This is a genomic window from Achromobacter sp. ISS7, assembly GCF_056523125.1.
Genome location: NZ_JAWRZD010000001.1, coordinates 4,495,787 through 4,609,203, shown reverse-complemented (window position 1 = coordinate 4,609,203; position 113,417 = coordinate 4,495,787). Strand labels below are relative to the sequence as shown.

General features: G+C 67.0%; 95 protein-coding genes, 1 pseudogene and 1 riboswitch (1 of these 97 cut by a window edge). Of the genes and pseudogenes, 36 read left to right on the top strand and 60 right to left on the bottom strand.

Annotated features, from left to right (window positions below):
- The 5 genes in view from AC1HFW_RS20860 to AC1HFW_RS20840 are tightly spaced (at most 11 nt apart) and all read left to right on the top strand, a layout consistent with a single transcriptional unit that may run on beyond the window.
- On the top strand, window positions 1–92 hold the 3' portion of the coding sequence (locus AC1HFW_RS20860; RefSeq protein WP_006389495.1) for a (2Fe-2S)-binding protein. Its footprint begins 217 nt before the window's first position; the window shows 92 of its 309 coding nt (coding positions 218–309); its start codon lies off the left edge, out of view; it ends in the stop codon at window positions 90–92.
- On the top strand, window positions 89–1,531 hold the full coding sequence (locus tag AC1HFW_RS20855; RefSeq protein ID WP_479285130.1) for an FAD/NAD(P)-dependent oxidoreductase: 1,443 nt from the start codon (window positions 89–91) through the stop codon (window positions 1,529–1,531). Before AC1HFW_RS20860 ends, AC1HFW_RS20855 begins: the two co-directional genes overlap by 4 nt.
- 9 nt (window positions 1,532–1,540) lie before the next feature.
- The gene (locus tag AC1HFW_RS20850; protein ID WP_479285129.1) at window positions 1,541–2,704 is read left to right on the top strand and encodes an NAD(P)/FAD-dependent oxidoreductase; all 1,164 of its coding nucleotides are present in this window, start codon (window positions 1,541–1,543) and stop codon (window positions 2,702–2,704) included.
- Window positions 2,701–3,087, top strand: coding sequence for a RidA family protein (locus AC1HFW_RS20845; protein WP_479285128.1), 387 nt, complete (start codon window positions 2,701–2,703; stop codon window positions 3,085–3,087). Before AC1HFW_RS20850 ends, AC1HFW_RS20845 begins: the two co-directional genes overlap by 4 nt.
- A gap of 11 nt (window positions 3,088–3,098) precedes the next feature.
- Window positions 3,099–4,022: a LysR substrate-binding domain-containing protein gene (locus AC1HFW_RS20840; RefSeq protein WP_104021662.1), complete on the top strand. Its 924-nt coding sequence runs from the start codon at window positions 3,099–3,101 to the stop codon at window positions 4,020–4,022.
- Here the strand turns inward: AC1HFW_RS20840 and AC1HFW_RS20835 are convergent.
- The gene (locus AC1HFW_RS20835) at window positions 3,998–5,284 is read right to left on the bottom strand and encodes an NAD(P)/FAD-dependent oxidoreductase (RefSeq protein WP_479285127.1); all 1,287 of its coding nucleotides are present in this window, start codon (window positions 5,282–5,284) and stop codon (window positions 3,998–4,000) included. The two genes, AC1HFW_RS20840 and AC1HFW_RS20835, sit on opposite strands and share 25 nt — an antisense overlap.
- 204 nt (window positions 5,285–5,488) lie before the next feature.
- Between AC1HFW_RS20835 and AC1HFW_RS20830 the strand changes: the two genes are divergently transcribed.
- Window positions 5,489–6,490 carry a Bug family tripartite tricarboxylate transporter substrate binding protein gene (locus tag AC1HFW_RS20830; RefSeq protein ID WP_061072847.1) on the top strand — a complete coding sequence of 334 codons (1,002 nt, stop codon included), beginning with the start codon at window positions 5,489–5,491 and terminating at the stop codon, window positions 6,488–6,490.
- 27 nt (window positions 6,491–6,517) lie between these two features.
- Here the strand turns inward: AC1HFW_RS20830 and AC1HFW_RS20825 are convergent, their stop codons facing one another.
- Genes AC1HFW_RS20825 through AC1HFW_RS20805 form a run of 5 tightly spaced genes read right to left on the bottom strand, consistent with a single transcriptional unit; the run spans window position 6,518 to window position 12,438 of the window.
- Window positions 6,518–7,798, bottom strand: a complete 1,281-nt coding sequence (locus tag AC1HFW_RS20825) for an amidohydrolase family protein (protein ID WP_479285126.1) — start codon at window positions 7,796–7,798, stop codon at window positions 6,518–6,520.
- A gap of 16 nt (window positions 7,799–7,814) precedes the next feature.
- A complete protein-coding gene (locus AC1HFW_RS20820) occupies window positions 7,815–8,765 on the bottom strand; it encodes an ABC transporter permease (RefSeq protein ID WP_006389489.1) in 951 nt (316 codons plus the stop codon).
- Window positions 8,766–8,775: 10 nt separating this feature from the next.
- Window positions 8,776–9,849: an ABC transporter permease gene (locus tag AC1HFW_RS20815; protein ID WP_479285125.1), complete on the bottom strand. Its 1,074-nt coding sequence runs from the start codon at window positions 9,847–9,849 to the stop codon at window positions 8,776–8,778.
- A 31-nt stretch (window positions 9,850–9,880) separates the two neighbouring features.
- Window positions 9,881–11,410: an ABC transporter ATP-binding protein gene (locus tag AC1HFW_RS20810; protein WP_061072844.1), complete on the bottom strand. Its 1,530-nt coding sequence runs from the start codon at window positions 11,408–11,410 to the stop codon at window positions 9,881–9,883.
- Window positions 11,407–12,438: a BMP family protein gene (locus AC1HFW_RS20805; RefSeq protein WP_241075628.1), complete on the bottom strand. Its 1,032-nt coding sequence runs from the start codon at window positions 12,436–12,438 to the stop codon at window positions 11,407–11,409. The genes AC1HFW_RS20810 and AC1HFW_RS20805 overlap by 4 nt, the downstream gene beginning before the upstream one ends.
- A 451-nt stretch (window positions 12,439–12,889) precedes the next feature.
- Between AC1HFW_RS20805 and AC1HFW_RS20800 the strand changes: the two genes are divergently transcribed.
- The 6 genes from AC1HFW_RS20800 (at window position 12,890) to AC1HFW_RS20775 (ending at window position 17,368) form a co-directional block, all read left to right on the top strand.
- Complete coding sequence (locus AC1HFW_RS20800; protein WP_116522706.1) at window positions 12,890–13,804, top strand: rhodanese-like domain-containing protein; 915 nt, start codon at window positions 12,890–12,892, stop codon at window positions 13,802–13,804.
- A gap of 130 nt (window positions 13,805–13,934) precedes the next feature.
- On the top strand, window positions 13,935–14,861 hold the full coding sequence (gene panE / locus AC1HFW_RS20795) for a 2-dehydropantoate 2-reductase (RefSeq protein WP_241067931.1): 927 nt from the start codon (window positions 13,935–13,937) through the stop codon (window positions 14,859–14,861).
- Window positions 14,862–15,030: 169 nt separating this feature from the next.
- Window positions 15,031–15,642 carry an NAD(P)-dependent oxidoreductase gene (locus AC1HFW_RS20790; protein ID WP_006392183.1) on the top strand — a complete coding sequence of 204 codons (612 nt, stop codon included), beginning with the start codon at window positions 15,031–15,033 and terminating at the stop codon, window positions 15,640–15,642.
- Window positions 15,643–15,829: 187 nt separating this feature from the next.
- Window positions 15,830–16,285, top strand: coding sequence for a nuclear transport factor 2 family protein (locus tag AC1HFW_RS20785; protein ID WP_479285124.1), 456 nt, complete (start codon window positions 15,830–15,832; stop codon window positions 16,283–16,285).
- Window positions 16,286–16,296: 11 nt separating this feature from the next.
- Window positions 16,297–16,866, top strand: coding sequence for a flavin reductase family protein (locus AC1HFW_RS20780; protein ID WP_479285123.1), 570 nt, complete (start codon window positions 16,297–16,299; stop codon window positions 16,864–16,866).
- Between the two features lie 4 nt (window positions 16,867–16,870).
- Window positions 16,871–17,368, top strand: a complete 498-nt coding sequence (locus AC1HFW_RS20775; protein WP_479285122.1) for a nucleoside 2-deoxyribosyltransferase — start codon at window positions 16,871–16,873, stop codon at window positions 17,366–17,368.
- 40 nt (window positions 17,369–17,408) lie between these two features.
- Here the strand turns inward: AC1HFW_RS20775 and AC1HFW_RS20770 are convergent, their stop codons facing one another.
- Window positions 17,409–18,065: a TetR/AcrR family transcriptional regulator gene (locus AC1HFW_RS20770; RefSeq protein WP_479285121.1), complete on the bottom strand. Its 657-nt coding sequence runs from the start codon at window positions 18,063–18,065 to the stop codon at window positions 17,409–17,411.
- 151 nt (window positions 18,066–18,216) lie between these two features.
- Between AC1HFW_RS20770 and AC1HFW_RS20765 the strand changes: the two genes are divergently transcribed.
- Entirely contained in the window at window positions 18,217–19,425 is a 1,209-nt protein-coding gene (locus tag AC1HFW_RS20765; RefSeq protein WP_479285120.1) for an MFS transporter, read from the top strand.
- Window positions 19,426–19,528: 103 nt separating this feature from the next.
- On the opposite strand, the gene ribB is transcribed toward AC1HFW_RS20765, so the two are convergent.
- Window positions 19,529–20,242 carry a 3,4-dihydroxy-2-butanone-4-phosphate synthase gene (gene ribB / locus AC1HFW_RS20760; protein WP_006392189.1) on the bottom strand — a complete coding sequence of 238 codons (714 nt, stop codon included), beginning with the start codon at window positions 20,240–20,242 and terminating at the stop codon, window positions 19,529–19,531.
- Window positions 20,243–20,350: 108 nt separating this feature from the next.
- A riboswitch (FMN riboswitch) is annotated at window positions 20,351–20,508 on the bottom strand.
- Window positions 20,509–20,892: 384 nt separating this feature from the next.
- Complete coding sequence (locus AC1HFW_RS20755) at window positions 20,893–21,420, bottom strand: SET domain-containing protein (RefSeq protein ID WP_061072836.1); 528 nt, start codon at window positions 21,418–21,420, stop codon at window positions 20,893–20,895.
- A gap of 107 nt (window positions 21,421–21,527) precedes the next feature.
- Between AC1HFW_RS20755 and AC1HFW_RS20750 the strand changes: the two genes are divergently transcribed.
- On the top strand, window positions 21,528–22,448 hold the full coding sequence (locus AC1HFW_RS20750; RefSeq protein WP_035361116.1) for a bestrophin family protein: 921 nt from the start codon (window positions 21,528–21,530) through the stop codon (window positions 22,446–22,448).
- Window position 22,449: 1 nt separating this feature from the next.
- Here the strand turns inward: AC1HFW_RS20750 and AC1HFW_RS20745 are convergent, their stop codons facing one another.
- On the bottom strand, window positions 22,450–22,920 hold the full coding sequence (locus AC1HFW_RS20745; protein ID WP_006392192.1) for an Lrp/AsnC family transcriptional regulator: 471 nt from the start codon (window positions 22,918–22,920) through the stop codon (window positions 22,450–22,452).
- Between the two features lie 93 nt (window positions 22,921–23,013).
- On the opposite strand from AC1HFW_RS20745, the gene ilvB reads away from it, so the two are divergent.
- Window positions 23,014–24,834 carry a biosynthetic-type acetolactate synthase large subunit gene (ilvB, locus tag AC1HFW_RS20740; protein WP_085943723.1) on the top strand — a complete coding sequence of 607 codons (1,821 nt, stop codon included), beginning with the start codon at window positions 23,014–23,016 and terminating at the stop codon, window positions 24,832–24,834.
- A 94-nt stretch (window positions 24,835–24,928) separates the two neighbouring features.
- Here the strand turns inward: ilvB and AC1HFW_RS20735 are convergent, their stop codons facing one another.
- The 5 genes from AC1HFW_RS20735 to AC1HFW_RS20715 form a co-directional block, all read right to left on the bottom strand.
- On the bottom strand, window positions 24,929–25,711 hold the full coding sequence (locus tag AC1HFW_RS20735) for an SDR family oxidoreductase (protein WP_081105257.1): 783 nt from the start codon (window positions 25,709–25,711) through the stop codon (window positions 24,929–24,931).
- 14 nt (window positions 25,712–25,725) lie between these two features.
- A complete protein-coding gene (locus tag AC1HFW_RS20730; RefSeq protein WP_006392195.1) occupies window positions 25,726–26,580 on the bottom strand; it encodes an ABC transporter permease in 855 nt (284 codons plus the stop codon).
- Between the two features lie 7 nt (window positions 26,581–26,587).
- Window positions 26,588–27,358 (bottom strand): ABC transporter ATP-binding protein, encoded by a 771-nt coding sequence (locus tag AC1HFW_RS20725; RefSeq protein ID WP_479285119.1) that lies wholly within the window; start codon window positions 27,356–27,358, stop codon window positions 26,588–26,590.
- Window positions 27,358–28,416: an ABC transporter substrate-binding protein gene (locus tag AC1HFW_RS20720; RefSeq protein WP_479285118.1), complete on the bottom strand. Its 1,059-nt coding sequence runs from the start codon at window positions 28,414–28,416 to the stop codon at window positions 27,358–27,360. The genes AC1HFW_RS20725 and AC1HFW_RS20720 overlap by 1 nt, the downstream gene beginning before the upstream one ends.
- A 133-nt stretch (window positions 28,417–28,549) precedes the next feature.
- On the bottom strand, window positions 28,550–31,186 hold the full coding sequence (locus tag AC1HFW_RS20715; protein WP_479285117.1) for a DNA topoisomerase III: 2,637 nt from the start codon (window positions 31,184–31,186) through the stop codon (window positions 28,550–28,552).
- Between the two features lie 62 nt (window positions 31,187–31,248).
- Between AC1HFW_RS20715 and AC1HFW_RS20710 the strand changes: the two genes are divergently transcribed.
- Window positions 31,249–33,879: a GDYXXLXY domain-containing protein gene (locus AC1HFW_RS20710; RefSeq protein WP_479285116.1), complete on the top strand. Its 2,631-nt coding sequence runs from the start codon at window positions 31,249–31,251 to the stop codon at window positions 33,877–33,879.
- Between the two features lie 133 nt (window positions 33,880–34,012).
- Here the strand turns inward: AC1HFW_RS20710 and gluQRS are convergent, their stop codons facing one another.
- The 4 genes from gluQRS to AC1HFW_RS20690 all read right to left on the bottom strand — a co-directional run bounded on the left by gluQRS (window position 34,013) and on the right by AC1HFW_RS20690 (window position 38,800).
- Window positions 34,013–34,894, bottom strand: coding sequence for a tRNA glutamyl-Q(34) synthetase GluQRS (gene gluQRS, locus AC1HFW_RS20705; RefSeq protein WP_479285115.1), 882 nt, complete (start codon window positions 34,892–34,894; stop codon window positions 34,013–34,015).
- Between the two features lie 117 nt (window positions 34,895–35,011).
- On the bottom strand, window positions 35,012–35,470 hold the full coding sequence (locus tag AC1HFW_RS20700) for a Smg family protein (protein ID WP_006392201.1): 459 nt from the start codon (window positions 35,468–35,470) through the stop codon (window positions 35,012–35,014).
- Window positions 35,471–35,709: 239 nt separating this feature from the next.
- Window positions 35,710–37,734: a TRAP transporter permease gene (locus tag AC1HFW_RS20695; protein ID WP_006392202.1), complete on the bottom strand. Its 2,025-nt coding sequence runs from the start codon at window positions 37,732–37,734 to the stop codon at window positions 35,710–35,712.
- 103 nt (window positions 37,735–37,837) lie between these two features.
- Entirely contained in the window at window positions 37,838–38,800 is a 963-nt protein-coding gene (locus AC1HFW_RS20690) for a TAXI family TRAP transporter solute-binding subunit (RefSeq protein WP_479285114.1), read from the bottom strand.
- A gap of 199 nt (window positions 38,801–38,999) precedes the next feature.
- Between AC1HFW_RS20690 and AC1HFW_RS20685 the strand changes: the two genes are divergently transcribed.
- Window positions 39,000–40,139: a DSD1 family PLP-dependent enzyme gene (locus tag AC1HFW_RS20685; RefSeq protein WP_479285113.1), complete on the top strand. Its 1,140-nt coding sequence runs from the start codon at window positions 39,000–39,002 to the stop codon at window positions 40,137–40,139.
- A complete protein-coding gene (locus tag AC1HFW_RS20680) occupies window positions 40,139–41,530 on the top strand; it encodes a DUF6630 family protein (protein WP_479285112.1) in 1,392 nt (463 codons plus the stop codon). Before AC1HFW_RS20685 ends, AC1HFW_RS20680 begins: the two co-directional genes overlap by 1 nt.
- Window positions 41,531–41,643: 113 nt before the next feature.
- On the opposite strand, the gene AC1HFW_RS20675 is transcribed toward AC1HFW_RS20680, so the two are convergent.
- Genes AC1HFW_RS20675 through AC1HFW_RS20660 form a run of 4 tightly spaced genes read right to left on the bottom strand, consistent with a single transcriptional unit; the run spans window position 41,644 to window position 44,493 of the window.
- Window positions 41,644–42,381 carry an amino acid ABC transporter ATP-binding protein gene (locus tag AC1HFW_RS20675; protein ID WP_006392206.1) on the bottom strand — a complete coding sequence of 246 codons (738 nt, stop codon included), beginning with the start codon at window positions 42,379–42,381 and terminating at the stop codon, window positions 41,644–41,646.
- Window positions 42,362–43,018 carry an amino acid ABC transporter permease gene (locus AC1HFW_RS20670; RefSeq protein WP_479285111.1) on the bottom strand — a complete coding sequence of 219 codons (657 nt, stop codon included), beginning with the start codon at window positions 43,016–43,018 and terminating at the stop codon, window positions 42,362–42,364. The genes AC1HFW_RS20675 and AC1HFW_RS20670 overlap by 20 nt, the downstream gene beginning before the upstream one ends.
- Entirely contained in the window at window positions 43,015–43,683 is a 669-nt protein-coding gene (locus tag AC1HFW_RS20665; protein WP_479285110.1) for an amino acid ABC transporter permease, read from the bottom strand. Before AC1HFW_RS20665 ends, AC1HFW_RS20670 begins: the two co-directional genes overlap by 4 nt.
- Before the next feature lie 27 nt (window positions 43,684–43,710).
- Entirely contained in the window at window positions 43,711–44,493 is a 783-nt protein-coding gene (locus tag AC1HFW_RS20660; protein ID WP_241068733.1) for a transporter substrate-binding domain-containing protein, read from the bottom strand.
- 337 nt (window positions 44,494–44,830) lie between these two features.
- Between AC1HFW_RS20660 and AC1HFW_RS20655 the strand changes: the two genes are divergently transcribed.
- Both AC1HFW_RS20655 and AC1HFW_RS20650 read left to right on the top strand, forming a co-directional pair.
- A complete protein-coding gene (locus AC1HFW_RS20655; RefSeq protein ID WP_006392210.1) occupies window positions 44,831–44,953 on the top strand; it encodes a hypothetical protein in 123 nt (40 codons plus the stop codon).
- A 41-nt stretch (window positions 44,954–44,994) separates the two neighbouring features.
- Window positions 44,995–45,558 carry a TetR/AcrR family transcriptional regulator gene (locus tag AC1HFW_RS20650; RefSeq protein ID WP_479285109.1) on the top strand — a complete coding sequence of 188 codons (564 nt, stop codon included), beginning with the start codon at window positions 44,995–44,997 and terminating at the stop codon, window positions 45,556–45,558.
- Between the two features lie 160 nt (window positions 45,559–45,718).
- On the opposite strand, the gene AC1HFW_RS20645 is transcribed toward AC1HFW_RS20650, so the two are convergent.
- Window positions 45,719–46,684 carry a Bug family tripartite tricarboxylate transporter substrate binding protein gene (locus AC1HFW_RS20645; protein WP_479285108.1) on the bottom strand — a complete coding sequence of 322 codons (966 nt, stop codon included), beginning with the start codon at window positions 46,682–46,684 and terminating at the stop codon, window positions 45,719–45,721.
- A 212-nt stretch (window positions 46,685–46,896) separates the two neighbouring features.
- Here AC1HFW_RS20645 and AC1HFW_RS20640 point away from each other — a divergent pair, with 212 nt between their 5' ends.
- Entirely contained in the window at window positions 46,897–48,090 is a 1,194-nt protein-coding gene (locus AC1HFW_RS20640; protein ID WP_479285107.1) for an acetylornithine transaminase, read from the top strand.
- A gap of 191 nt (window positions 48,091–48,281) precedes the next feature.
- Here AC1HFW_RS20640 and AC1HFW_RS20635 read toward each other — a convergent pair whose 3' ends face one another.
- The 3 genes from AC1HFW_RS20635 to AC1HFW_RS20625 all read right to left on the bottom strand — a co-directional run bounded on the left by AC1HFW_RS20635 (window position 48,282) and on the right by AC1HFW_RS20625 (window position 52,171).
- A complete protein-coding gene (locus AC1HFW_RS20635) occupies window positions 48,282–50,645 on the bottom strand; it encodes a TonB-dependent siderophore receptor (protein WP_479285106.1) in 2,364 nt (787 codons plus the stop codon).
- Window positions 50,646–50,729: 84 nt separating this feature from the next.
- On the bottom strand, window positions 50,730–51,674 hold the full coding sequence (locus AC1HFW_RS20630; RefSeq protein ID WP_479285105.1) for a FecR family protein: 945 nt from the start codon (window positions 51,672–51,674) through the stop codon (window positions 50,730–50,732).
- Window positions 51,671–52,171 (bottom strand): sigma-70 family RNA polymerase sigma factor, encoded by a 501-nt coding sequence (locus AC1HFW_RS20625; protein ID WP_479285104.1) that lies wholly within the window; start codon window positions 52,169–52,171, stop codon window positions 51,671–51,673. The genes AC1HFW_RS20630 and AC1HFW_RS20625 overlap by 4 nt, the downstream gene beginning before the upstream one ends.
- Window positions 52,172–52,382: 211 nt before the next feature.
- On the opposite strand from AC1HFW_RS20625, the pseudogene AC1HFW_RS20620 reads away from it, so the two are divergent.
- A pseudogene (locus tag AC1HFW_RS20620) lies at window positions 52,383–52,520 on the top strand (aminotransferase class III-fold pyridoxal phosphate-dependent enzyme); the annotation flags it as partial.
- Window positions 52,521–52,810: 290 nt separating this feature from the next.
- Window positions 52,811–53,623, top strand: coding sequence for a hypothetical protein (locus tag AC1HFW_RS20615; RefSeq protein WP_479285103.1), 813 nt, complete (start codon window positions 52,811–52,813; stop codon window positions 53,621–53,623).
- 156 nt (window positions 53,624–53,779) lie between these two features.
- Here the strand turns inward: AC1HFW_RS20615 and AC1HFW_RS20610 are convergent, their stop codons facing one another.
- Genes AC1HFW_RS20610 through AC1HFW_RS20595 form a run of 4 tightly spaced genes read right to left on the bottom strand, consistent with a single transcriptional unit; the run spans window position 53,780 to window position 59,150 of the window.
- Window positions 53,780–54,724: a hypothetical protein gene (locus AC1HFW_RS20610; protein ID WP_479285102.1), complete on the bottom strand. Its 945-nt coding sequence runs from the start codon at window positions 54,722–54,724 to the stop codon at window positions 53,780–53,782.
- Window positions 54,724–56,727: an ORC-CDC6 family AAA ATPase gene (locus tag AC1HFW_RS20605; protein WP_479285101.1), complete on the bottom strand. Its 2,004-nt coding sequence runs from the start codon at window positions 56,725–56,727 to the stop codon at window positions 54,724–54,726. Before AC1HFW_RS20605 ends, AC1HFW_RS20610 begins: the two co-directional genes overlap by 1 nt.
- 3 nt (window positions 56,728–56,730) lie before the next feature.
- Window positions 56,731–57,684, bottom strand: a complete 954-nt coding sequence (locus AC1HFW_RS20600; protein ID WP_479285100.1) for a phosphoribosyltransferase-like protein — start codon at window positions 57,682–57,684, stop codon at window positions 56,731–56,733.
- The gene (locus tag AC1HFW_RS20595; RefSeq protein WP_479285099.1) at window positions 57,681–59,150 is read right to left on the bottom strand and encodes a hypothetical protein; all 1,470 of its coding nucleotides are present in this window, start codon (window positions 59,148–59,150) and stop codon (window positions 57,681–57,683) included. Before AC1HFW_RS20595 ends, AC1HFW_RS20600 begins: the two co-directional genes overlap by 4 nt.
- A gap of 657 nt (window positions 59,151–59,807) precedes the next feature.
- Here AC1HFW_RS20595 and AC1HFW_RS20590 point away from each other — a divergent pair.
- Window positions 59,808–60,140 carry a hypothetical protein gene (locus tag AC1HFW_RS20590; protein WP_241068581.1) on the top strand — a complete coding sequence of 111 codons (333 nt, stop codon included), beginning with the start codon at window positions 59,808–59,810 and terminating at the stop codon, window positions 60,138–60,140.
- A gap of 104 nt (window positions 60,141–60,244) precedes the next feature.
- Here the strand turns inward: AC1HFW_RS20590 and AC1HFW_RS20585 are convergent, their stop codons facing one another.
- Window positions 60,245–61,201, bottom strand: coding sequence for a GlxA family transcriptional regulator (locus AC1HFW_RS20585; RefSeq protein ID WP_479286531.1), 957 nt, complete (start codon window positions 61,199–61,201; stop codon window positions 60,245–60,247).
- 148 nt (window positions 61,202–61,349) lie between these two features.
- Here AC1HFW_RS20585 and AC1HFW_RS20580 point away from each other — a divergent pair, with 148 nt between their 5' ends.
- From AC1HFW_RS20580 to AC1HFW_RS20560, 5 genes are all read left to right on the top strand, one after another.
- Entirely contained in the window at window positions 61,350–61,667 is a 318-nt protein-coding gene (locus AC1HFW_RS20580; RefSeq protein WP_479285098.1) for a DUF3817 domain-containing protein, read from the top strand.
- 3 nt (window positions 61,668–61,670) lie between these two features.
- Window positions 61,671–62,090, top strand: a complete 420-nt coding sequence (locus AC1HFW_RS20575; protein ID WP_479285097.1) for a CopD family protein — start codon at window positions 61,671–61,673, stop codon at window positions 62,088–62,090.
- Window positions 62,091–62,159: 69 nt separating this feature from the next.
- Complete coding sequence (locus tag AC1HFW_RS20570) at window positions 62,160–62,687, top strand: sigma-70 family RNA polymerase sigma factor (protein WP_006392225.1); 528 nt, start codon at window positions 62,160–62,162, stop codon at window positions 62,685–62,687.
- Window positions 62,677–63,717 (top strand): FecR domain-containing protein, encoded by a 1,041-nt coding sequence (locus AC1HFW_RS20565; RefSeq protein ID WP_479285096.1) that lies wholly within the window; start codon window positions 62,677–62,679, stop codon window positions 63,715–63,717. Before AC1HFW_RS20570 ends, AC1HFW_RS20565 begins: the two co-directional genes overlap by 11 nt.
- 118 nt (window positions 63,718–63,835) lie before the next feature.
- Window positions 63,836–66,316, top strand: coding sequence for a TonB-dependent siderophore receptor (locus tag AC1HFW_RS20560; RefSeq protein ID WP_479285095.1), 2,481 nt, complete (start codon window positions 63,836–63,838; stop codon window positions 66,314–66,316).
- Between the two features lie 72 nt (window positions 66,317–66,388).
- Here the strand turns inward: AC1HFW_RS20560 and AC1HFW_RS20555 are convergent, their stop codons facing one another.
- Window positions 66,389–66,895, bottom strand: a complete 507-nt coding sequence (locus tag AC1HFW_RS20555) for a hypothetical protein (protein ID WP_479285094.1) — start codon at window positions 66,893–66,895, stop codon at window positions 66,389–66,391.
- 153 nt (window positions 66,896–67,048) lie between these two features.
- Here AC1HFW_RS20555 and AC1HFW_RS20550 point away from each other — a divergent pair, with 153 nt between their 5' ends.
- The 5 genes from AC1HFW_RS20550 to AC1HFW_RS20530 all read left to right on the top strand — a co-directional run bounded on the left by AC1HFW_RS20550 (window position 67,049) and on the right by AC1HFW_RS20530 (window position 79,985).
- Window positions 67,049–67,474 (top strand): toxin, encoded by a 426-nt coding sequence (locus tag AC1HFW_RS20550; RefSeq protein WP_479285093.1) that lies wholly within the window; start codon window positions 67,049–67,051, stop codon window positions 67,472–67,474.
- Window positions 67,475–67,796: 322 nt separating this feature from the next.
- A complete protein-coding gene (locus AC1HFW_RS20545) occupies window positions 67,797–78,551 on the top strand; it encodes a two-partner secretion domain-containing protein (RefSeq protein ID WP_479285092.1) in 10,755 nt (3,584 codons plus the stop codon).
- Complete coding sequence (locus tag AC1HFW_RS20540; RefSeq protein ID WP_479285091.1) at window positions 78,548–79,012, top strand: hypothetical protein; 465 nt, start codon at window positions 78,548–78,550, stop codon at window positions 79,010–79,012. Before AC1HFW_RS20545 ends, AC1HFW_RS20540 begins: the two co-directional genes overlap by 4 nt.
- 391 nt (window positions 79,013–79,403) lie before the next feature.
- Entirely contained in the window at window positions 79,404–79,628 is a 225-nt protein-coding gene (locus AC1HFW_RS20535; RefSeq protein WP_479285090.1) for a hypothetical protein, read from the top strand.
- Between the two features lie 162 nt (window positions 79,629–79,790).
- On the top strand, window positions 79,791–79,985 hold the full coding sequence (locus tag AC1HFW_RS20530) for a hypothetical protein (protein ID WP_479285089.1): 195 nt from the start codon (window positions 79,791–79,793) through the stop codon (window positions 79,983–79,985).
- Window positions 79,986–80,129: 144 nt separating this feature from the next.
- Here the strand turns inward: AC1HFW_RS20530 and AC1HFW_RS20525 are convergent, their stop codons facing one another.
- From AC1HFW_RS20525 to AC1HFW_RS20495, 7 genes are all read right to left on the bottom strand, one after another.
- Window positions 80,130–80,309, bottom strand: coding sequence for a hypothetical protein (locus AC1HFW_RS20525; RefSeq protein ID WP_479285088.1), 180 nt, complete (start codon window positions 80,307–80,309; stop codon window positions 80,130–80,132).
- Window positions 80,310–80,382: 73 nt separating this feature from the next.
- A complete protein-coding gene (locus tag AC1HFW_RS20520; protein WP_479285087.1) occupies window positions 80,383–80,940 on the bottom strand; it encodes a sugar O-acetyltransferase in 558 nt (185 codons plus the stop codon).
- Window positions 80,941–80,962: 22 nt separating this feature from the next.
- Entirely contained in the window at window positions 80,963–81,664 is a 702-nt protein-coding gene (locus AC1HFW_RS20515; RefSeq protein ID WP_479285086.1) for a hypothetical protein, read from the bottom strand.
- A 12-nt stretch (window positions 81,665–81,676) separates the two neighbouring features.
- The gene (locus tag AC1HFW_RS20510; RefSeq protein ID WP_479285085.1) at window positions 81,677–82,309 is read right to left on the bottom strand and encodes a LysE family translocator; all 633 of its coding nucleotides are present in this window, start codon (window positions 82,307–82,309) and stop codon (window positions 81,677–81,679) included.
- Between the two features lie 19 nt (window positions 82,310–82,328).
- Window positions 82,329–82,904 carry a cysteine hydrolase family protein gene (locus AC1HFW_RS20505; protein WP_479285084.1) on the bottom strand — a complete coding sequence of 192 codons (576 nt, stop codon included), beginning with the start codon at window positions 82,902–82,904 and terminating at the stop codon, window positions 82,329–82,331.
- Window positions 82,905–83,039: 135 nt separating this feature from the next.
- On the bottom strand, window positions 83,040–83,948 hold the full coding sequence (locus AC1HFW_RS20500; protein ID WP_479285083.1) for a hypothetical protein: 909 nt from the start codon (window positions 83,946–83,948) through the stop codon (window positions 83,040–83,042).
- Window positions 83,949–84,177: 229 nt separating this feature from the next.
- On the bottom strand, window positions 84,178–85,509 hold the full coding sequence (locus tag AC1HFW_RS20495; RefSeq protein ID WP_479285082.1) for an aminotransferase-like domain-containing protein: 1,332 nt from the start codon (window positions 85,507–85,509) through the stop codon (window positions 84,178–84,180).
- A gap of 115 nt (window positions 85,510–85,624) precedes the next feature.
- Here AC1HFW_RS20495 and AC1HFW_RS20490 point away from each other — a divergent pair, with 115 nt between their 5' ends.
- A complete protein-coding gene (locus tag AC1HFW_RS20490; RefSeq protein WP_061074444.1) occupies window positions 85,625–86,389 on the top strand; it encodes a sulfite exporter TauE/SafE family protein in 765 nt (254 codons plus the stop codon).
- 67 nt (window positions 86,390–86,456) lie between these two features.
- Here AC1HFW_RS20490 and AC1HFW_RS20485 read toward each other — a convergent pair whose 3' ends face one another.
- The 20 genes from AC1HFW_RS20485 to AC1HFW_RS20390 form a co-directional block, all read right to left on the bottom strand.
- On the bottom strand, window positions 86,457–88,886 hold the full coding sequence (locus AC1HFW_RS20485; RefSeq protein WP_225856518.1) for a TonB-dependent siderophore receptor: 2,430 nt from the start codon (window positions 88,884–88,886) through the stop codon (window positions 86,457–86,459).
- 113 nt (window positions 88,887–88,999) lie between these two features.
- Window positions 89,000–89,932 (bottom strand): FecR family protein, encoded by a 933-nt coding sequence (locus AC1HFW_RS20480; RefSeq protein WP_479285081.1) that lies wholly within the window; start codon window positions 89,930–89,932, stop codon window positions 89,000–89,002.
- Window positions 89,929–90,474 carry an RNA polymerase sigma factor gene (locus AC1HFW_RS20475; RefSeq protein WP_479285080.1) on the bottom strand — a complete coding sequence of 182 codons (546 nt, stop codon included), beginning with the start codon at window positions 90,472–90,474 and terminating at the stop codon, window positions 89,929–89,931. The genes AC1HFW_RS20480 and AC1HFW_RS20475 overlap by 4 nt, the downstream gene beginning before the upstream one ends.
- 192 nt (window positions 90,475–90,666) lie before the next feature.
- On the bottom strand, window positions 90,667–92,319 hold the full coding sequence (locus AC1HFW_RS20470) for an acyl-CoA synthetase (protein ID WP_479285079.1): 1,653 nt from the start codon (window positions 92,317–92,319) through the stop codon (window positions 90,667–90,669).
- A 9-nt stretch (window positions 92,320–92,328) separates the two neighbouring features.
- Window positions 92,329–93,393, bottom strand: coding sequence for a phosphotransferase family protein (locus AC1HFW_RS20465; protein WP_479285078.1), 1,065 nt, complete (start codon window positions 93,391–93,393; stop codon window positions 92,329–92,331).
- Window positions 93,390–94,616, bottom strand: a complete 1,227-nt coding sequence (locus AC1HFW_RS20460; protein WP_479285077.1) for an acyl-CoA dehydrogenase family protein — start codon at window positions 94,614–94,616, stop codon at window positions 93,390–93,392. Before AC1HFW_RS20460 ends, AC1HFW_RS20465 begins: the two co-directional genes overlap by 4 nt.
- A 28-nt stretch (window positions 94,617–94,644) precedes the next feature.
- The gene (locus tag AC1HFW_RS20455; RefSeq protein WP_479285076.1) at window positions 94,645–95,406 is read right to left on the bottom strand and encodes an SDR family NAD(P)-dependent oxidoreductase; all 762 of its coding nucleotides are present in this window, start codon (window positions 95,404–95,406) and stop codon (window positions 94,645–94,647) included.
- Window positions 95,407–95,439: 33 nt separating this feature from the next.
- Window positions 95,440–97,581, bottom strand: coding sequence for an acetate--CoA ligase family protein (locus AC1HFW_RS20450; RefSeq protein WP_479285075.1), 2,142 nt, complete (start codon window positions 97,579–97,581; stop codon window positions 95,440–95,442).
- A 38-nt stretch (window positions 97,582–97,619) separates the two neighbouring features.
- A complete protein-coding gene (locus tag AC1HFW_RS20445; RefSeq protein WP_061072795.1) occupies window positions 97,620–98,591 on the bottom strand; it encodes a tripartite tricarboxylate transporter substrate binding protein in 972 nt (323 codons plus the stop codon).
- A 64-nt stretch (window positions 98,592–98,655) separates the two neighbouring features.
- Window positions 98,656–98,997 carry a Zn-ribbon domain-containing OB-fold protein gene (locus tag AC1HFW_RS20440; RefSeq protein ID WP_479285074.1) on the bottom strand — a complete coding sequence of 114 codons (342 nt, stop codon included), beginning with the start codon at window positions 98,995–98,997 and terminating at the stop codon, window positions 98,656–98,658.
- Window positions 98,994–100,157: a thiolase family protein gene (locus tag AC1HFW_RS20435; RefSeq protein WP_479285073.1), complete on the bottom strand. Its 1,164-nt coding sequence runs from the start codon at window positions 100,155–100,157 to the stop codon at window positions 98,994–98,996. Before AC1HFW_RS20435 ends, AC1HFW_RS20440 begins: the two co-directional genes overlap by 4 nt.
- Window positions 100,150–100,920 carry an IclR family transcriptional regulator gene (locus AC1HFW_RS20430; protein ID WP_006392248.1) on the bottom strand — a complete coding sequence of 257 codons (771 nt, stop codon included), beginning with the start codon at window positions 100,918–100,920 and terminating at the stop codon, window positions 100,150–100,152. Before AC1HFW_RS20430 ends, AC1HFW_RS20435 begins: the two co-directional genes overlap by 8 nt.
- A 127-nt stretch (window positions 100,921–101,047) precedes the next feature.
- The gene (locus tag AC1HFW_RS20425; RefSeq protein ID WP_006392249.1) at window positions 101,048–102,280 is read right to left on the bottom strand and encodes an MFS transporter; all 1,233 of its coding nucleotides are present in this window, start codon (window positions 102,278–102,280) and stop codon (window positions 101,048–101,050) included.
- Between the two features lie 151 nt (window positions 102,281–102,431).
- On the bottom strand, window positions 102,432–102,848 hold the full coding sequence (locus AC1HFW_RS20420; RefSeq protein WP_479285072.1) for a VOC family protein: 417 nt from the start codon (window positions 102,846–102,848) through the stop codon (window positions 102,432–102,434).
- 70 nt (window positions 102,849–102,918) lie between these two features.
- A complete protein-coding gene (locus AC1HFW_RS20415; protein WP_479285071.1) occupies window positions 102,919–103,716 on the bottom strand; it encodes a helix-turn-helix domain-containing protein in 798 nt (265 codons plus the stop codon).
- A gap of 58 nt (window positions 103,717–103,774) precedes the next feature.
- Window positions 103,775–105,790: an acetyl/propionyl/methylcrotonyl-CoA carboxylase subunit alpha gene (locus AC1HFW_RS20410; protein ID WP_479285070.1), complete on the bottom strand. Its 2,016-nt coding sequence runs from the start codon at window positions 105,788–105,790 to the stop codon at window positions 103,775–103,777.
- 54 nt (window positions 105,791–105,844) lie between these two features.
- Window positions 105,845–107,452: a carboxyl transferase domain-containing protein gene (locus AC1HFW_RS20405; protein WP_006392253.1), complete on the bottom strand. Its 1,608-nt coding sequence runs from the start codon at window positions 107,450–107,452 to the stop codon at window positions 105,845–105,847.
- Between the two features lie 235 nt (window positions 107,453–107,687).
- Window positions 107,688–108,869, bottom strand: coding sequence for an acetyl-CoA C-acetyltransferase (locus tag AC1HFW_RS20400; RefSeq protein WP_479285069.1), 1,182 nt, complete (start codon window positions 108,867–108,869; stop codon window positions 107,688–107,690).
- A gap of 33 nt (window positions 108,870–108,902) precedes the next feature.
- Complete coding sequence (gene aceK, locus AC1HFW_RS20395) at window positions 108,903–110,777, bottom strand: bifunctional isocitrate dehydrogenase kinase/phosphatase (RefSeq protein ID WP_479285068.1); 1,875 nt, start codon at window positions 110,775–110,777, stop codon at window positions 108,903–108,905.
- Window positions 110,778–110,800: 23 nt separating this feature from the next.
- Window positions 110,801–111,979: an isovaleryl-CoA dehydrogenase gene (locus AC1HFW_RS20390; protein WP_054475320.1), complete on the bottom strand. Its 1,179-nt coding sequence runs from the start codon at window positions 111,977–111,979 to the stop codon at window positions 110,801–110,803.
- Window positions 111,980–112,225: 246 nt separating this feature from the next.
- Here AC1HFW_RS20390 and AC1HFW_RS20385 point away from each other — a divergent pair, with 246 nt between their 5' ends.
- Window positions 112,226–113,404: a M20 aminoacylase family protein gene (locus AC1HFW_RS20385; RefSeq protein ID WP_006392257.1), complete on the top strand. Its 1,179-nt coding sequence runs from the start codon at window positions 112,226–112,228 to the stop codon at window positions 113,402–113,404.
- Window positions 113,405–113,417: the final 13 nt, after the last annotated feature.

Genomic DNA, 113,417 nt, shown 5'->3' with positions numbered 1-113,417 from the left:
ACGGCCAGGCCAACCAGCAGGGCTGCATGACGGCCGTGCGCGATGGCATGAAGATCGAGCGCCAGCTGGGCGCGCGCAAGGTGCAGGCATGATCGAGACGACGCAATGCGATTTGCTGGTGGTGGGCGCGGGTCCCGCCGGGCTGGCCGCGGCCACCACGGCCGCGCGCCTGGGCGTGGACACGGTGCTGCTGGATGAGCAGGCCGCGCCGGGCGGACAGATCTACCGCGCCATCACCACCACGCCGGTCACCGACCGCGCCGTGCTGGGGCCGGACTATTGGCACGGCGCCTCGCTGGTCGAGCCGTTCAGGCAATCGGGCGCGCTGTATGTGCCGGGCGCGACCGTATGGGCGGTGGCCGAGCGCACCGCGCCCGAGCCGCAGCGCGGCTTCGAGGTGGCGTATTCGGTCGGCGGCGAAGCGCGCATCCTGCATGCGCGGCGCCTGCTGCTGGCCACCGGCGCGCAGGAGCGGCCATTCCCGATTCCCGGCTGGACCCTGCCCGGCGTGATCACCGCCGGCGCCGCGCAGATCCTGCTGAAATCCGCCGGCATGGTGCCGGCCGACCGCACGGTGCTGGCGGGCTGCGGTCCGCTGCTGTACCTGGTGGCCTGGCAGTACCTGAATGCCGGCGTCAAGATCGACGCGCTGCTCGAAACCACCCCGCCCGACCGCCTGCGCCAGGCCCTGCCCAAGGTCTGGGACTTCCTGCGCTCGCCCTATCTGGGCAAGGGCTTGTCGCTGCTGCGCGCGGTCAAGGCGGCGGTGCCGATCGTCAAGGGCGTGACGGCGCTGGAAGCGCTGGGCCAGGACAAGCTCGACAGCGTGCGCTACACCGCCGCTGGCGTCACCAAGACCCTGCCGGCGCAGCAGTTGATGCTGCACCAGGGCGTGGTGCCCAACGTCAACCTGTCGCGCGCCATCGGCGCCGAGCATCGCTGGAACACGGCGCTGGCTTGCTGGGAGCCGGACGTCGACGGCTGGGGCCTGACCTCGGTCGACGGCGTCGGCATGGCGGGCGACGGGGCCGGCATCGCGGGCGCGCTGGCCGCCGAACAGCGCGGCCGGCTGGCGGCGTTGCAGGCCGCGCACCTGCTGGGCCGCATCGACGCGGCGCGGCGCGATAGCGAGGCCGCCGCGCCGCGTGCCGCGCTGGCGCGGGCGGTGCGCGGACGCGAGTTCTTCGACGTCCTGTACAAGGCCCCCGAGACCTTCCGCCGCCCCACCGGCGACACCATCGTCTGCCGCTGCGAGGAAGTGACCGCGGCGCAGGTGCGCGAGACCGTCAAGCTCGGTTGCAGCGGGCCCAATCAGATGAAGGCCTTCCTGCGCTGCGGCATGGGGCCGTGCCAGGGGCGCTTCTGTGGCCTGACGGTATCGGAACTGATCGCCGAGGAGCGCGGCGTGCCGGTGCCGGAGGTGGGCTACTACCGCCTGCGCTTCCCGACCAAGCCGCTGACGCTGGGCGAGCTGGCGTCGCTGCCGCAGACCGACGACTCGCGCCAGGCGGTGGTGCGCCTGAAGAAATAGGAGGCCGCCATGACGGACGCTTCCCGCTCGGCCGCCGTCATCATCATCGGCGGCGGCCTGCACGGCAGCTCGGCGGCGCTGCACCTGGCGCGCGCCGGCGTGCCGGCGCTGGTGATCGAGAAGAACTACGTCGGCCGCCATGCCTCGGGCGTGAACGCCGGCGGCGTGCGCACGCTGGCGCGGCACCTGGCCGAAGTGCCGCTGGCGCTGGCCTCGCGCGAGCTCTGGTACCGCATCGGCGAACTGGTCGATGACGACTGCGGCTTCGAGCAGCACGGGCAGGTGCGCGTGGCCGAGAACGAGGCCGACGTGGCGACATTGCGCGCGCGCCTGGCCACCATGCAACAGCATGGCTACACGCATGAGCAATGGATCGACCGCGATGCGCTGCTGGCGATGATTCCCGCGCTGGCGCCCACGGTGCAGGGCGGGCTGATCGCGCGCGAGGACGCGGCCGCCGACCCCTACCGCACCACGCTGGCGTTCCGCCGCAAGGCCGCCAGCCTGGGCGCGCGTTTCCTGGAAGGCGTGCGGGTGCTGCGCACCGTGCATGAGCAGGGACAGTGGCGGATCGAGACCGATGCCGGCGCCTACACCGCGCCACGGGTGCTCAACTGCGCCGGCGCCTGGGCCGACCGCATCGCCGCCGAATGGGGCGAGCCGGTGCCGTTGACCGCCATCAGCCCGATGATGCTGGTGACGCTGCGCATGGACCACTTCCTGGACGCGGTGGTGCTGGGCACCGGCCGCCCGCTGTCGTTCAAGCAGCGCGCCAACGGCACCGTGCTGATCGGCGGCGGCCGCCGTGCCTGGGTCGACCGCGACGCGGAATGGACCGAACTGGATTTCCATTCGTTGGCCGAGGGCGCGCGCACCGTCTGCGACGTGTTTCCGCACATGCGGCAGGCGATCGTGAACCGCGGCTGGGCCGGCATCGAGGCCGCCATGCCCGACGAGATCCCGGTGATCGGCCGCAGCCAGCGCTACGACAACGCCTTCCATGCCTTCGGCTTCTCGGCCCATGGCTTCGAACTGGGCCCGATCGTCGGCCGTATCATGGCCGATCTGATCACCACCGGCGCGACCGATCTGCCGATCGCGCCGTTCGCCATTGATCGTTTCACCGGCGCCGCGGGCGCGCCGGCCCCCACCCCCAAGGAGCAGCACCCATGACTGATATCGTGCGCAAGGATTCCAACGAACGCCTCAGCCGCATCGTGATTCACGGCGACACCGTGTACGTGGCGGGCGTGACCTCGTCGGCCGAAGGCGGCATCGCCGCGCAGACGCGCGACGCGCTGGCCAAGATCGACGGCTACCTGGCGCGCGCCGACTCGGACAAGACGCGGCTGCTGTCGGTGCAGATCTGGCTCAAGGACATCGAGCGCGATTTCGCCGGCATGAACGCGGTGTGGGCCGAGTGGGCCCCGGCCAACGCGCTGCCGACGCGTGCGACGTGCGAGGCCAGGCTGGCCTCGCCCGATCTGCTGGTGGAGATCATCGTCACGGCCGCCAAGCGGGCGGGCTACGTCGGCGGGCCGGCGTCGGAAGCCTGATCGTGGCGTCTATGGCCCGAAAACTCAGTCTTCGCCACATTGAAACCATCCATGCCGTCATCTTGACGGGTTCGGTCACGGGCGCGGCAGCGCGCCTGTTTGTCACGCAGCCAGCCGTCAGCAACGTGCTGCGGGAAGCAGAAGACCGACTCGGCTATCCGCTGTTTGACCGCCGTGGCGGGCGGTTGATGCCGACAGCGTTGGCTGACATGTTGTTCGAAGAGATTGAGCGCTCGTTCACCGGATTGGAGGCCATTAACGATTTCTGTGAGCAGATCCGAACGAGTCAACGGCAGCGGATGACCATTGCTTGCACGCCGTCTTTTGGCGCCGCGGTGCTTCCCCGGATCATCAATGCCTACGTCAACGAACTATCGCCGACCTTCTTCTCGATTCATTCCCGCAACGCGCAACACGTTGCGGCGCTGGTCAGTTCGCGAAAGGCCGACGTTGGCTTTGCGCTCAAGGTGCCCGAGATTCCGGGCGTTCAAAGCGAGGTTCTGGGCGAGCTGCCGCTGTATTGCTATCTTCCCGCCAGCCATCCCCTGGCCAGTCATCCCTTCCTGACGGCGGAACAGCTGCGACACGAACCGATGATTTCCCTGTCCCGCATCGAGGGCGTGCAGGATATCGTCACGCACGCCTTTGCCGGCGCGGGCGGGGCGGCCACCACAGTGGCGGAATGCCCGGCCGCGATCACCGCGTGCGCAATGGTGGCCGCCGGCATCGGGTTCACGCTGTACGACCTTCTGCCCCGCACGTTCTTCGATGACTCGCGCGTCGCGGTGCGTCCGTTCAAGCCCGATTGCCAGACCACTTATCAAGCCTACTGGTTGCGCTCCAAAACAAGCGATAGTGACTTTGCGCCGATCGTGCGGATGGCGCGCCAGGCGTTGGGCGATGTGGCGGCTCAGCTGAAGCGGGATAACCCGTAGGGCTCCGGATCGATCTGCGCGGCGCGGCCCGTCACCCAATGCACGATCAATTGCGCCGTCATGGGGGCTCCAGTAAGGCCGGTGTGTCCGTGGCCGCAGGCAACGAACAGGCCTGGATGCTTTGCGATGCGACCGATGATCGGCATGCTGTCTGGCGTCGATGGACGAAAACCCAGCCAGGTCCTCGCCCCATCGGTATTGATTCCAGGGAAGAGCTCGCCAGCGATGCGCAACAAGGCCTCGGTGCGGCGCGGATCCGGCGGGCGGTCCAGTCCGGCAAACTCCACGGTGCCCGCGATTCTCAGCCCGTGCTCCATCGGTGTCACCGCCACCGCGCGGTCCTTGTCGACGAAGGGCACCTTCAATTGCACTTGGGCAAAGGGAAGCTCCACGTGATAGCCACGCTCGACTTCCATGGGCATGCGGACTCCCAGGGGGCCGAGCAGGCGCGGCGTGTGCGCGCCAGCCGCCAAGACCACTTGTTCCGCGTGAACGCTGCCGGTACTGCCCCAAAGCGCATACCCGCCGCGCGCCATGGCCTGGATGCACTGTATGCGTTCGTGCCGAAGCGTGCCGCCCTCGCTTAGGAAATTATGAACAAGGGTTTTCACCAGCCGCTGCGGGTTTATGCAATGTGCGTGCTCTTCAAAGCAGATTCCATGCATTCCCTTTGCATCCAGGCCAGGGACGAGCCGCGCGATATCCTGTGCGTCCAGCGTCTTGACGAGAATCTTCTGGCGCCGGCGAATCTCCGTGATCAACCGCCCGGCTGCGTTCGAGTGGGGCGATCCTGCCCAAAGGTGAAGCTGCCCCCCTGCCTTGATCAGATCCGCAAACGCGTCCGCGCCCAACAGGCCTCTGTATTGGGTCAAGGCCGGTCGATGAAGTCTGTGGAGCGCGGCGGAATGAGCCAGGACCCGATCCTCTCGGCCCGCGCGCAGCCATTTGACGAGCCAGGGCAGCAGGCTGGGCAGATACGCCGGCCGGATCGCCAGGGGGCCGTCGCGGCTCAACAGCCACCTTGGGGTCTTCCAGATCATGCCCGGCAGCGAGATTGGCAGGCAACTGTCGACGCTGATCAAACCTGCATTGCCGTACGACGTTCCACAGCCCGGAGGCAATGCATCGATCAGCGTGACCTTGCAACCGGCGCGATTCAGGGCGAGCGCGACACAGGCGCCCACAATGCCCGCGCCGATGACAAGCACCGTATCGGAAGTGGGCGGCGGGGGCACGGTCGGGCATGAAGGAGATGCGGGCATGGGAATATCTTCGATGTCGGTGCAGAGCGCCCGGCACCGTCTCGGAAGCTGGCGTTGGCCGGAATCATGGCAAGGTTTGCCCCCTCCGAGACAGTTTCTTTTTCTGATACGGTATCCAGGAAACTGATTCGACAAAGCGTGTGATGTCCATCAATACTTTGCTCCTCCCGTATCCCCATCAGAAAAATTCGTCAAGGAGACATCATGGTGAGCCGGTTCACACGATCGATGCGTCGCAGCATCTTCCTTGGAGCAATGGGATTGGGGACGCTCGCGGTGCTGAGCGCGTTGCGTCCCGCCGCGGCGCTGGCCGACACCCCTGTGAAGTTCATCGTTCCGTTTCCCGCGGGTGGCGCGGCGGACTCGATGGCACGCATATTGGTCGAAAAGCTCAGGAATGAACTCAACCAGGCCGTCGTGGTGGAGAATCGAGCGGGCGCCAGCACTCGCATCGCGGCGGAAGTCCTCAAGCACGCCAAGCCCGATGGCAACACGGTCTTGCTGACCTTGCTGGACACCATGGTGATTGCGCCCATGGTCTACGCCAATCTTCGCTACGATCCATCCAGGGATTTCGTGCCCATCACCTCCGTGGCCACGGTGACCTACGCGCTGGCCGTCAACGCCGACTCCCCTTATCACAGCGTTCATGACTATCTCAAGGCTGCAAGCCAGGACCGCGGCAAGGCCAGCCTCGGAACAACGGGCCAGGGGTCGACATTGCATTTTCTCGCTTATGAATTCGCGAGACGTGCCAACACGGACATCACGATCATTCCCTTTCAGGGAGGCCCGGCGATGGTCACCAACCTTGTCGGCAACCAGATAGGCTCGGCCATCGATGGCCTGGGTGTTTTCCTGGAACAGCATGGCGCCAGGAAGCTGCGCATCCTGGCGGTGTCCGGCAGCAAGCGTGCCAGCCAATTGCCGGAGATCCCAACGTTTGTGGAAGCCGGCTTCTCGTCATTGACCAGCGGCTCGAGCTATGCGCTCTATGCACCTGCCGGCACGCCAGAGGCGCAGGTCGCCCGCTGGAACCAGGCAATGCGCAAGGTACTCGCCTTGCCTGAGGTCCGTGCGCGCATTCTCAGTATTGGCTATGAGCCGCTACCCGGGTCGTCGCCAGGGGAAGTGACGCAGTTGCAGCAGAAGATGGTGAAACTTTGGCGGCCTATCGTTGATGCCGCCAACTACAAGGGCGACTGAACCCATGCGGGCCAGGGAAACGCCAGATCAGCGCGCCGGCGTCTGAAAACTCACCTGCGCCGGCCGCCCCGGCAAGTTCAACGTTGCCGTGGCCGGCGGCGTGGTCGCCACCACCTGGCCGGCGCGCAGCACCATCAGGCGCGTAGCGCGCAGGCGCAGCGCCTCGACCGGGTCGCGCGCCTGCAGCAGCACCATGTCGGCGCGCTTGCCGACTTCCAGGCCGGTTTCGTCCAGCCCTAGGATCTTGGCCGGCGTGGCCGTGACGGCCTGGAAACAGGCGCGCATGGCGTCCTGGCCGGTCATCTGCGCCACGTGCAGGCCCATGTGCGCCACTTCCAGCATGTCGCCGGAACCCAGGCTGTACCACGGGTCCATCACGCAGTCGTGGCCGAACGCCACCGGCACGCCGGCCGCCAGCAGCTCGGGCACGCGCGTCATGCCGCGACGCTTCGGATAGGTGTCGTGGCGGCCTTGCAGCGTGATGTTGATGAGCGGGTTGGCGATGGCCGACACGCCGGCCTCGCGCATCAGCGGGATCAGCTTGGACACGTAGTAGTTGTCCATCGAGTGCATCGAGGTCAGGTGCGAGCCCGTGACGCGGCCCTGCAGGCCCAGGCGCTGCGTGTGATAGGCCAGCGTCTCGATGTGGCGCGACAGCGGATCGTCGCTTTCGTCGCAGTGCATGTCCACGCGCAGGCCGCGCTCGGCCGCCAGTTCGCACAGGATGCGCACCGACTCGGCGCCGTCCTGCATGGTGCGCTCGAAGTGCGGAATGCCGCCGACCACGTCCACGCCCATGTCCAGCGCGCGCTTCAGGTTATCGAGCGCGCCGGGCGCGCGCAGCACGCCGTCCTGCGGGAAGGCCACCAGTTGCAGGTCCAGGTACGGCTTGACCTGCTCGCGCACGTGCAGCAGCGCTTCCACCGCCAGCAGGCGCGGATCGCACACGTCGACGTGCGAGCGGATCGCCAGCAGGCCGCGCGCCACCGCCCAGTCGCAATAGGCCAGCGCGCGTTCGACCAGCGCTTCCTGGGTCAGCAGCGGCTTCAGTTCGCCCCACAGCGCGATGCCTTCGAGCAGCGTGCCCGACTGGTTCACGCGCGGCAGGCCGAACGACAGCGTCGAGTCCATGTGGAAGTGGGCGTCGACGAACGGCGGCGCCACAAGCTGGCCGGCGGCGTCCACCGTTTGCGCGGCCTCGGCCTTCAGCGCCGGTTCCAGGGCGACGATGCGGCCCTGGGCCACGCCGATGTCGATGTGCTGGCGGCCGTCCGGCAGCGTGCAGTTCTTGAGGATCAGATCGAGCATAGTCAAACCTTGTGGGTTACCGTTCGCCCTTGCGGTAGGGCTTCATCAGGGCCTGCGGGTAGGCGGCGCGGCGCGCCATCACCACCAGGGCCAGGATGGACAGAATATAGGGCAGCATCAGGTAGACCTGATAGGGCAGCTCGGGCAGGCCCGGCAGCGCCGCCCCGCCCTGCTGCAGCCGCAGCTGCAGCGCGTCGAAGAAGGCGAAGATCAACGCGCCCAGCAGCGCCTTGCCGGGCCGCCACGAGGCGAACACCACCAGCGCCACGCAGACCCAGCCGCGGCCGTTGACCATGTTGAAGAAAAAGGCGTTGAAGGCCGCCAGCGTCAGGAAGCTGCCGGCCACGCCCATCAGCGCCGAGCCGGCGACGATGGCGCCCATGCGCAGCCGGGTGACCGACAGGCCCTGGCCCTCGGCCGCGGCGGGGTTCTCGCCCACCATGCGGATCGCCAGGCCCACCGGCGTGCGGTTCAGCACCCAGGCCAGGATCGGCACCGCGGCCAGCGCCAGCAGCGTCATCGGCGTCTGCCCGGCCAGCACCGGGCCGATCAGCGGAATGCCGTCCAGGAACTTCATCTCGGCGAACGGGGTGATCGTCGGCGGCGTGTTCACGCTGGGGAAGGTGACGCGGTAGGCGAAGTAGCTCAGGCTGGTGGCCAGCAGCGTCACGCCCAGGCCCGAGACGTGCTGCGACAGGCCCAGCGGCACCGTCAGCACCGCGTGCAGCAGCCCGAACACGGCGCCCGCCAGCGCGGCCGCCAGCACGCCGACATACAGCGGCGCGCCCAGGTACACCACCAGCCAGCCGGTGAAGGCGCCGGCGGCCATGATGCCTTCGATGCCCAGGTTCAACACGCCGGCGCGCTCGCACAGCAGCACGCCCAGCGTGCCCAGGATCAGCGGCGTCGCCAGCCGCAACACCGCGACCCAGAAGGCCGCGGAACTCAACAGGTCCATCCATTCCATGGCGTGCTCCTCAAGCCCGGTTGCGGCGCAGGCGGTACTGCGCGAATAGCGTCGCGACCAGCATGGCGAGCAACGAGGTGGCGACGATGACGTCGGCGATGTAGTTCGGCACCGCGATGGCGCGGCTCATGCTGTCCGCGCCGACCAGCATGCCGGCCACGAAGATGCTGGCCAGGATCACGCCCAGCGGATGCAGGCCGGCCAGCATGGCCACCACCACGCCGGTGTAGCCGTAGCCCGGCGACATGTCGAGCGTGACGTAGCCGGTGCGGCCCGCCACCTCGATGGCGCCGGCCAGCCCGGCCAGCGCGCCCGACAGCATGGCGGTGCCCAGCATCACGCGGTTGACCGGCAGGCCCAGGAAACGCGAGGCGTGCGCGTTGGCGCCGACCGCGCGCATCTGGAAGCCGAACACCGTGTAGCGGTTCAGCAGCCAAAGGCCCAGCGCCAGGCCGGCGGCCCACAGCAGGCCGGTGTGGGCGCGGGTGCGTTCGATCAGCTTGCCCAGTTCCAGGTCGGGATTGAGCGCGACCGACTGCGGCCAGCCCATCGCCATCGGGTCCTTCATGGGGCCGTCCAGCATCATCGAGACGAACAGCAGCACGATGAAGTTGCCCAGCAGCGTGGTCACCACCTCGTCCACGCCCAGGCGCGTCTTGAGCAGGGCCGGGATCAGCAGCAGCAAGGCGCCGGCCAGCGCCGCCGCCAGCATCATGCCGCCGAACAGCGCCGGCATCGGCAGGTCGAAGCCGGTGCCGTCGTGCAGGCCGCCCACCGCCACCGCGGTCAGCGCGCCCAGGTACAGCTGGCCCTCGGCGCCGATGTTGTAGAAGCGCGCGCGAAAGGCCACGGCACAGGCCAGGCCGGTCAGCATCAGCGGGGTGGCGCGGGTCAGGGTTTCGGACAGCGCGAATTTCGAGCCAAAGGCGCCTTCGAACAGCAGCGCGTAGGTGCGGCCCACCGGCGCGCCGGCCCAGGCCACCAGCAGCGCGCAGACCGCCAGCGTAAAGAGGATGGCCGCGATCGGGGCCAGGGCCAGCGCGGCGCGGCTGGGCTCGGGGCGGCGTTCCAGGATCAGTTTCATTCGAGAAATGCTCAGTAGAAGGGGCGCGGCGTCAGGCGCGCGTGCCCGTCATGGCCAGGCCGACGCTGGCGGGCGTCCATTGCGCGACCGGCTTGTCGGCGACCAGCTTGCCGCCGCATAGCACCGCGATGCGGTCGGCCAGCGCGAAGATCTCTTCCAGGTCTTCCGAGACCAGCAGGATGCCGGCGCCGCGCCGGCGCGCGGCCAGCAGCTGTTCGCGCACGTAGGCCACCGCGCCGATGTCCAGGCCCCAGGTGGGCTGGTCGGCGACGATGAAGCGCGGCTCGCGCGCCAGGGTGCGGCCCAGGATCAGCTTCTGCATGTTGCCGCCCGACAGGCTGCGGGTGCGCACGTCGAGCGAGGCGGCGCGCACGTCGAACTGTTTGGCCAGCGCCGCCGCGTAGGCGCGGCCGGCCTTGGCGCGGATCAGCCCGAAGCGCGAGAAGCGCGGGTCCTTCAGGTCTTCGACGATGGCGTTTTCCCACAGCGGGCTGTCGCCGATCATGCCTTCGCCGTGGCGGTCCTCGGGAATGCGACCCACGTGGGCGGCGGTCCAGCCGGCCGGCGTGGTGGGCGCGGCCGCGTGTTCGGGGCCCAGGCGGATGGTGCCGTCGGCCGGCTGGCGCAGGCCGGTCAGCACCGACACCAGCGCCTGCTGGCCGTTGCCGGCGACGCCGGCGATGGCCACGATCTCGTGCTTGTGCACCACCAGGTCCAGGCTGTCCAGGCGCGGCGCGCCGCCGCGTTGGTCGCGCACCGTGACCTGCGACAGCGTCACCACGGGCGCGGCCTGGCCGGCCGCCGCCATGGCTTCGGCGTGCGGCATGGCGACCTTGCGGCCGACCATCAGCTCGGCCAGTTCGGCCGGCGTGGTGGCGGCGGTCTCGCGCTCGGCCACCAGCTTGCCCTGGCGCAGCACCGCGACGCGGCGCGACACGGCCATGACCTCGTCCAGCTTGTGCGAAATGAAGATGACGGCCAGGCCCTCGTCGACGAAGCCGCGCAGCGTGGCGAACAGGTCCTGCACTTCCTGCGGCGTGAGGACGGCGGTGGGCTCGTCCAGGATCAGCACCTTGGCGCCGCGGTACAGCGCCTTGAGGATCTCGACGCGCTGCTTCTCGCCCACCGACAGGCCGCCGACGCGCGCGTCCGGGTCCACGCCCAGGCCGAAGCGCTGGCCCAGCTCGACCAGGCGGCGGCGCGCCTGGCCGCGGCCCGAGGCCAGCTTCCACAGCGATTCGGTGCCGACCATGATGTTGTCCAGCACGGTCAGGTTGTCGGCCAGCGTGAAGTGCTGGTGCACCATGCCCACGCCCGCCGCCAGCGCGGCGTCGGGCCGGCCGGGCGGCAGCGGCTGGCCGAAGACTTCGATACTGCCGGCGTCGGCCACATAGTGGCCGAACAGGATCGACACCAGGGTTGATTTGCCGGCGCCGTTCTCGCCCAGCAGGGCCAGCACTTCGCCTTGCGCCAGCGTCAGCGAGACATCGTCATTGGCCGTCAGGCTGCCGAAGCGTTTGGTGATCCCTGCCAGCCGCAGGGCGAGAGGCGCTTGATTCATCGTGCCGACGACTTGGGTTCTTTGTCGTTGACCTGCACGCTGAAGCTGCCGTCCAGGATGGCCTTCTGTTTGGCCTGCACCTTGGCGATCAGGTCAGCCGGGATCTTGCTCTCGAAGGTGCCCAGCGGCGCCAGCGACGAACCCTTGTGCTTCATCAGCGAGTACTGGCCGAAGTCGGCGGCCTTGAAGGTGCCGCCCTTGACCTGCTTGAGCGCCTCGTCGATGGTCGGCTCCATGCTCCACAGCGCCGAGGCCACCACGGTCTCGGGGTACTGCGGCTGGGTGTCGATGACGTTGCCGATGGCCAGCTTGCCGCGTTCCTTGGCGGCGTCCGACACGCCGAAGCGCTCGGCGTACAGCACGTCCGCGCCCTTGTCGATCATGGCGAAGGCGGCTTCCTTGGCCTTCGGGGGATCGAACCACGAGCCGATGAAGGTCACGGTGAATTCGGTCTTGGGATTGATTTCCTTGGCGCCCTCGATGAAGGCCTGCATCAGGCGGTTCACTTCGGGGATGGGGTAGCCGCCCACCAGGCCGATCTTGCCGGTCTTGCTCATGCCGGCGGCGATCATGCCGGTCAGGTAGGCCGGTTCCTGGATGTAGTTGTCGAACACCGAGAAGTTGGGTTGCTGCGGCTTGCCCGACGAGCCCATCAGGAAGGCGGTCTGCGGGTAGTCCTTGGCCACCTTGCGGGCGGCGGCTTCGACCGCGAAGGCCTCGCCCACCACCAGCTTGTTGCCCTGCTCGGCGTACTGGCGCATGACGCGTTCGTAGTCGGCGTTGGTGACGTTTTCCGAGAACGTGTATTCGATTTCACCCCGGTCGCGCGCGGCGATCAACGCCTTGTGGATGCGCGACACCCATTGCTGCTCGACCGGCACCGTATAGATGGCGGCGACCTTGGTCTTGGCGGGCGCCTGGGCCTGGGCGCCGGCCGACAGCAGCAGCGCGCCGGCGGCGGCCGCGGCCAGCTTCAGCAGGCCACGGCGGGCAATGCCGCCGGCGGCCGGGAGGGAAAAGGATTTCATGCGCAAGTCTCCTTCGCGAGGATGGATGGGGAATGGGAGGGATGGCGGCGATGTCCGGGCGTCGCGGTGCGGCACGCGTGGGCGGGCGGGGTCGAGGGCGTGGGATCGGTCATCGGATGGGGGGAGCGCCGGGGCGGCGCGCCCCATCCGAATGGGCGGGTTCGCGGCCAGTCCTGGCGAAGCAAGTTGTATGCCATGGGGCATTCCCGCGGCAAGTCGGGGGAATCCTGATGGCCGGGCGGGATTATAGGCACCCTAGCGGGGAAACGTGGCACCAGGATGGTGCGCACCGTCGCGGTGCGTGGACACTTTTCGTCGTGGAACAGGCTGTTGCGGCCGAAATGGGCCCGAAAGGCCCTGGAAGCCTATCGCCAAGCGGCCATCGGCGCGGCCGTGCGCCTAAAATTCCCCGCATAGCGCCGCGCCCGTGCGCGGCAAGCCGGAACCCACCATGCAAGACATTCAATTGCTGCTCGAGCAGTACGGCGGCTGGCTCGTCTTCGCCAACGTGCTGGTCGAGCAAGCGGGCCTGCCCGTGCCCGCCTATCCCATGCTGATCGCCGCCGGCGCCCTGGCCGGCTCGGCCGGCTGGCTGGCGCCGTGGCTGGCGGCCACCCTCGCCTGCCTGCTGGCCGACTCGCTCTGGTACGCGGCCGGCCAGCGCTACGGCGCGCGCCTGCTGGGCGTGATCTGCAGGATGTCGCTGTCGCAGGACTCCTGCATCCGCCAGACCCAGCGGCTGTACCTGCGCATCGGCGTGCGCGCCCTGCTGGTGTGCAAGTTCCTGCCGGGCGCCGGCGCCCTGTCCACCGTGATGGCCGGCCTGACCGGCACGCCGTACCGCCGCTTTCTGGCCTACGACCTGGTGGGCGCCATGATCTGGGCCGGCTCGGCCCTGCTGCTGGGCGGCCTGTTCCACGGCGTCGTCAACGACGTGCTGGACGTGCTCGGCACCTATGGCCCGATGGGGCTGGCCCTGCTGGCGGCGGTGCTGGCGCTGTACATCATCGCGCGCGCCCTGCGCCGCTGGATCCTCAAGCGCAACCTGCGCGTGATTCCGCGGCTGTCGGTCGACGAGCTGATGCAGTGGCGCCAGGACGGCCGCCAGGCGCTGGTGTTCGACGTGCGGCCCGAGGCGATGCGCGAGGCCGACCGCATCCCGGGCGCCATCGCCGTCGACCTGCGGGCGCCGCTGCCGGCCCTGGAGGCCGGCGCCGAGGCCGCCGACATCGTGGTCTATTGCGCCTGCCCCAACGAGGTCTCGGCCGCGATGCTGGCCGCGCGCCTGCGCGCCGCCGGCTATCCCAACACCTGGGCGCTGCGCGGCGGCTACGAGGCCTGGGCGCGGCACGCGCACCCGGCCTGACGGCGTGCCGGGGGCGCGCGGCGCCTGTCCGGGCCATGGGCGCCCGCGCGGTTTCGGCCCTCGCCCGGCGCCGCCACGGGCGCATAATGGCTCCATCGGCCCGCGCCTTTGACGGGCCAGGGAGACAGGCATGAAGTTGTTGTTCTTGGGCGCCGGCGGCACCGGCGGCTATTTCGGCGGCCGCGCCGCCCAGGCGGGCGCCGACGTGACGTTCCTGGTGCGCGAGGCCCGCGCCCAGCGCCTGCGCGAGCAGGGCTTGCGCATCGAAAGCCCGTTCGGCGACGTCACGCTGCAGCCGCAGCTGGCCACCGCCGACACCCTGAAGGGCTTCTACGACGTGGTGGTGCTCAGCTGCAAGGCCTACGACCTGCAGAGCGCCATCGACGCTATCCGCCCCGCCGTCGGCCCCGATACCGCGGTGCTGCCCATCATGAACGGCGTGCTGCAGTACGACGTGCTGGACCGCGAATTCGAGCCGCACCGGGTGCTGGGCGGCCTGTGCCAGATCAACGCCACGCTCGGCCCCGAGGGCCAGGTGGTGCACCTGGGCAAGCACGCCAGCATCGTCTTCGGCGAGCGCGCCGGCCCGGCTCGCAGCGCCCGCTGCGTGGCGCTGGCCGAGGCCCTGGCCGGCGGCGAATACGTCAGCCGCCTGAGCGAGGACATCCACCAGGACATCTGGGAAAAATACGTGTTCCTGACGACGCTGGCCGCCGCCACCTGCCTGATGCGCGGCACGGTCGGCCAGATCGCCTCCACCGACGACGGCGCCGACATCGTGCGCGGCCTGCTGCGCGAATCGCAATCGGTCGCCGCCGCCAGCGGCCACGCGGTGCGGCCCGATGCCGATGCCGCCGCGCTCAAGATCCTGACCGATCCGTCCCAGGCCATGACCGCCTCGATGTTCCGCGACCTGCGCCAGGGCCTGCCGGTCGAGGCCGACCACATCGTCGGCGACATGGTGCGGCGCGCCCGCACGCTGGGCGTGGATGCCACCTGCCTGCGCACGGCGTACACCCATCTGCAGGTCTACCAGGCGCAACGCGCCGCGGCCTGAGGCCGGAGGAACGGGAGCCCGATTGGTGCATGGATTGCAAAAAACTCTTCCATCCCCGTGGGTTCCTGGATCCGGTCGGGCCGAATAGTATGGCTTTGCCTGAGCCCGGGCAGGACAGGACCGCAACGCGCGGCCGCCGCCCGGCGCCCACCTTCCAAGGAGCAAGACCATGAAAATCGCTTTGATCGGAATTACCGGCCGCGTGGGTTCCCGCGTGGCGGACGAACTGCTCAAGCGCGGCCACCAGGTGACCGGCATCGCCCGCAACCTGGGCGACGTCAATCCCCAGCCCGGCCTGACCATCGAACAGGGCGACGCCACCGATCCGCACGGCCTGACGCCGCTGCTCAAGGGCCACGATGCCGTGGTTAGCGCCTCGCGCTTCGTGTCGGCCGACGCCAAGCCGCTGCTGGCCGCCGTGAAGGACGCCGGCGTGCCGCGCCTGCTGGTGGTCGGCGGCGCCGGCAGCCTGGAAGTGGCGCCCGGCAAGCTGCTGATCGACACCCCCGAATTCCCCGACGCCTACAAGCCCGAAGCCCGCGGCGGCGTGGTGTTCCTGGACGCGCTGCGCCAGGAAAAGGTCCTAAATTGGACGTTCCTGTCGCCTTCGGCGCTGTTCGAGCCGGGTGAACGCACCGGCAAGTTCCGCCTCGGCGACGACACGCTGCTGGTCGACGAGGCCGGCAAGAGCTGGATCTCGATGGAAGACTACGCCATCGCCCTGGCCGACGAAATCGAGGCGCCCAAGCATTCGCGCCGCCGCTTTACCGTCGGCTACTGATCGCGGGCAGGCCGCGCCGCGCGCGCGGTGTTGTTTGCATGCGATACCCGGCTGGCCACGGCCCCCTGTCCCCCACAGGGGGCCGTGCGCTTTTCAGGCAAGGCCGCACTGGCGGCAGGGTCGATTTGGCCGGTTTTGTTTGTAAACTGGCAGGCCGCCAAGCCGGCGCACGACCCGAGTAGTCAGTATGAGCATGAAGTTGAAATCGTTGGCCCTGTGTTTGCTGCTGGCCGCCAGCTGTCTGGCCCCGGTCCAGGCCGCCACGCCGCAGTCGAACAAGGACATCGTGGTGGCGTTCTTCCGCATGATGTTCCAGGACCGCGAGATCGACGAGGCGGTGCGCCTGTATGTCGCCAAGAACAACTACACCCAGCACAACCCCTACATGCGCGACGGCGTCGAGCCGATGGTGGATTTCTTCCCCCATTACTTCGAGCAGCACCCGCAGGCCACCGTCGACATCAAGCGCGTCATCGCCGAGGGCGACCTGGTGGTGATCCACAACCTGTGGCGCGAGTCGCCGGAAGACCGCGGCCAGGCCGTGGTCGACATCTTCCGCGTCGAGAACGGCAAGATCGTCGAGCACTGGGACGTGAGCCAGGAAATCCCCGAAAACCCCGCCAACAAGAACGGCATGTTCTGAGCAGGCCGCCCATGTCCGCCATCGAACCCGTCGAACTGTCCCGCGCCTACCTGCTGCTGAACCACGGCCCCACCGTGCTGGTCACCAGCGCCCACGGCGCCGAGCGCAACGTCATGGCCGCGGCCTGGGCCATGCCGCTGGACTTCAGCCCGCCCAAGATGCTGGTGGTGGTGGACAAGAACACCCATACCCGCACGCTGATCGAGGCATCCGGCGAATTCGCGCTGTGCATTCCGTCGCGCGCCCAGGCCCGGGCCACGTTGCAGGTCGGTTCGCGTTCGGGGCGCGAGGAAGACAAGTTCCAGGCCAGCGGCCTGGCCACCTTCCCCGCCAGCAAGATCGGCGCGCCGCTGGTCGAGGGCTGCCTCGGCTGGCTGGAATGCAAGGTCGTGCCCGAGCCGCACAACCAGCAGGCCTACGACCTGTTCATCGGCGAGGTGGTGGCGGCCTGGGCCGCGCCCGACGTGTTCTCGGGCAACCGCTGGCACTTCGATGACGACGCGCGCCGCTCGGTGCACTACGTCGCGGGCGGTTCCTTCTTCGCCACCGGCGAAGCATTCTCGGTCTCCGATCCGGAGTAAGCCCATGCGCCGCGTCTACCTGGCCGGCTTCGACGTGTTCCTGCCCGACGCGGTGGCGCAAGGCGCGCGGCTCAAGGCGCTGGCCGCCGCGCACGGCTTCGAGGGGCTGTACCCGCTGGACAACACGCCGCCCGCCGGCCTGTCCGGCGCGGCCCTGGCGCAGTGGATCTACCAGGCCAACGTGGCGATGATCCAGCGCGCCGACCTGGTGATGGCCAATCTCAATACGTTCCGCGGCGCCGAGCCCGATTCGGGCACGGCCTTCGAGGTCGGCTACGCCATCGCCCTGGGCAAGCCGGTGTGGGGCTATACGGCGCAGGCCGGCAGCGTGCGCCAGCAGGTCGCCGTGGGCGTGGCCGCCGATGACCCGGCGCGCGCGGTGGACGCGCAGGGCTTCACGGTCGAGGACTTCGGCTTGAATCTGAACCTGATGCTGGCGTGCAGCGCCCGCATCGTGGTGGGCGACGCCGCCGACTGCCTGGCGCGCATGGCGCGCGACTAGTGCGTCGTTAGCGTGCCGTTAGCGTGTCGTTCGCGCGCCGCTAGCGCGCTGTCTTGCGGGCGGGCTTGGCCTTGGCGCCGGCCGCCGGCGCGCCCAGGTATCCCATCACCGCATCCACCACGGCCTCCTCCAGCTGTTCCGGACTGAAGCCGGCCGGCGGCTCCAGCGCCGTCGCGTGCACCAGCGATTCCATGATGCGCAGCACCACGTAGGTCGCCAGCTCGCGGTCCTGTTGCGCGATCTCTTCGCGATGCAGTTCCAGCAGGTGGCGCATGCGGCGGTGGATGTCCTGGTCGGCGCGGCTGTGGTCGCGCGGCTGGTCGAACAGCGGAAATTCCCGTTCCAGCACGCGGTGCAGCGCCGGCTCCAGCAGGTGCGCATGCAGCGAGGCGGCGACGATGGCCGCGACCCGCTCGCGCAGCGTGGCCGCGGGGTTGCCGTCCAGCACCGTGTCGATCAGCGCCAGCATCTGCTCGTCGTGCCGATCGTGCAGCGCGGCGATCAGCGCGTTCTTGTTGGGGAAGTACTGGTACAGCGATCCGACGCTGACGCCGGCGGTCTCGGCGATCCGGTTGGTGTTGGTGCCAGCGTAGCCGTGCTCGGCCAGAACGCGAGCCGTCGCCTGCAAAATGGTGTCCACGGTCTGCTGCGACCGTTGCTGGCGCGGCGATTTACGGGGCTGCGGGATGGATGTCATGGAGTTCTGGGAAAGCGAGTTTCAAACCTGAGCACCGGCTCATAAAATTTCGATACGCAACGGGAATCGCGTCGAGCACCGGCCGATTATGCCATCGTCGATCAAGGCGAGCGGGCCGCCCGGTGCCGTTTCCCTCTTCCAAGGAATTCTCATGTCGAATGCTTCGACGGCCGCGGCGCTGCCCGCGGCCGGCGGGACCGCGCGTCCCGTTTTCATGCAGATATTGCCCCTGGCGCTGGCGGTCTTCGTCGGCTTCTTCATGGTCGGCCTGCCCATGCCGGTGCTGCCGCTCTACGTCGACGGCGTGCTGGCGCAGGGCGCGCTGGTGGTGGGCATCGTCGCCGGCCTGCAGTTCGCGGCGGCCTTGCTGTCGCGCGCCTGGTCCGGCGCGCTGGCCGACCGCCGCGGCGCCAAGCGCGCCGTGGTCACCGGCTTCCTGCTGGGCTCGGCGGCCGGCCTGCTCTACCTGCTGGCCGACGCGCTGGTGTCGCAGCCGCGCGCGGCATTGGCCGCGCTGATGGCCGGCCGCGCACTCATGGGTTGCGCCGAAAGCCTGATCGTCACCGGCGCGCTCAGCTGGGGCGTGGGCCGCGTCGGGCCGCAGAACGCGGGCCGCGTGATGGCCTGGGTCGGCGTGGCCATCTATGCCGCCTTCGGGCTGGGCGCGCCGGCCGGCATGCGCTTGTACGGCGCGGCCGGTTTCGAAGGCATCGCCTGGGCCACGGTCTTCATTCCCGTGCTGGCGTTGGCGCTGGTGCTGCCGCAGCGCGGCGTGCCGGCGGCCGGCGGCGTGCGCACGCCGTTCTACCGCGTGCTGGGCCTGGTGATGCTGCCGGGCCTGGGCCTGGCGCTGACCAGCGTCGGCTTCGGTGTCATCACCGCCTTCATCAGCCTGCTGTTCGCCCAGCGCGGCTGGGACGGTGCGGCGTGGATGTTCAGCCTGTTCGGCGTCGGCTTCATCGTGGCGCGGCTGTTCTTCGCCGGGCTGCCCGACAAGCTGGGCGGCGCGCGCGTGGCGCTGGTGTGCGTGCTGATCGAGGCGGCCGGCCAATGGCTGATCTGGATGAGCCCGACGCCGATGTGGGCGTTCGCCGGCGCGCTGTTGAGCGGCGCGGGCTATTCGCTGGCGTTCCCGGCGTTCGGCGTGGAAGCGGTGCGCCGCGTGCCGCCGGCCAGCCGTGGCGCGGCCATGGGGGCGTACGTGGCGTTCCTGGACGTGGCGCTGGGCATCGCCAGTCCCGTCGCCGGCTGGCTGGCCGGGATGCAGGGCTACGGCGCGGTCTATGCGCTGGGCGGCGCGTGCGCGCTGGGCGCGGTGTTCGTGGCGCTGGCGCTGCGGGGCCGGGTGGCCGCCGCGTAAGGCCGCGGCATTGCGCCCAGCGCGCACGCCCGGACCGGGCTGCCGCGCAGGGCGTCTCGATTGACGGTCAAGGCGCCCGCGGCAAGCGGGCGCCTTTTCACGTTCAGACGGTGGCGGCCATTTCCAGCACTTCGTCGTCGACCGGCTGGGCCTGGCCGTCGCGCAGCTGCTGCAGGTGGTCGGCCAGTTCGGCGATGGTCAGGGCGACCAGGCCGTGCTGGGCGGCGTAGCGCTCGAGCGCGGCGCCGCGCATCATGGTGCCGTCGGCGTTCATCAGTTCGCACAGCACGCCGGCGGGGCGCAGGCCGGCCAGGGTGGCCAGGTCGACCGAGCCTTCGGTGTGGCCGCGGCGGGTCAGCACGCCGCCGGCCTGGGCCCGCAGCGGGAAGACGTGGCCGGGGCTGACGATGTCGTCGGCCTGGGCGGTGGGCGCGATGGCGGCGCGGATGGTGGTGACGCGATCGACGGCCGACACGCCGGTGCTGACGCCTTCGCGCGCTTCGATCGAGACGGTGAAGGCGGTGGCGAAGCGGCTCTGGTTGCGCTGGACCATGGGGGCCAGGTCGAGGCGGTCGAGGACTTCGCCGGGCAGGCACAGGCAGACGATGCCGCTGCCGTCGCGGATCAGCTGGGCCATGACGGGCACGGTCAGCTTGTCGGCGGCGACGATGAGGTCGGCTTCGTTTTCACGGTCGAAGTCATCCATGAGGATGACGGGACGGCCCAGGCGCAGGTGATGCAGGGCGCGTTGCAGGCGCACGGCGAAGGGCTGGGCGGCCAGGCTGGGGGACTGCGGGGTAAGGGTAACGTTGGACATTGAAACGCTCTCGCGAAAAAGTGGGCGAAAAACGTTTCAGGGCTCATCGACAGCCGAACGCAAACCGGCTGTCCAGGCGTGTGCGGCCTGGGCAGGGGGCGTGTGACGGCACATCTTCTCTCATCCGGACTGTGACCGTCGGCTCTGGCATCTCACCAGATCTGCTGACCCCGGTGTCCTCCGTGAAGGACGCCGGGCGCTCGCGGGCTCGCCAAATTGCTTGGCATACCGCCGGTGGGGAATTTCGCCCCGCCCTGAAGACGTACTGCTTGTTTGTCGTGTTAACGACGTTAGGGATTTTACGCCTGTCCGGGGAATGGTGCGGAATATGCTTATTTCGGGTGGGGGTTTTTGCTGGTGGGGGGTGGGGTTCTTTTGGCGGTTGTACCTTCACGGGCGCTGGGGAGAGCGGTGTGCTTGGCGTTCTGGCCCAGGGCCGGGCTGGGGTGGAGGATTTTGCGGGGTTGCCAAAGGCGGCCGCGCGGGCGGCCTTCTTTGGCGTTTGAGGGGCTTGCGTCGGGGCAGCGGTGGCCCGGTATCGCCACGGTCGCGGGCCGCATGGCGGTGGGGCGGGCGTGGCTGGGGCTGGATGCCGGGTGTTGGGCGAGCGCGGCTGTGGGGGCTGCGCTGTTGGTGCCCTTGCGGTTTGTTTACTTCGCGGTTTCCGTTGCGGCTTCCGGTTCGGCTTGTTTCTTTTTCTTCTTCTTTTCGGGCAGGGCCAGCATGGTGCCGCGGCACGGGGGGGTGCCGCAGAGGCACTTGTAGCCTTCCTTCAGGGCCTTGGTGATGCGGCCGTCGAGGACCAGGCCGTAGTCGTAGGAGAGTTCGGTGCCGCGCGGGAGGTCTTTCAGGGCGACGATGTAGACGCGCTTGCCGTGCTTGCCTTCCTGGGCTTCGCAGTTGGGTTCGCAGGAATGGTTGATCCAGCGGGCGTCGTTGCCCTGGTCGCCGCCGTCGATGACGCGGCCAGAGCTCAGGGCGAAGAAGAAGGTGTGGAAGGGATCGTCGGGGTTGGTGGGGTGGCGACGGTCGGCTTCCTTGGCGCTGATGCGGGCGCCGCCGTACTCGATGATGCGGGTGCCCGCGGGGATCTTGCGGGCGGCGAAGACGCCGTTGCCGTGCAGCTTGGAGCGGCGCACGACGTACCAGGGCTTGATGGGGGTGTCTTCGGTGGTCATTGAGTGGCGAGTGTGGCGGTGAGACGAAACAGAATTATATCGGCGCGCTCATGACACGATGACAGGCGTATAGTGAGCGCCGCCTCGTTTCTTTGTTCACCCGCACCATGATTGTCCGTCCGCGTCCTTCCGCGCTGGCCCTGTTCTTTGTTTTGCGCGGTTCCATCATTCCCCGCATCTTCAGCCGCATCCTGGTGATCACCGTGCTGTCGTGCGTGGTGGTCTGGATGTACCACCGGCACTGGTTCTCGCCCACGCACCTGTCGGCGGTGCCGTTCTCGCTGTTCGGGTTGGCGCTGTCGGTGTTCATGGGGTTTCGCAACAACGTCTGCTACGACCGCTGGTGGGAAGCGCGCAAGCAATGGGGCGATCTGATCGTGCAGGCCCGCAGCCTGGCGCGCGAGAGCGCGGTGCTGCTGGCGGCCAGCACGGCCAATCCGGTGCAGGAACGGCTGGTGCGGCGTTGCATCGGGTTTGGCTACGCGCTGGCGGCGCGGCTGCGCGACCAGGACATGCTGGAAGCGGTGCGGCCCTGGGTGCAACCCGAGGAACTGGATACGCTGGCCGGCAACCGCAATGTGCCGGATGCGCTGCTGATGGCGATCAACCGCGACCTGGCGGCCTGTCTGCGGCGCGGCGAATTGACCGACATCCTGTACCAGGGGCTGACGCAGCGGGTGGCGCAGTGCGCGGCGATCCAGGCGGCCTGTGAGCGCATCAAGTACACGCCGACGCCGTTCGCCTATTCGCTGCTGCTGCATCGCACGGCCTGGCTTTTCTGCCTGCTGCTGCCGTTCGGGCTGGTGGGCACGCTGGAATACCTGATGCCGGTGGCGGTCACTATCATCGCCTACACCTTCTTCGGGCTGGATGCGCTGGGCGACGAACTGGAAGACCCGTTCGGCCTGGAAGCAAACGACCTGCCGCTGTCGGCGCTGGCGCGGGTGATCGAGATCGACCTGCTGGACGGGCTGGGCGTGCGGCCGCTGCCCGAGCCGGCGCAGCCGGTGGACTGCGTGCTGCGCTGACTCAGCTCGTCGGCCCGTTCAGCGGCAGCATGGTTTCCTTCAGGCGGCGCAGCACGAAGCAGGATTTGCTGTGGCGGATGCCGGGGATGCGGTACAGCTGCTCGCGCAGCAGCCGCTCGTAGTCGCGGGTGTCGCGCACGGCGATGCGGATGTAGTAGTCGTAGTCGCCCGACACCAGGAAGGCTTCCAGCACTTCCGGGATCTGCGCCAGCGCGCGCCCGAATTCATAGAGCGTTTCCTCGCTGTGGCTTTCCAGGGTCACGTGGACGATGACCGTGTCCATGAACCCCAGGCTGGCCGGGTCGATGTCGACCGTGTAGCCGCGGATGACGCCGGCGGCCTCCATGCGCTTGATCCGGTTCCAGCAGGGCGTGGATGACAGGCCGACCGCCGCGCCGATGTCGTTGAGGCTGGCGCGGGCGTTCTCCTGCAGGGCGCGCAAAATCGCCAAATCAAACTTGTCCAGGTTCATTTTCTTTGATTCCTCCGATCCAAAGATAAATTTACTGCGTTTGCCGGCAATTCGTGGAAAAGAAGATAAATATTCTCCCGGATTCCCAATAAGATGGATAGCATGAACGATCGCCTGCACCCCTCCGTCGCCGCCGCGCTTGCCGCCCCTGAAACTCCCCCCGCGAACGGGGCCAGGATTCTGCTGGAAACGCTGATTGCGCACGGCGTCGACACCGTGTTCGGCTATCCCGGCGGGGCCGTGCTGCCGCTGTACGACGCGCTCTACGCCGAGCCGCGCCTGCGCCACGTGCTGGTGCGCCACGAGCAGGCCGCGGTGCACGCCGCCGAGGGCTACGCCCGCACCACCGGCCGCACCGGCGTGGTGTTCGTGACCTCCGGGCCGGGCATGGCCAACACCACCTCGGGCCTGCTGGACGCCATGTGCGATTCGATCCCGGTGCTGTGCATCAGCGGCCAGGTCGCCACCAGCGCCATCGGCACCGACGCCTTCCAGGAATGCGACGCCATCGGCATCTCGCGTTCCGTGACCAAGTGGAACACCCAGGTGCGTTCGGTCGACGACGTCGCCGCCGTCACCGCCCGCGCCTTCGAACTGACGCGCCAGGGCCGCCCCGGCCCGGTGCTGCTGGACTTCCCCAAGGACGTGCAACTGGCCGTGCCGCGCGACGCCGACGGCGACGACGACACCCCGTCGCAGCAGAAGCTGGCGGCGCTGCGCGCGCGGCGCCAGTCGGGCAAGCTGGCGCCCAAGCTGCCGCAATCGGCCGTGCGCCGCGCCGCCGCGCTGATCGCCCAGGCCAAGCGCCCGATCTTCTACGGCGGCGGCGGCCTGGTGAACGCCGGCCCCGAGGCCTGCGCCGCCTTTACCGAGCTGGTGCGTGCCAGCGGCGCGCCCTGCACCCTGACGCTGATGGGCCTGGGGGCGTTCCCGGCCTCCGATCCGCAATTCGTCGGCATGCTGGGCATGCACGGCACGGTCGAGGCCAACCTGGCCATGCACAACGCCGACCTGGTGGTCTGCATCGGCGCCCGCTTCGACGACCGCATCACCGGCAAGCTGTCCGAGTTCTGCCCGCATGCGCGCAAGATCCACATCGACATCGACCCCGCCTCCATCAACAAGGTCGTGCGGGTGGACGTGGCCCTGGTGGGCGACTGCCTGCCGCTGGTGCGCGCCCTGCAGGCCGAGCTGGGCGAACCGCTCGATCCGGCGCGGCTGGCGCCGTGGTGGGCGCGGGTGCAGGCCTGGCGCGCGCAGGACTGCCTGGGCTACACCCCGGCGGCCGACGCGATCCTGCCGCAGCACCTGATGTCGCGCCTGAACGCGGCGCTGACGGGGCGCGACGCCATCGTCTCGACCGACGTCGGCCAGCACCAGATGTGGGCCGCGCAGTACCTGCGTTTCGACCAGCCGTACCGTTGGCTCACCTCCGGCGGCGCCGGCACCATGGGCTACGGCGTGCCGGCCGCCATCGGCGCGCAGGTCGCGCATCCGGACAAGACCGTGGTCTGCGTCAGCGGCGACGCCTCGGTCCTGATGAACATCCAGGAACTGTCCACCGCCATGCAGCACCAGGCGCCCGTCAAGGTCGTGCTGTGCAACAACGGCTACATGGGCATGGTGCGCCAGTGGCAGGAACTGATCCACGGCGGCCGCTACAGCCACAGCTACAACGCCTCGCTGCCCGACTTCGTGGCGCTGGCGCGGGCCTTCGGCTGGGGCGCGGCGCGGGTCGAGGATCCGGCGCAGCTGGATGCGGCGCTGGCCGAATGCCTGGCGCACGACGGCCCCTACTTCCTCGATGTGGCGGTGACGGCGCAGGAGAACTGCTTCCCGATGATGCCGGCCGGCCATGGCCATCACAAGATGATGCTGGCCGAAGGCGTGTGGTACCAGGACGAGACGACCTGAGCCGGCAGCGATTGTCAGGCAGGCGGGCATCCCTGCCGGGACCGCCGGAATGATGAAGGGGCCCTTTGCGGGCCCCTTCGCTTTTGCCGCACGGTCAGAACTGGATAGACAACCCGCCGTCCACCACCAGCACGTGCCCGTTCACGTACGAGGCCGCCTTGGACGCCAGGAACACCGCCGCGCCGGCGATCTCCTCCGGTTCGCCCCAGCGCCCGGTCGGGTTGCGCGCCGCGATGCGCGGGCCGAAGGCCGGGTCGGCCACCATCTCGGCATTGGTCTCGGTGGCGAATGTGCCCGGCGCGATCGCGTTGCTGGTGATGCCGCGCCCGCCGAATTCCGCCGCCAGCGCCCGCACCATGCCGGTCAGGCCCTGCTTGGCGGCCGGATAGACCGCGTCGCCGGCGCGCGCCAGTTCCCCCACCACCGAGGTGATGGCGATCAGGCGGCCGCCGCCCTGGCGCACCATGCGCTCGGTGGCGTGCTTGGCCAGCAGGATGCCGGCCACCATGTCGGTGTCGATCAGCTCGCGGATCTCGGCGGCGCTGGTGTCGGCCAGCGTCTTGCGGTTGCGGGCGCCGACGTTGTTCACCAGGATGTCCAGGCGGCCATGCTCGGCGTCGATGCGCGCGAACGCCCGCGCCATGCCGGCATCGTCGCTGACGTCGAAGGCCAGCGCGTGCGCGTCCAGGCCGTCGGCGCGCAGCGCGGCGGCGGCGCTTTCCGTGGCCTGCTCGTTGCGGCCGTTGATCAGCACGCGCGCGCCGCTGCCGGCCAGCGCGCGGGCGATGCAGAAGCCCAGCCCGCGGGCCGAGCCGGTCACCAGCGCGACCTGGCCGCTCAGGTCGAAGTTGCGCAGGTAGGGCAAGGAAGTGGTCATGGTTGCGGTCCGGTTCATTCGCGGAATTCGGGCGCCCAGTGCAGCAGCCGCCGTTCCAGCCAGGTGACGCAGTACACCAGCGCGATGCCGACGATGGACAGCAGCGTGACCGCGGCGAACATGTCGGTGGCGTTCAGTGTCGCCAGCGCGGTGATCATCAGGTAGCCCATGCCGGTGGTGGAGCCGACGAACTCGGCCAGCACCACGCCGATCAACGCGAAGCTGATGGCGTTGGGCAGCGCGGCGAAGGTCCAGGCGGCGGCGGTCGGGATGCGCACGCGCCACAGGATCTGGCGCGGCGACCCGCCCAGCGTGCGGCAGAAGTCCACCAGCTCGCGTTCGACGCTGCGCCCGCCCTTGTAGGTGTTGAAGAACACCAGGAAGAACACCACGAACCACGAGGTCACCACCTTGGACGCCAGCCCCAGCCCGAAGAACATGGTGATGAGCGGCACGAAGGCGATGCGCGGCATCGAATTGAAGGCCACGATGAACGGGTTGAACACGTCCGCCAGGAAGCGGCTGCGGCTGAGCGTCATGCCGACGATGAAGCCGCTGCCCACGCCCACCAGCAGCCCGACCAGCGTGGCCTGCAGCGTCAGCCACAGGTGCGGCCAGACCGAGCGCGGCCCGGGCTGCAGCCATTCCCACAGCCGCACCGCCACGCGCGACGGCTGGCTGATGAAGAACGGATCGAACAGCGTGTTCTGGGTGAACCAGGGAATGCGCGTCAGCGTTTCCCAGGAGCCAAGGATGATGGCCAGGATCAGCACCTGCCACAACGTAATGCGCACGCGCCGCAGGGTGCTGGCGCGGCGGTCCAGCCGCAGCTGGTCCTGCAGGGTATCGGTGAATTCGGGAGCGGTCATGGCGGGATCAGGCGGCGGCGCGGAACTGCTGGCCCAGCACGCTCCAGAGGCTTTGCACGTGGGTGACGAACTGCGGCGTCTCGCGCAGGGTGAAGACGTCGCGCGGATGCGGGATGGCGATGCGCTCGTCCAGCAGCACGCGGCTGGGCGGCCCGGACAGCACCACCACGCGGTCGGACAGCAGGATCGCCTCGTCCAGGTCGTGCGTGACCAGCACCACGGTCTGGCCCAGCTTGCGCCAGATCTCCATCAGCTCGCGGTGCAGGTGGGTCTTGGTGTGCGTGTCCAGCGCGCCGAACGGCTCGTCCAGCAGCAGGATGCGCGGCTCCACCGCCAGGCTCATCAGCAGCGCCACGCGCCGCCGCATGCCGCCCGACAGCTGGTGCGGAAAGGCGTCGGCGAACGCCGTCAGGTGACCCAGCTCCAGCAGCTCGGCCACGCGGTTGGCGATGCGCGCGGCCGGCACGCCCTGGAACTTCAGGCCCAGCGCCACGTTCTTCTTCACGCTGAACCAGGGCAGCAGCGTGTCCTTCTGGAAGATGTAGCCCAGCGCCGGCGGCACCTGGCCGTCGACCACCCGGCCGTCCACCCGGATCTGGCCGGTGGTGGGCGGCAGGAAGCCGGCGATCATGTTCAGCAGCGTGCTCTTGCCGCAGCCCGAGGGGCCGACGATCGACACGAACTCGCCCGCCGCGATCTCCAGGTTGACCTCGCCCACCGCGTGGGTGGTGCCCTGGCGGGTCTGGTAGGCCTTGCCCACCCGGTCCAGCGTGATCATCAGAGCCCCCGGGCTTTTCGCACGAAGCTCATGTCGACGCACTTGGCGTACGGCACGGTCTTGATCTCGTCGTTCGAGAACTGGCGGCCGTCGCCCATGATCGCGGTCATGCGGTCATAGGCGTCCTGGGTGATGAGGTTGTCCTTGAGGAACACCGTGTCCTTGTAAACGCCCAGCGTCTTCTCGATGGCGGCGCGCGGGAAGGCGTTCAGATAGTCGTCGTAGATCACGTCGGCGATCTCGGCGGCGCTGTGGGCCGTGATGAAGTCCTGCGCCTTCACCAGGCCGGTGACGAAGGCCTGCACCGTCTCGGGCCGCTTCTGGATGGTGTCCTGCAGCGTCAGCGCGGCGATGCCCGGCACGTCGCCGCCCATGAATTCATTCCACGAGGCCTCGGTGGTGGCGTCGAAGATCGGCACGCCCCAGCCTTCCTGCCTGGCCTGTTCCATCATCGACATGGTGGCCATGCTGGCGGCCACCGAGCCGGTCTTGAGCGCGCCTAGCATGGTGGCCAGGTCGCCCAGGGGGCGGATGTCGACCTTGTCGGCCACGCCGGCCTTCTGCATCAGGTACAGCGCCATCAGCCAGGTGCTGGACTGCGGCTGGGTCGCGCCCACGCGCTTGCCGGCCAGGTCTTTCAGCGACTTGATCTTGCCGCTGTCGAAGTCCTCGCGGCGCACGATGACGTTGGCGTAGGTCAGCTTGCGGTCGAAGCCGAACACCAGCGTGGCCGGCTTGCCGGCCAGCGTCAGGGCCGGCGCGGCGGTGGCCGCGGTGGCGCCGAAGACGATCTGGCCGGCCGCCAGCAGCTGGTTGGTGCGCGGGCCGCTCTGCGAGTTCAGGTACTCGACCTCCAGGCCGCCTTCGCCGAAATAGCCCTTCTTGAGCGCCACGTAGCCGGCCGCGAAGAACGGGTCGATGCTGCCCTGCCCGTAGACCACGCGGCCCAGCTTGGGCTGCGCGAAGGCGACACGGCCGCCGATCAGGGTGACGCCGGCCAGCGCCCCGGTTGCGGCCAGCACGCGGCGGCGGGTGGTGAAGTGGGGGCTCGTGCTCATGTCTTCCTCGGTCTCGATCGGGTGTGGTTGTTTGGCGTCAACAATACCGCAGCGGCGCCTGCCGTCCAACAATGGAAAACGCCCGGTTGCCCGGGCGTTCTCGTCGTGCCACGCAAGTGTAGACCGTGGCGGCTTATGCCGCGGTCTTCTTGGGCGCGGCCTTCTTCACGGCTTTCTTGGCGGCGGTCTTGGTCGCCGTTTTCGTGGCGGTCTTGGTGGCGGTCTTCTTCACCGCGGCCTTCTTGGCCGGCGCCTTCTTCGCCGCCGTCTTGGCGGCGGTGGCGGTCTTGGCCGGCGCGCGGCCGCGGCCGGGCTTCTCCGGACGCGGTTCGAACTCGAAGCCGATCTTGCCGTCGGGCTGGCGCACCAGGAAGGCCTTGAACTTGCGGTTGGTGCGGCTGGACACGAAGCCGTCGAGCAGGTCGGTGCGGCCGTCGGTCAGCAGCTTTTCCATCTGCTCGCGCGAGATTTCCTGCTGCAGGATGACCTTGCCCGAGCGGAAGTCGCAGCTCTTTTCAGGGCCGACCGACTTCTCGCAGACGTAGCTCATGCCATGCTCGAACACGCGCGACTGGCACTTGGGGCAGTTGCCCACCGGCGTATGGCCGGAGAAATCGACCGCCTCGCTGTCGTCCTCGTCGTTCTGGCCGAAGTCGAATTCCAGCTTGTACTCGTCGCTGATGCGCAGGATGGCGGCGAACGGCCGGCCCATCTTGCTGATGAAGCCCTGCAGCGGACCGATCTCGCGCTTGGCCAGCAGTTCCTCGACTTCCGGCAGCTCGAAGGTGCGGCCGCCCGGGTGCTTGCCGATCGAGAAATCGCAATTGGTGCAGGCGAAACGGCGGTAGTTTTCCTTGACCACCCCGCCGCACTTGGGGCACGGCGTCTGCAGCGTGGCGTAGTCGCCGGGCACCGTGTCGCGCTCGTATTCCTTGGCGCGCTTGACGATGACCTGCGTCATCTGGGCGATCTCGCGCATGAAGGCCTGGCGGTCCAGCGCGCCCTGTTCGATCTGCTTGAGCTTGTGTTCCCATTCGCCGGTCAGCTCGGGCGAGGTCAGTTCCGACACGTCCAGGCCCGACAGCAGCGTCATCAGCTGGCGCGCCTTGGCGGTCGGCACCAGGTCGCGGCCTTCGCGGCGCAGGTAGACCTCGTTGAGCAGGCCTTCGATGATGGCCGCGCGGGTGGCCGGCGTGCCCAGGCCGCGCTCGGACATGGCCTCGCGCAGTTCCTCGTCGTCCACCAGCTTGCCGGCGCCTTCCATGGCCGACAGCAGCGTGCCTTCGTTGAAGCGCGCCGGCGGCTTGGTGGCCAGGCCCACGGCTTCGACTTCCTCGGTGCGCACGGTTTCACCCTCGGCCACCGGCACCAGGTTGGCGTCCTCGCCCTGGGCTTCCTTGCCGTACACGGCCAGCCAGCCCGGGTTGACCAGCACCTTGCCGTCGGTGCGGAAGCGATGCCCCTGCACTTCGGTCATGCGGGTGGTGACGCGGTATTCAGCGGCCGGGAAGAACACGGCCAGGAAGCGCTTGAGCACCAGGTCGTAGAGCTTGGCCTCGGCCTCGCTCAGGTCGTGCGGGATCTGCAGCGTCGGGATGATGGCAAAGTGATCCGACACCTTCTTGTTGTCGAAGATGCGGCGGTTCGGCTTGACCCAGTGCTGGCTGGTCACCGTTTCGGCATGGCGCGACAGGCCGCCGACGGCGTTCGAGCCGCCCTTGGCCAGCGCGCGCATGGTTTCTTGCACCGTGCCGATGTAGTCCTCGGGCAGGTAGCGCGAATCGGTACGCGGGTAGGTCAGCGCCTTGTGGCGTTCGTACAGGGTCTGGGCCAGCGCCAGGGTGGTCTTGGCCGAGAAGCCGAAGCGGCCGTTGGCCTCGCGCTGCAGCGAGGTCAGGTCGTACAGGGCCGGCGACATCTGGGTCGACGGCTTGGATTCCTCGGTCACGCTGCCCGGCTGGGCGCGGCAGGCGGCCACCACGCTCTGGGCGGCGGCCTGCGACCACAGGCGCGACTCGCGCTTCTCGGGGTCGCGCTCGTCCTTCTTGAAGTCCGGGTCGATCCAGCGGCCTTCGTACAGGCCGGCCGCGGCCACGAAGGTGGCGCGCACTTCCCAGTAATCGCGCGAGACGAAGCGGCGGATGCGCTCTTCGCGCTCGGCCACGATCGCCAGCGTGGGGGTCTGCACCCGGCCCACCGGCGTCTTGAAGAAGCCGCCGTCCTTGCTGTTGAAGGCGGTCATGGCGCGGGTGCCGTTGATGCCCACCAGCCAGTCGGCCTCGGCGCGCGAGCGGGCGGCGGCCTCCAGCGGCTTGAGCTGGACGTCGTCGCGCAGGTTGGCGAAGGCCTCGCGGATGGCGGCCTGCGTCATGGATTGCAGCCACAGGCGCTGGATCGGCTTCTTCACCCCGGCGTACTGGATGATGTAGCGGAAGATCAGTTCGCCCTCGCGCCCAGCGTCACAGGCGTTGATGATGGCATCGACGTCCTTGCGCTTGGCCAGGCGCACCAGCAGCTTGAGGCGCTCGGCCGATTTCTTGTCGGTCGGGCCCAGTTCGAATTCAGGCGGAATTACGGGCAGGTGCGTGAAGCTCCACTTTCCCTTGACCGGATCGTTGGGCGCGACCAAGCTCAGCAAATGGCCAATGCTGGACGCGAGTACGTAACGTTCGCTTTCAAAATAGTCGCCCTCGCGCGCAAAGCCTCCCAAGGCGCGTGATATATCAAGGGCCACCGAGGGCTTCTCGGCAATAATCAGCGTTTTATTCATGTGTATCCAGTGGCGGCAGACCCGCCTTAGTAGCGCGGATAATAAGATCGGAGATTCGCGAGATGCAAGTCGGCACTGAACGGCAAGTGGGATCCGAACTGCACGCATGGCGCCAATTCCTGGCCCGCGGCACCCTTTGGCTAGGGGTTTTGCTGCTCGGCAGCGCCGCCATCTGCTGGGTCGCGGCGAACTGGCAGGACATGACCAAGATCCAGCGCTTCGCTGGCACGCAGGGCCTCCTGGCCCTCAGCGCGCTGGCGGCGGCGTGGGCCGGATTACGCCTGCGGGGCACCCCGGGGGTGCGCCGCAGCATACCCGGCGCGCTGCTGGCCCTGGCCGGCATCCTGCTGGGCGCCTTGCTCGCGTTATTAGGCCAAACTTACCAGACTGGCGCCGATACCTGGGAATTGTTCGCCTGGTGGGCGGTCCTGCTGCTGCCCTGGGCGCTGGTGGCGTCCAGCCAGGCGGTCTGGCTGCTGTGGGTGCTGGTCAGCAACGTGGCCCTCGCGCTGTGGCTGGGTGAACGGGCCTTCAACTGGTGGCTGCTGCTGGGCGGCCCGCAGGTCGCCAGCCTGATCGTGGCCGCCTGGAACCTGATCCTGCTGCTGGGCTGGGAGCTGGCGGCGCGCCGCTGGCGCGCCAGCACGCTGATCGGGCCGCGGCTGCTGGCGGCGCTGGTGATCGGCGTGCTGGTGACGGCGCTGATGTTCGGCGATTTCATCATGCGCGGCCTGGGCGCCACCAACGGCGTGGCGTGGCTGGCCGTGACGCTGGGCCTGGGTTTCTATTACCAGCGCGGCCGGCGCGACCTGATCATCCTGGCCATGCTGGCCGCCGGCGTCATCTGCGTGTCGTTGCGGATGGTGGGCGAATGGCTGCTGCGGCTGGAGCCCGGCGTCTGGGCGGCCCTGCCGCTGGCGGCGCTGCTGATGGCCGAGGCGGTCTGGGCGGCGCGCTGGCTGCGCGGACTGGCCACGGGGCCGCAGGTGGCCGCCGCGGCCCCGGCCGACGCCGAACCCGCCGCCGCCTCAGCCGGCAACGCGGTCGATCCCGGCGAGGCCGGCGAACCCGTGGCGCAACTGGCGCCGCCCGCCGTGCCGCACACCGAACCGCCCTGGTACGTGCAATGCATCCTGGCGCTGAGCGCCTGGCTGTCGACGCTGCTGCTACTGGTGTTCGTGGCTTTCTCCGGCGTGATCAACTCAGAGGAAGGCGCGCTGGTGGCCGGCCTGGTGCTGTGCGCCGCCGGCGTGGCCGTGCTGCGCAGCGACACCGGTCCGTTCTGGCGCCAGTGCGGCACCGCCATGGCGTTCGCCGGCCAGATCCTCATCATCTACGGCATGTCCGAGTCGACCTCGTTCGCCAGCGCCTGCCTGTTCGTGCTGCTGATGGCCACGGCGGTCTACGCGCTGGGGCCCGACGTGATCCTGCGCTTCCTGAGCGGCGGCCTGATCGCGATGGCCGGCGCCGGCCTGATCTGGCGCGTCCTGGCGCCGGAGCTGCTGCGCGACGACATGCTCGACGCCCTGTTGTACTTCGACATGGCCCGCGCGGCCTTCGTCTGGCTGCCGATCGCGGTGACCGGCGCCTGGGCCACGGCGGTGATCCTGACCCTGGGCCAGCGCCTGGGCGGCAAGCGCGGCCACGCGCTGCAGCCGCTGGCCTGGGCCTTCCTGCTGTCGGTGCAGGGCATGGTCTGGCTGGCCAGCGGCCTGTCGATCATGCAGCTGCCGGCCATGTGGCAGTTGAACCCGCAGACCGCCCTGCTGGTGTGCGCCGGGGCGCTGTTGCCGGCCGCGGCGGCGCTGGCGGTGCTGTGGCCGCGGCGCCGGGTGCTGACCGCCGGCGTCACCTGGGGCGTGCCCGTCGGCCTGCTGCTGCTGGCCCTGTTCTGGCTGCCCAGCCCCGGCGTCGGCTTCGCGCTGGCCTGGCTGCTGCTGGGCTTCGGCATGAACCAGCCGCGGGTGGCGCTGTTCGGCGTGTTCAGCCTGCTGGCCTACCTGGGCGTCTATTACTACCAGCTCGACGTGCCATTGCTGGAAAAGGCCCTGTGGCTGGGCGGCGGCGCCGTGCTGCTGTTCGTGCTGCGCGGGCTGGTGTGGCTGGTGCCGCGCTTGATGCGCACCCAGGAACCGTCGCGTCGCGCGCCACTGCCGCCGGTCGCGCCGGCCCTGCGCTGGCGCACCCTGGCGATCCTGGGCGGCCTGGCGCTGGTGCTGGTGGTGGTCAACGGCGGCATCTGGCAGCGCGAGAAGCTGCTGGCCACCGGCAAGGTGGTGATCCTGGAACTGGCGCCGGTCGATCCGCGTTCGCTGATGCAGGGCGACTATATGGCGCTCAACTTCGCCGCCGGGCGTGAAGTCACCCGGCTGCGGCTGGGCGGCGAGCGCCAGGACGCCGAGGACTCGATCCTGGGCTACGAGCCCGATGGCTACGTGCTGCTGACGGCCGACGCGCGCGGCGTGTCGCAGCCCGTGCGCATCCAGCCCGACGCCCGCCCGCACGCCGATAACGAGGTGCCGCTGCGCTATCGCCTGCGCGACAACGGCGTGCGCATCGTCACCAACGCCTATTTCTTCCCCGAGGGCCAGGCCAAGCGCTATGAAGTCGCCAAGTTCGGTGAACTGCGCGTGGCCGAGAACGGCGAGGCCCTGTTGGTGCGCATGCTGGGCGAGGATCTGCAGCCTTTATAGGGATCGCGGGTCGGCGGCACCCCACCCGGCGTGATGTTGCCTGGTGGCCGTGGGCCATGCGTCGGAACGGGCGCCTCGGCACGAGCGATTGCACCGCCCGTGACGGCCGCCAGCCCCTGCCGGTCTTGCCGGCTCAGGCCAGCGGAAAGCGCGCCGCCCAGCGCGCGGTCGCCTCGCGCAGGAAGGCCGCCGTGTCCGGCGCGTCCAGGGGCGCGAAGCCCAATGCCCGCCAGGCGCCTTGCAGCGCCGCCAGGGGCGCGCCGGTGTCGAGGGCGGGGGCGCCGTTCTGCTTGGACAGTTTCAGGCCGCTGGCGGGGTCCAGGATCAGCGGCACGTGCATGTAGCGCACCGGCGGCAGGTCCAGCAGCCGGCCCAGCACGCGCTGGCGCGCGGTCGAGCTGAGCAGGTCGGCGCCGCGCACCACGTCGGTGACGCCCTGCGCGCCGTCGTCCACCACCACCGCCAATTGATAGGCCCACAGGCCGTCCGCGCGCTTGACGGCGATGTCGCCCACCGCCTGCGCCACGTCCTGTTCCTGCGGGCCGAGCCAGCGGTCGTCGAAGCGTTCAAGGCCGGCCGGCATGACGACGCGCCAGGCGCGTGCCTCGCGGCCGGGCGGCAGGCCGTGGCGGCAGGTGCCGGGATAGGGGCGCTCGCCGTCTACGCCCGGGGCCGTCTGGCCGCGCAGCGCGGAGTCGGCGATCTCGCGGCGGGTGCAGCCGCAGCCGTAGACCAGCCCGCGCGCGGCCAGCGCGTCGAACGCCGCCTGGTAGGCGTCGCCGCGCCGCGATTGCCACATGACGTCGCCATCCCAATGCAGCCCCAGGGCCTCGAGCTGGCCCATGATGTGCTCGGCCGCGCCGGGCACGGTGCGCGGCGTGTCCACGTCCTCGATTCGCAGCAGCCAGCGGCCGTCGTTGGCGCGCGCATCCAGCCAACTGGCCAGCGCGGCCACGAGCGAACCCGCGTGCAACGGGCCGCTGGGGCTGGGGGCGAAGCGGCCGGTGTAGGTCACGGGAGGGCGCGGCAAAACGGGAGGCGTGGCGAAACTACGGGGTTACGGCGAAGCGGCGCCGCGCGCTCGATGCGCGCGGGTCGCGGAGAAACGGACGTCGGCCGGAGCCGGCGCCGGTCAGTGCAGCAAGCGCACGCCGTCTTCGTCCAGCAGCTCTTCCAGGACCAGGTTGTCGATCTCGGCTTCCTGGCTCCAGAGAACCATGAGGGCGATGATCTTGATCTTGGACAGCGGCACGGGCGATTCCGGCGAAGCCAGGCCCCGGTCGATGACGATCTCGCGCAAGGGCGCGGGCAGCACGCCGGCCGATTCCAGGAAGGCGATGAAGCCGATGGATTCGGAACCCAGTTGCTGGTATTCGTTATCGGTGTAGATCCGGGTGCCGCTGGTGGGCGCCTGGGCGAGGTCGACACAGCGCTCGGTGGTTTCGGCCAGCCCGTAGAGCCAGCCTAACGCATCGTCGATGTCTTCGTGCTCGAACCCGGCGGCGGCCAGCCGTTTCGCCAGTACGTCGGCGGCGGGACAGGCTTGCGGCGTGTAGTAATTCTCGTACAGATAAACCAGGATATCGAACATATGGCGCAGTCTTGAGCCTGTTTGCACAGTCGGCCCGCATATCGGCAGACCAGCAAACATGAATTTTACTTTACGCTGATTTATTTGCCCGGGCAACCGCCGACAAGGGGGAGCGTGGCAGGGCGTCGTGGCCTCGCGACAGTCACGAAAACCGCGCGCAATGCCTGACAGAATAAGGGGTTGCGCGATTTCCGAGGGGCGGGCCGTTACGGTCCGCCCCTCTTTAATACCCCTACGGTTCAGGCGGTTTTCGGCGCCGATTCCAGCTTGAGCTGCGCGACCTGGCGCATGAACACCGGGATGCAGATGGCCAATCCGACCAGCCCGCTGGTCAGCCCCGGCAAGATGGTCAGCAGCGCGCCCAGCGTGCACAGCCAGCGCTCCCAGCTCTTCATGCCCACCAGCATGTAGCGCGAGAACGCCGCCGACAGCAGCACCAGCCCCACCATGCAGCCGAACAGCGTCACGAAGAAGTCGTACCAAGTGAAGCCCTGCACCGAGATCAGCAGCGACGGCGAGAACACGAACACGAAGGGCACGATCAGCTTGGTGATGCCCAGCCGGAACGCGGTATTGCCGGTCTTGAACGGATCGCTGCCCGCCATGCCCGCCGCCGCGTAGGCCGCCAGCGCCACCGGGGGCGTGATGTCGGCCAGGATGCCGAAATAGAACACGAAGAAGTGCGCCGCGATCGGCTGCACCCCCAGCTGCACCAGCGTCGGCGCGGCCACCGCCACCATGATCAGGTAGTTGGCGGTGGTGGGAATGCCGCAACCCATCAGGATGCAGACGATGCCGGTCATGATTAGCGCCGCGATCAGCGTCAACGACTGGGCGTTGGCGATGGCCTCGGGAATGATCGCGCCCGCCACGCCCGCGATCGACTGGGCCGCCGAAATCACGATGTATGAGATCTTGAAACCCACGCCGGTCAGCGTCACGACGCCGATCACGATGCCCACCGTGCCGGCCGCCGCGCCCACTGCCAGCGCATACTTCGCACCCGTTTCGAAGGCCTCATACAGATCGCGCAGCCGCAGCCGCTGGAACGGATTGAGCAGGCCCACGACGATGCAGCCCGTGATGCCGGCGAACGCCGCCAGGTACGGCGTGCGGCCGCTGGCCAGCACGCCGATCAGCAGGAACAGCGGAATCAGCGTTGGCCAGCGCATCTTGAACGACTGCTTCAGCTTGGGCATTTCCTCGGCGGTCAGCCCGCGCAGGCCCTCGCGCTTGGCCTCGAAATGCACCTGCATGAACATGCCGAAGAAATACAGGAAGGCCGGGAAGATGCCGGCGATCGCGATCTGCTGGTACGGGATGCCGAGGAACTCGATCATCAGGAACGCGGCCGCGCCCATGATCGGCGGCGTGATCTGGCCGCCGGTGCTGCTGGCCGCCTCCACCCCCGCCGCGAAATGGCGCGGATAGCCGATGCGGATCATCGCCGGAATGGTCAGCGAGCCCACGGTCACGGCATTGGCCACCGACGACCCCGACAGCATGCCGAACATCGCCGAGCCGAATACCGACACCTTGGCCGGCCCGCCGGCATAGCGGCCGGCGATAGTGGACGCCACGTCCAGGAACAGCTGCCCCAGCCCGATGCGCGTGGCCAGCACGCCGAACAGCACGAAGTGGAACACGTAGGTCGCCACCACCCCCACCGCCACGCCGTAGACGCCCTGGCTGGTCAGGTACATGTGGTTGACGATCTGCGACCACGTGTTGCCCGCGTGTTGCAGCAGTCCGGGAAAATAAGGCCCGAACGCGGCATAGGCCATGAACACCAGCGCGATGATCGGCAACGGCCAGCCCATGGCGCGGCGCGTCGCTTCCAGCAGCCCGATCAGCAGGATCGAGCCCATGAACACGTCGATCGGCAGCGGATTGCCGACGCGGAACGCCAGGTCCTCGAATATGTAGGGGATGTACAGCACCGACAGCGCCAGCGCGATGGCGATGATCCAGTCGTACAGCGGCACGCCGCCCGGCGCGTACCAGGTCGATTTCGGCTCGCGCTGGTAGTGCGCCTTGGAAAAGCCGAACACCAGGAAGATCAGGCTCAGCACGAAGGCCAGGTGCACGCCGCGGTGCGTGGCCTCGCGCAAGAGGCCGAAACCGGCGGTGTAGTAGTGGAACAGCGACAGCGCCACCAGCAGCCCGGAGACGATCCAGGTGGCGGTCTTGTGCAGCGGCCGGAAGCGGATCTCGGCGTCGTACTTTTCCGCCAGCCGCTGCGTTTTATCGTGGTCTATTTCCATAGCCAGGGTTCTCAGGTGATTGCGCGAACAGGGCCGCTCGTGGCGGCCCTGCGCGATCGCGGCGCCGTGCGCCGCGCCCATCAGGAAGGCAACAGACCGGCGCTTACTTCAGCAGGCCGATTTCCTTGTAGAACTTCTCGGCGCCCGGGTGGAACGGAATGCCGGCGCCCTTGACCGCGTTCTCGCGGGTGATGAGCTTGCCCTTGGCGTGGCCGCTGTCCAGCGTCTTGCGGGTGGCGTCGCTGTACAGGGCCTTGGTGACGTCATACACGACCTGTTCAGGAATCTTGGCCGACGTCACCATCTGCGCGTTGACCGAGATGGTCTTGACCTCGCCCACGTTCTGGTAGGTGTTGGCGGCGATGGTGTCGGGCGTGAAGAACTCCTGCTTGGCGCGCAGCGCGTCGATCTCGGGGCCGACCAGCGGCACGATCTCGATGCCCGCGCCGCTGGAGGCCAGTTCGGCGATGGCGCCCGCGGGAGCCCCGCCGATAAAGAAGAACGCGTCCAGCCCGCCGTCCTTGAGCTTGTCGCCGGCCTGATTGGGCTTGAGGTACTCGGCCTTGATGTCCTTGTCGGTCATGCCGTAGGCGCCCAGGATCAGGCGCACGTCCACCAGCGTGCCGGAACCGGGCTCGTCCATCGACACCCGCTTGCCCTTCAAGTCAGCCACGCTCTTGATGCCGGCGCCCTTGCGCGTCACCAGGTGGATGCTCTCCGGATACAGGGTGGCGATCAGCCGCAGGTCCTGCGCCTTGGGCTTGCCCTCGAACGTGCCGGTGCCGCTGTAGGCCCAGAACGCCACGTCCGATTGCGTGAAGCCGGCTTCGAAAGATCCGCCCATCACGCCGTTGATGTTTGCCACCGAGCCATTGGAGGCGACCGCGGTGGCGATGAGCTTGCCCGGCTGGGACACTGCGTTGGCGATGATGCCGCCGATGGGGTAATAGGTGCCGGCGGTGCCGCCGGTGCCGATACGGAAGAACTGCTGGGCCTGGGCGGACCCGGTGGCGCCGACGGCGGCCACGGCCATGGTCAAGGTGACGATCCAATTCCTGAGTTTCATGCGAGCTTCTCCGTTATGGGATGGAAGTAACCTATTGTTGTGCTGAAATTCTGGCATGCCCCCTGCCCCGCGCCAATGGCCTGGAAGCTATCGTTTACCAGGGGATGGCGGCGGTTTGGCAGCCATCCGGGCCGGCGTGGGCTATCGTGTGCGGCGGCGATCCACGCCCATGCAGCAGGTTTGATCACGGAGCCCTTCGATGTCCCAGGAAGTCATACGCGGCATTGCGCTGCCCCCGCCCGCGCAGGCCGGCGATCCCCTTGCCAGCGTCGATACGCCCAGCCTGGTGCTGGACCTGGCCGCGTTCGAGGCCAACCTGCGCGCCATGCAGGCCTGGGCCGACCGCCACGAGGTCGCGCTGCGGCCGCACGCCAAGGCCCACAAATGCCCCGAGATCGCGCGCCGCCAGCTGGCGCTGGGCGCGCGCGGCATCTGTTGCCAGAAGGTCAGCGAGGCCGTGCCGTTCGTGGCCGCCGGCATCAACGACATCCACATCAGCAACGAAGTGGTCGGCCCGGCCAAGCTGCGCCTGCTGGGCCAGCTGGCGCGCGCCGCCAAGCTCAGCGTCTGCGTCGACAACGCCGCCAACCTGGCGCAGATCTCGCAGGCCATGGCCGCGGCCGGCGCCGAGATCGACGTGCTGGTCGAGGTGGACGTGGGCCAGGGCCGCTGCGGCGTGTCCGATGACGCCACCGTGCTGGCGCTGGCGCAGCAGGCGCGCGCCCTGCCCGGCGTGAACTTCATCGGGCTGCAGGCGTACCACGGCTCGGTGCAGCACTTCCGAACCCGCGAGGAACGCGCCGCCGTCTGCCGCCAGGCCGCGCGCATCGCCGCGTCCTACCAGCTGCTGCTGCGCGAAAGCGGCATCGCCTGCGACGTCATCACCGGCGGCGGCACCGGCAGCGTCGAATTCGACGCCGCCAGCGGCGTCTTCACCGAACTGCAGGCCGGCTCCTACGCCTTCATGGACGGCGACTACGGCGCCAACGAATGGGACGGCGCGCTGGCCTTCCAGAACAGCCTGTTCGTGCTGTCGACCGTGATGAGCACGCCGGCGCCGGACCGCGTCATCCTCGACGCCGGGCTGAAGTCCACCACCGCCGAATGCGGCCTGCCCGCGATCCACGGCGCGCAAGGCCTGCAATACGCCGCCATCAACGACGAACACGGCGTGGTGCGCGTGGCGGCCGGCGCACAGGCGCCCGCGCTGGGCGACACGCTGCTGCTGGTGCCGTCGCACGTCGATCCCACCTTCAACCTGCACGACGGGCTGGTGGTGTATCGCGACGGCATCGTGCAGGACATCTGGGAAATCTCGGCGCGCGGGTTTTCGCGCTGATGGCCGCCGCGCCGATCGCGATGGAGCCGTTGTCCTTCGATTGGAAAACGCCGCTGCCGGAGTTGCTGGACGCGTTGCGGCAGGCCCATGCGGCGCGCTACCCGGCGCTGGCCGCCGCGCGGCTCGATGCACTGCGCGCGGCGTTGCGTGATGACCGCGCCGACGACTTCCTGCCGCTGTTGGGCCAGGAACTGGAAGCGCTGGGGTTGGCGCTGATCGGGCAGGATGAAGACGACGATGGCATCCATCTGCTGATCGTGCCCCAGGCCGACGCCGGCGACGCGCTGGCGCGGATCGCGGCTCATGGCCGACAGGGCACGCGGCATCGGCAGGACGGCGCCCCGCAAGGTGTCCCGGCGACCTTGCCGCGTCCCGCTTCCGGCCCGCTGGCGCAGCCTGGCGATTATCTGGACATGGCGCAGTGCTTGCCGCTGGCATCGGGCTGGGCGTGCGCGGCCAACCGCGACACGGCAATGCCGGAGCTGGTGGACCTGCGCGGCTGGCCGGCCTTGCGCGCAGTCGCCTGCAAGTTCCAGCCGCATCGCGGCCTGCTGGCGTCGGCCATCGCCGCGAACGGCGTCCACGCCTGGATCGAGCAAGGCCCCGACGGCATCGCCAGCACGCCCTATGCACATCTGCTGCGCGCGTCCGGGGTCGAGGCCGCGCCGCCCAGCCGGCCCGGCCTGGCGCTACCGCCGCGCGCGGCGCAGGCGCAGCGCCGCACGCCCGAATTCAGCCTGGGGTTCGCGGGCGATGACCTGCTGCTGGTGGATCGCGGCATGGTGTTCGCATACCCAGGCTTTGCCGCGCAGGACGAGGCGTCGGTCATCGAGCCGGCATTGCTGTACACCGCGCCGCCGCAGCGTCGCCCCGTCAGCGACCGCTCGGCGGTGATCCAGACGGCCGACGGCCGCGCCTGCGTGCTGTGCCGTGGCCAGCTTCTGCTGTGGCGCGACGGCCAGTTGCATCCCCTGGTATTGCGCTATCCCGAAGCGGCATCGGGGGATGTCTCGCATCCCGTCGCCTGCGGCAACGGCGCCATTGCCTGGCTTGAAGACGATGCGCTTTGCCACGCGAACCTGGACGCGCTCGTCGTCAACCGCCATGAGCCCCAACAGATGCCCGCCGGCGGCATGATCCTGCAGTCCCTGCCGCAAGACTGGCTACTTCTGGGCCATTGGCATGCGCCCCATCGCAGCCTGGACCTGGGCCAGTTGTGGCATCCCGGTTCCGGTCAGGTCCTGCGCATCCGCCACGGTGCGCTCGATCTGGATAGCGGCATCCAGCGCGCCTTGATGTTGCCGGATGGCGACCTGGTGGTCGGCGGACAGCTGCGTCATGTCCGCCTGGGTCGCTTCGACGCATTGTTGGGCCGACTGCCAGCCGCTTGACCAGCGGCGGCCGGGCCATCGCCGCCGCCAGGCACTGCGCGCCCGCCTCGATGCCGTCGTGACGGCCAGCGGCCACGACGATCCGGATCCTGGCACGCCAGGATCCACGCGCCCTATCCGGCCAGATCCGTCATCCCCAGGAACTGCCGCAGCTCCGGCGTCGCGGGTGCCGTGAACAATTCCTCGGGCGGCCCGATCTCATGCACCCGTCCCTGGTGCATGAACACCACCCGGTCGCAGACCTCGCGCGCAAAGCGCATCTCGTGCGTCACCATCAGCAGCGTCATGCCGTCGGCGGCCAGCTCGCGCACCACCGCCAGCACCTCGTTGACCAGCTCCGGGTCCAGCGCCGACGTGATCTCGTCGCACAGCAGCGCCAGCGGCTGCATCGCCAGCGCGCGGGCGATCGCCACGCGCTGCTGCTGGCCGCCCGACAATTCATCGGGCCAGGCGTCGAACTTGTGTTCCAGCCCCACCCGCGTCAGCATCGCCCGCGCCAGCGCGGCCGCCTCGTCCTGCGGCATGCGCTTGGCCACCATCGGCGACAGCATCACGTTGCGCCCCACCGTCAGGTGCGGGAACAGGTTGAACTGCTGGAAGATCATGCCCACCTTCAGCCGCAGCGCGCGCAGCCGCAGCTCGTCGTCGCCCAGCTGCGCGTCGGCCACCATGATGGCGCCGCCGTCGATCTGCTCCAGTCCGTTCACGCAGCGCAGCAGCGTGCTCTTGCCGGAGCCGCTCTTGCCGATGATGGCGATCACCTCGCCGGGCTCGACGCGCAACGTCACCCCTTTCAGGACTTCGTTGTCGCCGAACTTCTTGCGGACGTCTTCAAGGGCGATGAGGGGCATGCAACTTCCTTTCCAGCCGGAGGCTGAGGCGCGACAGGGGCCAGCACAGCGCGAAATAGATCAGCGCGGCGCAGGCATAGACGGTGAAGGGGCTGAAGGTGGCGTTGGTGATCACCGTGCTGGCCTTGGACAGCTCGGTGAAACCGATGATGGAGGTCAGCGCCGTGCTCTTGACGATCTGCACCGCGAAGCCGACGGTCGGCGCCACCGCGATGCGCAGCGCCTGCGGCAGCACCACGTGGCGCATCTGCTGCACGTAGCCCAGCGCCAGGCTGGCCGAGGCTTCCCACTGGCCCTTCGGAATCGCTTCCACGCAGCCGCGCCAGATCTCGGCCAGGAACGCGCCCGACCACAGCGTCAGCGCCGCGCCCGCGGCCAGCCACGGCGGCACCTCCACGCCGATCAACGACAGCCCGAAGAACGCCAGGAACAGCTGCATCAGCAGCGGCGTGCCCTGGAACAGCTCGATATAGGCCCAGCTCACGCGCCGCATCACGGTCACGCGCGAAGTCCGCATCATCAGCGCCAGCGTGCCCATCAGCGCGCCGCCGGCAAAGGCCACCAGCGACAGCACGATCGTCCAGCGCGCGGCCAGCAGCAGGTTGCGGACGATGTCCCAGGTTGAGAACTCGATCATCGCACCGCCTTGCGGAAAAACCGCCTGCCCGTCATGCGCAGCAACTGGCGCAACAGCACCGCCAGCGCCAGATAGATGCCGGTGGTCACGAAATACACCTCGAACGCGCGGAAATTGCGCGACTGGATGAAGTTGGCCGCGAACGTCAGGTCCTCGGCCGCGATCTGCGAACACACCGCCGACCCCAGCATCACGATCACGATCTGCGACGACAGGGCCGGCCAGATGCGCGCCAGCGCGGGTTTCAGCACGATATGGCGGAACACCTGCCAGCGCGTCATCGCCAGGCTGGCGCCGGCCTCATACTGGCCCTTGGGCGTGGCGTCGATGCCGGCGCGGATGATCTCGGCGCTGTAGGCGCCCAGGTTCAGCGCCATCGCCAGGCAGGCCGCCTGCATCTCGTTGAACTGCACGCCCAGCGACGGCAGGCCGAAGAACACGAAGAACAGCTGGATCAGGAACGGCGTATTGCGCACCACCTCCACATAGGCGGTGACGGGCGCGCGCAGCCAGCGCGGCCCCTGCGTGCGGGCCCAGGCGCAGCCGATGCCCAGCGCCACGCCCGCCACCGCGCCAAAGGCGATCAGCTCGACCGTCACGCCAATGCCCTTGACGAGCACCGGCGTGTAATCGAACACGGAAGCGAAGTCGAATTGATAAGCCATGAAAGCGCCCCGGCGCGCGCGCCCGCCTTACAGGTCCTTGGGCAGGTCGGCGCCCAGCCATTTCCTGGAAATCGCCGCCAGCGAACCATCGCGCTTGGCGTTGGCCAGGATCTCGTTGACCTTGGCGCGCAGCTTCGGCTCATCCTTGTTCATGCCGATGTAGCAGGGCGAATCCTTGATCAGGAACTTGGTCTCCGGCTTCTTGGGCGGATTGCGCGCCAGGATCGCGGCGGCCACCACGTTGCCGGTCGCGATCAGCGGCACCTGGCCCGACAGGAAGGCGGTGATGGTGCCGTTGTTGTCCTCATAGCGCTTGAGCGTCGCCGTGGGCGGCGCGATCTTGGTGAGCTCGATGTCCTCGACCGCGCCGCGCGTCACGCCGATGGTCTTGCCCGCCAGGTCGGCGGCCGACGCCACCTTCAGGTCGGCCGGGCCGAACACGCCATTGAAGAACGGCGCATACGCATCCGAGAAGTCGATCGCCTTCTCGCGCTCGGGATTCTTGCCCAGGCTGGAAATCACCAGGTCCACCTTGCGCGTCTGCAGGTACGGCACGCGATTGGCGCTGGTCACCGGCACCAGCTCCAGCTTCACGCCCAGCTGCTTGGCGATCAGCGCGGCGGTGTCGATGTCGTAGCCCAGCGGCTTCATGTCCGAACCGACCGAGCCGAACGGCGGAAAGTCCTGCGGCACGGCGACCTTGAGGGTGCCGGCCTTGACGATGTCGTCCAGGGTGTCGGCATGCGTGAGCGGCGCGGCCAGCAGCGTGGCGGCGGTGCAGAGGGACAGCAACAGGGTTCTACGGTTCATGAGGAACTCTCCAGGGCGCGCCGCCCCGGGGTGGGGTCGAGCGTTGCACACCAATTCGGTATACAAAACCTGAAAAGCAAGTTCCGTGCCATTTGGCGGGCGCTCGGGATGCCCGCAGGCGCGCCGGAGCGGGTGCACCGTGATGGTGCGGTGCGCGCCATCGCGGCGCACGATGCGCACCGCGGTGGTTACCGGACGTGCCGCGGAAAGAAGGCTGCCCAACCCGGGGAACGGCCGAAGCGAGTCAGCGTCAGGGATTTACAAAACCAACCATAATGGTAGAAAACAGACCAAATCGGTTTATCATGCCGGTACCCGACCATCCGGAACCCTGACAATGGCCGCCACCCTCGCCCTGCTCGCGGGCCTCACCGTCTACCTCTACCTGTCCGAACCACCGCCACCCCGCGTCGTGCCGTACATCGGCATCATGTCGGCGATGCCACGCGCAGGGTTCTGATGGGCGATCAGGCAAAATGCGGCGTACCGGAAGGATTCGCCATGCCTAGACCCACAAAATCCGAGATCGCCGCCGAGATCCTCGACCGAGCCGCGGCCCTGTTCGCGCGCCACGGCTTTGCCCACACCTCGCTGCAGCAGATCGCCGACGCCGTGAATTACTCGAAAGCCGGCCTGCTGCACCACTACCCCAGCAAACAGGCCATCTACGACGCCGCCCTCAGGACCGGCACCGACCACATGCAGTCCCTGCTGGAAAACGTCCAGCACATCCCCGTCGGCGTCGAGCGCGACCGCGCCGTGGTCGAAGCCTCGGTCGACTTCACCTATGACTGGCCCGGCCTGTCGGCCCTGGCCAACCGCCTGGCCGACCAGGGTGACGACGTAGATCCGGAACTGATCAAGATCGGCATGACGCTCTACGCCGCGCTCGGCATCGACCTGGCCAACCTGCAACTGGAACGGGTGGTGCGCGTCACCAGCGCCTTCTGCGGCTTGGGCACCGCCGCGCTGACGGCGGCGCGCATGGATGTGAAGCGCGAATGGCGGGGGTTTCTGGTGCAGGCGGCGATGGATGCGCTGGGGCATGCGGGCAGCGCGCCTTGATATGGGTGGCGCGCCTCGCCACGGCCGCTGAACATGGCTGCCGAAAATCCACGTGAAAACGCCGGGCGATTGCCCGGCGTTTGTCATTGCGACGGCGGCTTCATGGCCGGCTGATCGCGCAGGCCGGCAAGGCCACCGCGCCAGCCTCCAAGCCGCGCCGTCAGTCGACCTGCGCGCCCGACTGCTTGACCGCCTTGCCCCACTTCTCGACCTCGCCGGCGATGAACGCGCCGGTGGCCTCGGGCTTCAGCGGCATCGGTTCCGCGCCGCGATCACGGAAGAACTTCTGCATCTCGGGCGTGCCCAGCACGTGGCCGATCTGCTGGCTCAGGTAGTTGGTGATGGCCGGCGGCGTGTCACGCGGGGCCAGCACCGCCGCCCAGCCGATCGCCTCGAAGCCCGGATAGCCGCTCTCGGCCACCGTCGGCACGTCCGGCAACTGCGGCAGGCGCTTGGCCGTCGTCACCGCCAGCGCCACCGCCTTCTTGCTCTGCACGTGCGGCAGGCCCGCCGTCACCGAATCCACCATCAGCGGCACCTGATGGCCCAGGAAATCCGCCTGCGCCGGGCCGCTGCCCTTGTACGGAATATGGCGGATGTCGATATTGGCCGCCGCCTTGAACATCTCGGCCGACAGATGCTGCGTGCCGCCGATGCCGGCGCTGGCATACGCCAGCTCGCCCGGATTGGCGCGTACCTGCTTCACCAGCTGCTGCAGCGACGTGATGCCCGACGCCGGCGTCGCCAGGAACATCAGCGGCACCGAGAACACCCCCGACACCGGCGCGAAATCCTTGGTCAGGCTGTAGTTGATGGTCTTGTACAGCGTCTGGTTCACCGCCGCGGCCGAGCCCGCGATCACCAGCGTGTAACCGTCCGGCGTCGCGCGCGCGGCCTGCTCCATGCCGATATTGCTGCCGGCGCCGGCGCGGTTCTCCACCACGATCGGCTGCTTGAGCGCCGTGCCCAGCTTCTCGGCCAGCGCGCGGGCGAAGATATCGGTCGCCTGCCCCGGCGGAAACGGCACCACCAGGCGGATGGGACGGTCGGGATATTCGGCATGCGCGGCCGTCGCGGCCGCCGCCAGCACCAGGCCGGCGGCAAGACTGGAAAGAATTCGTGTCATGATCGGTCAGTAAAAAGCGACAAAGGGCGGCGCCCGGCGCCTGCCCTGTTGCATAAAATAGAGAGCCCCGCGCAAGCGGCCCTTTTGGGGCGGCCGTGGGGCGGGTCGGCTGGGGGTGCGTCACGATAGCATCCCCCCGCCGGTGCTAAATTCGTCATTTAGCGTTTCCCACCCTTTTCAACCCCTGTTCTCTCCTTTCAGCAGGAACCGCCATGGAATTCAGCCAGTACAACGTCAACGCCCTCATGGAGATCACCTCCCGCCCGGACCTCGTGTTCGTGCGCGGCCAGGGATCCTGGCTGGAGGACCACGCCGGCAAGCGATACCTGGACTTCGTCCAGGGCTGGGCCGTCAACACCCTGGGCCACAGCGCCCCGGAAATGCAGAAGGCCCTGCTGGACCAGTCCAAGCTGCTGATGAACCCGTCGCCGGCCTTCTACAACCTGCCGTCCATCGAACTGGCCAGCCGCCTGACCGGCGCGTCGGTGTTCGACCGCGTCTTCTTCGCCAACAGCGGCGGCGAAGCCAACGAAGGCGCCATCAAGCTGGCGCGTAAATGGGGCCAGGTCAACAAGAAGGGCGCCTACAAGATCATCACCATGAACCACGGCTTCCACGGCCGCACGCTGGCGACGATGTCGGCGTCCGGCAAGCCGGGCTGGGACAAGATGTTCGCGCCGCAGGTGGAAGGTTTCCCGAAGGCCGAGATCAATGATCTGGAATCGGTGCGCAAGCTGATCGATGACCAGACCGTGGCGATCATGCTGGAACCCGTGCAGGGCGAGGCTGGCGTGATTCCGGCGACCAAGGAATTCATGCAGGGCCTGCGCAAGCTGGCCGATGAGCACAAGCTGCTGTTCATCGTTGATGAAGTGCAGACGGGGATGGGCCGCACCGGCACCCTGTTCGCCTACCAGCAATCCGACGTGGTGCCGGACATCATGACGCTGGCCAAGGGGATTGGCGGTGGCGTGCCGCTGGCTGCGTTGTTGGCGCGCCAGGAAGTCTGCGTGTTCTCGCATGGCGACCAGGGCGGCACGTACAACGGCAACCCGCTGATGGCGGCTGTCGGCGTGGCGGTGTTCGACGCCCTGGCCGCGCCGGGCTTCATGGAATCGGTCAATGCCCGCGCCAAGCAACTGTCCGAAGGCCTGCTGACCCTGTCGGCCAAGTACGGCATGAAGGGCGAGCGCGGGATGGGCCTGCTGCGCGCACTGATCATGGATCGCGATGACGGCCCCGCCATCGTCGAAGCCGCGCGCAACCTGGCGCCCAATGGTCTGCTGCTGAACGCGCCGCGCGGCAATCTGTTGCGTTTCATGCCGGCGTTGAATGTGACGGCGGAAGAAATCGACACGATGCTCACGCAGCTGGATGGGTTGATTGCGCGGGTGCGCAAGGCTTGATGGAAGCGATTCGTTAAGCCATGAAGATAAGGGCCGCTTTTGCGGCCCTTATCTTTTCCATCCTGTTTACGTACTCATCCGCGTAAGGCTTCTGCCAATACCGCGGCATTCAATTCGAGGTCGGGTCCCGGATTCTCCGCCAGATGAGCGTTATCCGCGCAGGACCGTAACCGACGGCTCACGGCCAAACCCTAAAACGTGTATTTCGCCGTCAACAAGAACGACCGCGGCGCGCCGAAGTGATTGTTGTCCTGGGTGCTTCCGATCGCCTGGTAGTAATACTTGTCGAACAGGTTGTACACGTTCAGGCGCAGATCCAGGTTCGGCGTGGCCCGATACGCCACCACGGCATCCCAGATGCTGTACCCGGGCTGGCGCACGTTATACGCGGGCAAGCTGATCGCGCTCTGCACGCGCACCGCTCCGCCCACGCGCCACGCATTCAGCGAGCCGGGCAAGGTGTACATGGTCGAGAGCTTGAACAGATGGCGCGGAGTCTGCGTATCGTAGGCCGCGCCCGCCCGCAGGTTGCCAGAATCCTCCAGGTATTTGGACTGGTTGTACGTATAGCCGGCCGACACCTGCCAGCCCGGCGTGAGCGCGCCCGCCACTTCGAATTCGACGCCCCGGCTCTGCACCTTGCCAGACGGCGCATAGCACTCGATCACCCCCGGGCTGCACATGGACGTGTCCAGCGCGACGGGACGGTTGCGCTGGCGGATCTGGAACACCGCGGCGCTGGCGTTGAGCCGCCCGCCGAAATATTCGCCCTTGATCCCTGCTTCCAGATTGGTGCCGATGACCGGGTCCAGCGGCGCGCCACCCGTCGACTGATTGCTCTGAGGCTGGAACACGCTGGTCCAGCTGGTGTAGACGGTGTGCTGGCGGTCCAGGTCATAGATCAGGCCCGCGTACGGCGTCAACTCGTGCTTGACCTTGTAGTCCGCCGGCGGGCTGACGTAATCGCCCGACTTCAGCTGCATGTCGTACTCATACCAGTCCAGCCGCGCGCCCAGCATCAGCGTCAGCGGGTCGGCCAGGCTCAGGCGGGTGGTGGCGTAGCCGCTGACCTGGCGCTGGTATCCCTTGCGCGACCACGGGTAGACGAACGCGGGCTTTTCGACGGCGCTGGAATTCCAGTGTTCCGGGTCGACCGTCATGTTGTAGTCCAACGGCCAGCCGCCAGGGCCGTCGTCGTCCTTGTTCTTCAGGAAGCTGCCGCCCAGCACCAGCTCATGCGTGCGCCCCAGCAGCGTGAACGGGCCGCTAAGATAGCCGTCCACGCTGTACTGGGTCTTGTCATAGGCATACTGGCCCAGCCCCTGCCCGAAGAGCGTCGAGTCTTCCAGGGGGTACAGATAGCTGCCCAGCATATTCATCTTGGCGCGCAGCGTGCGGGCGGTCAGCTTGCCGGACCAGCCGTTCTCGAAACGGTGGTCGAGCTCGGCGAAGAAGCTGGTGTTCTCCTTGTTCCAATAGGCCCAGTCCGGCGACAGGCGGGTCGAGCGTTTGAAGTCATAGAAGCTGCCGTCCCTGCGCGTCGGCAGGCCATTCCAATCCGCGCCCGGATTGTCCTCGCGGTTGTAGTAGCCGCCGATGCTGAGCGTGGTGTTGGCCGTGATGTCGGCTTCGATCGTGCCGTAGAAAAGCTGGCGCTGGTGCTCGTAGGCCTTCTTGAAGGTGTTCGAATCCTGATAGGCCACCACGCCGCGGGCGCGCAAGGTGCCGCTTTGGTTCAGCGGGCCCGAGCCGTCGACCTCGCCCCGGTAATTGTCCCAGCTTCCCGCGCTGGTCGTCACCGAGAATTGCGGCACCGCCGTGGCGCGCTTGCGCACCAGGTTGATCGTGCCCGAGGGATTGCCGGCCCCCGTCATCATGCCGGCCGCGCCGCGCAGCACCTCGATGTGATCGTACATGGCCAGCGTGGCCACACCCTGCGTGTCGTAGTCGTAGCCCAGCGGAACCCCGTCGGCCAGGAACGAACTGATCTCGAATCCGCGAGAGAAGAACTGCGTGCGTTCGCCGCCGCCGATCTGGCGCGTCGTCAGCCCCGTCGTATCGCGGGCCACGTCGTCCAGCGACTGATAGCCCCGGTCTTCGATCTGCTGGCGCGTCACCACGCTGACCGACTGCGGCGTCTCGCGCGGGGACAGCGCGAACTTGGTGGCCGTGGACATGACCGGCGTGGTGTAGGAATGGGTCCCCTCGGTCACCCCCAACGTGGCCGCTTCCACCGTCACCGGCGCCAGCGTCGTCGCGCTGGCCGGGGTCACCGTCAGGCTGCCATCCGGCGTGCGCCGCAGTTCCAGCCCGCTGCCGGCCAGCGCGCGGGCAGTGGCTTCCTCCACTGACAACTGGCCGGAGACGGCGGGGGCGGACTTGCCCGCCACCAGATCGGCCCGAAACGAGATCACCGCGCCCGCTATGCGGGCGATCTGGGTCAGCGCCACATCCAGCCGGCCGGCGGGCAAGTCGTATTGACGCAGCGCCTGGGCATGGGCGGTGCTGGCGGCGGCTGCGATGACGCAGGCGGCCGGAAACCTCAGGGAAAGCATGGAACACTCCGTGGATGCGTGAGCACGCGTTCCATGTATGTGCATCGGCGCCATCAAAAAAACACCTGGCGCGCAAAAAAAATTTCAAGCCAGGTCGATCATCACGTACCAACGGCTCAGCCGCTGCAACCGGATCGGCAAGGTATTCCTGAGCGCCTCCAGCGCTCGCTCGCCGTCGTCCAGCGGAAACAGCCCCGTCACGCGCAGCCGCGATGCCTGCGGCGATATCCGCAGCCAGCCGGGCTGGTACCGGGCCAGCCCATCCACCACGGTCTGCAGCGGCTCGTCATGGACTTCAAGCTCGCCGTTCTGCCAGGCGGCGGTGTGCTCCTGGCCGTTTTGCACCGCATCGACCTGCCGCGCATCGAACCAGACGCCCTGCCCCGGCGCCAACGGCTGGCGCACGCCTGTCAGCGTGGTGACCTCGGCGGCCCCGCTCAAGGCCAGGCAGAAGCTGCGCTCGGCCCCACAGCGCACCATGGCGCGCCCCGAGGCAAGCCGGACCTCGCCTTGCGGCAGCCGCACTTGCAGCCCCTGGCCGCCCCGCAACTCAAAAATCGCCGCGCCGGCTGACACCCGCACGACATGCTGCCCCTCCCACGACGCCGCGCTGCGCGCATCCAGCTCCATCACATTGCCATCCGGCAACGCCACGCGGCGGCGCTCGCCGGTGCGGGTCACATAGCCCGCTGCCAGATACTGCAACGGCACATAGCGATCCGCCACGCCCGCGCCCAGCAGCAACGCCCCGCCCGCCAGCGCCAGCTTCCCCAGCCGGCGGCGCTGCGCAAGCTGCGGCCTCACCAGCGAACGCCGCAGCGCATCGCCATCGGCCAGCAGCCCCGGCCGCAACGCGTGCAACGTGCCATCGAGCGCCGCGTTCAGCCGCTGCCAGGCCGCGCCATGGCTCGGGCTCTCCGCCAGCCACAGCTCAAACGCCGCGCGGTCCGCATCGTTGGCCTGACCGCTGGTCAGACAGACCTGCCATTCAATCGCCGCCGCTCGGGCGCGCGCGTCCAAGGCCGTCATAGCCCAAACACCTCGCAGCAACGGCGCAAAGCCTGCATGATGTACTTGCGCACCATGGTCGGCGATACGTCCAGGCGCGCGGCGATCTCCACATGGGTCATGCCATCGAGCTGGCTATACAGAAACGCCATCCTGGCCTTGGAGGACAGCCCTTCCAGCGCCGTGTCGAGTCTCTGCAACGCGTGCAACGTCTGTACCCGTTCCTCGGCCGACGGCTCCAGCGGTTCCGGCTGCAAGCGCAACATCTCCAGCCAGGCTTGCTCCAGCTCGCGCCGCCGCCACAGCCGCCACGTAATGCGCCGGGCGATCGTGATCAGCATCGCCCGGGGCTCGTTCAATTGGTCCAGCGCGGGGAGGCAGAGGAGTTGCGTGAAGGTTTCACCGGCGACATCCTCGGCGTCCTCGCGGTTGCGCAATCCATTGCGCAGCCGCCGCTCCAGCCAGGGATGGTCGTTCTTGTAAATGGTGGAAAACCGGCTATCGCGTGTCGAGTCCACGGCTTGCGCTATGAATTAATGGGAATCGTTATCAATTATCGCATGGCGGGAGCGGGCGGTTCTAGCCCCAATTGTGGGCTCCTGTGCAGACGCGCCGCGATGTTGCGGGTCGAGGATTTCGGTAGACGGTGCGGCACGGTTGTTTGTGAGGGAGACGGTCTTGGGAGATCACCTATCCACGGCTTCCACGGCGGCACGTTGGCGACCATGTGAGGCCGGCGTGATTCCTGCGACCAAGGAATTCATGCAGGGCCTGCGCAAGCTGGCCGATGAGCACAAGCTGTTGTTCATTGTTGATGAAGTGCAGACGGGGATAGGCCCCACTAGCACCCTGTTCGCCTACCAGCAATCTGCTGCGCTTCATGCCGGCGTTGAATGTGACGGCTGAGGAGATTGAGAGGATGCTGGGGCAGTTGGATGGGTTGATTGGGCGGGTGCGTAAGGCTTGAACTTATAGTTGGCCGAATAAGTCAAGGGCCGCAGTGCAAACTGCGGCCCTTCTTCTTTTTATATTGTTGTCTTGAGCTGTTAACCCGAGATGGCAAAGATATTTGCCTGTACATAGAAGTGCTTAAGAAACCGGCATTACCTGCCGTTTACTAAAAGCGCTTTTTGTTAAAATTTCTAGGGTCGTATCATATGCTTGATAGATTTATCGAGATGCTTGGAAACTCCCATTTTGAAGCGTACGTTGGTGGTCCTATAGCAGGGGTTGTAGCTGCATTCTTGTTTCAAGGATTTGGTGGCGGAAGCGCAAAAAGCGAAAATCGTTTGGCGGTGCCTCTTCCGGTAAATATCTACAAATTTCGTACCACTGTTCTCAGTGAACAAGGCAAGCCCGACAACGGATTCGCTTTTGGGGCAATGATTGCCGGGGTCTTGATAGCTTTTTTGTTTGTTGCGTTTTTGCCCGTGCTGACGGACGGTATTCAACTCTTGAATGCGGCCACCTTAGTATTCGGTTTGACGTCAGCGATGCTTGGAGCGCTGAACGGTTGGGTACGTTCAATTCAATGGTGGTTGCTGGCGGTATTCTCGTCAATGATCGCGGCAACTTGCTTTGTTCTAATTGGCATGGCCTTTGATGCTATTCATCCAGATGTTATTAGATATGCGCAAAATTCGTTTAATGCGAACTCCGATAGGCTTAGCCACATTTTCTCGGCAGCTTTTGACTTTTTGAAGGCGGTTAGTTCGGAGTATTGGCGTTGGATGATCTGGATCTTGTTTGGATTTTGCCTTGTTATTATGTGCTCTATATCTGCATTAATGCGGATCGTTCACTATCTGGCATTATCAAAAATAGCTGCAGGTTCTTCAAGTCACTGGTGGATTGCTATAGCTGTTCGAACGCGGTCATACGGAGGTCTCAAAAATCTTAGCTTTATGGTCGGCGCTCTCGTAGTAGCGTATTGGCTTATAACCGGGGGCGCATATCGATTTTTGCGATAGCCAGAAAATGCAAAAAGGCCCAATGGCTGGGGGGTAAGCACGCATTGAGTGGGGCGTCAAAACTGCAGCGAGCTGCAGCAGTTAAATTTTTCGTTTGTTTTGATATGCCTAATCTGCACCCTATCAAATAGTCGGGGCATCCGCGCCCTAACCAGCCTAGACTAATTCCACCTCATAAGACCAAAGGCGCTTAAGGCCTGTACTAGTTTCACGCGAGTACGTCAGGCATTCAGGAAGCAGAATTGCACATCGGCCCCGGGCCTTTCCTTCGAGCAGCCAAAAAATACTCATTCCGAGGACTTGAGCTTTCGTTGATAAGGGGGATAAGAAAATATTCTCACTGTTCCCTTTTTTATCGATATGGCGGACTCGCTCGCTTATCATCTCTGCGGTAGCGAAAGGATCATTCGCTGGCGCAAAAAAGCGATTGTTAACCCAATCCTCCTTTAGAACAATTTCCCCGCTTTTTTCTGCTCGAAGTGCACTTTGTTGGTACATGTCCGCGCTGAGAGACGGAAATGCAAAGAGAGGGTGAGTTATGACGTTATTCTTATACGAGAAGACTTGACTAATTAACTGGTGATCGTAGCCCACACCGAGAATCAAATGGCTCCTTCCATTCCCGGGGGTCCCATACATGCCGCGGATTGGGCGAACGATTTCAGAAGTCGTTGTTGCGAATTGCGTTTCTTCTTGTTTGGAATAGCTGACAGGTTCAGAATAAATTGCTGTGAACGACTTCACGCCAAGGTGTGCCAGCTTTGGAATAAGAAACGCTAGCGAGTTCCGCATAAATCCGGTTATATCGATGCAGAGCGAAACTTCGCTTATATTTTCGATTTTGGCAAGAAGCTCGGCAATCTGAGCGACCTCGTCACTCATCGGAGGCGCGACTACAACATGCCCAATGGGATGCTCGATCGGTGTGTATTGATATTCTGGATGAATGAGCCAAATTTTCTGTTGTGCGTTGATATGGTCAAAGATAATCTTAACGCGATCGCTAGAATTGTAAGCGGAAATAAAAACGTCAAATTTACCGAGTTCCTTTTGTAGGCGGTTGGTTTGTATGCTACGGCGGTAGAATATCGAGTATTCCATCAAAAAAGAGCCTCCTGCCTCAGATCCTTGGAAGCGGGAGTGAACGGGAGATTCCACCGGTTTTGAAGGCCATTTAGTAGTGGCTCGAAGGCGTCTTTTGATTTTTTATCAAAAATTGCGTTTACCACCTCGCCGCTTAGACTTATATCACCGCGACGAGCGATAGGAAGCCCCCAGCGTGCCGACAGCATAGGGCTAAGTTGTATCTTACGGCGAATTAGCTGGTTGTTTCGATCTATTCGGCCTTCATAAACTTCTTGGATCAAAGAGTAGTTAATTGCCGCCTCAAGCATTTTTCGGCCTTCGGGGGTCAGTTCATCGTTGTTAAAACTCACGGCTAGAGGGGACACCTCAGGAATATTGAGTGCATACCGAGCTGTTCTCAGAATTTCCGCGAGGCGTATCGTGGCGTCTCGCGCGAGAATCGACATTTGGCCATAGTTGGAATCGCTTTCGAACGCAAAACGCGCTGCCTCAATTGCCGCCTCTGATTGAATTTCGACGGGAATTTTGTTACCTGGACGAATGTCAACTTCCTTGAAACTTGCAATCTCGTACACCTTGGCGAGCAAGACTAAAAGGTTTCGCGGATTATGTGACGACATTTCCACTAGGGAATTAAACCCGGCATACGGAATTAGAGCGTCACGCCGCTTTGATTCCCTACATATCTGCGCAAACAAATCCAACTTCCAGTGCCCAACTGCTGTGCGGTAGGAATTCTTCTCGCCCCCACGCTCGTTTAGATACTCTAGGCAATCTGTCCTTATGCGGGTAGCCACGTCCTCTGGGTTCTTCCCTCTTCCGAATTTTTTACAAAAAAGCAGGACGTTTAGCCGTTGAAATAGGGGAGGAACATCTGTAGTTAGAGACTCAATAACGCTCTCAATGACGGAAAGGTCTAGGAGCTTTGGAAAGGCACTTTTGGCAGATGCTTCACGAAATAGCCTGAGAAATCGCGACTCAGCTAGCGGAAGTGAGTGGCGCTCAATATGTTTTTCTAAATCTATTTCTTCGAAAATTTCACGGGGGTCAAATGTGGAAGTTACCCCGCGACCGTGGCCAACGCGTTTGGAGATGAACTTCCTCGCAAAATCAGAATAATTTTTCCATGATCGAAGAATCTCATCCAGGCGAATTACAGAAAACTCCGAGCCCTCTCGATTCTCTTCGCCTTCAGCAACCGTTGCGAGCGTTTTTCTAGAATATAACCTTCCCGTGAGTCGGAACGTGGCGCGTCCTTCGGCATACCGCACCAATGTGTTGATAACCTCTTGCTGCTTGAGCGTCAGGTTTTCAATTTCATCTAGCATATAAATTAGATGAAGCCCCTGAAACTTTGGGTGCCACTGCTTTAGTCCAGCGCCGACCGGCAAAGCGAGCCCCCCCATGGAGAAAGGGAGGTGTAGCTCCACTTTCTCGGAAAAGGCTGCAGCGTTAATTGCGTCGTCAATCCTGTTTAACCAATCGAGCGTCCAGATCTGCAGATCCTCGATGCCACCGATTCGTTGAAATGCTTCGTCCGATGTTCCTATCGTCTTCGAAATTGTTTCTACAAAAGCTTGGTCGTCAAACTTCTCGCCAGGGCTACTTTCTTTGATGTCTAGCAGTGCGTCGAGAACCAGTTCTACGAGGCGGAGCTCCAGATGAGTGGAAAACAATTGCTGCCATGCAGACGTCGTGCCACCCGCCATTTCGAATCGCGGCGCATCAATATTTGTTGTGCGAAGGAAAACGGCGAGGCAACCTGCCTCTTCAATGATTGAAATACCACTTCTGCTCGACGATCGCTTTCGAGATACCTGATAGCTCTGGTAGCGCAGCAAATGGGTTTTGCCGGTACCTTTCCCGCCTAGGATATATTTGGATCCCAGTGAGCGTGGATCCAGAATGGTGGCCGTACGAGTGCCGCCGACATCGACCCACAATTCATTTATCTGCTTGTCGGTGTACTCTGAAGCACGTATCAGCGAGAAGGGGTTGGAGTCATCTACTTGGTACATGACTTAATAAACCTTATCGTAGCGAACAAAAATGGGGCTCCAAGGCGTTCTACGACCCTCGTTCCAGTAAATTGGCAACGTATTGTCTGGTGTGTTATGAGTGAACCCGAGCATCAGTTGGCCATCCTTATAACCTGCGGAATGATGAGGAAACAGAATCTGGCCATAATGACGCACCATTCGTTCAAATGTCTGATTGTTAAATGTGCCGAGCATTCCAGGCGGGAAATAGCGTTGCACGGCATTGAATACTCTATACGTGTCATCCAGCTCGAATAAGCAGGTGGCTTTGCCGTCAAACATGCTTTTGCTGTTTAATTTCTCCAGGCCCAGGGATGTCGAAAACAGGCACATGAAGCGTAGGTCGAGTCGGGGGTTGGCTTTCCGAATGCGCCGGAGTTTGGCTGAAAGATAAGAGGTCGATTGATCTGCCGAGCCTACAACGTCGTCAAAAAAAACGTAACGGCAGGCGGATAAATCGGCCGCTTGAAGCGCGGCTGTTCTGCCACCCGGTCGGATTTCGCTAAATGCTGCACCCAGATCAATAAATAGGTCTTTAGAGAGTCTATTTATTTGACGAAAATAATATAAAAGATGTGCGCCACTTTCCGACGGATTGCCTACTCCTATGAAACGAGTGGAATTTAGTTCTTCCTGAAATTGCTTTTCAAGTAACCCAGTGTCTCGTGTGTTCTTGCAGTTTCGGCGTAAGCGTTGAATAAGAGGGGCTTCAAAATGGTCTCTATATATAGAGCGGAGCATCTCTCGGACTAGTCGCTTTCCGAAATATATGAAACGGGTGAGGGCAATCAACCCGTGTTCTCGCTCTATATCGATTGTTGCTGTCTGGCCGGTGAAATTCTGTGCCCAAGCTTGGACTTGACTCCAAGTGACCTCACGATCCCATGCGTGGTCAACGAGTGTCCGCAATACCCTGTCGATATCCGTAGTCTTCATCTTATTTTCCGGAACATTAAGATAGTCTCACCCGAAATTATAGACGCACTACTATTCCTGGCGGTCATTAGTCCCCGTGAATGGATACGGTCTACGAGCGCTAAATCTAAAGAAAATCCAAGCTCTAGCATTATCTCCGTGGCGAAACAGTCGTTGCCCACATGAAATCCAGCTACAGTATTGTTCCCCAGAATTAAGATGGCATGGCCGTGCGGAGCCGTTACTCTCGCCACTTCACAAAGGGCATCTCCCAGTTCACGGAAATATGTTTCCGTGATTGCTCCGCGGGTTGGATTCTTCAAGCTAATGCGTTCAACGAGTCGTTGAAATTCTGGTGTTAATTCACTAGAGCCGGTGAACGGTTCCGCTTGATATTTGGACGAGAGGTGTTCTCGCCCGATAGAGTGTGCTTCAAGAGACGCGAGCTCATCCGGCGAGCACAATGATAGCCAATTCAAAGCAAGGCTAGAAGCGCGTATGTACTTCTGTGCGCTGCCATAGGGTGGCGACGTTATCGTTAGTGGCACTGAGTCATTAGGGTATCTACAGAAGCCCGCAGTAAGTAGCTGCCTTGCATCTCGCCCAATTATATTCGCGGCCAATCTCTTTGGGGACGCTGAGTTAGCGGCATGGACTCGTCCGATATTTAGCTGGACGACCCTGTCGAATTCCTCGGCAACCGAAACTGTACTGAGCCATTCAAGATGTTTGCGGATTTTTTTATTTGCCAAGTCAGAAAGAGACTGCTTTTCCTTTATCCGAACAGGAACGTTTACGGCCGGATCTGCGTGGCTCACGCGTCGAGCGAGTACAGAAAAGCAAATTCGAAAAAAGTCTTGAATATCGGAATTTTCGATTTCCATGACCGCTCTCAGAATCTTCTCTAACTCCTTTTTTGTTTTGACTGAATACCACAGTTGCTCATTTACGACCCGTATAGGTTTTGCTGTTCTCAGTCGAGAAATTCGCATGCGCAGATGGCGCGCTTCGGCAATTAGTTGAAGAGTTTCGTACGGAGTGGTTTTGACTTTAGTTAACAAGAGTGCAAATGGGTTGGCATCTGCCACGAGAGGGTTCATTCCGGCCAAAGAGGCTTCGAGCGCCACGGTTCCTGAGCCACAAAAAGGGTCGAGGATGTTTTGGCCTGGCTTGCAAAGTGAGCTGGAGCGAACAAAAAAGTTCGCGATGTGCGGTAGTAGCTTGGCTGGATATGGATGAATCTGATGGGTGAGCTGGTCCCCCCCGCGTACCCAGGACATCAGATCTCGAAATGAGACGTCAATCGGCGTACCGGAGGCGCGATACCGCCGCTTCAGATCTTCTAGTAGTAAAGTTGTATCAACCAAGTCCCGACAAGGGGATGGCGGCCATTCGGCCGATTTCGCCGAATTACTCAGTGCTCCGTCGCAGGCTGGCGTACGCTGTTGCTTACGAACTGGCATGCATGCGCTCAGGTTGCCGTGCATAGATAATCCGGCCGTTAGACAACATGCCCGGAAGGAAATTTTTCAAGTTCGTCACCGCGTTTCTAGACCTATTTGCAGACCATGGAATGCTACCGCAACCACACTCTGAGAGACAGGGGGGGCAGCAATGCCTAGCAACGACATAGACGCTGATACATTCGTCACCAGCCTCTGTTCGGCCCAACGCGCCTGTGACGGCTTACCGTTCCGTATCGCCTGTTGTCGGTCCACGGGTCTTAGCGAGCAGAGCTATTCGGATCTTCGTCGAGTGTGGACTTGGTGCTAAACCGTCGCCTATCGGATACTCTCTAAAACGGAGTTGCTTAGCTTAGAGCTAGCACAGGATGCCTGGTTAGGTATCTCTCAAGGGCTAATGCCGTCACGTTGGGAATGCATCAGCGGCCCTCTACCGTATACTTGGCGCACTACCACTAACGGGTAGCCCCGGTTTGGAAGCCGGCAATGTCTTTGGCGGACCGCCGCCGCTTGGCGGCTTTTTCACGTCCGTACGCCTCTGCACGTCCCTATGGGCGGGCCCTGGCGAGGGTGCGTTCGCGCACGCCGGTTTCCAAAGACGCCGGTCTTCCAACCTTGCCTTGCGCCCGCCCACCCCATTTGGAAGTGGGGAGCGGGCTTCATCAGTCTTTGGAGCCTGTCATGCAATCCCACCCCCTCACCCAAAACCCCTGGCTAGTCGACACCGACCCCGAACACGGCCCGGTCCCCCTCTCCCACCTCTACAACATCGAACGCGCCCGCTACGCCATCCAGACCATCGCCCGCCTGGTCGGCAACAGCGCCTCGGAACCCGCCGCCACCGGCAGCCAGCCGCTGGACGCCTGGACGGTGGCCGCGTTGATGGGTGGCGTGGAAGGCCTGTGCGAACACCTCGGCACGCTGACCGACGCCATGCTGGAATCGGCCCGCGCCTACGCCGATGACGCCGCGTTCGACGCCGCCACGCACAACGCGCCGCGCTCGATCCAGTAACCCGAAAAAGACCAACGGCCTGCCGCGCAACGCGTCAGGCCAGTTCTCGGCCACCAAGCGTCAGACCGCCCCATCCCCCGCGCATCAGGCAGCCCCAGCCACCCTCACCCCGCCCGCCGAAACGCCCGTCGATACCCCATCGGGCTCGTCCCCACGATCCCCGTGAAATGCTCCCGCAGCGACACCGCTGACCCGAACCCCACCTCCATCGCCACCCGCTCCACCGGCAGGTCTGTCGTCTCCAACATCCCGCGCGCACGATTCACGCGGGCCTGGATCACCCACTGCAACGGACTCACCCCCAGCAGTTCCTGAAACCGCCGGTTCAACGTCCGCACGCTGACTGCGGCCTGATCGGCCAGCGCGCCGACGGTCAGGTTCTGCGCCAGCCGGCTCTCGATCCAGTGCAGCAGCGGTGTCAGGTCGGTATGCGACGCCGGCGTGGGCCGCACGATAAATTGCGCCTGCCCCCCGGCGCGTTCCAGCGGCACCACGGCCAGCCGCGCGCTGTTGGCGGCGACGGCGGCGCCGTGGTCGCGCTTGATCATGTGCAGGCACAGGTCCATGCCGGCGGCGGCGCCGGCGGAGGTGAGGATCTGGCCGTTGTCGACGAACAGCACGTTGGGGTTGACGTCGATGGCGGGGTAGCGGCGCGCCAGTTGGGCGGCGGCTTTCCAGTGGGTGGTGGCCTTGAGGCCGTCGAGGATGCCGCTGGCGGCCAGGGCGAAGGCGCCGGTGCAGATGGAGGCGATGCGGGCGCCGGCGGCGTGGGCGTGGCGGATCAGGTCGAGGATGTCGCGGGGGATGTCGTGGCTCGGGTCGGCCAGGCCGGGGACGATGACGGTGTGCGCGTGGCGCGCGACGTCGAGACGGGCGCGGATGTGCAGGTCGTAGGCGTGGGTCCGGATGCGGGGTTTGCTGGCGCAGACCTGCACGTCGTAGGGGCGGCGGCCGTCCAGGGTTTCGGCGAGCTGGAAGATCTCGCAGGGCGCGGCGAGGTCGCCCGCGACCAGGCCGTCGAAGGCGAGCACGGCGATGCGATGGGGGGCTTTCTTGGGCATGCCTGGGGTTCCGGCGGTGGCGACGAGCCTGGTTAGCTCGATCGCACGGTTGGCGGATTTCTTTCGAAGATTGGCATTTTGGCCAATGGTTGGCGATTGCGCCAGCCCGGACAATGCCGGTTCTCTTTGTGACGCGGTGGCCATGTCCATGAAAGATTCCGGCGGTTCGACACCTTTGCTGTTCAAGTGGGCGGCGGTCCTGGAGGGGACAACGCTGCTGGCGCTGCTGGGCATTGCGGTGCCGCTGAAGCATCTGGCCGGAATGCCGGCGCCGGTGTCATGGATCGGGCCGGTGCATGGCGTGGCGTTCATGGTGTACATCGCGCTGGCGTGCAATGTGGCGGCGGCGCAGGACTGGCCGCGCAAGCGGCTGCTGCTGACGTTGCTGGCGACGCTGGTGCCGTTTGGCGGCTATGTGATCGCGCGGTCGCTGGGCCGCGCGGCGACGCCGGCCGGGAGGGCGTGAGCGATGGGGTATCTGCTGGTCAAGGCGCTGCACATCGCGCTGATGCTGTTCTGGGTGGCGGGGATGGTGGTGCAGGCATTCGTGCTGGCGGCGGCGGCGAAACTGCCGGGGCCGGCGTTGCCGCAGGAGCTGGCGTGGCTGCGGTTGTTGCGCAAGGGCGAGCGCCTGCTGACCACGCCGGCGATGGTGGGTGCGTTGGCCAGTGGCGTGTATCTGGCGAGCAGCGCGGGGTGGTTTGGCAGTGGATGGTTGTCGGTGAAGCTGGCGTTGGTGCTGGGGCTGGCGGCCGTGCATGGGATGCAGGCGGGGCGGTTGCGGCGGCTGGCCGAGGGCGCTGCCGCAGCGCGCGGCGCCAACCTGCTGCCGATGGTGGTGATCGCACCCGTGCTGATCATCGTGCTGGTGGCGGTGAAGCCGTTCTGAGGCCGGGGCGCTGGCGGGGGCATCATGCCCCTATAATGTGAACAATTCCCATTCACACAGCCTCCCCCGATGTCCGCCAAGTCCAGCGCCGGCCCCGACGCCGGTATCACGACGCTTTATCGCGACCACCACCGCTGGCTGAGCGGCTGGCTGCGCCTGAAGCTGGGCGACACGCATCGCGCGGCCGATCTGGCGCAGGACACGTTCGTGCGCCTGCTGTCCGCGAACCCCGCCACGCCTTGCGACAGCGCCTTGCGCGAGCCGCGCGCCTATCTGCGCACCATCGCCAACCGCCTGCTGGTGGACCACTGGCGCCGCCAGGAGATCGAGCGCAATTACCTGGCGGTGCTGCAGACCTATCCGCAAAGCCATTGGCCGTCGGAGGAATCGCGGCTGCTGATCCTGGAGTCGCTGGAGCAGATCGCGCAGATGCTGGCGCGGCTCAAGCCCGAGGTGCGCGAGGTGTTCCTGCTGGCGCAGATGGACGGCCACACCTGCCCGCAGATCGCGCGGCAGGTGGGCAGGTCGGTGGCGACGGTGGAGCGTTACCTGGCGCAGGCGTTGGGGCATTGCTATCGCCTGGCCTATGAATCCTGATCGCGCCAGCGCGGCGGCCAGTGACGGCGGTGCCGGCGCGGCGGATGCCGCGGTGCTGGACGCGGCCATCCAATGGCGCATCAAGCTGCAATACAACAGCGCCGACGCCCACGCCTGGCAGGCTTTCGACACGTGGTTGCGGGCGCGGCCCGCGCATGCGGTGGTGTGGGAACGGCTGCAGGCGCTGGGCGCGCGATTGCAGCGGCCGGCGGCCGACATGCCGCCCGAGGCGGTGGCGCGCATTCTGCGCGAGACGGGCGCGGCGCAGGGTCGCCGCGCGCGCCGCAAGGTGCTGGCGTCGCTGGGGGTGTTGGTGGCGGGCGGCGGGGTGGCGTGGCGGGTGGCGGATACGCCGGTGGCGCAGCGGCTGCTGGCGGATGTGTCCACCGCGCGCGGCGAGCGGCGCCGTGTCACGCTGCCGGATGGCGGCACGCTGATGCTCAACAGCGATAGCGCCGTGGATATCGATTATCGCGGCGCGGTGCGCCGCATCGCGCTGCGGACGGGCGAGATCTACCTGGTGTCGGGGCATGATCCGTTGTCGCGGCCGCTGTTCGTGGAAACGCGCGACGGCCGGGCGCAGGCGTTGGGCACGCGCTACCGGGTGCGCCAGTGGGACGACCACAGCGAGATCGCGGTGGACGAAGGCGCGGTGGCGCTGCTGCCGCGCGACAGCGGGAACGCACCGCCCGCGGCGACGTTGCGCGCCGGCGAGTCGGCATGGATGATGCCGGACGGGGTGCGGGCGGTGGGTCCGGCAGACTCGCGCATGATGGATGGCGCCGCCTGGATCGAGGGGGCGCTGTCGGTGCGCGATATGCCGCTGGCCGCGTTCCTGGGCGAGTTGTCGCGCTATCACGGCGCCATCGCGTGCGATCCGGCGGTGGCGCGGCTGAGGGTGTCGGGGGTGTTCCAGCTGGACGATACGCGCAAGGTGCTGGCGCTGCTGCGCCAGATCCTGCCCATCGATACGCGCGAGGGACGGCAGTGGTGGGGCGGCAAGGTGACGCGCGTCCTGGCCCGGTCTTGAGCGGGCCATCGAGCGGGCAAGAAAGAAATTTGAGGGGATCGGCGAAGTTGTTCGTCATATGGGCTGACGCAGTGCGCACTGCCCAGCCCAGACCGACCCTCAATGGAGTAATGCTTTCGTGAAGACCCCCCGTCTGCGCGCCGCGGCGATGCCGCCTGGCGCCCGGGCTGGCTTGCGCGCCCGCCCTTCCCTTTCCTATGCCGTATTGCTGCCGCTGGTGGCGGTGCTGGGCGCCGTGACGGCGGCCGCGCCGGTGCGTGCCCAGGCTGTGTCCACGCAGGCCGATGCGTCCGGCGCCGCGCGTGACTATGCGATCTCGCCGGGGCCCTTGAATGACACGCTGGCGGCGTTTGCCCGGCAGGCAGGCATCTCGCTGGCGTACTCGTCCGCGCAGTTGCAGGGCGCGCGTAGCGCCGGCCTGAATGGCCGGTTCGGCGTGGCCGACGGCCTGCGCACGCTGCTGGCGGGCACGGGCTATCGCGCCGTCAATGTCGACGGCGGCATCCGTGTCGAGGCCGAGCCGCGCTCTAACGCCACCCTGCTGGCGCCGGTGCAGGTGACAGGCAATTACAACGTCCAGACCGAAGGCTCGCAGTCATACGCGGCCAGCGCGGCGACCATCGGCAAGACCGAACAGGCGCTCAAGGACATTCCGCAGTCGGTGACGGTGGTGACGCGCAAGCGCATCGACGACCAGAACCTGGCGACGATCAGCGAGGTGCTGGAGAACACCACCGGCGTGACTATCAGCGAGGTGGCCGACGGCGGACGCAATTTCTATTCGCGCGGGTTCAAGATCAGCAATATCCAGTACGACGGCGTGCCGCTGTCGCGCAGCTTCTATGCGGTGGGCAACAGCTTCACCGGCAGCACCGCCTATCTGGATCGCGTCGAGGTGTTCCGCGGCGCGCAGGGCCTGTTCGAAGGCGCGGGCCAGCCGGGCGGCTCGGTCAACCTGGTGCGCAAGCGGCCGACCGCCGAGACGCAGGTGCTGATGGAGGCGCGCGCCGGCTCGTGGGACCACTACGGCGGCATGCTGGACGCGGGCGGCGCGCTCAACGCCGACGGCAGCCTGCGTGGCCGCGCGGTGCTGGACTACGACACCAAGGGCTCGTTCATCGACGTGGTCAAGGAACGCGACACCAATCTGTATGCCGCGCTCGACTACGACCTGACGCCGCGCACCACGCTCGGCGCCGGCGTGCTGGTGTCGCGGCTGCGCTCGACGCCCTTCTTCGGCGGCCTGCCGCGCTACAGCGACGGCAGTTCGCTGGGCTTGAAGCGCTCGACCTTCCTGGGGGCGGACTGGAACAAGTGGGATCGCGACGAAACGCAGTTCTTCGCCGACCTGACGCACCGCTTCAACGACAACTGGCGCCTGAAGATCGCCGCGGCCTACGTCAAGGAAGAGAGCCTGACCACGGCGCTGGATGCGACCGGCGCGGTCGATCCGGCGACGCGCATGGGGCCGATGCGCAACGCCTGGAACTACGACAAGTCGGCGCGGCACGTGGGCTTCGACGCCAACGTTAGCGGGCGTTTCACTACCTTCGGCATGCAGCAGGACCTGGTGGTGGGCGTGAGCATGTCGCGCCTGAAATCCAACGACCGCATCGAGTACGCGTCCAACTACCTGCCGCTGGACGTGTTCCACCCGGACTCGGGCGTGCCCAGGCCCGATAGCTTCCCGGATTCGCAGCGCACCTCGCGCTACGAGCCGCACGTGCAGAAAGGCATCTATGCGCAATTGCGCAGCAGCCTGACGGACGACCTGACGTTGGTGTCGGGCGGCCGCTTCAGCTGGTTCGAGAGCCGCTACAGCACCCAGGCAGCCACCTGGAGCGATGTCAGCACCAGCAAGGCCAGCGCCGAGTTCACGCCGTTCCTGGGGCTGGTGTACGCGCTGACGCCACATTGGTCGGTCTACGCCAGCTATGCCGACATCTTCGAGCCGCAGACCGCCACCACGCTGGACGGCAGCATCCTCAAGCCCATCGTCGGCGCCAACTACGAGGCCGGCATCAAAGGCGAGCTGATGGACGGAAAACTCAACACCTCGTTCGCCGTCTACCGCATCGACCAGAAGAACCGCGCGGTGCAGGACTACGAGGCCGGCCCGGTGTGCAATGGCGGCTATTGCTCGCGCGCCGCCGGCAAGGTGCGCAGCCAGGGCTTCGAGACCGAGCTGAGCGGCGAGGTGATGACCGGCCTGCAACTGGCGGCCGGCTACACCTTCAACAGCAACAAGTACCTGAGCGACCCCGACCGCGAAGGCCAGACCTTCAGCGAGGAAACGCCGCGCCACCTGCTGCGCGTCTGGAGCGAATACCGCCTGCCGGGCGACTGGAATCGCCTGAGCCTGGGCGCTGGCGTGAACTGGCAAAGCGCCTTGACCAACAGCGTCTCGAAGGTGCGGCGGCCGGCGTACAGCGTGTGGAATGCGCGGGTGGCGTATGACCTGACCTCGCACTGGACGGCGGCGCTGAACGTGAACAACCTGTTCGACAAGGTGTACTACGAGTACCCGGGGTACGTGGAGAATCGCAACAACTTTGGCGCGCCGCGCAGTGTGTTGCTGACGTTGCGGGGGCGGTTCTAGCGCGCGGTCTGTCGGGGGGCTGCGCGTTCATGCCGGACGGGTGGGGGGCGGCCGTGCGGGACCGGCTCGCCGCTACTGCCCCGCCCAGGCCGCCGCGTCATCCACCGGCTTGGGCAGATACCCTTCCAGGGTCTCGGCGATCCAGCCCGGATCGATGTAGTTCCAGGTCGACTCGATGACCCAAGCCAGGCATTCCTCCGGGCCGCCGTTCAGGTACGGCGGCGGTGACACCGGCTTGAACACCGTGGGCAGCTTCTCTTGCACCGACAGGTCGTTCAGGACGAAGCCCAGTTCCTGCACCACGCGCCACGCCAGCGGATGCGCCAGGTCGAGCGTCAGCTTGACCCACCAGTACGCATCGCGGGTCACTTCCGACGACAGCACGGACACGCCCGGCATGCGCGCCAGGTAGGCGACCAGGCGCGGCAGGTTGGCACGCAAGGGTTTCGGGTCGATCGACTCGGCCGGGGGCGTGATGTTCTCCAGCTTTCTGACCAGGTGGGCGTGCAGCGTCCGCTTGGCGTCTTCCGCTTCGCGTTCCATGGCCTTTTGCAGTTTGCCGGGCAGGGTCAATTCCATGTCGGTCCTTTGATGGCGGTGTGGGGGGATATTACACAGGGGCGCGCAGCCATTCGCTTCGTCCGAAACCCAGGGCCCGCACGCGCATGGACCCGCTGAACCCCTTCAAAATGGGTTTCAGTCGATTCCCGATAGTGATACGCGTGCATTGCCATGAATGCCCTGTTTGTCGAACTGCCCGAGTTCTCGCGCCACCGCGAGAAGTTCCTGGACGATGACGCATTCCGCGCGCTGCAAGGCATGATGTTGAAGATGCCGGAGGCAGGCGTGGTGCTCGAAGGCACGGGCGGACTGCGCAAGCTGCGCTACGCCGATCCCCACCGCAGCCGGGGCAAGCGCAGCGGTCTGCGGGTGATCTATTACTGGTGCGACGCCGAACGGCAATTCTGGCTGTTCAGGCTGTATGTGAAGGTGGACGTGGACGACGACACCGTCGGCAGCCGTAGGGTGTCAGGCAAGCAACTGGCGCGGGCGCTGGCCAAGCCGGGGCGGTCCCTTGAGGCCACGACACGACCATCACGCAAGCGTTCGTCGCATTATCGGGCGCCGAAGCATCCGGTGAAGATGGGAGCCAGTTGAACGGACGCTGGGCATTGCGGGAGGCCGGCGCGGGGCTTCCGATCTCGGTCCGGGGTGATTGCCGCCGATGCGCGCATCGCCCACACAACACGTCATTCATCCGATTTTCGCGCGTGTCTCGCCGAATCTCGGATCGTTCCTACGCCTTGCGCAAACTGACCACGACTAAAAATGAAGTCCTGCGTGGCGCTTCGCGAAACGCGCAATTGCCGATCGCAGATAGCGGCGGCGATCCGCCGCGGGTAAAGGGGTGTGGCTGTTCCTTGCGGTCATCAAGACGCTTGCGATGCCCTTCCCTCTCGCCTTCTTCAACCGAGTACGAATGATGTCCAAGCTCCGCTCCCTGATCGTGTGGTCCGTGGTCTTCACGCAGGCCTGGTCGCCGGTGCTGGCGCAGACCCTGCCGATCTCGGTGGACAGGAGCGTGCCGGGCGCCAAGCCTTCCGTGGGCGTGAGCAACGGCGTGCCCGTCATCAACATCGCGCCGCCTTCGGCCGGCGGCGTCTCGAACAATCGCTACACGCAATTCAACGTCGGCCCGTCCGGCGCGGTGCTCAACAACAGCGGCGGCGCCAGCCAGACGCAACTGGCCGGCCAGGTGGCGGGCAATCCGATGCTGGGCAATCAGCGCGCGGGCACGATCCTCAACCAGGTCACCGCGCCGAATCCGTCGCAACTGCTCGGTACGCTGGAAGTGGCGGGCAATCGGGCCAACGTCATCGTCGCCAACCCGGCGGGCATCACCTGCAATGGCTGCGGGTTCCTGAATGCCGACCGGGCCACGCTGACCACTGGCAGACCTCGCGTCGGGCCGGACGGCGGCATCGGCTTTGACGTGGCGGCAGGCCGGCTTGGCATCGAGGGACAAGGCCTGAACGGCATGAACCTGAGCCAGGTGGACCTGATTGCGCGCACGCTGGAAATCAACGCGCAGGTCTGGGCGAACCGGTTGAACGTGACGGCAGGCGCGTCGCGGGTCGACTATGGCACGGGCGCTGTATCGGCGCAGGCAGGTGATGGCCCCGCACCCGGCGTAACGCTGGATACGGCCGCGCTGGGCGGCATGTATGCCAACAGCATTCGCCTGATTGGCACCGAAGCCGGTGTGGGGGTGAACATCGGCGGCAATCTGATGGCGCTGACGGGCGATTTGCAGGTCAATGCCGCCGGCGACGTTCGCATTGCGCCGCGCGCCACCGTGCAGGCAGCGGGTGATCTGCGCGTGGAGAGTGGCGGCGACCTGGCGGTGCAGGGCGTGGCGCAGGCGGCAGGCGCGGTTGCGCTCACCGCCGCACGTAATGTCGCGGTGCCGGGCGCGGTCGGCGCGGGCGCGGCGTTGGACATGGACGCGGGCGGCGACGCAACAGTGGGCGCACAAGGCAGCCTGCGTACACAGGGCGCCTTGCGTGTGGCCGCCCTCAGGGACCTTTCGCTATCGGGAAGCCTGCTGACGTCGGGCCAGGACGCGCGCGTGCAATCCGGCCGTAACCTGACGGTGGCCAGTCAAACCGCGCCGCCGCAACCCGCCCAGGGCGTAACCACCGATAGCGGTGCCGGTGCCGCAGCGCAGGCGGATGCGCAGTTGGGCAAGCCGTCCGACGCGCCGGCCGACTCGCGCGGCGGCGTATCCCTGGTGGCCGGCGTGGTGTCCGCAAAGGACGGTGTCACGCTGCAAGCGGGACGCGACCTGGTGCTGCCGCAACAGGTGTACGCGTCGGGGACGCTGCTGACCCAGACCGACGCGAACTTGACCCTGGAGGCCGGCACGCAATTGCAGTCGGCCGGCAACGTCACGCTGCGAGCCGGCCAGGATGCGGCCTTGGGCGGGGCCGTCCTGACCGACGCGGCGCTGAGCCTGACAAGCGGCAATAATCTGGCGCAGGGTTCGACGGGCAAGCTGCAAGGCAAGCAGGTGCAAGCCACTGCGGGCCGCGACCTCACATTGGGCGGCGCATTGGTGTCAGCGGCCGATGTCCAGGCGCGGGCGACACGCGATACACGCGTGGACGGAAAGGTCGGTGCCGGTGGATCGTTGGGTATGGACGCCGGACGCAACCTACGTATCGGCGCCACCGGGCAAGCAGACGCATCCGGCAAGGCGCGCCTGCTCGCTACAGGCGACCTATCACTGGCCGGCGCGACGCATGGTGCCATGGGCATGCACCTGGAGGCCGGCGGCCAGATGGACTTGGCCGGCACCGCTGCGTCCGCCAACGGGCCCCTGGATCTGATCGCCGGGCTAGGCATGAACCTGTCCGCCGACAGCCAGGCGCTGGCGGGCGGCGTATTGCAAGCACGCGCGGGCAGCACGCTGATGGCAACCGGCACGATGACATCGCTGGGCGACCTGGTACTGCAAGCGGCCAATCAGCGCCTTGCGGGCCAGCACTTCGCCGTCGGCAACCTGATCATTCAGACGCCCGGCGGCCTGACCACCTTGGCGGGATCGCGACAGCAGGCCAGTGGTTCTATCCTGGCGCGGGCGGATACCGCGGCGTTGGCGGGCACGTTGCTGGCGGGTCAAGCCGCGACCTTGCGAGCCGAAAAGGACCTGACCCTGGACGGCACGGTATTGGCGGACGCGGGCGCGCTCAACGCCAGCAGCGGCGGCGCCATGACGCTGGGTGGCGCGAGTGCGCTGCAGGCCGGCGGATCCTTGCAGGCGCAGGCCAGCGGCAAGCTGCTGGCGAACGGCACGATTTCCGGTCTGCGGGACATCACCCTGACAGCGGGCACGAATGCGGAGTTGAATGGCAAGACCGTCGCCAACGGTACCCTGCGCACCGAGGCCAACGATGATCTGACCGTCGGCGAGACGGGCCTGACCCAGGGCAACGCCAAGCTGCTGCTGGGCGCGGGCCAGGACCTGCGAATCGCCGGCATCGCAGGTACCACCCACGACGCCGGAACTGGCGCGAGCCTGGGTACGTTGCAAGCGCAGGCGGGCCGCGACCTGTTCATCACCGGCGCGGCGACCGCCGGCTCGCCCATTGTCCTGGGCGCGCGGCGCGACATCCGTGTCGACGGCATCGCGACGGCGCTGGCGGGCGCGCTTACGGCTGACGCGGGCGCAAACCTGGAAGTCGCGGCAACCGGCAGGATGCAGGCGTCGCAGGACCTGAACGCGAGTGCCGGCGCCCAGCTGGACGCTGATGGCGTCATTGCCGCCGGCGGCGGCCTGACGCTCACCGCAAAAGGGGACGTCCGCGTGGGCGGTCTGGCGGCTGCGCTGGGCGGGCGTGCAGCGGGCGATGCCTCTATCACGGCTGGGAGCGATGTCGTCGTCAAACAGGACGGGTCGTTGCAGGCCGCGGGTACGCTGACCGCCAACGCGCGGCGCTCCCTGTTCGTGGCGGGCGCCCTCAGTTCCGTGGGCGACATGCGGCTTGCCGCCATGCACGACGCGCACTTGAACGGGACCGCCGCCACCGACGCGACCCTGACGCTGACAGGCCGTGACGTGGCGGTGGGCACGACCGGGCTGGCGCAAGCCGGCCGCACGCTGAACGCCTCCGCGTCAGGGGCGTTGGAAGTGGCTGGCCGCATGCTGGCGGGCGGCTCGCAAGCGTTGACCGCGGGCGATACGCTCAGCATCGAAGGCACGGCCGCCGCCTTGCAGGGTGATCTCTCGCTGACCGCGCAGCGCGGCGACATCGCGCTGCGCGCCGCCTCGCGGCAGCAGGCGGGCGGTGGCATGACGGCCCACGCCGGCGCTGCGCTCACCGCGCTGGGCTCGGCTGCCGCGCAACACCGCATGACGCTGCGCGCGGGCACCGATGCGACGCTGGGCGGCATTGCCGCGACGCAAACGGGCGACCTCGCCCTCAGTGCCGTCGGCAAACTCACCACCATGGCGGACAGCCGCTTGCAGTCCGGCGCTGCCCTGGACCTGAGCGCGGGCGGTGGGCTGGGCAACGCCGGTATCGCTTCGGCAGCCGGGCGCGCCAGCCTGAAGGCCGGAACCACGCTGGACAACACGGGTTCGGTGCTGGCTGGCGGCGATCTGATAGCCACCGCCACCGGACAACTCGCGAACGCTGGCCAGTTCGTGGCCGGCGTGGACGCCGACGGCGCGCTCAACCTGCCCGGCAGCCTTACGCTGAAGGCGGGCGTCATCGTCCACCCGGGCGCGAGCCTGGCCGGCAAGGCGCTGAGCGTGTCGGCGGACGGTCTGGACCTGGCGGGCGGCAAGCTGTCCGCCGTCGCCAAGGTCGTGCTGTCCACGCCCGGCGACGTGGACAGCCGCAACGCGGTCGTCCAGGGGAACGCCCTGGATGTCACCGCCGCCAATCTGCGCAACCAGGGTGGCGATCTGGCCGCAACGCGCGATGCCGCGATCAAGCTGGACGGAAATCTCGACAACACCGGCGGGCGGATTACTGCCGAGGGCGATGCGCGCCTCGAGGCCGCCGCCATCGTCAACCGCCACGGCACGCTGGCGGGGCGCGATTTGAGCATCACCGCGACCGCCGCCCCTACCCCCACGGACGCGGTGGACAACCGCGAAGGTCTGATCCTGGCCGACAACGCGCTGACGCTACGCGCGGCCAGCCTGGACAACAGCGGCACCTTGACCGCCGCCGGCGATCCACCCAGGGGCGTGCTGGCCAAGGTGGTCGACATTCTGGCGGACCGCGTTGGCAACCAGGCGGGTTCCATGCAGGCGCGCGCGGACCTGACGCTGACCACCCCGGACCTGGACAACACCGGCGGCGAAATCGCCTCCCAGGGCAATGCGCGAATCCTGGCCGACCGGCTGGACAATGCCGGCGGCAAGCTGTTGGCGGACAAGCGCCTGACGGTCGTCACGCAGGTCCTGCAAGGGTTGGGGACGTTGCAGTCGGCGGGCGACCTGTCCTTCCAATACGCCGGCTCCCTGAACCAGGAAGGCGATATCGCCAGCGGCCGCGACCTGGCGTTGTCCGTGAGTGGCGACATGGACAACCGCGCCAGGGTCAGCGCTGCCCGCGATCTGAGCATCACGGCGGATGCGTTGAACAACCAGGCGTCGGGCGAACTGTTGGCCGGCGGCGCCAATGCCATCACGGTCGCGCGCGGCCTGACCAACGCCGGTCTCATCGACGGCGGCGCGACCCGCATCACCGCGGATCGCGTGGAAAACACCGGCCGTATCTATGGCGACACGCTGTCCATCCAGGCGGGCGCGCTGGCCAATGGCGCGGGCGCGGGCGGCGGCGCCGTCATCGCCTCGCGTGGAAACATGAATCTTGGGGTGGGGGCGCTCACCAATCGCGACCACGCGCTGATTTACTCGGGCGCCGACCTGCATATCGGCGGCGCGCTGGATGCGCAAGGCGCGGCCATCGATCAGGCTGCCTCGATCTTGAATGCTTCGGCCACCATCGAGGCGGCCGGCGATGCGAGCATCGCCGCGGACCAGCTCCAGAACCAGAACACCCAATACACCAGCGGCATCGTGAAGGTGGCCGACCAGAAAAAGGTCTATGCCAAGCCGTGGAATTCCAGCGTCATGTACGACATGGCGGACAACTGGGTCTGCGACTCGGTCACGAAGCTGTGCGGTCAGGACCCCAGGAGCTTCATGGACGACGATGCCGAGCGCATGCTGCTGGTGCCGTCGGACAAATATCCGGCCTCGCGCTACGGACCGCAGTTCGACTACACGCCCGGCATCGGCAACAAGCAGGGGCATATCCCGGTCACGCCGGCCTGGGTTCCCCAATTGGACCGGTGCGCCCTGGGAGGGAGCGGCTCGAGCTGCTCCGCGTCCACCCCGTTCTGGGGCGGCGGCATATTCGTGCGCCTGCCGCCGTCCTACGACTACGGCGTCGATGCGAAGATCTGGCAGGTTTTCGGCGTGACGCCGCCGGCAGGCCCGGCGCCGCAGTGGACGCCGCGCCATTGCGGACGCGATGGCCGATGCATCGCCGACGAAAACGCCCGCCGAGAGGCCTACAAGCAGGCGTTCGCCGCTTACCAGGCGCCCTTCCTCGAACTGAATACCCGCATCAACGCGTTCAATGCGGACTTTCAACGTCGATTGGTCGATGACTTTACGTACTACTACCTGGATGAAACAGTCACTGAAACGCAGACGCTGAGCTCCGATCCCGGCAAGATCCTGACCGGCGGCGCCATGACGCTGGCCGGCACCGTCATCAATGACAAGAGCCAGATTGCGGCGGGCGGTGCGTTGTCCGTGCAAGGTCAGGCGATCCAGAACATAGGGGCCGGCGGCGTTCGCATCACGACGCGCGTGGGAACGCAAACCCACACTTATCCGGGCAGAAAGAACCACCGCAAGGAAGATCGATCCTCGTACCGGCGCACCGCGAGCGAAGAACCCATCGAGGTGCCGGTGGGCACCGCAGGCGGCAACACGGCGGTATCACTGAGCGGCAAGACGCCTGGGGCCAGCGGCATCCCCGCACCCGGCCCCGTGCAGGTGGCCAGTGTGGACCTGCCCGGTGGCAACACGGTGCGTGTCGTTGCCAATCCCGCGAGTATTCCCGACAGCCAGTTCTTTGTCGTCAACGGCAAGCCGGACGCGCCGTACATCGTGGCTACCGACCCGCGTTTCGTTGGCCAGCGTCCTTCCGTGTCCAGCGATTACCTGCTGCACTTGCTGCGCCAGCCCGGCGCGGCGTCGGACGCCACTATTGGCGCTGCGACGCCAGACATAGGGCCGTCCGACGCGCGCCCGCCGGATCGGGATGCCCTGTTTCCCCCAAGCGCCGGATTCTTGACGCCCACGGGCCAGCCCAGGCGCCTGGGTGACGGCTTCTACGAGCAGAAACTTGTGTCCGACCAGATCCTGGCTTCCTCCGGCCAGCGCTTTCTGGAGAACTACAGCGATTACGACGCGCAGTACAAGGCGTTGATGGCCGAAGGTGCCCGATTCGCCCAACGCAACGGCTTGAAGGTCGGGGTCGCGCTGAGCGAGGCGCAGCAGCGCCTGCTGACCACCGATCTCGTCTGGCTGGAGCAAGAGACCGTCACGCTGGCCGACGGCAGCACCGAGAGCGTGCTGGTGCCGCGCGTCTATCTGCTGGTGCGGCCGGACGATCTGAAAGGCGACGGCACGTTGATGACCGGGCGCAACGTCGAACTCGCGGCCCAAGGCGATATCGACAACAGCGGCACCCTCGGCGCGCGCGAAGCGCTCGTGATGAGCGCGGCCAATATCCTCAACCAGGCAGGCGGGCGTATCCAGGGCAGCCAGATCAATCTGGCCGCGCGCGAGGACCTGGCCAACCAGGTATCCAGGATCGTGGGCAAGACGGTTGCGTTGCAGGCCGGACGCGACATACGCCTGACCTCGACCGTGGCGACGGAGAACCATGGCGCGACCTGGGGTTCGTACCTGACGGGCGTCTCGCGTATTGACGCGGGCAATCTGGACATGTGGGCCGGGCGCGATCTTGCCTTGACGGCGGCGCAGCTTGCCATCCAGGACGACGCGCGCCTGCAGGCCGGACGCGACCTGTCGCTGACTGCCCTCACCCAAAGCCATGGCGAAACCAATGTGCGGGACGCGCGCAATCGCTACGAGTTTCGTGCCAGTGAGCAAGCCGGCACGACAATCGCCGTGGGCGGCAACCTGGCGCTGGTTGCCGGTCAGGACGTCAATGCGCGCGCGGCGGACGTGACCGCGGGCAAGCAATTGGCCGTCGATGCGGGCCGCGATATCCACATCACGGCAGGAGAGCGGACGCTGTACGCGTATGCCGAAAGCTACAACAAGGAACGTGGCTTTCTGCGGTCCAAGACCACCCACAAGATACAGTCGGTGGACCAGATACTGGCGCAGGCCGCTACCTTTACTGGCGACACCGCGGTGTTGGTGGCTGGCCGCGATGCGAACGTCATCGGCTCGAATGTCGTTGGCGACCGTGATGTGCACATTGCCTTGGGTAGGGACTTGCAGGTTCTGGCCAAGAGCGAAACCTATAACGACTACCAATACGAAAAGGTCAAGCGGTCGGGCTTTGGTGGCGGCGGCGGATTCAGCATCGGCTACAGCACGCAACAGCGCACCGATTGGATGCGCGGCGCCAGTGGTGGCTATTCGGCCAGCACGGTGGGTAGTGCCGGCGGCAACCTCGGCGTCGATGTGGGACGCAATGTCGATGTCATGGCCAGCAACCTGCTGGCCCAGGATGGCCACATCTCCGTGGCCGGCAGCAACGTCGCGATCCTCGCCGGTGTCGGCGATGCGCGCCAACACGAATACCACGAGTTCAAGCAGTCCGGCCTGACCATCGGCGTAGCTGGCGGCATGCTGGGCGCGGCCCAGCAGATCCAGGGAACCTTGCAGCAAGCCCGCGAGGCCAAGGATGGCCGCCTGGCCGCCGTCAAGGTCGGGCAGGCGGCCTATCAGGCCGTGCAGGCCAATCGGATGATGGACGCGGCAAAGACCGACGGCGCATCGGCGGCGCAGAAGGAAGCCGCCAGCGCCCAGATCCAGATAAGCCTGGGCGCCAGCAAATCCGTCAGTGAAACCAGGCGCACCCAGGACACCGCCTTTGCCTCATCCGTCATGGCCGGGGGCGATCTTTCCCTCATGGCCGCAGGTGAAAGAGACGCCGCCGGCACGGGCAACGTGTCCATCATCGGCAGCGATCTGGTCGGTAGGAACGTGTTGCTGGCGGCTACCAATGACTTGATGCTGCAAAGCCAGGCTGAGACCTCCACCGAAGTTTCCACCAGCAAGAACAGCGGCTGGAAGGTCGGTGTCGGCATCGGCGTGTCCGATAGCGGTAGCGGCGGCGGCATCAACGTCTTTGCCAGCGGCTACGCGGGCAGTGGCAAGGCCCGCGGCAATGGCACGACCCATCGCGAGACGCAGGTCAGCGCGCGAGACAACCTCGCGCTGATTTCCGGCCGGGACACCTTGCTGGAGGGCGCCCAGGCGCGCGCCGACCGCATCCGTGCCGATATCGGCCGCAACCTGACACTGGCGAGCCAGCAGGATTCGGATCGCTACGACGCCAAGCAGAAGCAGGTCAACGCCGGGGGGAGCTTCAGCTTTGGTTCGATGACAGGCAGTGCCTATCTGGGCGCGAGTGTCGGCAAGACCAAGTCCAACTACGACAGCGTCGTCGAGCAGACAGGGCTGTATGCGGGCGCGGGCGGTTACGACATCCACGTGGGCAAGCACACGCAATTGGATGGCGCGGTCATCGCCAGCGACGCCGAGGCGACGAAAAACGGATTGTCCACCGAGACACTGGGATTCAGCGACCTCCACAACAAGGCGCAATACAAGTCGACCACGGTGGGTATCAACCTGGGCATGTCGGGCGCATTCGACAAACCGAACAAAGGCGCCGCGCTGGGCGCCGGGCCATCGGGCCTGAGCTTCGCCAGCACCAGCGGCAGCGAATCAGGCACAACCCGCGCGGCGGTGTCGGCTGGCACGCTGGCGGTGCGTTCGGACGCGGGGATGGGGCGGGATAGCACGGCCGGGCTGAGCCGGGATACGGCCGGGGCGAACGGCAGTATTGGGAAGATCTTCGATAAGGACAAGGTCCGCGAGCAACTGGAGTTCCAGCAGGCGTTTGGGCAGTTGGGGATGCAGATTGCGGGGGATGTTGCCGATAGGCTCACGGCGGACGATCAACAACTCTGGGGCGAGGGCAAGCCTGGGCGCATGGCCCTGCATGCGACCATCGCCGGGATTGGCGCGGCGTTGGGCGGTGGCGATGTGGCTGGCGCCATCTCGGGCACGCTAGCCGGTGACGCGGCCTCTAACCTCCTGCGCGATCAGGTCAATCAGGCGGTTGCTGGTTTGCCGGCGGATACGCGCGATCAGGTGTCCAAGGTCATTCTGAACGTCGTGGCGAGCGCGGCGGGGGGAGCGACCGGTGGCATGAGCGGCGCCTCGGGCGCGTCGCTGGCCGATATGTACAACCGGCAACTGCATCCTGACGAAGCTTCGTTGATCCGAACAAGCGCAAAGCGCTACGCCGAGAAGAATGGGATATCCGTTTCCCAGGCCGAGGCAGAACTCACCGCGCAGGCGTTGCGGCAGACCGATTCCTGGGCCGCTGAACACTATGACGAGAATCAGAAGGCCCGTGCGTTCCTGGCGGAAATCGCGTCGGGGACCCAGGGACCGGGTTTTGTCTATTTCGATGGCAACGCGGACGCCTCGTATGGGCATGCGCTGATATTTGCCGGAGGTATCAAGGAAGACGCTGATCTGGCCGATCTCTACGATCGCGCAGGGGCCTGGCGGCAAGCTGGGAAGCGCGGTCCGCGCAATGTACTGACGGGCTCGAACCTCGCGTTGATTGAAGCGGCGCAAGACGCCGACAGCTTTTCGACTCATCCCGATGACGTTGCCAAGCTGATCCGGACTTTGCAGGACGAGCGTGAGATCGCGCAACGCGCGGAAAAGTACCCGTTGGTCGGGGTGTTCGATAGCACGCTGGCGACGATCGATCTCATCCAGCGTGGCGGTGAATATGACTTACGGTCACTGCCGATAGAGAACCGGATCGGCATTGGCCTGGCATTGAATGCCGGCCTGGAAGGGACGCTCTCGATTGGCCAACTGCGCGGCATCGTGGCGAAGGGCAAGGCGTCGATAGCGTCAACGATCAGCCTCAAAGCGACGGGAAATCCGCTGGTCGATGCAGAAACGGCCGCACTCGATCGCATTGCACGGAACCCCAAAGGGCCTGATCTTGAAAACAAGGCTCCCAATAGCGTTGTCAACGCACAAGCGCTTATTGATTTGAAAGCAGGAAAGCTGCCTGGTACGCCCGGAAAGGACCCCGGTTCGCCAAGAAGTATGCCAGCCAGTGCCAACCCCAACGCTACCGCAGAGAATTTTGCGGAGCAGATATTTGACGGGGCCAGGATCGACAAGTTGTTATTGGACAACTGCCCTGGTTGCTGGGTGGCCAAGACCGCAGATGGCACATCGGTTACTTATCGTCCTGCGGGTCAGGCTAGCGCAAGAACATCCTCAACCACTGCGACGGTAGAGGTCAATAACGATGCCATTAAGGCACTGAATGCAGATAAAAAAGGCGTAGGTAATATTCTAAAACTTAAATTTCCCGTGAAAGGTGAGGTAGCACCATGAGCAATATTTCTCCCAAGCATGCAGCAATTATCCAATCTGATTTCTATCGATTGACGTTAGATGACTATTCGCCCAGCGGACTTTTTGGCACTTCTCCTGGTGCATGGCAGTACGCCGTTGACATTATATATAGATGCTTGAAAGTTGGTTATTGGAATCTCTGGAATGAGGGGTGGATGAAAGCACGCCAATTGCGGAATTACGAAGATTTTTGCAGCAAACTGGCCCAATTCAATCCACATAAGCTTTCGAACGAAGGGATGATGTATTGGCTAGCACCTCTAATTTACTCCTCCGATTTGGGCGAGCAATTGGTTAAAAAATATGATTTGGCTACGTTAGAAAGCTATGAGGCAGGGAAAGAATATTCTGTCTGCAAACCATTTATTGATGAAATCGAGAAAACTTTTGCTGAAAACAATATTCCGTGGGGGAAGAGGCTTTTTCCGGTGCGGGAATAATGGGCGAGAAGGATTTTTGCCTTGGAGAGCGCAATATTAAGGAAAGATTTTTTGGAGAGTGGTCCTGATGCATTTAGTAGGAGAGGACTTAACTGTTTTTTGCATGTTGGCTATTTCTATACTATCTCTGGGCCTCACATGGTTTTTATTTGGAAGAAAAGAAATAAAAGGATGGTTTGGGGAATTCATGTATTGGTTCAAGTCTTCCCTGGTAAGTGGGTTGCTCGTGTTCATATGGATGTGCATACGTTGGCCTTGGGCGAACAAATGGCCACTGGCATTATTTTCTCTTGGGGTTGCGGGGGTTATTACCTTAGTTAGATCAAATGCCATTCTTCTATTTTTTTGGTAGCGGCCCCGGTTGCTGTCATTTGGCGGGGGTGATGGGGGTATGAATTTTTTTGATGTGCTCATCCGCAAGGGGGGGCTCAAACGCTGGCTACGAGGGTCGTTATTGTGCGTTGGCGCTATCTTGGTCTGGTTTGGGTTGACATTTGATATTTTTGTTTTCACGTTGATCGGAATGGTTGTGGAATCGGTTGGCATGTACGCAGCAAAAGCGGCCATGACCCACGCTAAGCCCGCGGAAAAAGGGGAAACCATTGAAAAACAATAAATCGCGATGATTTATTTCTACGTTCTCGGGTGGGCGCGACTGACGACAGGACGAAGTCAAACCCGACCGCATCATCGGGTAAACCGAACTACTTGTGGGGTCCGGAGGGGCGTCTCAAGTTTCCGCTTGGCGGCCCGGACATGCCGCTTTGGGAGGCCAGTGATGATGAGGCGTGCAGAGTTCATTCGTTGTTTGTTGTCGGTGGTGTTCGACCGTGCACAAACGGCGTACCAAGATGTTCTTGGCGAGTGGCAGCCAGAAGATCCGCCTGTCACGGAGCTGTTTGCCGCGCTTGGCTATCAAATTGCCGACTTCGTTGTGCTGAGACGGATGCCAATTTTCGAACGTTTTCATTGACTGAGAAAGCGATGGAGAGCGGCGACCAAGAGTTACTAACAGCCGTCGCGACAGGACTTGTTGAAGTTCTAGTAACTCGAGCTGCTCAGGTTGAAGGCTTATGGACGCATTCAGCCTTCTTTCCTGATGAAGGGGATAGTGTTCTCAGATCTGCTGAAAGACTAAAAGAGCGTTATTCAAGGAAGCTCTAGATTGAGGTGAATCGACGTTCAGAGAGAAGTCCGAATAGACCAAAAGATCCAGCGACGTGAAGATTAGCTTGCCGCCCCACCGTTCCACAGTCAGCGTGCCTTCGGCGGAATCCATGATGGTGAAGCCGAGCACGGACTCATAGAAGCGGCGGGTCGCGAGGAAGGTCGGCGCTGCGCAACAGGACGGATAGAGGCATGGGGCTGCGTTATCCAGCGATGGATCGCACCACGCGCGCCGGGTTGCCCGCCACCAGGCTATCGGGCGGCACGTCCCGGGTGACGACAGCCCCCGCCGCGACCACCGAGTTCTCGCCAATGGTGACGCCGCCGATGACGATGGCGCCGGCGGCGATCCAGACGTTCTTCTCGATGACGATGGGCCGGGCGATGACGCCATCGCGCCGTTCCGACGGCGCGAGCGGATGGCTGGAGGTGATGAGGCTGACGTTCGGGCCGATCATGACGTCATCGCCGATCGACAGTCCGCCCAGGTCGTAGAAGGTGCAGTTCTGGTTGATGAAGACATTGCGCCCCACGCGGATCTCGGAGCCGCCGGTGGTGTAGAACGGCGGAATCAGCATGAAGCCGGCGTCGACGGGCTGGCCGGTCAGTTCGCTGAACAGCGCGCGGACGGCGTCGGCGTCGTCGAAGGTCAGGCGGTTCAGGCGGGCCGTGAGCGCCATGGCGCGCTTGACGTTGGCGGTCATGGCGGCGGATTCGGGCGTCTTGCGGTGAATCCTCAGGGTGCGGTCGTCGTGGGCCATGAAAGGCAATCCGTCGTCAGGGTCAATCTTCCAGGAAGCCCAGCGCGCGCAATTCGTTGATCGCGCCCAGCTCTTCGTCGCGCCGCTTCTTCGGCGCGCCCATCGATGCGGTCAGCAGCATGGCCGGCGCATCCGATTCATCGAAGCCGCGCAACACGCTGTCGGCGACGGGAAACGCCTTCGCGAAGCTGGCATCCAAGAATTGTTGGCCTCGATAGCGGCCGCGCTTGTCCAGGATCACCTGCGTTTGAGGATCGCGCTTGATCAGATGCAGCGGCACGGCCTCGCAGCGCAGTCCCAGCAGTTTGGCTTCGCTGATATCCAGCGCCCAGTCGGTCTCGGCGTAGAACGCGGCGCGGGCGGTCTCGAATTGTCGCAGGCGTTCCGCGTCCGTGCAGAACGCTTCGGGCGTCAGGTTCAAGTTGATCTTGCCGATCTTGCCCTTCAGCGTGACCCGGCGAAAGAACGAGGCCCACACCAGCAGTATGGGGTTGGTGGACAGGTCCTCGACCACCACGTCCTCGAACAGGCACGGCTTGATCTCGGAATTCACGACGCGGCAATTCGACAAGCGCACGTTCTGCACGCGCGACATGCGTTGCGGGTGCTTGACCATCGACAGGCCGCAGTTGTCGAAGACGCAGTCGCGCAGGTGCAGGTCGTGGAAATGCGTGTTGCCCTTGTCCAGGGCCATCCGGAATTCCTGGCCTTCGATCTTTTGCATGGATGGTGCGCGTCAGTTGCGGCTGGCGGTGGCCAGGCGCAGCGCCAGCGCCAGGAACACGGACCCCAGCGCGTATTGCGGCCAGCGCGACACGCGTTGGCGGCCGGCCCAGCGCCGGCTGAGCTGGTGCGCGGCGAGGATGACGGCGCCGTTGATGAACAGGCCGATGACGTTGAGGATGGTCGCCAGCACCAGGATCTGCACGGCGACGGAGCCGTCCTGCGGCCGGATGAACTGCGGGAACAGCGCCAGCACGAACAGCGCCATCTTGGGGTTGAGCAGGTTGGTCAGCAGGCCCTGCATGAAAACCTCGCGCACCGGCGAGCGGGTCCTGCCGGCGTCGGGCATGTGTTGCACCGGCCGCGAGCGGAACGTGCGCACGGCCAAGTACAGCAGGTAGAGGGCGCCGGCGAAGCGCACCACGTCGTAGGCCATGGGCACCGCCACGAACAGTTGCGACAGGCCGAAGGCCGCCAGCAATGCGTGGCAATAGGTGCCGGCCTGGATGCCGGCCAGCGAGGCGAAGCCGGCGGCGCGGCCCTGGGCGGCGCTGCGCGAGGCGATCAGCAGCATGTCGGGGCCGGGGGTCATGGCCAGGGCGACGCAGGCGCCGCTGAAAAGGACGAGGGTGGCGGGGTCAAGCATGGTCGGGGTCCGGAGAGGGTCAGGTCAGCAGCGCCAGGGCGTCGCCCAGCGACAGCACCGTGGTGCGCGATTCGAAGGCGGTGGCGAACAGGTGTTCGTGCACGATCGGGTCGGGATCGTAGCAGCAGTCCTTGACGGTCAAGAGGCGGTAGTCGGCGTCGCTGGCGTGGGCGATGGACGACAGCATGACGCCGGTGGACGCGACGCCCGCCATGATGAGGGTGTCGATGCCGCGCGCCGACAGCCGTGGTTGCAGGTCGGTGCCGAAGAAGACGCTGGCGCGGTGGGCGAGGATGATGGGTTCGTCGTCGCGCCGGCCGAGCTCGGGCGAGACCTGATCGTGCACGAAGCGGCCCAGCTGTCGGATGCCCTGCCCGTTCTTGTTGCGCGGGCTGACTTCCGGATAGCCCGGGCTGAAATGGATCTTGGCGAAGTAGACGGCGACGCCGGCCTGCCGGGCGGCGTCGCACAGCCGCCGCGTGTTGGCGAGCAGCGTGGGGGCGACCGACGGGAACAGGTCCATGATGTCGGTCTGGTAGTGCATGACCAGCATGGCGCTGCGCGCCGCGGTGATGGCCAGGGGCTGGGAGGTCATGTTCCGCTCCGGAAAGGGGACTGCATGACCCGCCAGTGTAGCCGTTGGCGCGGGCCGGTTTGCCGCCGGCGATCGCCACTGCCAGGCCTGTTTGCCATCGGCTCCGCCGCTGCCGGACGGGCGCGCGGCGGCGCCCTACTTCTCGGCGTACTTCTTGCTGGCCGTGTCGTAGACGTAGGTGGCCATGTCGGCGGCGCCGACCTGGCGCGTCTTGCCCGGGCCCGAGATCTCGGTGCCGCTGGGCGTGACGGTCAGGCGCGGCATGTCGCTGCCGCTCTGGGCGACGAAGGCCAGCTTGCCGGTCTTGGACACGCACGGCATGACGTCGCCGTCGGCGCAGGCGGCGCTGTTGTCGTCGCCCGTGATGATGCTGCCGACGTAGCTCCAGACGTTTTCCTTGATTTCATCGCGCGGGCCGATGTTGAAGACGAACAGCGCGTAGCCCTCGAAGCTGGTGCCGTTGTCGAAGCCCTGCGTGGGCACCGCCAGTACCAGCTTGCCGGCGGGCGTGCGGTATTCGACCGGCTTGCGGCGGGTGTCGATGGCCTCGGGCCGTTCGTAGGCGCCGAACATGCCGATGGTGTGCTCCATGCCGCGGAATTTCCAGGGGCGTTCGGCGGTGGAGCCGGTCAGGGTGAAGGTGGACTCGGCCAGGTTGACCTGGGTTTCCGGGCCGACCTCGTCCTCGCCGGGCTTGCCGTATTTCTCGCGGGTGTCCCAGGCGAAGCCGGTGAAGTACTGCGTGCCGCCCAGCTCGAAGGCGTGGCCGAACCAGTAGGTGGCGACGCTGCCGTTGGCGACTTCGTACGAGTCGGCGCCCTTGCCGTCGATCTGGTAGATGTAATAAAGCACGGTGGCCGCGTCGGGCGGCGTCACGGTGGTGGCGGCGCCCTGGGCGGCGTCCAGGCGCGGCGCGGTGGCGGCGGGCTCGGCTGCTAGGGTAGCCGGGCTGAACGCGGCGGCCAGGGCGGACACCAGGAGCGTGGCCAGGGTCGTGCGCAGCGATTGGCCGCGGGAGGGGGACGTGGAGCGGGCTTTCTGCATGGATGTCATCGGTTGGACAATCTTGTGGTGGGCTTTCGGTAAAAGAGCCACGTGTTCGTCTGTCTCGGGAGGGAACCGTTGTCGCCCAGGCGCTGGCCTGGCATCGTCCGCGGTCCCGCTGGCGGCATGTCGCCTCTTGCGGCGCCATCTTAGTGGGCGCGCCCGGCGCGCGCCGGACAGCAATTTGCCAATTGTGTCGAACTGCAATCGCCGGTTGGGTATGGTTTCCCTACCTGTCCGTCTGGTCCGCGACCACCCGCGCCACCGCCTGCAGCGACCGCCGCAGTGCGTCCAGGTCCACCGAGCCGAGCGCCAGCCGGATCGCGTGCGGCACGTGCGAGACGGCAAAGGGATGGGCGGTGGAGACCGAGATGCGTTCGCGCATCAGCGCCATTGCGATGGCGTCGGCCCGCACTTCCGACGCCAGAGGCAACCAGGTGAAGTACGACGAAGGATGGGCGACCGGATGCAGCGGGCCGAGGATCTCCGTGGCGATGCGTTGGCGTTGCGTGGCGTCGCGGCGTTTCTCGGTCTCCAGCCGCAGGACGGTGCCGTCCTCGATCCAGCCCTGGACGATCGCGGTCAAGGTGGCGGGCGTGTTCCAGGTGGTGGCGCGGATGGCGCGTTCGAGCTTGGGAATCCAGGCGGGCGGCGCGCTGATCGAGCCGATGCGCAGGCCGGTGGCTACGCTCTTGGACAGGCTCGATACGTATAGCGTGGCGTCGGGCGCCAAGGCCGCCAGCGGCGGCGGCGCGCCATCGGCCAGGAAGGCGTAGGCGCCGTCCTCGATCAGCATCAGGTCATGGCGGCGCGCCAGGTCGATCAGCGCCTGGCGCCAGGCCAGATCGGCGACCCAGCCCAGCGGGTTGTGCAACGTCGGCATGGTGTAGGCCGCGCGCACGCGGCGGCGCCGGCACAGGTCGGCCAGCGCGTCCAGGTCCATGCCGTTCGCGGTGGCGGGCACGGGCGCCAGCTCCAGTCGCGAGAACTCCGCCGCCAGCCTGAAGCCGGGATAGGTCAGCGCGTCCACGGCGACCACGTCGCCGGGCTCGAACAGCGCCATGGCGGCGACGGTCAGGCCATGCTGCGCGCCGCTGACCAGCAGGGTCGAGGCGGCCGTGGCGGTGACGCCGCGATGGGCCAGGTGCGCGGCCGCGGCGGCGCGCTCGGGGTCGCTGCCGCCATGCGGCCGGTAGCGCAGCAAGGCGTCGGCGTCGCCTTTTGCGGCCAGCCGCCGCAAGGCGGTGCGGTACAGCTCGGCCTGGCCCGGCAGGGTTGGTGAATTGAAGGTCAGTTCGGTGGTGTCGTCGTTCCAGGCGCGCAGGTCGATGCCGTGGCCGCGCGGCAAGGCTTCCTTGACGAAGGTGCCGCGGCCGGACTCGCCGCTGACCAGGCCCATGGCCTGCAACTCGGCGTAGACGCGCGTGGCGGTCATCAGCGCCAGCCCTTCGCGCGCGGCCAGTTCGCGGTGCGTCGGCAGGCGCGTGCCGGGCCGCAGCCGGCCTTCGCGGATGTCGGCCGCCAGTTGGTCCACCAGCTGTTTGTAGCGGGGCGTGGGCATGGCGCAAGCGTATCCAGGACGATTATTTTGATGCGCTGATTATCCGGCCTAGGATGGCGTCACACAACGCCGCGAGCTGGCGTTTTTTCAATGTCCGTTCTTGCTGCTCCAGGCCATGGATCTGAATTTCTACGTTGTTGCGATGTCGCTGCTTGCCGTTGGCGTGATCGGTTTCATGAAGGGGGCCTTCGGCGGCGGGTTCGCCATCATCGGCATTCCGCTGATGGCGCTGGTGATGGACCCGATCACCGCCGGCAGCGTGCTGGCGCCGGTGTTCGTGGCGATGGACCTGTTTGCGTTGCGTTACTGGAAGCCGCGCACTTGGTCGCGGCCGGACCTGGCGTGGCTGGTGCCGGGCCTGCTGGTGGGCGTGGCCGCCGGTTATGTGGTGCTGCGGCGGGTGGACCGCCATTTCGTCGAGGTGCTGATGGCCGTGACGACGCTGCTGTTCGCCTGGCTGTGGTGGCGCGGCGGCGCGTCGGTGACGGTGAAGCCGCGTTCGAGCGGCAAGGCGCTGCTGGCGGGCGGCGCCTCCGGCATCACGACGATGGTGGCGCATTCGGGCGGGCCGCCGCTGGCCATGTACCTGCTGCCGCTGGGGCTGTCCAAGGAGGTCTACGGCGGCACCACCAGCCTGTTCTTCACCCTCGGCAATCTGCTGAAGGCGGGGCCGTGGCTGGCGGTGGCGGATCTCTCGCGCGGCTACTGGAGCCTGGTGGCGATGAGCCTGCCGGCGGCGTTCGTCGGGGTCTGGGCGGGATGGCGGCTGCACCACCGCCTGAACCAGGCGCAGATGTACCGGCTGTGCTACGGGCTGCTGGTGGTGACGGCGGTGAAGCTGTTGTGGGACGGGCTGGCGGGGTACGCCGGGGCGGGTTGAGCTGCCCCGGCGCGCGCCGGGCGAGGTCGCGCCGGCGGCGCTTGTCGCCTTTGGCGCCCTCCCCGCCTCAGTACGTCGCCTTCAGGTTCAACATCACGCTGCGCGGTTCGCCGTAGTAGTTCGAGCCATACGCCGCCCACACGCGCTGGTAGTAGACCTTGTCGAACAGGTTGTTCACCGTCAGGGTCGCTTCCAGGTGCTTGTTGAAGCGGTAGCCGGCCTGCGCCGATACAGTGGTGTACGGGCGCTGTTCGAACTTCACCGGACCGTTCAGGCGGTACATGCTGCTGACGCTGCGCAGGCCCGCGCCCAGCGACAGCCCTTCCAGAGTACCGGTGGCGAAGCTGTACTTGGTCCACAGGTTGAAGGTGTGGCGCGGCGTGATGAAGACGTATTGCTGCGCCTTCTGGTCTTCCGTGCCCTTCAGGGTCTTGGTGGTGGTGTAGGCGTAGCCCGCGGTGATGTCCCAGCCGGGCGCGGGGCTGCCGCTGATCTCGGCCTCGAAGCCCTGGTTGCGCATCTTGCCCGCCGCCATCGAGAACAACGGGTTGTCGGGATCCGTCATGGCGCGGTTCTGGTCTTCCATGCGGAACAGCGCGACGTGGCCATTCAGGCGCTTATCCAGGAATTCGCCCTTCAGGCCGATCTCGACCTGCTTGCCGGTGCGCGGGTCGAGCAACTGGCCATTGGCGTCGGTGGTGGTCTGCGGCGTGAAGATGCTGGTGTAGCTGGCGTAGGCCGACAACTGCTCGTTCAGGTCCACCACCAGACCCAGGTACGGCGTGAACTTGCCGTTGATGTTGCTCTTGGTGTTGGTGAACTGGTTGAAGTAGGCGTTGCGGTTCTGCGTGCGGTTTTCCCACCAGGTCAGGCGGCTGCCGGCGATGAAGGTGGCGGCGTCGGTGATGCGCAGGTTGGCGCGCGCGTACAGGCCGTACTGGTCGGTCTTGCTGTCGTTGCCGTTGGTGTATTCGTAGTCCGGCTTGGGGACGTTGTTGTCGGGGTGGAACAGGTTGATGTCGGCGTTGTCGCCGCCGCCGTAGCGGAAGTTCTTGTGGATGTTGCGGTAGTCGGCGCCGACGGTCAGCTCGTGTTCGCGGCCGAAGGCCTGGAACGGCGTGGCGACGAAGGCGTCCAGGCCGTAGGTCTTCCAGTGGCTGCGGTATTTCCAGGTGACCAGGCAGGTATCGCCCGTGACCGGGTCGACGGCGCAGTCCGACCAGCCGAACTGGCGGCTGGGCTCGTCCTGTTCGCGGTATACGCCGCTGACCTTGATGCGGCCGCCGTTGGACAGGCGGTGGTCGACGTCGGCGAAGTACTCGGTGATCTCTTCGGTGATGTGGTTCCAGCTGGGATCCAGGTTGGTGGAGCGGCGCACGTCCAGCAGGCGCCCGTCGGTGTAGCCAGGCAGGCCGAAGAAGGGACGGCCCTTGTATTGCTGGTAGGTGGCGCCGGCGGTCAGCGTGGTGTCGGGCGTGAGGTCGAAGCTCAGGGTGCCGTAGAACAGCGGCTTGCGGGTGTAGACGCCGTCGACGAACGAGCCGCGGTCGTCATAGGAGGCCACGATGCGGCCGCGCAGGCGGCCGTCGCTGTCGAGCGGGCCGGTCAGGTCGGCCTCGGTGTAGTAGCGGTCCCACGAGCCGGTCATGACCTGGCCGCTGAAACCGAATTCCTTTTGCGCGCGCTTGCGCACCAGGTTGACGGTGCCGCCGGGATCGCCCGCGCCCTGGTACAGGCCGGACGGGCCGCGCAGCACCTCGATGCGGTCGTAGATGGCCAGGCCGAAGCCGGCGGTCAGGTCGTTGCCGGTGCTGGCCGGCGTGTTCACGCCATCGACCTGGATGGTGTCGAGCGCGTAGCCGCGCGAGTAGAAGTTGCCGTGGTTGCCGCCGATGCTGCCGGCTTCCACGGTGATGCCGGTGACGGTGCGCATGGCGTCGTCCAGGTTCACCAGGTTCTGGTCATCGAGCAGCTGGCGCGTCACCACCGAGACCGATTGTGGAATCTGGCGCAGGCTTTGCGCGTTCTTGCCGAGCGTGACGGCAGCGGGGGTGTAGGAACCAGTGCCTTCGGTGGTGGCGAGGTCGCGGCCGGTGACCGTGACAGGCGCGAGCGTGGTGGCGTCGCTGGCGGACGCGCCGGCGGGCGAGCGCACCATGAAGCCGCTGCCGCTGGGCACGGCCACCAGGCCGCTGCGCGCCAGCAGGCGGTCGAGCGCGGCCTGGGCGGTCATGGTGCCCGACACGGCCGGCGCCTGCTTGCCCGCGACCGTGTCGGGGCTGAACAGTACCTGCACCTGCGCCTGGCGGCCCAGCGCCACCAGCGCGTCGGCCAGTTGGCCGGCGGGCAGGTCGAAGGCCTGAGTGGCGGCGCGGCCCTGCGCATGCGCCACGGACGGCGCCAGGGCCTGAGCCGCCAGCGCGGCGCTCATCGACAGCGCGCACAGCAGCGCGTAACGGCCGGCACTGTGCCGGCGACGGAAATGGCGTTGCGCCATGGTCTTTCCCCAGTGTGGAAGTGGATCTACACGGGGGAAGACGCGCCAGCTGCCATAACCCGTACCTGCGGAATGAAAATATTTTCGCTTGGGTCGGTCAGTCGATCCGCCGGTCAGCGGCTGGCGATCACCGCCGTGCCATCGGGCCGGCGGGTCAGCGTGACCGGCAGCAGGCCGGGCAGCGCGTCCAGGAAGGCTTCGGGGTGGCGCAGGTCGAGCGTGCCGGACAGGCGCAGGCGGCGGGCGCGGTCGTCGGCGAAGCGCAGCGGCGCGTCGCGGTACAGGGCCAGGTAGCCGGCCAATTGTTGCAGGGTGGCGTCGTGCACCACCGCTACGCCGTCCTGCCAGGCGCCGACCTCGCCGGGCGGCACCTGGGTGCGCGCCACCAGCCGCGCGTCGGCGCGCGCCAGCAGCACGCTGTCGCCGGCATGCAGCGTCTGCGGGCCGGCGCCGTCGGCGTCCAGCATGACCTGGCCGCTGCGCACGCCGACCTGCAGCAGGTCGGGCAGCAGCAGCACGTTGAATTCGGTGCCGATGTCGCGCAGTCGCGCGCTGCCGGCGGATACCACCAGCGGCCGGCGGTCGGGCGCGGCGTCGATGTAGACCTCGCCGCTGTCGATGTCGATGCGGCGTTCGGCCAAGGTGTAGCGCACGCTGACCCGGGTGCCGACGTTGGCGTGCAGGCGGGTGCCATCGGCCAGTTCGAGGGTGCGGGTCTGGGTGGAGGCGTTGGCGACCGACTCGTAGTTGAGTGGCAGGTATTGGTAGGCCGCGCCCGTCACCAGGAGCAGCGCGGCCAGCGCGCCGCCCCAGCGCAGGAAGGCGGGCCGGGGCTGGCGCGTGGTCGCCGGACGCGGACGCGGTAGGGCGGCCAGGTCATCCCATACCCGCGCCAGCTTGTCGTATTCCTGCCGGTGCAGCGGCGATTGCGCGAGCCAGGCCTGGAAGGCCTGTTCGGCGCCGGCATCGGACGCGCGTTCCCGGCGGCGCATGAACCATGCGCTCGCGGCCTCTTCGACAGCGGATAAGGAACGGGACGGGGTCATGGGGTTTCGCCGTGGACGCGGCGCTTGCAATGCGCCAGGGCCAGTTGCAGGTGCTTTTCGACGGCGCGCACGGAGATGCCCATGCGTGCGGCGATGTCCTCGCAACGCAGCTCATCATACCGATAAAGCAGGAACGCCTCGCGTTGGCGCGGCGGCATTTCGTCGATGGCGGTTTGCAGCAGGCGCAGGCGCTGGTTGGCGTCGGCGCGCGCCTCGGGCTGCCAGCTGGCCTCGGTGGCGAGACTGCCCGGCGGCGGCGTGTAGCCCTGGTCGTCCAGGCTGGCCACCATGTGCTCGTCGCGCACGGCTTCGCGGCGCCAGTGGTCGCGCAGCAGGTTGCGGGCGATTTCGTAGAGGTAGGCGCGCGGCTTTTCGGGCGGCTCGGCGCCGCGGCTGGCGGCCAGCCAGCGCGCGAAGGTTTCCTGCGCCAGATCCTGGGCGGCGTCGGGCGAGCGCTTGAGCTGGCGGTTCAGGAAACCGACCAGCTCCGCGTTCCACGCTTTGTATGCCTCGGCGATCGCGCCGAAGAACCGCTCCCCCATGGTGCCCCTAAGTCCGATGTCCGTCGCGCGGCCAGCGGACCCGGCGCGATATCCTGGCGTCGATAGAATGATAATGATTCGTATTGTATCAACAATGCCGGGCGGCACGGCATGCCATGCGCGGGGGCGGGTCAAGGCATGGAAACGGCAGCTCGCGATCAGTGGGCCGGGTGCTCGTCCCGCCCCGGTCCTTCAACCCGGCGCGTCCCCGTCCGCCAACGCCGCCGCCTGCTCGCGCAGCACGAACTTCTGGATCTTGCCGGTGGACGTCTTGGGCAAGGCGCCGAACACCACGGTGCGCGGCGCCTTGAAGCGCGCCAGGTGTTCGCGGCAGTAGGCGATCAGGTCATCGGCGTCGCACGCCGCGCCCTCTTTCAGCGTGACGAAGGCGCAGGGCGTTTCGCCCCACACCGCGTCCGGACGCGCCACCACGGCGGCCTCCAGCACGTCGGGGTGGCGGTACAGCACACTCTCGATTTCCACGGTCGAGATGTTCTCGCCGCCCGAGATGATGATGTCCTTGGCGCGGTCCTTGATCTCGATGTAGCCGTCGGGATGCACCACCGCCAGGTCGCCGGAATGGAACCAGCCGCCGGCGAAGGCTTCGGCGGTGGCGTCGGGGTTGTGCAGGTAGCCTTTCATCAGCGTATTGCCGCGCAGCATGATCTCGCCCAGCGTGGCGCCGTCGGGCGGCACGGGGCGCAGGTCGGCGTCCATCACCCGCACCGCTTCGACGTTGAGCTTGCGCACGCCGATGCGGGCCTTGAGCGCGGCGCGCTCGGCCAGCGGCAGATCGTCCCATTCCTCATGCCAGGCGCAGCTGATCGACGGGCCGTAGGTCTCGGTCAGGCCGTACAGGTGCGTGACGCCCACGCCCAGCTGCTCCATCGCTTCGATGATGGCGGCCGGTGGCGCGGCGCCGCCGGTCATGGCCTGCACGCGGTGCGTGGCGCGGTGGCGGACGTCGGCGGGGGCGTTGACCAGCATGTTCAGCACCACCGGCGCGGCGCAGAAGAAGCCGACCTGGTGGCGGCGGATGGCCGCGAAGATGGCGGCCGGTTCCACGCGCCGCAGGCAGACGTTGGTGCCGGCCAGCGCCGCCATGGTCCACGGGAAGCACCAGCCGTTGCAGTGGAACATGGGCAGCGTCCACAGGTAGACCGCGTGCGGCGGCATGCCGCAGGCCAGGACGTTGCCGGTGGCGTTGAGGTAGGCGCCGCGATGGTGGTAGAGCACGCCCTTGGGGTTGCCGGTGGTGCCCGAGGTGTAGTTCAGGCAGAGGTTGTCCCATTCGTCTTGCGGCCCTTGCCAGGGAGCGTCGGCGGGTTGCGCGGCGAGCCAGGCTTCGTATTCCGCGTCGCCCAGGTCGCCGTGCGGGCCGGCGTATTCGCTGTCTTCGATGCGCACGGTGCGCGGCGGCGCGCGCAGGTGGCCCAGCACCTCGCGCACCAGGGCGGCGTATTCGCTGTCGTAGAGCAGCACGGTGGCGCCGCCGTGTTCCAGGATGAACGCCAGCGTGCGCGCGTCCAGGCGGGTGTTGAGCGCGTTCAGCACCGCGCCGGCCATTGGCACGCCGAAGTGCGCTTCGTACAGGGCCGGCGTGTTGGGCGCGAGCACCGCCACCACGTCGCCGCGGCGCACGTCCCAGGCGGCCAGCGCCGCGGCCATGCGGCGGCAGCGTTCGTAGGTGGCGCGCCAGTTCTGGCTGCGGTCACCGTGCAGCAGGGCCGCGCGTTCGGGGTAGACGGCGGCGGCCCATTCCAGGAAGCCCAGTGGGGTCAGCGGGCGGTGGTTGGCGGCGTTGCGCGGCAGCGCGGCTGCGGACGGAGATGGCGATGCGGTCATGATGCGCTCCTAGCGTTCGGCGGCGGCCAGCCTTGCGGACTCGCGTTGCGCGGCCTGCCAGCCCAGCGCGGCCAGCGGTTCGACGCGCGCGCCCATCTCCATCGCATCCGTGGCGGCGGCGTTGCCGGCGCGGGCGCGGGCGTACACGCCTTGCAGGATGGCGGCGATGCGAAAGAAGCTGTAGGCCAGGTAGAAGTCCCAGTTCGGCGGCGGCGCGATGCCGCGCGCTTCGCAATAGGCGCGCACGAAATCCGCTTCGTCGGGAATGCCCAGCGCCGCCAGGTCCAGGCCGGCGATGCCGCGCCACAAGGCCGGCGGGATGCGCCAGCACATGCAGTGGTAGGCCAGGTCCGCCAGCGGATGGCCCAGCGTCGACAGCTCCCAGTCCAGCAGCGCGATGGCGCGCGGCGCGTCGGGCGCGAACACCAGGTTGTCGATGCGGTAGTCGCCATGCACCAGACGCGTCTGGTCGTCGTGTGGCAGGTGTTGCGGCAGCCAGTCGATCAGCGCGTCCATGGCGCTGATCGATGTGGTCTCGGTGTCGCGGTATTGGCGGGTCCAGCGCGCCACCTGCCGCGCGAAGTAGTCGCCGGCCTTGCCGTAGTCCGCCAGCCCGACGGCGGCCGGCTCCACGGCGTGCAGCGCGGCCAGCACGCGGCCGGTCTCGGCATACAGCGCGGCGCGTTCGTCGGGCGCCAGGCCCGGCAGCGCCGGGTCCATGAAGACGCGGCCGCGGGCGTAGCTCATCAGGTAGAACGGCGTGCCGATGATGGCGGGGTCGGCGCAGTAGTGCAGCATGGCGGGCACGGGCACGGCGGTGCCGGCCAGCGCGGCCATGACGCGGTATTCGCGGTCGACGGCGTGGGCCGACGGCAGCAGCGTGCCGGGCGGCTGCTTGCGCAGCACGCGCGCGCCGCTGGCGTCTTGCAGCAGATAGGTCGGGTTGGACTGGCCGCCCGTCAGCGCCCGCGCGCGCAGGCCGTCGGCGCTGCCCAGGCCTTGCGCCGCCAGGTAGGCGGCCAGGGCGGGCAGCCATTCAGGGGCGGCGTCCGGCGCGTGATCGGGCGCGCTCATACCAGCGCCTTGCGCGGGGCGTCCGCATCGTCCCAGTGCCAGAACGCGTCGCCCTGGTCCATCAGGTAGCGCGCCAGCACCATCTTGTGCACTTCGGAGGCGCCGTCCACCAGCCGCGCCTGGCGCGCGTAGCGGTAGATCCATTCCAGCGGCGTGTCCTTGGAATAGCCGCGCGCGCCGTTCAGCTGCAAGGCGGTGTCGACCACCTTGTGCAGCGTCTCCGACACCACGATCTTGGCCATGGAGATTTCCTTGCGCGCGAAGTCGCCCTGGTCCAACCGCGCGGCGGCGCGCATGGTGAGCAGGCGGCCGATCTCGATCTGCATGGCGGCGTCGCCCAGCAGCCATTGCACGCCCTCGCGGTCGGCCAGCTTCTGGCCGAAGCTGCTGCGTTCGCCGACGTAGTCCACCGCCACCGCCATGGCGCGCCGCGCCAGGCCCAGCCAGCGCATGCAGTGCGTCAGGCGCGCCGGGCCCAGGCGGATCTGCGTCAGCTTGAGGCCGTCGCCCACTTCCATCAGGCGGTTCTCGTCGGGGATCTCCAGGCCGTCGAATTCCAGTTCGCAGTGGCCGCCGTGTTCTTCCGGCCCCATGATGGGAATGCGGCGCACGATGCGCCAGCCGGGCTGGTCGGCGTCGAACAGGAAGGCCGACAGGCCCTTGCGGGCGTCGTCCGAGGTGCGCGCGATCAGGATGAAATGCTGCGCCGCGCCGGCGCCGGTGATGAACCACTTGCGGCCGTGGATCAGCCACTTGTCGCCCTGGCGGGTGGCGGTGGTGCGCATCATCGACGGGTCCGAGCCGCTGCCCGGATTGGGTTCGGTCATGACGAAGGACGAGCGCACCTTGCCGTCGATGATGGGTTGCAGCCAGCGGTCCTGCTGGTCGGTCCGCGCCACCTGCGCCAGCACGCGCATGTTGCCGTCGTCGGGGGCGGCGGCGTTGAAGGCGGCCGGGCCGAAGATGGAGCGGTTCATCTCTTCGTAGCAGGCGGCCAGACCCACCATCGGCAGGCCCTGGCCGCCGCGCTTGCGCGGCATCTGCAGGGCCCACAGGCCGGCCTCGCGGGCCTTGGCGCGCACGCGGTCCAGCAGGGTTTCATCGATGTTCTCGTGGGCGTCGTAGTTGGCGCGGTCGGCTTCCAGCGGAATCAGTTCGCGGTCGACGAAGGCGCGCACGCGCTGGCGGTAGTGTTCCAGTTCGGGGGGCAGCGAAAAATCCATGGCGGGGTCTCCGGATGGGGATGCGGGTTCAGAGCGAGCTGGCCAGGTGGCCGCCGTCCACGTCGATGACGGCGCCCGTCATGTAGGCGGAGGCATCGGAGGCCAGCAGCAGCAAGGGGCCGTCCAGGTCCTGCGGGCGGCCCAGGCGGCGCTGCGGGATGCGCTTGACCAGGGCCTCGCCGGCGGGCGTGGCGAAGAAATCGCGGTTCAGGTCGGTGCCGATGTAGCCGGGCGCCAGCGCGTTCACGCGGATGCCGTGGCGCGCCCATTCCAGCGCCAGCGCGCGGGTCAGGTGCAGCAGGCCGGCCTTGGCGGCGGTGTAGGCGGCCACGTGCGAGGCCACGCGCTGGCCCAGGATCGAGGCGATGTTGATGATGGCGCCGGGCCGGCCGTGGCCGTGGAAGTGGCGCGCGGCGCATTGGGCCACGCGCCATGCGCCGTTCAGGTTGACGTCGATCAGGCCGGTCCACTCGTCCTCGCTGATCTCCAGCGCCGGGCGCGTCATGGCGATGCCGGCGTTGTTGACGACGATGTCCACCGGGCCCAGCGCCTGCTCCGCCTGTGCGAACGCGGCCTGCACGGTATCCGGTTGAGTGACGTCCATGCCCGCGACGCAGGCCTGGCCGCCGCCGGCGCGGATCTCGCGGGCCAGCGCCTCGCCCAATTCGGTCCTGCGGCCGCACAACGCCACGCGCGCGCCGGCCTCGGCCAGCCGCAGCGCGAAATGGCGGCCCAGGCCGCTGTAGGCGCCGGTGACCAGCGCGGTCTTGGATTTCAGGTCTTCAAACATCGGTGCGTCTCCTTTGTTTGCATGCCGGCGGCATCACGCCGCCTCGCGGGCCACGGACTGGCTGGCGGGATGAAGTTCCACCAGCGCGTCCACCGCCACCGCGCCCTGCCCCACGGCGCCGACCATCACCGGGTTGATGTCGACCGACGCCAGCCGCGGACCCGCCGCCAGCGCGTAATCGCCCAGCGCCACGGCCTGTCGCGCCAGCGCCTCGACGTCGGCCGGCGGATCGCCCCGCACGCCCTGCAGCAGCGTGCCGATGCGCAGGCCGCGCAGCTTCTCGATTACCTGCGCGGCGTCGAACGGCGGCATCAGCACCGCCACGTCGCGCAGCGCCTCGACGTACTTGCCGCCGCTGCCGATCATCACGACCGGCCCCAGCACCGGGTCCACCCGCGCGCCCAGCGCGCATTCGTGCAGGCCGCGCCGCATCCGCGCCACCAACCAGGCGCCGTCGCGCACATCCAGCTTACCCAAGGTCTGGGCCTGATGGGCAAACGCCGTGTGCAGCGCGGCCTCGTCGTTCAGCCCCAGCGCCACCAGTCCGTGCTCGGACTTGTGCGGCAGTTGCGCCGAGCAGGCCTTCAACGCCACTGGCGCGCCGATGCGGCGCCAGGCGGCCACGGCCTCGTCGGCCGTGCGGCAGACGGCGTGCTCGATCACCGCCAGCCCGTTGTCGGCCAGCAGTGCAAGGCTGGCCGCCTCGGACAGGAAGCCGCCCGCCGCATCCGGCGCCGGATCGGCCGCCAGCGCGGCTTGCGGCGCCAGGATCATGCCATCGCGTTCACGCAAGCGGCGCAGGCGCAACAGCGCCGACAGCGCATCCATCGCCTGGATCTCGTCGGCGTACACCGGCAGGCCGTGCGCGCGGAAGGTGGCGGCCACGTTGTCCTGCCAGGCCACCACCGCCACCGGCTTGGACGCGGCCCGCGCGAAGCCGGCCGCATCCGTCGCGAACGAATCGACGTCGTAGCCGCGCCCCGCCACCGGAATGTCCAGCAGGAACATGTCGGCCGCCGGGTCGGCGCCGATCACGGGCAGCACCTGGCCGAACAGGCCATTGTTCGACAGCAGCGCGGCGGTGATGTCCACCGGGTTCAGCGTGGTGGCGTAGCCGGGCAGCCGGTCGGCCAGCGCCTGCTGCGTGGCGGGCGCCAGCGGCGCGATCTCCAGGCCGCGCTCGGCGGCCGCGTCCGAGGCCAGCACGCAGCTGGCGCCGGAGTTGCTGACCACCACCACGCGCGGCCCTTGCGGCAAGGGGCTGCGCAGGGCCAGTTCGGCGTAACGCACCAGTTCCTGCGGATCGCGCGCCCGCAGGATGCCGTGGTGTTCGAAGAAGGCATCCACCGCGCGGTCCTCGTTGGCCAGCGCGCCGGTATGCGAGGTGGCGGCGCGCGCGCCGGCCTCGGAGCGGCCCGACTTCACCACGATCAGCGGCACGCCGCGCGTCCGCGCCAGCGCCGCCGCCTCGGCCAGGGGGGCGGCCTCGCGCAGCGATTCCAGGTACAGCAGCACGCAGCCGACTTCCGGATCGCGCAGCGTGGCGCAGGCCAGCTCGGCCACCGATACGTCGGCCTCGTTGCCGGTGGCGTGCACGTGGCGCACGCCGATGCCGCGCTGGCGCAGCAGGCCGTAGACCATGGCGCACATGCCGCCGCTCTGGCTGATGACCGCCACCGGCCCGTCGCCGGGCGTCACTTCCAGGAACATGGTGGAGAAGCTGGCGATGGCGCCGTTGCCGAAGTTGGCCAAGCCCTGCGAGTTGGGGCCGACGATGCGCATGCCGGCGGCGCGGGCGCGCGCCGTCATCGCGTCCTGCAGGGCGCGGCCGGCCTCGCCGGTTTCCGAGAAGCCGGCCGAGATGACGATGGCCGCCGCCACGCCCAGGGCGGCGCAGTCATCCACCGCCCGCACCGCCTGCTCGCCCGCCACCGCCACGATCGCCAGGTCCGGCGCCGCCGGCAGCGCAGCCAGGCTGGGCCAGGCGCGCTCGCCCTGCACCTCGGCGCGTTGCGGGTTGATCGGGTACAGCGTGCCCGCATAGCCGTGGCGCCGCATGTAGTGGATCGGCCGGCCGCCGATCTTGTCCGGATTGTCGGAGGCGCCGACGATCGCGATCGAGGCCGGATCGAGCAGGCGCGCGAGGCTGGCGTCGCCGGTGGGTACAGAAGCCATGAAACTCCCCTGGGTAGGATGAAGGCGGGCGCGCGCGGTCAGTTGACCGTGGCGCCGGAAGTCTTGACCACGCCGGCCCATTTCTCGACCTCGACATCGAGGAAGCGCGCCGTGTCGGCGGGCGTCTTCCATGCCGGGGCGAAGCCCTGGGCGGCGAATTTCTGCTGGATGTCGGCGCGGCCCAGCACCTTCTGCAAGGCGCTGTTCAGGCGCTCCACCACCGACGCGGGCGTGCCGGCCGGGGCCAGCAGGCCGTTCCAGGCGGTGGCCTCGTAGCCGGGCAAGCCGGCTTCGGCCACGGTGGGCACGTTGGGCGCGGCCGGCGAACGCGCCGCGCCGGTCACGGCCAGGGCCTTGAGCTTGCCACCGTTCACGTAGGGCATCGACGACAGCATGGTGTCGAACATGATGTCGGCCTGGCCGCCCATGACGTCGGTCAGCGCCGGCGCGCTGCCGCGGTACGGCACGTGCACCATGCGCACGCCGGCCATGGCGCCGAACAGCTCCGCCGCCAGGTGGGTGGACTGGCCGTTGCCCGACGAGGCGAAGGTCAGCTTGCCCGGCGTGGACTTGGCCAGCGCGATCAGCTCGCGCACGTTGTTGGCGGGCAGGTCCGGCCGCGTCACGATCACCAGCGGACCGCTGGTCAGCAGCGTCACCGGCGCGAAGCTCTTGCGGGTGTCGTAGTTCAGGTTCTTGAACAGCGACATGTTGATGGCGTGCGCCGTGGTCGCCAGCAGCAGCATGTAGCCGTCGGGCGCGGCCTTGGCCACCATGTCGGCGCCGATGTTGCCGCCGGCGCCGGAACGGTTGTCGACGATGATGGTCTGCTTCAGTTCATCGCCCAGGCCCTGCGCGACCACGCGGGCCACGATGTCGGTGGGGCCGCCCGGCGGGTACGGCACCACCAGGGTGATGGGCTTGGTTGGCCAGTCCTGAGCGGCCGAGGCGGCGGCTGCCACCAGGGAAAGCGCGGCCAGGGCCGTGCGGCATGCTGCGATTGCGCGCATGATTGTCTCCTCCGTCGTGCGGATATGTTGTTTTGCTTGGGGGGATGGTGTTGCCGGCGGCGCTTCAAGGCGGCCGGCGCGCCTCGAAACCGAGCAATACGCGGCCGTCGATCGTGATCGCGCGGCCCTGGACCTGCTGGCCGATGGCGATGCCGGCATCGGCATGGCCCATCAGCACCGCGCCCTCGTCCAGGCGCACCAGCACCAGCACGTAGGGCACATGCGCGCGCCAGAAGGCGTCGGGCGCGCGGTGGATCTCGGTGCGCGCCAGCACTTCGCCAACGCCGCCGCTGCGCTGCCATGCAAGGCGGGTGCCGCCGCAATGGGCGCAGGCGTAGGGGCGCAGCGCCCACCAGGCACCGCAGTCTTCGCAGCGTTGCAGGTCGAGCGGATCATGCGGGTTCATCGGCCGGCCTCCGCTTGCAGCACCAGGCTGACGTGGGCGGACAGCACGCCGCCGTCCGCATGCACCAGCGCGCAGCGCGGCGCGCCGACCTGCCGCGGGCCCGCCCGCCCCGCCAGTTGCGTCCAGGCCTCGGCCACGTGCGCCATGCCGCCCGCCACGCCGGAATGCCCGAACGACAGCAGGCCCCCGTGCGTGTTCAGCGGCAGCGGCCCGGCCGCATCGAAGTCGCCGTGCCGCGCGCGTGCGGCGGCGCCGCCGCGCGGCGCGAAACCCAGTTCTTCCAGCAGCATGGCCAGCGTGATGGTGAAGGAATCGTAGATGCCCAGGTAGTCGACCTGGTCCTGGCCGATGGCGGCGTCGGCATAGGCCAGCTTGAGCGCCCGCGCCGCGCCGGTGTCGAGGATGTCGCGCAGCGCCGACAGGTGCTGGTGGCGGTGCGCCTGCCCGGCGCCGCTGATGCGCACCGGCCCTTCGTCCGCGCCCACCACCAGGGCCACCGCGCCGTCCGAGATCGGGCAGCAGTCCAGCAGGTGCAGCGGCGTGGCGATGGGCCGCGAGGCTAGCACCTGGTCCACGCTGATGGCTTCGTTCAGATGCGCATGCGGGTGGCTGGCGGCATGGCGCCGCATCAGCGCGGCGAACTCGGCCAGATCCTCGCGCCGGGTGCCGGTGTGGTGCATGTAGCGCGACGCCAGCAGCGCGTAGTAGGCCGGCACCGAGGCGCCGTTGGGCACTTCGGTATCGGCTTCGCCGACCTGCGCCAGCGTCTGGATCGAGGCATCGACGGCCTGCCCGGTCAGGCGGTTCTCGCCCGCCACCACCAGCACGCGGCGGCAGCGGCCGGCGCGCACCAGTTCGCGCGCCAGCATCACCATGGCCGCGCCGGTGGCGCCGCCCATTTGCATGCCATGCGCGTAGTGCGGTTCCAGGCCCAGTTTCTCGCTGAGCAGCGTGGCCAGCATCAGGTGCGGAAAGGTGGTGGCGTAGCCGCACAGCACGCCGTCGATGTCGGCGCGCCGCAGGCCGGACTGCGCCAGCGCGGCGTTGGCGGCCTCGGCCATCAGGTCCAGGGCCGGGCGGCCCTCGTGGCGGCCGAAGCGCGTGGTGGCCGCGGCCAGAAGGTAGGCGTGGCGCAGGTAAGTGGGGTGCAGGTCAGGCATGGGGCATCCAGGCGCGTTCGATGGCGCGGGCCTCGGCCGCCAGGGCCTGGGCCAGTTCTTGTTCGCGCGATTCGACGCGCTCGCTCAGGGCCGCCACGCTCAGCGCGGCGATGGCGCGGCCGCTGGGGCCGCGCACGGCCACGCCCAGGCCGCCCATCTTTTCCACCACCACGTCCAGCAGCATGGCGTGGCCGAGCTTGCGGGCGCGCGCCGTCATCTGTTCCATCAAGTCGACGCCGTAGCGCGGGTAGCGTTCCCGCAACCGCTGGTGCACCGGCGGCAGCACCGCCTGCGCCTCGCTGTCGTCCATGGCCGCCAGCAGCGCCAGGCTGCCGGCGCCGATGCCGAGCGGGCGGCGGCTGCCGACCTCCAGGTAGTTGGCGCGGATCGGATAGTCGCCGAAGCACAGGTCCAGGCAGACGGATTCCCAGCCGGTCGGCATCGACAGGATCACGGTGTCGCCGAACTTGCGCGCCAGGCGGATCAGCGCGGGCCGCGCCAGGGCGCGCAGGTCGAGGCCGTCGACCATCGCGTGATGCATGGCGTAGACCTGCGGCCCCAGCATGTAGTGCTTGCTGACCGGGTCTCGCTCCACGAAACCCTCGGCTTCCAGGTCCTTCAGGATGCGCAGCGCGGTGGACACGTCCAGCTGCGCCGCCTGGGCGATGTCGGTCAGGCGCTGGACGCGCCGGTTCGACAGGCTGGCGAGGACGCGGCAGACCTTTTTCGTCGCAGAAACAAGGCTTGTATCCGGTGAAGACATGGCAGCGGCGGGACCCGATGGCTGAACATGGTCACAAGATAGGCAGGGTCGCGGAGTGGGTAAAGTTGCGTCGCAACAAATTTTCGCCCAGCAACAATCGGCATGCGGCGAGGTGAGCGGCGCGAGCTCAGGCCGGTTCGGATTCGGGATGCAGCGTGCGTAGCTTGCGCAGTTCCGGGAACCAGTGCATCCACAGCCCCGCCACCGCAATCGTGCCCAGGCCGCCCACCACCACCGCCGGCACCGCGCCCAGCAGCGCCGCCATCACGCCGGATTCGAATTCCCCCAGCTGGTTGGAGGCGCCGACGAACAGCGTGTTGACCGCGCTGACGCGGCCCAGCATGTGGTCGGGCGTGTTCAGCTGCACCAGCGACGAGCGCACCACCACGCTGATGGCGTCGGCGGCGCCCAGCACCACCAGCGCGCCCACCGACAGCGGGATCGAAGTGGACAGCCCGAACACGGTGGTGGCCAGGCCGAACAGGATCAGCGCGCCGAACAGCAGGCGGCCGACGTGCTCGCCCAGGCTCAGGCGGGCCAGCGTCAGCGACATCAGCATGGCGCCGCAGGCCGGCGCGGCGCGCAGCGCGCCCAGCGCCCAGGGACCGGCGTGCAGGATGTCCTTGGCGAAGATCGGCAGCAGCGCGGTGGCGCCGCCCAGCAGCACCGCGAACAGGTCCAGCGACAGCGTGCCCAGCAGGATGCGGCGCTGGAAGATGAAGGTGATGCCGGCGAACAGCGTGCGCCAGGTGGTCGGTTCCCGGCGCGGCGGGGCGCGGTCGATCGACATGCTGGCGATGCAGGCGAAGCCGCACAGGTACAGCGCCGCCGCCACGCAGTAGATCCAGCCGGCCCCCAGGCCGTAGCCGATGCCGCCCAGCGCCGGGCCGGCGATCTGCGCGATCTGGCCGCCGGAGGACGACAGCGCGGTGGCGCGCGGCAGCCATTCGCGCGGCACGATGGCGGGAATCAGGGTGGTGAGCGTAGGCGCCTCGAAGGCGCGCGCCGAGCTCATGATGATGAGGGTGGCGTAGATCAGCGTCTTGCCGCCAACGCCGTGCAGCGCGGCGATGGCCAGCAGCAGCGTGGCCAGGGTCTCGACCGCCATGCAGATGGCGACGATCTTGCGGCGGTCGTAGCGGTCGGCCACGTGGCCCACCACCAGCGTCAGCGCCGCCATCGGCAGGAACTGCGCCAGCCCGATCAGGCCCAGGTCGAGCGCGCTGCCCGACAGCGCGTAGACCTGCCAGCCCACCGCTACCGAAACGATCTGGAAGGCCAGCGACGCGCCGATGCGCGCGAACAGGAAATGCAGGAAGGCGGGACGGTAAAGCGGACTGGGCGAGTCGGGGGCGGGCATCGGGGCGGAACGCGCGGCGCATGCGCGGGCGGGGATGGGAATCCCGCATTCTAGGGAAAACCGGCTGACGGGAAACTAAGAGTCGCGGGAATGCCCGCCTGCCGGCCGCGCCTGGCCGGCCGCACCTAGCCGGCCACACCTGGCCGTCGGGCTATCGCTGGGCCTTGGGCCAGTAAGTGCCGAAGTACCACAGGTTGCCCTCGGGGTCGCGACAGGCGAAGTCGCGGCTGCCGTGCGGCGAATCGTAGGGTTCGGCCACGATGGTCGTGCCGCTGGCTTTCACCGTGACATACAGGGCGTCGGGGTCGTCCACCGCCAGGTATAGCGCGTCGGTGCGGCGGCCCTGCGGGTCGCCGATCTGCCGGCCGTAGTCGTCGTCGCGGTGCTGGCCCAGCATCAGGATGGAGCTGCCGAGGGCCATTTCGGCGTGCTGCACCGCGGCACCGTCGCGGTAGACCGCGAGTTCGGTGAAGCCGACCACGTCGGCCAGCCAGCGCATCATGGCGTCCGGGTCCTGGCAGCGCAGGGTGGGAAACAGGCGGGGCGGTTCTTGGGGTGTCGGGTTCATTGGCTGGCTCCTGGGGGCAAGGGGGAACCTTCATGATGAACCGACGCGCGCGCCGGGTCTTGAAGATTTGTTACCCGGCCTGGCGCCGCGCCCAGGCCTGCGGCGATTCGCCCGCCAGGTCGATGAATTCACGCGCCAGGTGGGCCTGGTCGGCATAGCCGCCGGCGGCCGCCACCTGGGCCCATTCGCTGCCGGGTTGTTGCGCCAGCCGGCAGGCCTGGTGAAAGCGCAGCATGCGCGCCAGGGCCTTCGGGCCCAGGCCCATCTCGGCGCGAAAGCGCTGCAGCAGGTGCTTGCGGCTCCAGCCGATCTCGGCGGCCAGCGCGCCGATGCGCAGCGTGCCGTGTTCGCGCAGCAGCAACCGGTAGGCGTGCGCCACCGGTTCCGATGGGGCGCGGCCCAGGCGGCGGGCGATGAACGCTTCGACCAGGGCGAAGCGCCGCGGCCAGTCGGGCAGGTTGCCGAGTTGTTCGCGCAGCGCGGGGCCGTCGCGGCCCAGCGCGTCGCCCAGGTCGACCAGGCGGTTCGCCAGGTCCTCGACCATGCCGCCGAAGAAGCGGTAGGCGCCGGGCGGCGTGAAGTCGACCTGCAGGCACTCGGCGGCGCCGTCGGAGGCGACGAACACCGGGCCGGCATACAGGCCCGAGGCGAAGCTGGACCAGGGCGCCGGGCCGTCGGCGCGGCCCAGCCCGATACCGAAGGGGCTGCCGAAGCTGATCACCAGCGGTACCGTCAGGGGGGCGCTTTCGAGCCACTGCATGCCGGCGCCCTGCCCGCCTTCGCGGTAACCGGTCAGGTGCGACACGATGCCGGCCAGCCGCGCCGACGGCGCGACCTGGATCAACTCGCAGGACATCTGGCTGGCCATGCATGCCTCTTGCGGAAAGACACGCCATCGCCGCGGGAACCGGCGACGGCGCGCGCGTTCAGGCGCCGATCGCCACCAGTTCGGCGCCTTCCGTCACCTGGTCGCCGACGGCGTAGAACAGTTCCTCGACCTTGCCGTCGGCCGGCGCCGAGATGGTGTGCTCCATCTTCATGGCCTCCATCACCAGCAGCGGCTGGCCCTTGGTGACGCTGTCGCCGGCCTTGACGGCGATGGAGATGATCTTGCCCGGCATGGGCGCGGTCAGGCCGCCGCCGTGGTCACCCTGGGTGTCCTGGGCGTGCGCCAGCGGGTCGTACAGGTCCAGCACGCGCGCGCCGCCGTCGCCGAAGACATGGGCCTTGTCGGCGTGCAGCACGACCGTGCCGGCGCGCTCGCGGCCGTCCAGGGTGATGCGCAGCACGCGGGCCGGGCCGTTGCCGTCCTCGGCGCGCCAGGCGAAGGGCTGGGCGCCGCTGCCGCTGTCCAGCGTCCAGCCGGCGCCCTGGCGCGCGACGGTGACGTGGCGCGTCTCGCCGTTGTCGATCCATTGCAGGGTGCGCTGGTAGCGGCCGCCCAGGCGCCAGCCGTCGCGCGCGTCCCACGGATCGGCCGGGGCGGCGGCATGCGGCGCCGATTGCGCCTGGCCCTGGCTGGCCAGCACGGCAGCCGTGGCCAGCGCCAGCGTGGCGGCGTCGGCCGGCACCGGCTCGGGCAGCAGCGTGGCGCGCTGGCGTTCGATCAGGCCGGTGTCGAGATCCGCGGCGGCGAAGGCGCTGTCGCGCATCAGCCGCGCCAGGAAGGCGACGTTGGTCTGCACTCCCACCGCCTGGGTCTGCGCCAGCGCCTGCAGCATGCGGGCGCGGGCCTGGTCGCGGTCGGCGCCGTGCACGATCAGCTTGGCGATCATGGGGTCGTAGAACGGCGTGATGGTGTCGCCGGTGCGCACGCCGCCGTCGACGCGGATGTCGCCATTGGCGAAGGCGACGTGGGCCGGCAGGCCCAGGTAGGCCAGCGTGCCGATGGAGGGCAGGAAGCCCTTTTCGGGGTTCTCGGCGTAGATGCGGGCCTCGATGGCGTGGCCGTGGATGCGCAGGTCTTCCTGGCGCGCCGGCAGCGGCTGGCCGGCGGCCACGCGCAGCTGCCATTCGACCAGGTCGTGGCCGGTGATCATCTCGGTGACCGGATGCTCCACCTGCAAGCGCGTGTTCATTTCCATGAAGTAGAAACGGCCATCGGGCTCGGCGATGAATTCCACCGTGCCGGCGCCGACGTAGCCCACCGCGCGCGCGGCGGCCACGGCGGCCTCGCCCATGGCGCGGCGGCGTTCCTCGGTCATGCCGGGGGCGGGCGCTTCCTCGATCACCTTCTGGTGGCGGCGCTGCACCGAGCAGTCGCGCTCGAACAGGTAGACGCAGTTGCCGTGGGTGTCGGCGAACACCTGGATCTCGATGTGGCGCGGCTTCTGCAGATAGCGCTCGATCAGCACGCGGTCGTCGCCGAAGCTGGAGGCGGCTTCGCGCTGGCACGAGGCCAGCGCGTCCAGGAACGCGCCCGACGCTTCGACCACGCGCATACCCTTGCCGCCGCCGCCGGCGCTGGCCTTGATCAGCACGGGGTAGCCGATGGCGTCGGCCTGTTCCTTGAGGAATTGCGGATCCTGGTTGTCGCCGTGATAGCCGGGCACCAGCGGCACGCCGGCCTTCTCCATCAGCGACTTGGCGGCGGACTTGCTGCCCATGGCGGCGATGGCGGACGCCGGCGGACCGACGAAGGCGATGCCGGCCTGTTCGGCGGCTTCGGCGAAGGCTTCGTTTTCCGACAGGAAGCCATAGCCGGGGTGGATGGCCTTGGCGCCGGTATCGCGCGCGGCCTGCAGGATGGCGTCGGCGCGCAGGTAGCTGGCGCGCGGCTCGGGGCCGCCGATGTGGACGGCGATATCGCAGGCGGCGACGTGGCGGGCGTTGGCGTCGGCGTCGGAATAGACGGCGACGGTGCGGATGCCCAGGCGGCGGGCGGTGGCGGCGACGCGGCAGGCGATTTCGCCGCGGTTGGCAATCAGCAGGGTATCGAACATGGCGTTATCCAGACTGGGATGTTTCGTGGGTCGAAATAGAGCGCGCGGCGCGCTCTACATCCGGAAGACGCCGAAGCGCGTGTCTTCGATCGGCGCGTTCAGCGCCGCCGACAATGCCAGCCCCAGCACGCGGCGCGTGTCGGCGGGCGCGATGATGCCGTCGTCCCACAGCCGCGCGGTGGCGTAGTACGGATGGCCTTCGCGTTCATACTGTTCGCGGATCGGCGACTTGAAGGCGTCTTCCTCGGCGGCGGACCACTGGCCGCCGCGCGCCTCGATGCCGTCGCGCTTGACGGTGGCCAGCACGCTGGCGGCCTGCTCGCCGCCCATGACCGAGATGCGCGCGTTGGGCCACATGAACAGCAGGCGCGGCGAATAGGCGCGGCCGCACATGCCATAGTTGCCGGCGCCGAACGAGCCGCCGATCAGCACGGTGAACTTGGGCACGTTGGCGGTGGCCACCGCGGTGACCATCTTGGCGCCGTGGCGCGCGATGCCTTCGTTTTCGTATTTGCGGCCGACCATGAAGCCGGTGATGTTCTGTAGGAACACCAGCGGGATCTTGCGCTGCGCGCACAGCTCGATGAAGTGCGCGCCCTTCTGCGCCGATTCCGAGAACAGGATGCCGTTGTTGGCGACGATGCCGACCGGCATGCCGTGGATGTGGGCAAAGCCCGTCACCAGCGTGGGACCGAAGCGCGCCTTGAATTCGTCGAACTCGGAACCGTCGACGATGCGGGCAATGACCTCGCGCACGTCATACGGCTTGCGCGTGTCGGCGGGGATGATGCCGTTCAGTTCGGCCGGGTCGTAGCGCGGTTCGCGCACCGGCACGGTGGCCAGCGGCGCGGGCTTCTGGCGGTTCAGGCGCGCCACGGCGCCGCGCGCCAGTTGCAGCGCGTGCATGTCGTTGGCGGCCAGGTGGTCGGCCACGCCCGACAGGCGCGTGTGCACGTCGCCGCCGCCCAGGTCTTCGGCGCTGACTTCTTCGCCGGTGGCGGCCTTCACCAGGGGCGGGCCGCCCAGGAAGATGGTGCCCTGGTTCTTGACGATGATGGACTCGTCGCTCATGGCGGGCACGTAGGCGCCGCCGGCGGTGCACGAACCCATCACCACCGCGATCTGCGCGATGCCCTGCGACGACATCTGCGCCTGGTTGTAGAAGATGCGGCCGAAGTGGTCGCGGTCGGGAAAGACCTCGTCCTGCTGCGGCAGGTTGGCGCCGCCGGAATCGACCAGGTAGACGCACGGCAGGCGGTTCTGCGCGGCGATCTCCTGCGCGCGCAGGTGCTTCTTGACCGTCATCGGGTAGTAGGTGCCGCCCTTGACGGTGGCGTCGTTGCAGACGATCACGCATTCGCTGCCGGCGATGCGGCCGATGCCGGTGATGACGCCCGCGCCCGGCGCGTCGCCGTCGTACATGCCGTGCGCCGCCATCGGCGACAGTTCCAGGAACGGCGAACCCGGATCAATCAGTTGCTCGACGCGGTCGCGCGGCAGCAGCTTGCCGCGCGCCACGTGCTTGGCGCGCGACGATTCGCTGCCGCCCAGCGCGGTCTGCGCCAGCTGCTGGCTCAGGTCGTCCAGCTGCGCCTGCATGGCGCGGGCGTTGTCGGTGTAGTCCTGCGACCGCGGATTGATGCGGGATTCGATGATGGGCATGGGGTACCACCCGTCCTGCTGATTGGGATGTTGAAGGCGCTCGGGGTCGAGCGGTTTGTCTCGCCGCCCGGTGGTCCGGGCCTGGTTGTCGATGATTCTTGTTGCTTGTCCGGATTTCGTTGCGCCTCTCCCGCACGGCCCGCGACCGACCCGTCGCGGACACTGCCATGCAAGAAAGACGCAACGGAATCCGGTTCGGTAAACGGGCCGCGGCCCGTTTACCGAACATCCCGCCTTAGACCATCTCGATCGCCATGGCGACGGCTTCGCCGCCGCCGATGCACAGCGTGGCCACGCCGCGCTTGCCGCCGGTCTTGCGCAGCGCGCCGATCAGCGTGGTCATCAGGCGCGCGCCGGAGGCGCCGATCGGGTGGCCCAGGGCGGTGGCGCCGCCGTGGATGTTGACCTTGTCGTGCGGCAGCTTGAAGTCGGCCATGGCGGCCATGGTGACCACCGCGAAGGCTTCGTTGATCTCGTACAGGTCCACGTCCTCGGCCTTCCAGCCGGTCTTGGCGAACAGGTTCTTGAGCGCGCCGACGGGGGCGGTGGTGAACCAGTTCGGCTCCTGCGAGTGCTGGCTGTGGGCCACGATGCGGGCCAGCGGCTTGACGCCGAGCTTCTCGGCGGTGGACGCGCGCATCAGCACCATGGCGGCGGCGCCGTCGGAGATCGACGACGAGTTGGCGGCGGTGACGGTGCCGTCCTTCTTGAACGCCGGCTTGAGCGTCGGGATCTTTTCCGGCATGGCCTTGGTGGGGGCCTCGTCGGTGTCGATCACGGTGTCGCCCTTGCGGCCGGCGACCGTGACGGGGGTGATTTCCCACTTGAAGCTGCCGTCCTCGCTGGCGGCGCGGGCGCGGCGCAGCGATTCCAGCGAGAAGGCATCCTGCTGCTCGCGGGTGAACGAATACTTGGCGGCGCAGTCCTCGGCGAACACGCCCATGGCCTTGCCCTTGTCGTAGGCGTCTTCCAGGCCGTCCAGCGCCATGTGGTCATAGATGGTGCTGTGGCCGTAGCGGTAGCCCTGGCGGCCCTTGAGCATCAGGTAGGGCGCATTGCTCATGCTTTCCTGGCCGCCGGCGACGACGATGTTGGCCGAACCCGCGGCCAGCAGGTCATGGCCGAACATGGCGGCCTTCAGGCCCGAACCGCACACCTTGTGGATGGTGGTGCACGCCACGCCCAGCGGCAGGCCCGCGCCCAGCGCGGCCTGGCGCGCCGGGGCCTGGCCCTGGCCGGCCTGCAGCACGTTGCCCATGATGACTTCTTCGATCTGCTCGGGCTTGACGCCGGCGCGTTCGACGGCCGCCTTGATGGCGATCGCGCCGAGTTCGTGCGCGGCCAGGCCGGACAGGCTGCCGAGCATGCCACCCATGGGCGTGCGGGCGACGGAAACGATAACGATGGGGTCTGACATGACTAGCTCCTGTGAGGGTCGGGACAGCGTCTTTTACGAGGCCGCGCCGGCGGGTGCCGGGCGCAGGCGCCTGTCCGTATCGTAAGGGAAAAATTCTTCGATCCGGCCTTGCGCCACGTGGGCGCGACAGGCCTGCCACCATTCCGGTTCCAGCAGGTCGGCATGGTGGCGCAGGAAGGCGCCGCGCACGCGCGCGTCGCCCAGCAAGAAACGGCCGAACTCCTCGGGGAAGACGTCGTTCGGTCCGACCGCATACCAGGGTTCCGACGCCATTTCCGCCTCCTCGTTGGGGGCGGGCGGAATCCGTCGGAAATTCATTTCGGTCATGCGCTGGATTTCGTCGTAGTCGTAGAACACGACCCGGCCCAGCCGCGTCACGCCGAAGTTCTTGTAGAGCATGTCGCCGGGGAAGATGTTGGCCGCGGCCAGCTGGCGGATGGCGTCGCCGTACTCGCGCACGGCCGGCTCCAGCAGCGCGTCGGGCGCCTGGCTCAGGTACAGGTTCAGCGGCGTCATGCGGCGTTCGATATAGACGTGGCGGATGACCACGGTGTCCCCGGTTTCCTCGATCAGGCTGGGCACCAGGCGCCGCAGTTCGTCCAGCAGCTGCGGCGCGAAGCGGGCCCGCGGCAGCGCCACCTGCGAGTATTCCCAGGTGTCGGCCATGCGGCCGACGCGGTCGTGCAGCTTGACCATCTGGTACTTGCGCCGCACGGTGGCGTGGTCCATGCCGTCCTTGTCGATGCGGTCCTTGATCAGCTTGAACACATAGGGATAGGACGGCAGCGTGAACACGCACATCACCATGCCCTTGATGCCGGGCGCGATGTCGAAGGCGTCGCGCGAATGCGTCAGGTGGTGCAGGAAGTCGCGGTAGAACAGCGTCTTGCCCTGCTTCTGCAGGCCGATCATGGTGTACAGCTCGGCCTTGGGCTTGCGCGGCAGCAGGCTGGCCAGGAAGTTGACCACCGCGGCCGGCGTTTCCATGTCGACCAGGAAATAGGCCCGGGTGAAGCTGAACAGCGTGCTCAGGTCGTCGGACCCCAGCAGCAGCGCGTCCAGGTTCACCTGGCCGGCCGGGTTGCGCGTGAGCGCCACGGCGAAGGGGTAGACGGTGCCCTGGTTGATCAGGCGGCCGACGATGTAGGCGCCCTTGTTGCGAAAGAACAGCGAGCCCAGCGCGTGCACCTGGCAGTCGCTGGCGATGCGGCGGCCGACGTGGCGCGGCAGCTGCCGGCGCAACTGCCCGATCGCGGCGCGCGCCAGCAGGCGGGTATCGCGCGGCAGGTCCTCGAACGGCAGCGCCAGGCCGAACTCGGCCACCATGCGGATCAGGCTCTTCTGCAGCCCTTCGGTCACCGGGTAATAGACCCGGTACGACGGCATGCGGCTGTCCAGGTAGTCGGTGGCCACGGCCGGCCGCACGAACAGGAAATCGTTGTGGAAATAATCGCGGTGCAGCAGCCGGCACGACACCGAGTTGAAGAAGGTCTCGGCGCATTCGGGCTGGCGGTGCTCGCCTAGCAGGCCGACGAATTCCTGCTTGATCTGCTGCCAGTAGGCGGTTTGCGCCTCGGTCAGCGCCGGGCTGGCGGCACCGTTGCCGCCGGCGGCGCCATTGCCGCCATGGGCGCCGACCGCGCCCTCGGGACGCCCGCGCAGCACGCCCTCGAGCTGGCTGGCGCACTCGCGCACCCGCATGTCGTAGTACTCGATGCGTTCGCGCGACAGGCGCTGGATGCCGTGCCAGTCGCCGGATTCGAATAGCGCCTTGGCGCGCTGCGCGCTGTAGCGGAACAGCGCGTAGTGGCGGTCGAAGCCGGCCAGGATGCGGCGCGCGACGTCCAGCGGCGAGGGGCCCTGCGCGGGCGCCTGCTCGATGTGCTGGACGTCGGACGTGCGGATCATGGCAAACGACTTCCGGGGTGGACTCAGGCCGTCTCGGCGAACAACTCGCGGCCGATCAGCATGCGGCGGATCTCGCTGGTGCCGGCGCCGATTTCATACAGCTTGGCGTCGCGCCACAGGCGGCCCACCGGGTACTCGTTGATGTAGCCGTTGCCGCCCAGGATCTGCACGCCTTCGCCGGCCATCCAGGTGGCCTTCTCGGCGGTGTACAGGATCAGCGCGGCGCAGTCCTTGCGCACCTGGCGCACGTGCTCGGCGCCGAGGCGGTCGAGGTTCTTGCCGACCTGGTAGCAGAAGGCGCGGCTGGCCTGCAGCGTGGTGTACAGATCCGCCACCTTGCCCTGGATCAGCTGGAATTCGCCGATGGCCTGGCCGAACTGCTTGCGGTCGTGGATGTACGGCACCACCACGTCCATCACGGCCTGCATGATGCCGACCGGGCCGCCGGACAGCACGGCGCGCTCGTAGTCCAGGCCGCTCATCAGCACCTTGACGCCGCCGTTGACCTGGCCGAGCACGTTTTCCTCGGGGATCTCGCAATCCTGGAACACCAGTTCGCCGGTGTGGCTGCCGCGCATGCCGAGCTTGTCCAGCTTCTGCGCCACCGAGAAGCCCTTGAAGCCCTTTTCCACCAGGAACGCGGTGATGCCGCGCTGGTGCGCCTCGGGGTCGGTCTTGGCGTAGACCACCAGGGTGTCGGCGTCGGGGCCGTTGGTGATCCACATCTTGGTGCCGTTGAGCACGTAGCGGTCGCCCTTCTTGTCGGCGCGCAGCTTCATGCTGACCACGTCCGAGCCGGCGCCCGGTTCGCTCATGGCCAGCGCGCCGACGTGCTCGCCGGAGATCAGCTTGGGCAGGTATTTGGCCTTCTGGGCCGGGGTGCCGTTGCGGTTGATCTGGTTGACGCACAGGTTCGAGTGGGCGCCATAGGACAGGCCGATCGAGGCGCTGGCGCGGGAGATTTCCTCCATGGCCACCATGTGGGCCAGGTAGCCCATGTTGGCGCCGCCGTACTCTTCGCTGGCCGTCATGCCCAGCACGCCCAGGTCGCCGAATTTGCGCCAGAGGTCCATGGGGAACTGGTCGCTGCGGTCGACTTCGGCGGCGCGCGGCGCGATCTCGGCCTGCGCGAAAGTGCGCACGGCGTCGCGCAGCATGTCCAGGTCTTCGCCCAGATCGAAGTTCAGGCCAGGAAGGTTCATCGCTGTCTCCGTGATAGTGGGTACTTACATTCTTATGGGCGCAGGGGACCGCGCCGGATCTCGCCGCGTGGCCCCATGATGCGCTGATCGACGCAGGCTACGCAATGATGCACCGCAAATATTACGTTTACGTAAACGTAAATAAGAGTCGGGTTTTCCCTAGGCAAATGTTTGCGTCCCCGGGGAAGCGCCGTGGGTACTATTCCCCGGGTCCTTGAAACTTGAAATTTTGTTACGGAGTCAGCGGTGTCCGACCTGGCCAATCTCGACGATATTGTGGCGCTGCGGCGCGACCTGCACGCCCATCCCGAGCTCTGCTACGAAGAGCACCGCACCGCCAAGGTGGTGGCCGACGCGCTGCGCGGCTGGGGCATCGAGACCCACACCGGCATCGCCAAGACCGGCGTGGTCGGTGTCATCAAGCGTGGCGCGTCCCCCCGCGCCATCATGCTGCGCGCCGACATGGACGCCCTGCCGATGCAGGAAGAGAACCAGTTCGAGCACCGCTCGCGCCACGACGGCAAGATGCACGGCTGCGGCCACGACGGCCACACCGCCATGCTGCTGGCCGCCGCGCGCCACCTGCAGCAGGAAGGCGGCTTCGATGGCACCGTCTATTTCTGTTTCCAGCCGGCCGAGGAAGGCGGCGCGGGCGGCCGCGCCATGATCCAGGACGGCCTGTTCGAGCGCTTCCCTTGTGAAGCCGTGTTTGGCATGCACAACTGGCCGGGCCTGGAAGCCGGGTCGTTCGGCGTCTGCGCCGGGCCGATGATGGCGTCGGCCAACGGCTTCAAGATCACCGTGCGTGGCAAGGGCGGCCATGCCGCCGCGCCGCACGATTGCGCCGACCCGGTGCCGGCGCTGTTCGCCATCGGCCAGTCGCTGCAGACCATCCTGACGCGCAGCAAGCGCCCGCTGGACGCCGCCGTGCTGTCCATCACCCAGGTGCAGGCCGGCGGCAGCGTCATCAACGTGATCCCGGGCAGCGCCTGGCTGGGCGGCTCGGTGCGCGCCTACAGCACCGACGTGGTCGACCTGATCGAGCGCCGCATGCACGAGATCGCCGGCAGCATCGCCGCCGCCCACGGCTGCGAGGCCGAGGTCTACTTCGAGCGCCGCTACCCGGCGCTGATCAACACGCCCGCCGAGACCGAGTTCTGCATGGAGGTCATGCGCGAGGTGGCCGGCGCCGACCACGCCCGCGTGATCGAGCCGGTGATGGCCTCGGAGGACTTCGCCTTCCTGCTGCAGGCCAAGCCCGGCTGCTACGTGTTCCTGGGCAACGGCGACGGCGATCACCGCATGGCCGGCCACGGCCTGGGCCCCTGCATGCTGCACAACACCAGCTACGACTTCAACGATGCCCTGATCGCGCCGGGCGCGAGCTACTGGGTGCGCCTGGCGCAGCGCTACCTGGCCGGCTGATTCAAGCATTACC

Bases quoted from the DNA above. Each gene is read 5' to 3' on its own strand.
- AC1HFW_RS20855 (WP_479285130.1), top strand. From the start codon at position 89: ATGATCGAGACGACGCAATGCGATTTGCTGGTGGTGGGCGCGGGTCCC.
- AC1HFW_RS20850 (WP_479285129.1), top strand. From the start codon at position 1,541: ATGACGGACGCTTCCCGCTCGGCCGCCGTCATCATCATCGGCGGCGGC.
- AC1HFW_RS20845 (WP_479285128.1), top strand. From the start codon at position 2,701: ATGACTGATATCGTGCGCAAGGATTCCAACGAACGCCTCAGCCGCATC.
- AC1HFW_RS20840 (WP_104021662.1), top strand. From the start codon at position 3,099: ATGGCCCGAAAACTCAGTCTTCGCCACATTGAAACCATCCATGCCGTC.
- AC1HFW_RS20835 (WP_479285127.1), bottom strand. From the start codon at position 5,284: ATGCCCGCATCTCCTTCATGCCCGACCGTGCCCCCGCCGCCCACTTCC.
- AC1HFW_RS20830 (WP_061072847.1), top strand. From the start codon at position 5,489: ATGGTGAGCCGGTTCACACGATCGATGCGTCGCAGCATCTTCCTTGGA.
- AC1HFW_RS20825 (WP_479285126.1), bottom strand. From the start codon at position 7,798: ATGCTCGATCTGATCCTCAAGAACTGCACGCTGCCGGACGGCCGCCAG.
- AC1HFW_RS20820 (WP_006389489.1), bottom strand. From the start codon at position 8,765: ATGGAATGGATGGACCTGTTGAGTTCCGCGGCCTTCTGGGTCGCGGTG.
- AC1HFW_RS20815 (WP_479285125.1), bottom strand. From the start codon at position 9,849: ATGAAACTGATCCTGGAACGCCGCCCCGAGCCCAGCCGCGCCGCGCTG.
- AC1HFW_RS20810 (WP_061072844.1), bottom strand. From the start codon at position 11,410: ATGAATCAAGCGCCTCTCGCCCTGCGGCTGGCAGGGATCACCAAACGC.
- AC1HFW_RS20805 (WP_241075628.1), bottom strand. From the start codon at position 12,438: ATGAAATCCTTTTCCCTCCCGGCCGCCGGCGGCATTGCCCGCCGTGGC.
- AC1HFW_RS20800 (WP_116522706.1), top strand. From the start codon at position 12,890: ATGCAAGACATTCAATTGCTGCTCGAGCAGTACGGCGGCTGGCTCGTC.
- panE (WP_241067931.1), top strand. From the start codon at position 13,935: ATGAAGTTGTTGTTCTTGGGCGCCGGCGGCACCGGCGGCTATTTCGGC.
- AC1HFW_RS20790 (WP_006392183.1), top strand. From the start codon at position 15,031: ATGAAAATCGCTTTGATCGGAATTACCGGCCGCGTGGGTTCCCGCGTG.
- AC1HFW_RS20785 (WP_479285124.1), top strand. From the start codon at position 15,830: ATGAGCATGAAGTTGAAATCGTTGGCCCTGTGTTTGCTGCTGGCCGCC.
- AC1HFW_RS20780 (WP_479285123.1), top strand. From the start codon at position 16,297: ATGTCCGCCATCGAACCCGTCGAACTGTCCCGCGCCTACCTGCTGCTG.
- AC1HFW_RS20775 (WP_479285122.1), top strand. From the start codon at position 16,871: ATGCGCCGCGTCTACCTGGCCGGCTTCGACGTGTTCCTGCCCGACGCG.
- AC1HFW_RS20770 (WP_479285121.1), bottom strand. From the start codon at position 18,065: ATGACATCCATCCCGCAGCCCCGTAAATCGCCGCGCCAGCAACGGTCG.
- AC1HFW_RS20765 (WP_479285120.1), top strand. From the start codon at position 18,217: ATGTCGAATGCTTCGACGGCCGCGGCGCTGCCCGCGGCCGGCGGGACC.
- ribB (WP_006392189.1), bottom strand. From the start codon at position 20,242: ATGTCCAACGTTACCCTTACCCCGCAGTCCCCCAGCCTGGCCGCCCAG.
- AC1HFW_RS20755 (WP_061072836.1), bottom strand. From the start codon at position 21,420: ATGACCACCGAAGACACCCCCATCAAGCCCTGGTACGTCGTGCGCCGC.
- AC1HFW_RS20750 (WP_035361116.1), top strand. From the start codon at position 21,528: ATGATTGTCCGTCCGCGTCCTTCCGCGCTGGCCCTGTTCTTTGTTTTG.
- AC1HFW_RS20745 (WP_006392192.1), bottom strand. From the start codon at position 22,920: ATGAACCTGGACAAGTTTGATTTGGCGATTTTGCGCGCCCTGCAGGAG.
- ilvB (WP_085943723.1), top strand. From the start codon at position 23,014: ATGGATAGCATGAACGATCGCCTGCACCCCTCCGTCGCCGCCGCGCTT.
- AC1HFW_RS20735 (WP_081105257.1), bottom strand. From the start codon at position 25,711: ATGACCACTTCCTTGCCCTACCTGCGCAACTTCGACCTGAGCGGCCAG.
- AC1HFW_RS20730 (WP_006392195.1), bottom strand. From the start codon at position 26,580: ATGACCGCTCCCGAATTCACCGATACCCTGCAGGACCAGCTGCGGCTG.
- AC1HFW_RS20725 (WP_479285119.1), bottom strand. From the start codon at position 27,358: ATGATCACGCTGGACCGGGTGGGCAAGGCCTACCAGACCCGCCAGGGC.
- AC1HFW_RS20720 (WP_479285118.1), bottom strand. From the start codon at position 28,416: ATGAGCACGAGCCCCCACTTCACCACCCGCCGCCGCGTGCTGGCCGCA.
- AC1HFW_RS20715 (WP_479285117.1), bottom strand. From the start codon at position 31,186: ATGAATAAAACGCTGATTATTGCCGAGAAGCCCTCGGTGGCCCTTGAT.
- AC1HFW_RS20710 (WP_479285116.1), top strand. From the start codon at position 31,249: ATGCAAGTCGGCACTGAACGGCAAGTGGGATCCGAACTGCACGCATGG.
- AC1HFW_RS20700 (WP_006392201.1), bottom strand. From the start codon at position 35,470: ATGTTCGATATCCTGGTTTATCTGTACGAGAATTACTACACGCCGCAA.
- AC1HFW_RS20695 (WP_006392202.1), bottom strand. From the start codon at position 37,734: ATGGAAATAGACCACGATAAAACGCAGCGGCTGGCGGAAAAGTACGAC.
- AC1HFW_RS20690 (WP_479285114.1), bottom strand. From the start codon at position 38,800: ATGAAACTCAGGAATTGGATCGTCACCTTGACCATGGCCGTGGCCGCC.
- AC1HFW_RS20685 (WP_479285113.1), top strand. From the start codon at position 39,000: ATGTCCCAGGAAGTCATACGCGGCATTGCGCTGCCCCCGCCCGCGCAG.
- AC1HFW_RS20680 (WP_479285112.1), top strand. From the start codon at position 40,139: ATGGCCGCCGCGCCGATCGCGATGGAGCCGTTGTCCTTCGATTGGAAA.
- AC1HFW_RS20675 (WP_006392206.1), bottom strand. From the start codon at position 42,381: ATGCCCCTCATCGCCCTTGAAGACGTCCGCAAGAAGTTCGGCGACAAC.
- AC1HFW_RS20670 (WP_479285111.1), bottom strand. From the start codon at position 43,018: ATGATCGAGTTCTCAACCTGGGACATCGTCCGCAACCTGCTGCTGGCC.
- AC1HFW_RS20665 (WP_479285110.1), bottom strand. From the start codon at position 43,683: ATGGCTTATCAATTCGACTTCGCTTCCGTGTTCGATTACACGCCGGTG.
- AC1HFW_RS20660 (WP_241068733.1), bottom strand. From the start codon at position 44,493: ATGAACCGTAGAACCCTGTTGCTGTCCCTCTGCACCGCCGCCACGCTG.
- AC1HFW_RS20655 (WP_006392210.1), top strand. From the start codon at position 44,831: ATGGCCGCCACCCTCGCCCTGCTCGCGGGCCTCACCGTCTACCTCTAC.
- AC1HFW_RS20650 (WP_479285109.1), top strand. From the start codon at position 44,995: ATGCCTAGACCCACAAAATCCGAGATCGCCGCCGAGATCCTCGACCGA.
- AC1HFW_RS20645 (WP_479285108.1), bottom strand. From the start codon at position 46,684: ATGACACGAATTCTTTCCAGTCTTGCCGCCGGCCTGGTGCTGGCGGCG.
- AC1HFW_RS20640 (WP_479285107.1), top strand. From the start codon at position 46,897: ATGGAATTCAGCCAGTACAACGTCAACGCCCTCATGGAGATCACCTCC.
- AC1HFW_RS20635 (WP_479285106.1), bottom strand. From the start codon at position 50,645: ATGCTTTCCCTGAGGTTTCCGGCCGCCTGCGTCATCGCAGCCGCCGCC.
- AC1HFW_RS20630 (WP_479285105.1), bottom strand. From the start codon at position 51,674: ATGACGGCCTTGGACGCGCGCGCCCGAGCGGCGGCGATTGAATGGCAG.
- AC1HFW_RS20615 (WP_479285103.1), top strand. From the start codon at position 52,811: ATGCTTGATAGATTTATCGAGATGCTTGGAAACTCCCATTTTGAAGCG.
- AC1HFW_RS20610 (WP_479285102.1), bottom strand. From the start codon at position 54,724: ATGGAATACTCGATATTCTACCGCCGTAGCATACAAACCAACCGCCTA.
- AC1HFW_RS20605 (WP_479285101.1), bottom strand. From the start codon at position 56,727: ATGTACCAAGTAGATGACTCCAACCCCTTCTCGCTGATACGTGCTTCA.
- AC1HFW_RS20600 (WP_479285100.1), bottom strand. From the start codon at position 57,684: ATGAAGACTACGGATATCGACAGGGTATTGCGGACACTCGTTGACCAC.
- AC1HFW_RS20595 (WP_479285099.1), bottom strand. From the start codon at position 59,150: ATGCACGGCAACCTGAGCGCATGCATGCCAGTTCGTAAGCAACAGCGT.
- AC1HFW_RS20590 (WP_241068581.1), top strand. From the start codon at position 59,808: ATGCAATCCCACCCCCTCACCCAAAACCCCTGGCTAGTCGACACCGAC.
- AC1HFW_RS20585 (WP_479286531.1), bottom strand. From the start codon at position 61,201: ATGCCCAAGAAAGCCCCCCATCGCATCGCCGTGCTCGCCTTCGACGGC.
- AC1HFW_RS20580 (WP_479285098.1), top strand. From the start codon at position 61,350: ATGAAAGATTCCGGCGGTTCGACACCTTTGCTGTTCAAGTGGGCGGCG.
- AC1HFW_RS20575 (WP_479285097.1), top strand. From the start codon at position 61,671: ATGGGGTATCTGCTGGTCAAGGCGCTGCACATCGCGCTGATGCTGTTC.
- AC1HFW_RS20570 (WP_006392225.1), top strand. From the start codon at position 62,160: ATGTCCGCCAAGTCCAGCGCCGGCCCCGACGCCGGTATCACGACGCTT.
- AC1HFW_RS20565 (WP_479285096.1), top strand. From the start codon at position 62,677: ATGAATCCTGATCGCGCCAGCGCGGCGGCCAGTGACGGCGGTGCCGGC.
- AC1HFW_RS20555 (WP_479285094.1), bottom strand. From the start codon at position 66,895: ATGGAATTGACCCTGCCCGGCAAACTGCAAAAGGCCATGGAACGCGAA.
- AC1HFW_RS20550 (WP_479285093.1), top strand. From the start codon at position 67,049: ATGAATGCCCTGTTTGTCGAACTGCCCGAGTTCTCGCGCCACCGCGAG.
- AC1HFW_RS20545 (WP_479285092.1), top strand. From the start codon at position 67,797: ATGATGTCCAAGCTCCGCTCCCTGATCGTGTGGTCCGTGGTCTTCACG.
- AC1HFW_RS20540 (WP_479285091.1), top strand. From the start codon at position 78,548: ATGAGCAATATTTCTCCCAAGCATGCAGCAATTATCCAATCTGATTTC.
- AC1HFW_RS20535 (WP_479285090.1), top strand. From the start codon at position 79,404: ATGAATTTTTTTGATGTGCTCATCCGCAAGGGGGGGCTCAAACGCTGG.
- AC1HFW_RS20530 (WP_479285089.1), top strand. From the start codon at position 79,791: ATGATGAGGCGTGCAGAGTTCATTCGTTGTTTGTTGTCGGTGGTGTTC.
- AC1HFW_RS20520 (WP_479285087.1), bottom strand. From the start codon at position 80,940: ATGGCCCACGACGACCGCACCCTGAGGATTCACCGCAAGACGCCCGAA.
- AC1HFW_RS20515 (WP_479285086.1), bottom strand. From the start codon at position 81,664: ATGCAAAAGATCGAAGGCCAGGAATTCCGGATGGCCCTGGACAAGGGC.
- AC1HFW_RS20510 (WP_479285085.1), bottom strand. From the start codon at position 82,309: ATGCTTGACCCCGCCACCCTCGTCCTTTTCAGCGGCGCCTGCGTCGCC.
- AC1HFW_RS20505 (WP_479285084.1), bottom strand. From the start codon at position 82,904: ATGACCTCCCAGCCCCTGGCCATCACCGCGGCGCGCAGCGCCATGCTG.
- AC1HFW_RS20500 (WP_479285083.1), bottom strand. From the start codon at position 83,948: ATGCAGAAAGCCCGCTCCACGTCCCCCTCCCGCGGCCAATCGCTGCGC.
- AC1HFW_RS20495 (WP_479285082.1), bottom strand. From the start codon at position 85,509: ATGCCCACGCCCCGCTACAAACAGCTGGTGGACCAACTGGCGGCCGAC.
- AC1HFW_RS20490 (WP_061074444.1), top strand. From the start codon at position 85,625: ATGGATCTGAATTTCTACGTTGTTGCGATGTCGCTGCTTGCCGTTGGC.
- AC1HFW_RS20485 (WP_225856518.1), bottom strand. From the start codon at position 88,886: ATGGCGCAACGCCATTTCCGTCGCCGGCACAGTGCCGGCCGTTACGCG.
- AC1HFW_RS20480 (WP_479285081.1), bottom strand. From the start codon at position 89,932: ATGACCCCGTCCCGTTCCTTATCCGCTGTCGAAGAGGCCGCGAGCGCA.
- AC1HFW_RS20475 (WP_479285080.1), bottom strand. From the start codon at position 90,474: ATGGGGGAGCGGTTCTTCGGCGCGATCGCCGAGGCATACAAAGCGTGG.
- AC1HFW_RS20470 (WP_479285079.1), bottom strand. From the start codon at position 92,319: ATGACCGCATCGCCATCTCCGTCCGCAGCCGCGCTGCCGCGCAACGCC.
- AC1HFW_RS20465 (WP_479285078.1), bottom strand. From the start codon at position 93,393: ATGAGCGCGCCCGATCACGCGCCGGACGCCGCCCCTGAATGGCTGCCC.
- AC1HFW_RS20460 (WP_479285077.1), bottom strand. From the start codon at position 94,616: ATGGATTTTTCGCTGCCCCCCGAACTGGAACACTACCGCCAGCGCGTG.
- AC1HFW_RS20455 (WP_479285076.1), bottom strand. From the start codon at position 95,406: ATGTTTGAAGACCTGAAATCCAAGACCGCGCTGGTCACCGGCGCCTAC.
- AC1HFW_RS20450 (WP_479285075.1), bottom strand. From the start codon at position 97,581: ATGGCTTCTGTACCCACCGGCGACGCCAGCCTCGCGCGCCTGCTCGAT.
- AC1HFW_RS20445 (WP_061072795.1), bottom strand. From the start codon at position 98,591: ATGCGCGCAATCGCAGCATGCCGCACGGCCCTGGCCGCGCTTTCCCTG.
- AC1HFW_RS20440 (WP_479285074.1), bottom strand. From the start codon at position 98,997: ATGAACCCGCATGATCCGCTCGACCTGCAACGCTGCGAAGACTGCGGT.
- AC1HFW_RS20435 (WP_479285073.1), bottom strand. From the start codon at position 100,157: ATGCCTGACCTGCACCCCACTTACCTGCGCCACGCCTACCTTCTGGCC.
- AC1HFW_RS20430 (WP_006392248.1), bottom strand. From the start codon at position 100,920: ATGTCTTCACCGGATACAAGCCTTGTTTCTGCGACGAAAAAGGTCTGC.
- AC1HFW_RS20425 (WP_006392249.1), bottom strand. From the start codon at position 102,280: ATGCCCGCCCCCGACTCGCCCAGTCCGCTTTACCGTCCCGCCTTCCTG.
- AC1HFW_RS20420 (WP_479285072.1), bottom strand. From the start codon at position 102,848: ATGAACCCGACACCCCAAGAACCGCCCCGCCTGTTTCCCACCCTGCGC.
- AC1HFW_RS20415 (WP_479285071.1), bottom strand. From the start codon at position 103,716: ATGGCCAGCCAGATGTCCTGCGAGTTGATCCAGGTCGCGCCGTCGGCG.
- AC1HFW_RS20410 (WP_479285070.1), bottom strand. From the start codon at position 105,790: ATGTTCGATACCCTGCTGATTGCCAACCGCGGCGAAATCGCCTGCCGC.
- AC1HFW_RS20405 (WP_006392253.1), bottom strand. From the start codon at position 107,452: ATGCCCATCATCGAATCCCGCATCAATCCGCGGTCGCAGGACTACACC.
- AC1HFW_RS20400 (WP_479285069.1), bottom strand. From the start codon at position 108,869: ATGTCAGACCCCATCGTTATCGTTTCCGTCGCCCGCACGCCCATGGGT.
- aceK (WP_479285068.1), bottom strand. From the start codon at position 110,777: ATGATCCGCACGTCCGACGTCCAGCACATCGAGCAGGCGCCCGCGCAG.
- AC1HFW_RS20390 (WP_054475320.1), bottom strand. From the start codon at position 111,979: ATGAACCTTCCTGGCCTGAACTTCGATCTGGGCGAAGACCTGGACATG.